This is a genomic window from Veronia nyctiphanis, from assembly GCF_004116385.1.
Classification (GTDB): domain Bacteria; phylum Pseudomonadota; class Gammaproteobacteria; order Enterobacterales; family Vibrionaceae; genus Veronia; species Veronia nyctiphanis.
The window spans coordinates 1-115,343 of the sequence record NZ_PEIB01000004.1; the positions used below are offsets into that span (position 1 = coordinate 1).

The 115,343-nt window shown below is 46.4% G+C and carries 94 protein-coding genes, 1 tRNA gene and 8 pseudogenes (1 of these 103 running past the window's edge); 37 read left to right on the forward strand and 66 right to left on the reverse strand.

Annotated elements, in window-relative coordinates; translation table 11 throughout:
• From CS022_RS04900 to CS022_RS04990, 19 genes are all read right to left on the reverse strand, one after another.
• On the reverse strand, positions 1-3,739 hold a 3,739-nt coding region (locus tag CS022_RS04900; protein ID WP_328590313.1), incomplete at its 3' end, for a VCBS domain-containing protein.
• A 17-nt stretch (positions 3,740-3,756) separates the two neighbouring features.
• Positions 3,757-6,792 (reverse strand): VCBS domain-containing protein, encoded by a 3,036-nt coding sequence (locus CS022_RS04905; RefSeq protein WP_129121358.1) that lies wholly within the window; start codon positions 6,790-6,792, stop codon positions 3,757-3,759.
• A gap of 446 nt (positions 6,793-7,238) precedes the next feature.
• Entirely contained in the window at positions 7,239-9,851 is a 2,613-nt protein-coding gene (locus CS022_RS04910) for an Ig-like domain-containing protein (protein WP_129121359.1), read from the reverse strand.
• Positions 9,852-9,853: 2 nt separating this feature from the next.
• Positions 9,854-11,767: a hypothetical protein gene (locus CS022_RS04915; protein WP_129121360.1), complete on the reverse strand. Its 1,914-nt coding sequence runs from the start codon at positions 11,765-11,767 to the stop codon at positions 9,854-9,856.
• 26 nt (positions 11,768-11,793) lie between these two features.
• On the reverse strand, positions 11,794-14,589 hold the full coding sequence (locus CS022_RS04920) for a VCBS domain-containing protein (protein ID WP_235869280.1): 2,796 nt from the start codon (positions 14,587-14,589) through the stop codon (positions 11,794-11,796).
• Positions 14,514-18,122, reverse strand: coding sequence for a Calx-beta domain-containing protein (locus CS022_RS04925; protein WP_129121362.1), 3,609 nt, complete (start codon positions 18,120-18,122; stop codon positions 14,514-14,516). Before CS022_RS04925 ends, CS022_RS04920 begins: the two co-directional genes overlap by 76 nt.
• Positions 18,119-21,358 (reverse strand): hypothetical protein, encoded by a 3,240-nt coding sequence (locus tag CS022_RS24800; RefSeq protein ID WP_161569564.1) that lies wholly within the window; start codon positions 21,356-21,358, stop codon positions 18,119-18,121. The genes CS022_RS04925 and CS022_RS24800 overlap by 4 nt, the downstream gene beginning before the upstream one ends.
• Positions 21,355-24,156, reverse strand: a complete 2,802-nt coding sequence (locus tag CS022_RS04935; protein ID WP_129121363.1) for a Calx-beta domain-containing protein — start codon at positions 24,154-24,156, stop codon at positions 21,355-21,357. The genes CS022_RS24800 and CS022_RS04935 overlap by 4 nt, the downstream gene beginning before the upstream one ends.
• Positions 24,132-25,925, reverse strand: a complete 1,794-nt coding sequence (locus CS022_RS04940; protein ID WP_129121364.1) for an immunoglobulin-like domain-containing protein — start codon at positions 25,923-25,925, stop codon at positions 24,132-24,134. The genes CS022_RS04935 and CS022_RS04940 overlap by 25 nt, the downstream gene beginning before the upstream one ends.
• 50 nt (positions 25,926-25,975) lie before the next feature.
• Positions 25,976-26,386, reverse strand: a complete 411-nt coding sequence (locus CS022_RS04945) for a hypothetical protein (RefSeq protein ID WP_129121365.1) — start codon at positions 26,384-26,386, stop codon at positions 25,976-25,978.
• Positions 26,387-26,457: 71 nt separating this feature from the next.
• Positions 26,458-27,993, reverse strand: a complete 1,536-nt coding sequence (locus CS022_RS04950; protein WP_129121366.1) for a carbohydrate-binding domain-containing protein — start codon at positions 27,991-27,993, stop codon at positions 26,458-26,460.
• A complete protein-coding gene (locus CS022_RS04955) occupies positions 27,966-31,712 on the reverse strand; it encodes an immunoglobulin-like domain-containing protein (protein WP_328590314.1) in 3,747 nt (1,248 codons plus the stop codon). Before CS022_RS04955 ends, CS022_RS04950 begins: the two co-directional genes overlap by 28 nt.
• The gene (locus CS022_RS04960; RefSeq protein ID WP_328590315.1) at positions 31,595-32,239 is read right to left on the reverse strand and encodes a VCBS domain-containing protein; all 645 of its coding nucleotides are present in this window, start codon (positions 32,237-32,239) and stop codon (positions 31,595-31,597) included. The genes CS022_RS04955 and CS022_RS04960 overlap by 118 nt, the downstream gene beginning before the upstream one ends.
• On the reverse strand, positions 32,200-32,844 hold the full coding sequence (locus tag CS022_RS04965) for a VCBS domain-containing protein (protein ID WP_328590316.1): 645 nt from the start codon (positions 32,842-32,844) through the stop codon (positions 32,200-32,202). The genes CS022_RS04960 and CS022_RS04965 overlap by 40 nt, the downstream gene beginning before the upstream one ends.
• Positions 32,805-34,322 carry a VCBS domain-containing protein gene (locus tag CS022_RS04970; protein WP_129121370.1) on the reverse strand — a complete coding sequence of 506 codons (1,518 nt, stop codon included), beginning with the start codon at positions 34,320-34,322 and terminating at the stop codon, positions 32,805-32,807. Before CS022_RS04970 ends, CS022_RS04965 begins: the two co-directional genes overlap by 40 nt.
• A gap of 47 nt (positions 34,323-34,369) precedes the next feature.
• Complete coding sequence (locus CS022_RS04975; RefSeq protein WP_129121371.1) at positions 34,370-34,549, reverse strand: hypothetical protein; 180 nt, start codon at positions 34,547-34,549, stop codon at positions 34,370-34,372.
• 459 nt (positions 34,550-35,008) lie between these two features.
• Complete coding sequence (locus tag CS022_RS04980) at positions 35,009-37,060, reverse strand: prolyl oligopeptidase family serine peptidase (protein ID WP_129121372.1); 2,052 nt, start codon at positions 37,058-37,060, stop codon at positions 35,009-35,011.
• A 197-nt stretch (positions 37,061-37,257) separates the two neighbouring features.
• Complete coding sequence (locus CS022_RS04985) at positions 37,258-37,701, reverse strand: hypothetical protein (protein ID WP_129121373.1); 444 nt, start codon at positions 37,699-37,701, stop codon at positions 37,258-37,260.
• A gap of 193 nt (positions 37,702-37,894) precedes the next feature.
• The gene (locus CS022_RS04990) at positions 37,895-38,488 is read right to left on the reverse strand and encodes a class I SAM-dependent methyltransferase (protein ID WP_129121374.1); all 594 of its coding nucleotides are present in this window, start codon (positions 38,486-38,488) and stop codon (positions 37,895-37,897) included.
• Positions 38,489-38,963: 475 nt separating this feature from the next.
• Between CS022_RS04990 and CS022_RS04995 the strand changes: the two genes are divergently transcribed.
• Positions 38,964-40,697 (forward strand): DUF1800 domain-containing protein, encoded by a 1,734-nt coding sequence (locus tag CS022_RS04995; RefSeq protein WP_129121375.1) that lies wholly within the window; start codon positions 38,964-38,966, stop codon positions 40,695-40,697.
• The gene (locus CS022_RS05000) at positions 40,694-42,211 is read left to right on the forward strand and encodes a DUF1501 domain-containing protein (RefSeq protein ID WP_129121524.1); all 1,518 of its coding nucleotides are present in this window, start codon (positions 40,694-40,696) and stop codon (positions 42,209-42,211) included. Before CS022_RS04995 ends, CS022_RS05000 begins: the two co-directional genes overlap by 4 nt.
• A gap of 140 nt (positions 42,212-42,351) precedes the next feature.
• Here CS022_RS05000 and CS022_RS05005 read toward each other — a convergent pair whose 3' ends face one another.
• The 7 genes and pseudogenes from CS022_RS05005 to CS022_RS05035 all read right to left on the reverse strand — a co-directional run bounded on the left by CS022_RS05005 (position 42,352) and on the right by CS022_RS05035 (position 49,457).
• Entirely contained in the window at positions 42,352-43,890 is a 1,539-nt protein-coding gene (locus CS022_RS05005) for a chemotaxis protein CheB (RefSeq protein WP_129121376.1), read from the reverse strand.
• A 13-nt stretch (positions 43,891-43,903) separates the two neighbouring features.
• A complete protein-coding gene (locus tag CS022_RS05010; RefSeq protein WP_129121377.1) occupies positions 43,904-44,767 on the reverse strand; it encodes a CheR family methyltransferase in 864 nt (287 codons plus the stop codon).
• A 34-nt stretch (positions 44,768-44,801) separates the two neighbouring features.
• Positions 44,802-44,990, reverse strand: coding sequence for a hypothetical protein (locus CS022_RS05015; RefSeq protein ID WP_129121378.1), 189 nt, complete (start codon positions 44,988-44,990; stop codon positions 44,802-44,804).
• Between the two features lie 17 nt (positions 44,991-45,007).
• A complete protein-coding gene (locus CS022_RS05020) occupies positions 45,008-46,762 on the reverse strand; it encodes a CHASE3 domain-containing protein (protein ID WP_328590317.1) in 1,755 nt (584 codons plus the stop codon).
• Positions 46,654-46,947 (reverse strand): CHASE3 domain-containing protein, encoded by a 294-nt coding sequence (locus tag CS022_RS05025; protein WP_129121380.1) that lies wholly within the window; start codon positions 46,945-46,947, stop codon positions 46,654-46,656. Before CS022_RS05025 ends, CS022_RS05020 begins: the two co-directional genes overlap by 109 nt.
• A gap of 499 nt (positions 46,948-47,446) precedes the next feature.
• A pseudogene (cuyA, locus tag CS022_RS27995) lies at positions 47,447-48,431 on the reverse strand (D-cysteate sulfo-lyase); the annotation flags it as partial.
• Positions 48,432-48,509: 78 nt separating this feature from the next.
• Positions 48,510-49,457 (reverse strand): LysR family transcriptional regulator, encoded by a 948-nt coding sequence (locus tag CS022_RS05035; RefSeq protein WP_129121381.1) that lies wholly within the window; start codon positions 49,455-49,457, stop codon positions 48,510-48,512.
• A gap of 302 nt (positions 49,458-49,759) precedes the next feature.
• Between CS022_RS05035 and CS022_RS25960 the strand changes: the two genes are divergently transcribed.
• The 6 genes from CS022_RS25960 to CS022_RS05060 all read left to right on the forward strand — a co-directional run bounded on the left by CS022_RS25960 (position 49,760) and on the right by CS022_RS05060 (position 54,345).
• Positions 49,760-50,134, forward strand: coding sequence for a hypothetical protein (locus tag CS022_RS25960; RefSeq protein ID WP_235869264.1), 375 nt, complete (start codon positions 49,760-49,762; stop codon positions 50,132-50,134).
• Positions 50,053-50,754 carry a type 2 periplasmic-binding domain-containing protein gene (locus tag CS022_RS05040; RefSeq protein ID WP_235869265.1) on the forward strand — a complete coding sequence of 234 codons (702 nt, stop codon included), beginning with the start codon at positions 50,053-50,055 and terminating at the stop codon, positions 50,752-50,754. Before CS022_RS25960 ends, CS022_RS05040 begins: the two co-directional genes overlap by 82 nt.
• 17 nt (positions 50,755-50,771) lie before the next feature.
• Positions 50,772-51,200: a TRAP transporter small permease gene (locus CS022_RS05045; RefSeq protein WP_235869266.1), complete on the forward strand. Its 429-nt coding sequence runs from the start codon at positions 50,772-50,774 to the stop codon at positions 51,198-51,200.
• Between the two features lie 77 nt (positions 51,201-51,277).
• Positions 51,278-52,579 carry a TRAP transporter large permease gene (locus tag CS022_RS05050; RefSeq protein ID WP_129121382.1) on the forward strand — a complete coding sequence of 434 codons (1,302 nt, stop codon included), beginning with the start codon at positions 51,278-51,280 and terminating at the stop codon, positions 52,577-52,579.
• A 2-nt stretch (positions 52,580-52,581) separates the two neighbouring features.
• A complete protein-coding gene (locus tag CS022_RS05055; protein ID WP_235869267.1) occupies positions 52,582-53,385 on the forward strand; it encodes an alpha/beta fold hydrolase in 804 nt (267 codons plus the stop codon).
• A 228-nt stretch (positions 53,386-53,613) separates the two neighbouring features.
• Positions 53,614-54,345, forward strand: a complete 732-nt coding sequence (locus CS022_RS05060; RefSeq protein ID WP_235869268.1) for a twin-arginine translocation pathway signal protein — start codon at positions 53,614-53,616, stop codon at positions 54,343-54,345.
• Between the two features lie 436 nt (positions 54,346-54,781).
• Here the strand turns inward: CS022_RS05060 and CS022_RS05065 are convergent.
• Positions 54,782-54,872, reverse strand: a tRNA-Ser gene (locus tag CS022_RS05065).
• A 254-nt stretch (positions 54,873-55,126) separates the two neighbouring features.
• Here CS022_RS05065 and CS022_RS05070 point away from each other — a divergent pair.
• From CS022_RS05070 to CS022_RS05095, 6 genes and pseudogenes are all read left to right on the forward strand, one after another.
• A complete protein-coding gene (locus CS022_RS05070) occupies positions 55,127-55,462 on the forward strand; it encodes a hypothetical protein (protein ID WP_129121383.1) in 336 nt (111 codons plus the stop codon).
• A gap of 230 nt (positions 55,463-55,692) precedes the next feature.
• Positions 55,693-55,938, forward strand: coding sequence for a hypothetical protein (locus tag CS022_RS05075; protein WP_129121384.1), 246 nt, complete (start codon positions 55,693-55,695; stop codon positions 55,936-55,938).
• A 104-nt stretch (positions 55,939-56,042) separates the two neighbouring features.
• Entirely contained in the window at positions 56,043-56,588 is a 546-nt protein-coding gene (locus CS022_RS05080) for a GNAT family N-acetyltransferase (RefSeq protein ID WP_129121385.1), read from the forward strand.
• A 366-nt stretch (positions 56,589-56,954) separates the two neighbouring features.
• Complete coding sequence (locus CS022_RS27165) at positions 56,955-57,215, forward strand: DUF4397 domain-containing protein (RefSeq protein WP_161569565.1); 261 nt, start codon at positions 56,955-56,957, stop codon at positions 57,213-57,215.
• Positions 57,212-57,721, forward strand: a pseudogene (locus CS022_RS05090) (DUF4397 domain-containing protein); the annotation flags it as partial. The gene CS022_RS27165 and the pseudogene CS022_RS05090, both read left to right, overlap by 4 nt.
• A 71-nt stretch (positions 57,722-57,792) precedes the next feature.
• Positions 57,793-58,287, forward strand: a pseudogene (locus CS022_RS05095) (DUF4397 domain-containing protein); the annotation flags it as partial.
• A gap of 119 nt (positions 58,288-58,406) precedes the next feature.
• Here the strand turns inward: CS022_RS05095 and CS022_RS05100 are convergent.
• On the reverse strand, positions 58,407-59,174 hold the full coding sequence (locus CS022_RS05100) for a sugar phosphate isomerase/epimerase family protein (protein ID WP_201746210.1): 768 nt from the start codon (positions 59,172-59,174) through the stop codon (positions 58,407-58,409).
• Positions 59,175-59,461: 287 nt separating this feature from the next.
• On the opposite strand from CS022_RS05100, the gene CS022_RS05105 reads away from it, so the two are divergent.
• On the forward strand, positions 59,462-60,364 hold the full coding sequence (locus CS022_RS05105; protein ID WP_129121389.1) for an NAD(P)-dependent oxidoreductase: 903 nt from the start codon (positions 59,462-59,464) through the stop codon (positions 60,362-60,364).
• 514 nt (positions 60,365-60,878) lie between these two features.
• Positions 60,879-62,315, forward strand: a complete 1,437-nt coding sequence (locus CS022_RS05110) for a glyceraldehyde-3-phosphate dehydrogenase (protein WP_129121390.1) — start codon at positions 60,879-60,881, stop codon at positions 62,313-62,315.
• Between the two features lie 152 nt (positions 62,316-62,467).
• On the opposite strand, the gene CS022_RS28000 is transcribed toward CS022_RS05110, so the two are convergent.
• The 4 genes from CS022_RS28000 to CS022_RS05125 all read right to left on the reverse strand — a co-directional run bounded on the left by CS022_RS28000 (position 62,468) and on the right by CS022_RS05125 (position 66,697).
• Positions 62,468-62,689, reverse strand: a complete 222-nt coding sequence (locus CS022_RS28000) for a DUF3192 domain-containing protein (RefSeq protein WP_408057215.1) — start codon at positions 62,687-62,689, stop codon at positions 62,468-62,470.
• Positions 62,690-62,948: 259 nt separating this feature from the next.
• Entirely contained in the window at positions 62,949-63,608 is a 660-nt protein-coding gene (locus tag CS022_RS05120) for a LiaF domain-containing protein (RefSeq protein WP_129121392.1), read from the reverse strand.
• Between the two features lie 375 nt (positions 63,609-63,983).
• Positions 63,984-64,763 carry a (2Fe-2S)-binding protein gene (locus CS022_RS25975; RefSeq protein ID WP_235869284.1) on the reverse strand — a complete coding sequence of 260 codons (780 nt, stop codon included), beginning with the start codon at positions 64,761-64,763 and terminating at the stop codon, positions 63,984-63,986.
• Positions 64,760-66,697, reverse strand: a complete 1,938-nt coding sequence (locus tag CS022_RS05125) for a molybdopterin oxidoreductase family protein (protein ID WP_235869270.1) — start codon at positions 66,695-66,697, stop codon at positions 64,760-64,762. Before CS022_RS05125 ends, CS022_RS25975 begins: the two co-directional genes overlap by 4 nt.
• 405 nt (positions 66,698-67,102) lie before the next feature.
• Here CS022_RS05125 and cobA point away from each other — a divergent pair.
• The 6 genes and pseudogenes from cobA (at position 67,103) to CS022_RS05155 (ending at position 75,097) form a co-directional block, all read left to right on the forward strand.
• A pseudogene (gene cobA, locus CS022_RS05130) lies at positions 67,103-67,971 on the forward strand (uroporphyrinogen-III C-methyltransferase).
• Positions 67,972-67,985: 14 nt separating this feature from the next.
• Positions 67,986-70,528: pseudogene (gene nirB / locus CS022_RS05135) on the forward strand (nitrite reductase large subunit NirB).
• Positions 70,529-70,542: 14 nt separating this feature from the next.
• Positions 70,543-70,875, forward strand: coding sequence for a nitrite reductase small subunit NirD (nirD, locus tag CS022_RS05140; RefSeq protein ID WP_129121393.1), 333 nt, complete (start codon positions 70,543-70,545; stop codon positions 70,873-70,875).
• 123 nt (positions 70,876-70,998) lie between these two features.
• Positions 70,999-72,468 carry a NarK family nitrate/nitrite MFS transporter gene (locus CS022_RS05145; RefSeq protein WP_129121394.1) on the forward strand — a complete coding sequence of 490 codons (1,470 nt, stop codon included), beginning with the start codon at positions 70,999-71,001 and terminating at the stop codon, positions 72,466-72,468.
• Positions 72,468-74,273 (forward strand): bifunctional protein-serine/threonine kinase/phosphatase, encoded by a 1,806-nt coding sequence (locus CS022_RS05150; protein WP_129121395.1) that lies wholly within the window; start codon positions 72,468-72,470, stop codon positions 74,271-74,273. The genes CS022_RS05145 and CS022_RS05150 overlap by 1 nt, the downstream gene beginning before the upstream one ends.
• 179 nt (positions 74,274-74,452) lie before the next feature.
• Positions 74,453-75,097, forward strand: coding sequence for a hypothetical protein (locus CS022_RS05155; protein ID WP_129121396.1), 645 nt, complete (start codon positions 74,453-74,455; stop codon positions 75,095-75,097).
• Positions 75,098-75,208: 111 nt separating this feature from the next.
• Here CS022_RS05155 and CS022_RS05160 read toward each other — a convergent pair whose 3' ends face one another.
• From CS022_RS05160 to CS022_RS05180, 6 genes are all read right to left on the reverse strand, one after another.
• Positions 75,209-75,562, reverse strand: coding sequence for a RidA family protein (locus CS022_RS05160; RefSeq protein WP_129121397.1), 354 nt, complete (start codon positions 75,560-75,562; stop codon positions 75,209-75,211).
• 89 nt (positions 75,563-75,651) lie between these two features.
• Entirely contained in the window at positions 75,652-76,725 is a 1,074-nt protein-coding gene (locus CS022_RS05165; RefSeq protein ID WP_129121398.1) for a type 1 glutamine amidotransferase domain-containing protein, read from the reverse strand.
• A gap of 114 nt (positions 76,726-76,839) precedes the next feature.
• Positions 76,840-77,535, reverse strand: coding sequence for an aspartate/glutamate racemase family protein (locus CS022_RS05170; protein WP_129121399.1), 696 nt, complete (start codon positions 77,533-77,535; stop codon positions 76,840-76,842).
• Positions 77,532-78,041, reverse strand: a complete 510-nt coding sequence (locus CS022_RS05175) for a GNAT family N-acetyltransferase (RefSeq protein ID WP_161569566.1) — start codon at positions 78,039-78,041, stop codon at positions 77,532-77,534. The genes CS022_RS05170 and CS022_RS05175 overlap by 4 nt, the downstream gene beginning before the upstream one ends.
• Positions 78,042-78,286: 245 nt before the next feature.
• Entirely contained in the window at positions 78,287-78,463 is a 177-nt protein-coding gene (locus CS022_RS27630; RefSeq protein WP_328590311.1) for a hypothetical protein, read from the reverse strand.
• On the reverse strand, positions 78,445-79,581 hold the full coding sequence (locus tag CS022_RS05180; RefSeq protein ID WP_328590312.1) for an MATE family efflux transporter: 1,137 nt from the start codon (positions 79,579-79,581) through the stop codon (positions 78,445-78,447). The genes CS022_RS27630 and CS022_RS05180 overlap by 19 nt, the downstream gene beginning before the upstream one ends.
• Between CS022_RS05180 and CS022_RS24705 the strand changes: the two genes are divergently transcribed.
• Positions 79,568-79,762 (forward strand): hypothetical protein, encoded by a 195-nt coding sequence (locus CS022_RS24705; RefSeq protein ID WP_145964504.1) that lies wholly within the window; start codon positions 79,568-79,570, stop codon positions 79,760-79,762. The genes CS022_RS05180 and CS022_RS24705 overlap by 14 nt on opposite strands.
• A 52-nt stretch (positions 79,763-79,814) precedes the next feature.
• Here CS022_RS24705 and CS022_RS05185 read toward each other — a convergent pair whose 3' ends face one another.
• Positions 79,815-80,261, reverse strand: coding sequence for a GNAT family N-acetyltransferase (locus tag CS022_RS05185; RefSeq protein WP_161569567.1), 447 nt, complete (start codon positions 80,259-80,261; stop codon positions 79,815-79,817).
• Positions 80,262-80,370: 109 nt separating this feature from the next.
• Between CS022_RS05185 and CS022_RS05190 the strand changes: the two genes are divergently transcribed.
• Together CS022_RS05190 and CS022_RS05195 are read left to right on the forward strand one after the other, a co-directional pair.
• On the forward strand, positions 80,371-80,688 hold the full coding sequence (locus tag CS022_RS05190) for a cysteine-rich CWC family protein (protein ID WP_129121402.1): 318 nt from the start codon (positions 80,371-80,373) through the stop codon (positions 80,686-80,688).
• 183 nt (positions 80,689-80,871) lie between these two features.
• Complete coding sequence (locus CS022_RS05195) at positions 80,872-82,176, forward strand: glycoside hydrolase family 18 protein (RefSeq protein ID WP_129121403.1); 1,305 nt, start codon at positions 80,872-80,874, stop codon at positions 82,174-82,176.
• Between the two features lie 86 nt (positions 82,177-82,262).
• Here the strand turns inward: CS022_RS05195 and CS022_RS25235 are convergent, their stop codons facing one another.
• Genes CS022_RS25235 through CS022_RS05210 form a run of 6 tightly spaced genes read right to left on the reverse strand, consistent with a single transcriptional unit; the run spans position 82,263 to position 87,219 of the window.
• On the reverse strand, positions 82,263-82,610 hold the full coding sequence (locus CS022_RS25235; RefSeq protein WP_201746211.1) for a hypothetical protein: 348 nt from the start codon (positions 82,608-82,610) through the stop codon (positions 82,263-82,265).
• A gap of 11 nt (positions 82,611-82,621) precedes the next feature.
• The gene (locus tag CS022_RS25240; RefSeq protein WP_201746212.1) at positions 82,622-83,278 is read right to left on the reverse strand and encodes a hypothetical protein; all 657 of its coding nucleotides are present in this window, start codon (positions 83,276-83,278) and stop codon (positions 82,622-82,624) included.
• A complete protein-coding gene (locus CS022_RS25245; RefSeq protein WP_201746226.1) occupies positions 83,275-83,799 on the reverse strand; it encodes a hypothetical protein in 525 nt (174 codons plus the stop codon). Before CS022_RS25245 ends, CS022_RS25240 begins: the two co-directional genes overlap by 4 nt.
• The gene (locus tag CS022_RS25250) at positions 83,796-84,845 is read right to left on the reverse strand and encodes a M14 family zinc carboxypeptidase (RefSeq protein ID WP_201746213.1); all 1,050 of its coding nucleotides are present in this window, start codon (positions 84,843-84,845) and stop codon (positions 83,796-83,798) included. Before CS022_RS25250 ends, CS022_RS25245 begins: the two co-directional genes overlap by 4 nt.
• 48 nt (positions 84,846-84,893) lie before the next feature.
• A complete protein-coding gene (locus tag CS022_RS05205; RefSeq protein ID WP_129121404.1) occupies positions 84,894-86,279 on the reverse strand; it encodes an ATP-grasp domain-containing protein in 1,386 nt (461 codons plus the stop codon).
• A gap of 4 nt (positions 86,280-86,283) precedes the next feature.
• Positions 86,284-87,219, reverse strand: a complete 936-nt coding sequence (locus tag CS022_RS05210) for an ATP-grasp domain-containing protein (RefSeq protein WP_129121405.1) — start codon at positions 87,217-87,219, stop codon at positions 86,284-86,286.
• A 175-nt stretch (positions 87,220-87,394) separates the two neighbouring features.
• Between CS022_RS05210 and CS022_RS05215 the strand changes: the two genes are divergently transcribed.
• On the forward strand, positions 87,395-88,516 hold the full coding sequence (locus CS022_RS05215) for a M20 family metallopeptidase (RefSeq protein WP_129121406.1): 1,122 nt from the start codon (positions 87,395-87,397) through the stop codon (positions 88,514-88,516).
• Between the two features lie 114 nt (positions 88,517-88,630).
• On the opposite strand, the gene CS022_RS05220 is transcribed toward CS022_RS05215, so the two are convergent.
• Complete coding sequence (locus CS022_RS05220) at positions 88,631-89,074, reverse strand: nuclear transport factor 2 family protein (protein WP_161569568.1); 444 nt, start codon at positions 89,072-89,074, stop codon at positions 88,631-88,633.
• A 440-nt stretch (positions 89,075-89,514) separates the two neighbouring features.
• A complete protein-coding gene (locus CS022_RS05225) occupies positions 89,515-90,075 on the reverse strand; it encodes a GNAT family N-acetyltransferase (protein WP_129121408.1) in 561 nt (186 codons plus the stop codon).
• A 498-nt stretch (positions 90,076-90,573) separates the two neighbouring features.
• On the opposite strand from CS022_RS05225, the gene CS022_RS05230 reads away from it, so the two are divergent.
• Positions 90,574-92,724 carry an immune inhibitor A domain-containing protein gene (locus CS022_RS05230; protein WP_129121409.1) on the forward strand — a complete coding sequence of 717 codons (2,151 nt, stop codon included), beginning with the start codon at positions 90,574-90,576 and terminating at the stop codon, positions 92,722-92,724.
• A 60-nt stretch (positions 92,725-92,784) separates the two neighbouring features.
• Here the strand turns inward: CS022_RS05230 and CS022_RS28005 are convergent, their stop codons facing one another.
• Entirely contained in the window at positions 92,785-92,964 is a 180-nt protein-coding gene (locus CS022_RS28005) for a helix-turn-helix domain-containing protein (RefSeq protein WP_408057216.1), read from the reverse strand.
• A complete protein-coding gene (locus CS022_RS05240) occupies positions 92,883-93,449 on the reverse strand; it encodes a Crp/Fnr family transcriptional regulator (RefSeq protein ID WP_129121411.1) in 567 nt (188 codons plus the stop codon). The genes CS022_RS28005 and CS022_RS05240 overlap by 82 nt, the downstream gene beginning before the upstream one ends.
• Before the next feature lie 383 nt (positions 93,450-93,832).
• On the opposite strand from CS022_RS05240, the pseudogene CS022_RS05245 reads away from it, so the two are divergent.
• From CS022_RS05245 to xylA, 5 genes and pseudogenes are all read left to right on the forward strand, one after another.
• Positions 93,833-94,348: pseudogene (locus tag CS022_RS05245) on the forward strand (glycoside hydrolase family 3 protein); the annotation flags it as partial.
• 68 nt (positions 94,349-94,416) lie between these two features.
• Positions 94,417-95,562: a glycoside hydrolase family 3 protein gene (locus CS022_RS05250; RefSeq protein WP_268967865.1), complete on the forward strand. Its 1,146-nt coding sequence runs from the start codon at positions 94,417-94,419 to the stop codon at positions 95,560-95,562.
• A complete protein-coding gene (locus CS022_RS05255) occupies positions 95,514-95,756 on the forward strand; it encodes a fibronectin type III-like domain-contianing protein (protein WP_161569569.1) in 243 nt (80 codons plus the stop codon). Before CS022_RS05250 ends, CS022_RS05255 begins: the two co-directional genes overlap by 49 nt.
• A gap of 18 nt (positions 95,757-95,774) precedes the next feature.
• Positions 95,775-97,261, forward strand: a pseudogene (gene xylB / locus CS022_RS05260) (xylulokinase).
• 37 nt (positions 97,262-97,298) lie between these two features.
• Positions 97,299-98,642 carry a xylose isomerase gene (gene xylA / locus CS022_RS05270; RefSeq protein ID WP_201746214.1) on the forward strand — a complete coding sequence of 448 codons (1,344 nt, stop codon included), beginning with the start codon at positions 97,299-97,301 and terminating at the stop codon, positions 98,640-98,642.
• A 57-nt stretch (positions 98,643-98,699) separates the two neighbouring features.
• Here the strand turns inward: xylA and CS022_RS05275 are convergent, their stop codons facing one another.
• The 15 genes from CS022_RS05275 to CS022_RS05340 form a co-directional block, all read right to left on the reverse strand.
• On the reverse strand, positions 98,700-99,065 hold the full coding sequence (locus CS022_RS05275; RefSeq protein WP_129121417.1) for a VOC family protein: 366 nt from the start codon (positions 99,063-99,065) through the stop codon (positions 98,700-98,702).
• 311 nt (positions 99,066-99,376) lie between these two features.
• Positions 99,377-99,733: a VOC family protein gene (locus CS022_RS05280; protein WP_129121418.1), complete on the reverse strand. Its 357-nt coding sequence runs from the start codon at positions 99,731-99,733 to the stop codon at positions 99,377-99,379.
• A 186-nt stretch (positions 99,734-99,919) separates the two neighbouring features.
• Entirely contained in the window at positions 99,920-100,561 is a 642-nt protein-coding gene (locus CS022_RS05285; RefSeq protein ID WP_161569570.1) for an HD domain-containing protein, read from the reverse strand.
• Between the two features lie 88 nt (positions 100,562-100,649).
• Entirely contained in the window at positions 100,650-101,402 is a 753-nt protein-coding gene (locus tag CS022_RS05290) for a class I SAM-dependent methyltransferase (RefSeq protein ID WP_129121420.1), read from the reverse strand.
• A 150-nt stretch (positions 101,403-101,552) separates the two neighbouring features.
• Positions 101,553-102,179, reverse strand: a complete 627-nt coding sequence (locus CS022_RS05295) for a hypothetical protein (protein ID WP_161569571.1) — start codon at positions 102,177-102,179, stop codon at positions 101,553-101,555.
• Positions 102,140-102,427, reverse strand: coding sequence for a hypothetical protein (locus tag CS022_RS05300; protein ID WP_129121422.1), 288 nt, complete (start codon positions 102,425-102,427; stop codon positions 102,140-102,142). The genes CS022_RS05295 and CS022_RS05300 overlap by 40 nt, the downstream gene beginning before the upstream one ends.
• 70 nt (positions 102,428-102,497) lie before the next feature.
• The gene (locus CS022_RS05305; RefSeq protein ID WP_129121423.1) at positions 102,498-103,232 is read right to left on the reverse strand and encodes a class I SAM-dependent methyltransferase; all 735 of its coding nucleotides are present in this window, start codon (positions 103,230-103,232) and stop codon (positions 102,498-102,500) included.
• Between the two features lie 707 nt (positions 103,233-103,939).
• Positions 103,940-104,629, reverse strand: a complete 690-nt coding sequence (locus CS022_RS05310) for a hypothetical protein (RefSeq protein WP_129121424.1) — start codon at positions 104,627-104,629, stop codon at positions 103,940-103,942.
• Positions 104,630-104,853: 224 nt separating this feature from the next.
• Positions 104,854-105,171 carry a hypothetical protein gene (locus tag CS022_RS05315; RefSeq protein WP_129121425.1) on the reverse strand — a complete coding sequence of 106 codons (318 nt, stop codon included), beginning with the start codon at positions 105,169-105,171 and terminating at the stop codon, positions 104,854-104,856.
• A gap of 194 nt (positions 105,172-105,365) precedes the next feature.
• Positions 105,366-105,992: a signal peptidase I gene (lepB, locus tag CS022_RS05320; RefSeq protein ID WP_129121426.1), complete on the reverse strand. Its 627-nt coding sequence runs from the start codon at positions 105,990-105,992 to the stop codon at positions 105,366-105,368.
• 48 nt (positions 105,993-106,040) lie between these two features.
• Positions 106,041-106,370, reverse strand: a complete 330-nt coding sequence (locus CS022_RS05325) for a DUF6693 family protein (protein WP_129121427.1) — start codon at positions 106,368-106,370, stop codon at positions 106,041-106,043.
• Between the two features lie 252 nt (positions 106,371-106,622).
• Positions 106,623-106,781, reverse strand: coding sequence for a hypothetical protein (locus CS022_RS24805; RefSeq protein WP_161569572.1), 159 nt, complete (start codon positions 106,779-106,781; stop codon positions 106,623-106,625).
• The gene (locus tag CS022_RS05330) at positions 106,778-107,020 is read right to left on the reverse strand and encodes a hypothetical protein (protein WP_129121428.1); all 243 of its coding nucleotides are present in this window, start codon (positions 107,018-107,020) and stop codon (positions 106,778-106,780) included. Before CS022_RS05330 ends, CS022_RS24805 begins: the two co-directional genes overlap by 4 nt.
• Before the next feature lie 281 nt (positions 107,021-107,301).
• Complete coding sequence (locus CS022_RS05335; RefSeq protein ID WP_129121429.1) at positions 107,302-107,718, reverse strand: GNAT family N-acetyltransferase; 417 nt, start codon at positions 107,716-107,718, stop codon at positions 107,302-107,304.
• Between the two features lie 2 nt (positions 107,719-107,720).
• Complete coding sequence (locus CS022_RS05340) at positions 107,721-108,479, reverse strand: CPBP family intramembrane glutamic endopeptidase (RefSeq protein ID WP_201746215.1); 759 nt, start codon at positions 108,477-108,479, stop codon at positions 107,721-107,723.
• Positions 108,480-108,665: 186 nt separating this feature from the next.
• Between CS022_RS05340 and CS022_RS05345 the strand changes: the two genes are divergently transcribed.
• Positions 108,666-109,838, forward strand: a complete 1,173-nt coding sequence (locus tag CS022_RS05345; protein ID WP_129121430.1) for a hypothetical protein — start codon at positions 108,666-108,668, stop codon at positions 109,836-109,838.
• Between the two features lies 1 nt (position 109,839).
• On the opposite strand, the gene CS022_RS05350 is transcribed toward CS022_RS05345, so the two are convergent.
• Positions 109,840-110,385, reverse strand: a complete 546-nt coding sequence (locus CS022_RS05350) for a hypothetical protein (protein ID WP_129121431.1) — start codon at positions 110,383-110,385, stop codon at positions 109,840-109,842.
• 441 nt (positions 110,386-110,826) lie between these two features.
• On the opposite strand from CS022_RS05350, the pseudogene CS022_RS28010 reads away from it, so the two are divergent.
• Together CS022_RS28010 and CS022_RS05360 are read left to right on the forward strand one after the other, a co-directional pair.
• Positions 110,827-112,210, forward strand: a pseudogene (locus tag CS022_RS28010) (coniferyl aldehyde dehydrogenase).
• A gap of 7 nt (positions 112,211-112,217) precedes the next feature.
• Positions 112,218-112,775, forward strand: a complete 558-nt coding sequence (locus CS022_RS05360) for a TetR/AcrR family transcriptional regulator (protein ID WP_201746216.1) — start codon at positions 112,218-112,220, stop codon at positions 112,773-112,775.
• A 170-nt stretch (positions 112,776-112,945) separates the two neighbouring features.
• On the opposite strand, the gene amrS is transcribed toward CS022_RS05360, so the two are convergent.
• Positions 112,946-114,040 (reverse strand): AmmeMemoRadiSam system radical SAM enzyme, encoded by a 1,095-nt coding sequence (gene amrS, locus CS022_RS05365; protein WP_129121432.1) that lies wholly within the window; start codon positions 114,038-114,040, stop codon positions 112,946-112,948.
• A gap of 181 nt (positions 114,041-114,221) precedes the next feature.
• Between amrS and amrB the strand changes: the two genes are divergently transcribed.
• Both amrB and amrA read left to right on the forward strand, forming a co-directional pair.
• Positions 114,222-115,004 carry an AmmeMemoRadiSam system protein B gene (gene amrB, locus CS022_RS05370; protein ID WP_129121433.1) on the forward strand — a complete coding sequence of 261 codons (783 nt, stop codon included), beginning with the start codon at positions 114,222-114,224 and terminating at the stop codon, positions 115,002-115,004.
• On the forward strand, positions 114,976-115,343 hold the 5' portion of the coding sequence (gene amrA, locus CS022_RS05375) for an AmmeMemoRadiSam system protein A (RefSeq protein WP_129121434.1). 223 nt of this gene lie beyond the right edge of the window; only the first 368 of its 591 coding nucleotides appear in the window; it begins with the start codon at positions 114,976-114,978; its stop codon lies beyond the right edge, outside the window. The genes amrB and amrA overlap by 29 nt, the downstream gene beginning before the upstream one ends.

A 115,343-nucleotide genomic window follows, 5' to 3' on the forward strand; every position in this document is an offset into this window, starting at 1 on the left:
CGTTGCCCAGGTTATTGATATCCAACCGCAGGGTGGTGTGGGAGGCCGAGGCATTATTAAGCGCAAGGGTCCAGCTCAGTTCGACATCATCGCCTTCGGTGAAGGATGTCGTTTCTGATGTGAGTGTTTTAACGAACGGAGCTACCTCATTGTCACTGAGGTTGACGGCGTCAGAGGTCACCCAATCATTGTTTGTGCTTTCGATTTTGGCATTGAGAGTCAGGTTTTTATTGCCTTCGAAAAGTGCATCATCTTTTGGCTGAACCAGCACACGTATCTGACCTTGATTCGCGGGCAACGTAATATTTACCAGTCCCGTGGATGTGTCAAAACTCACTGTTTCAATGAAATCACCTGTGCTCACGGAATAGAGCTTCATCACTCCGGTAAAATCATCGGCTAGTTTTGTGGTGTCGTCCGTTTGCCCTAGCTTGATCTGCACCTCGGTGTTTGAGGCACTGCGGTTATTTACCGCCAAGGTCCAGCCCGGCCACTGGCTGTCATCGCTGCCAGCGTTTTCATTCCCGTCCTGAAAACGAGTAATTTGAGAGACTTCTGTTGGTGTACCTTTGACAACGATATCAATAGCTTTTGTTGTTCCATCAGTCGCGGTGAGGGTGAAACTGTCCCTTTCTGTTGCGCCGTGCGCGATGTCTGGGGCACTGTCTTCATCTAATGTGTAGGTCCACTGCCCGTTTGCCAGAGCAAATTCACCATATTTACCCTTCAGTGTGATGTCGTTAAAAGCAGGGGTATCTTTGGTGTCAGGGTCCATGATACTCAGTGTACCGTTGGCCTGAACCGGGGTACTCCATGTATCTGGTTCTGTTACTTCACCATTAAATATTCCACTGACAACGGATGCGTCTTCGCTACCCGTCACTGTCATTACAATTTCATGTACGGATCCGTCAGATGCTGTGAAGGTAAATGTATCGTTGGCTTCTTCTTTTTCATCCAACGGGATAATCTTGTCGGGGAAAACCTCGTAACTCCATGTTCCGTCGCTGTTCATTGTCAGTTTACCGAAACTGCCATCGAGTGTTTGATCGGGCATGGTTGGTTGGGTGTCTGCATCAGGGTCGTACAAGGTTACGGTACCTGAAGCGGACGTTTGGCCCTGAACCAAGGTGGCTTGTGTGTTGCCGCTAATGACAGCATCAGTATCAGAGCCCGTTATATTGATGGTGATGACCTGCACGGTGCCGTCGGTGGCTTGGAGTTCAAGTTCCTCTTTGACTTGCTCTTGGTCTTTGAGTTGTCCGGATTTCTCACGATCGAGGGTGTAGGTCCACTGACCATTAACCAACTCTAACGTACCGTACTGACCCTCTATGGTGTCATCATTAAAGCTTGGAGTGTCATTGCTGTCGTCATCAGTAATACTGATATGGCCAGAGACCGATGCAGGGAGTTCGGTGATATCGCTTTCGGTAACAGCGCCAGAGAAGACGCCAGACACCACAGGGTCATCTTCTGTCCCGGTCACCGTCATAACAATCTCATGTTTCGATCCATCCGAGGCAACAAAGACAAAGGTGTCGGTTTCTTTCTGACCGCCATCAAGCGGGCGTATCTTGTCTGGGAACACCTCATAGGTCCATGTTCCGTCGCTGTTCATCGTCAGTTTACCGAAGGTGCCGTTGACCGTTTCATCCGGCATGGTCGGATTACTGTCCGCATCCGGGTCATACAGTGTCACGGTGCCTTCTGCCGATGTCTGGCCTTCGCCCAGCGTGGATTGGGTATCACCGCTAATAACGGCGGCAGTGTCGGAGCCTTTTATATCAATGGTGATGATTTGCTTGGTGCCATCTGTGGCTTCCAGTTCGATTTCTTCTTTAACCTCTTGGCCGTCTTTGAGTTTTCCGGATTTATCTCGATCAAGAGTGTAAGTCCACTGACCGTTGGCTAAGACCAGCGTCCCGTATTTCCCTTCGACGGTGTTATCTTCAAAGCTCGGCGTGTCGTTAGTATCGACATCAGAGATAGCGATATGGCCGGAGACTGAGGCGGGGATATCTCCGATATCGCTTTCTGTGACCGCGCCTGAGAAGACACCTGTCACGACGGGGTCATCCTCAGTACCTGTAACTGTCATGATAATTTCATGCTGAGAACCGTCAGAGGCAGTAAACACAAAGGTGTCTGTTTCTTCCTGAGCACCATCTAGCGGTAGGATTTTGTCTGGGAACACCTCGTAGGTCCATGTTCCGTTGCTGTTCATCGTCAGTTTACCGAAGGTGCCGTTGACCGTTTCATCGGGCATGGTCGGATTACTGTCCGCATCGGGATCATGGAGTGTCACGATACCCATTGCGGACGTTTGACCCTCACCTAACGTAGACTGTGTATCACCGCTGATCACGGCTTTGGTATTCGAACCTGTAATATCAATGGTGATGATCTGTTTGGTGCCATCAGTGGCTTCCAGCTCAAGTTCCTCTCTAACCGCCTCGCCATCTTTGAGCTTGCCAGATTTGTCCCGATCAAGAGTATAAGTCCACTGACCGTTGACCAAAACCAATGTCCCATATTGACCAACGACGGTGTCATCTTCAAAACTAGGCGTATCGTTGGTATCAACATCAGTGATGACAATATGGCCTGAAACTGAGGCAGCGATATCGTCAATGTCACTTTCGATCAAGGCACCCGAGAAAATCCCTGACACCACGGGCGAATCCTCGGTGCCTGTTACTGTCATGACAATTTCATGCTCTGAGCCGTCGGATGCCGTAAGGGTAAAGGTGTCGGTGCCTGTCTGGCCGCCATCCAGTGGCAGTATCTTGTCTGGGAATACCTCGTAGGTCCAAGACCCATCACTCTTCATGATCAACTTACCGAAGCTACCGTCGAACGTTTGGTCGAACATGGTCGGATTGGTGTTCGCGTCGGGATCGTAAAGGGTAACGTTGCCTTGCGCGGAGGTTTGACCTTCACCAAGGGTTGACTGGGTATCTCCGCTGATTAGGGCTTTGGTGTTTGAACCCGTGATATCAATGGTAATGATTTGTTTGGTACCGTCAGTGGCTTCGAGTGTCAGCGTTTCCTGCACTTCCTCTCCGGCGGTGAGCTTTCCGGATTTAAACCTGTCTAACGTGTACGTCCATTGACCATTAACCAGTTCCAGGAACCCGTAGTTACCCTCAATGGTGACATCTTCAAATACGGGAGTGTCGTTAGCATCGGCGTCAGTAATCTCGATATGACCGGAGACAAAGGAGGGAGCATCATTAATGTCGCTCTCGATCATTTCGCCTGAGAACACGCCAGAGACAACGGGTGCATCTTCGGTACCTGTGACGGTCAGGACAATTTTGTGAACAGAACCATCGGACGCCGTGAAGGCAAACGTATCGGTTTCCTGTTGACCACCATCGAGTGGCAGTATCTTGTCGGGGAATACCTCATATGTCCATGTTCCGTCGCTCTTCATGGTCAATTTGCCGTAAGTGCCGTCGAGAGTCTGACTGGGGATCGTAGGTTGTGTCGTCGCATCGGGGTCATAAAGGGTGACGGTGCCTGTGGCTGACGTCTGTCCCTCGATGAGCGTTGATTGGCTGTTGCCGCCGATAACAGCGGTTGTGTCCGTGCCAGTAATATTGATAGTGATCGCTTGAACGGTGCCATCTGTCGCTTCCAGTTCAAGAACATCCTGCACTTTCTGTCCAGCGGTGAGCTTGCCGGATTTTTCTCGATCGAGTGTGTATGTCCACTGGCCATTGACCAGTTCCAGCGACCCGTATGTCCCCTCTAGGTTTTATCTTCAAAGGCTGGCGTGTCGTTGATGTCAGCATCGGTGATATTGATATGGCCATTAACTGAGGCAGGGGCATCATTAATATCGCTTTCTATGACAGCGGCAGAGAAGACGCCAGACACGACAGGCGCATCTTCTGTGCCCGTCACCGTCATAATAATTTCGTGCTGAGAACCGTCAGAAGCCGTAAATGTAAAGGTATCGGTTTCTTTCTGGCCACCATCCAGTGGAACTATCTTGTCGGGGAAAACCTCGTAGGTCCATGTGCCGTCGCTCTTCATGGTCAATTTACCGAAGCTACCTATGATGGCCTCGTCAGGCATAGTGGGGTCGGTGTCCGCATCGGGATCGTGGAGGGTGACGTTACCTTGTGCGTTCGTTTGTCCCTCTGCGAGGGTAGATTGAGTATCGCCGCTGATAACCGCCTTGGTATTTGAACCTGTAATATCAATCGTGATGACTTGTTTGGTGCCGTCAGTCGCTTCAAGCTCGATGGTTTCCTGCACTTTTTCTTGGTCTTTAAGCTGGTCGGATTTTTCACGATCTAAGGTGTACGTCCATTGACCATCGAGTAATTCGAGGGTGCCGTATTTCCCTTCTATGGTGTCATCTTCAAAAGTAGGGGTGTCGTTGGTGTCAGCATCGGTGATATTGATGTGGCCCGAAACAGAGGCGGGCGCGTCGTTAACATCGCTTTCAATGACGGCGCCTGAGAATACACCTGACACCACGGGATCATCTTCTGTACCCGTGACCGTCATGACAATTTCGTGTACTGAACCGTCCGAGGCCGTAAACGTAAAGGTGTCAGTTTCTTGCTGGCCGCCATAGAGTGGGAGTATTTTGTCAGGAAAGACTTCGTAGACCCAAGTTCCGTCGCTGTTCATGGTCAGCTTACCAAAGCTACCATCAATAACCTGATCGGGCATGGTTGGGGCAGTATCTGCATCGGGGTCATAGAGGGTAATCGTACCCTCGGCAGAGGTTTGTCCATCATTGAGGGTAGATTGGGTATCGCCACTGATCACAGCCCGAGTATTCGAGCCCGTGATATCAATGGTAATGATTTGTTTGGTCCCGTCAGAGGCCACCAGTTCAATCGTTTCCTTTACCTTCTCGCCGTCTTTGAGCTTGCCTGACTTATCGCGATCGAGAGTGTAAGTCCATTGACCATCAACCAGTTCCAGCGAACCGTATTTTCCCTCAATGGTACTGTCTTCAAATGTTGGCGTGTCGTTCGAATCCGCATCGGTAATATTGATGTAGCCAGAGACTGAGGCGGCGGCATCGCCAATATCACTTTCTGCGACTGACCCAGAGAATACGCCAGATACGACGGGCTGATCTTCGGTGCCCGTGACTGTCATGACGATTTTATGTTCTGAGCCATCGGAAGCAGTGAAGACAAAGGTGTCTATTTCCTGCTGACCATCATCGAGTGGCTGTATCTTGTCAGGGAAGACCTCGTAGGTCCATGTCCCGTCACTTTTCATGGTCAGTTTACCGAAGCTACCGTTAACCGTTTCATTGGGCATGGTTGGCTCGGTGTCCGCATCGGGGTCATGCAGGGTTACGGTGCCATTGGCGGATGTTTGTCCCTGCCCCAATGTTGATTGACTGTTACCGCTAATCACGGTGTCGGTATCAGAGCCCGTGATGTTAATAATGATGATTTGAATGGTGCCATCGGTGGCTTTGAGTTCAAGTTCCTCTTTGACCTGCTCCTGATCTTTGAGTTTTCCCGATTTTTCCCTGTCTAATGTGTACGTCCATTGACCGTTGACTAACACCAGTGTTCCGTAATTTCCGTCGACAGTGTCATCGTTGAAAGTGGGGGTGTCAGCCGTATCGGCATCGGTGATATTGATATGGCCGGAGACAAAGGCAGGTGAATCTTTGATATTGCTTTCTGTTACATCACCATCGAAATCTCCGGTGACGATAGCGTCATCGTCAGAGCCTATTACTGTAAGAGTAATGGTGTGTGTGGTGCCGTCAGACGCGGTAAACTCAAACGATTCTTTTACTGCTTCGTTGTCATTCAGCGGACGGATTTTTTCAGGATCGACGATATAGGTCCAATAGCCATTTGTAAGGGTAATGGTGCCGTATTTCCCGTCTTGTTTATCGTCGTTAAGCGTTGGTTGTTGGTCTGCATCGGGGTCGTACAGTGAGACATGTCCATTCTCGGAAAGTACGCCCTGAGCGACAGTCGCTTCAGAGCTTCCTTGAATCGTTGGAAGATCATCCGTACCTGTTATGGTGATCGTAATCGGCTGTTTTGTGCCGTCTGTTGCGGTGAGAATAATGACATCAGTGTCTATTTCATCTTCTTTTAGCGGCGCTGTCTTATCTGGATCAACGGTGTATGTCCATATGCCATTCTCCAGCGTTAGCGTCCCGTATTTACCTTCAATGACGGTATCCAGAAATTGTGGACTGTCACCCCGGTCTGTGTCCGTTATATTGATATTACCGCTGACAGAGAGTAGGCCGCCTTGTGTTTCAGCATGCATGATGCCGGAGACTATTGCCGGGATATCGGCGCGAGCGATTTCATCGTTATCCGAAGATGAAAATGATGAAGGAGACCCGAGCGCTTTTATTTCTTTGAGAAAATCTTGGTACGTTCTAACTTTCCAAGCGCTTTGGTCAGCGTTCAACGTGGCGAGGTTTTTATTACTGTCAACAAGTTCAGTTTCAATATTACTTATTAGGTTCTGAATTTTGTTATCGTTTAACCGAGCGAGCTCAATAAGGAATAAAGCACATTTTACCGTTTCGTTTTCGGTATAAATTTTCTGCCAATTTGACGTGATATCTTTATCGATATTTTCGATAGATGCAGCGAGTTTATTTAACTCTGACCGTTTGTGATTCTTTTCCAGCGGATCTTTTTCGCTTCTTAATTCGTGTTCAAGCTGCTGATATTCAGTTAAAACGTCCAGTCTATTTTGTCTCAGCTGAACAATGAGAGCGAAGAATGACTCGCTGTTTTCACTATCGAAGATATTCTCTTGTAACGCCAAAGACTCGAGTAATTTTGCATTAAGGCCAGTGATATCGAGAATTTCGTAGCTGGAATATCCACGCCATTGTGGTGCAATTGAAGGCTGCCTTTTGCTATCAGTAATAGGCCGTTTTCGATGTTTACCGATTGATTGTTATTATCGATAAATGTCAGATCGAAACCATTCGCTTTGAGAGTGTCTAATGAAGAAATATTCGCTACTGTCATTGTTATACCCGCATTCGGAATAAGTAATCACAAAATCTACTTCTTAACTCTTAATTTTAATTCAAGTGGCTAATTTTAGAGAATTATTACGGGGGTTTAATGCAGAAAATACATTAAAGAGGTTGAGGAGAAGAGGTGGATGATAAAATATAAACGCTGATAGTTATATAAGCAATTAATAGTTAAGAACATTTGAGCGAAAGTGACTATCGCTCAAATGTAATCAGATATTAAGTATTACGAACCGACACTAAAGTCGTCAATTGACGAGTTTCCAGCAATATCCGTAATACAGATCGTAACGTCAGTACCTGACTGATAGTTAGGGTTATCAATTTTCCAGCTACCATCCTCCTGAATTTTTGTTTCGCCAATTTCCATATCGCCTTGCATTATCGTGACCGTCGCGCCTACATCCCACGAGTTATAATCAGAACCGCCTATAAATGTGTCGCCCTCATGGAGGCCATTTTCATTTTCAAGCAATATCTCTGGTGGTGTGGTATCCAGAGTCACAATACCTGCTTTAAATTCAGTGTTATTGTCGGTATCAGTAATTTTTACGGTGAAAGCATTTTCGCCTTTCGTCAGTGTTGAATCCGGTGGCAGAGTAAATTTCCAGTCTCCATGTTCATCAGCGCGGGTCACAAATGTTTCACCGACGATGCTGAACTCTACTTTCGCCCAAGGAGCAGCATCTCCCTCAAAATTAGGGTGCGGATCGTTGGTGGTTGACTGATTCTCCTCAGTGGAGAGGTAGGTGTGTGGGCTGGCTTCTGAAGCGTCATTCACCTCTTCGCCCTGCTCGAACCAAACATCCGCATACTCGTGAACGGTACCATCTGACTTGGTATAGGAGCTCATCAAACCGAGTAAGTTACCGTTATCCATTTCTTCGGAAGCCACAGCGCCGAGGCTGATGCTGGTGATATCCAGCTCTGCAAGGGTTTTGAGTTCACCGGGGTCAGTAATACCGTCCATGTTGCTGTCTACCCAGACGTCCAACTGGTCGAAAATAGCATCATGAAGATCGATAACGCCGTCTTCGTTCAGGTCATGTTGAGCGAGTGCTTCAATACCGTCGTTGGCTTTTGTTCCGTCGGCCAAATCTGTACCTGCACCAAACATCTCGCTGCCGTCGTTGATTAGTCCATCTTGGTTGATATCCCAAACAAGGAAGCCATCGTCACTGTTGGCCCACCCAGTGATGTTTGATGTGCCGTCGGCATCCAAATCGTAACTGATCTTCGAAACGTCGACAGAGATGGTTTCTACACCGTCTCCGTCCAGATCGAGGACCAATGGAGTAATTGCTGATGATTCAGCATAGAGGTCTTCATAGCGATAAGAATCAATTGAATTATCAAAAGAGTCGACAACGTAATCCAATGTCGTGTTTAGCGGTACATCTGGCCCATCAACCTGAATGATTAATTGCCCATCTTCTACACTCGAGCTCTGACCCATATACCCGTCAGAGTTCATATCAACATCGATTACAGCAAATGTGTAAATGTTCCCACTAGCATCCTGAATTTGGATATTAAAATCATACTGAACGGTATACTGGGTGCCATTAATTTCAACCTTTTGGGCGCTCTCGATGACATACTCGTTGCTAGCATTGTCTCCGATTAATGTGTCATTACTGTCGTAGAAAGTCACTTTCGTTGACGCACTACTAAAGTTAAGTTGTGTATTGTCAGCCGGACCGTTCAAGTCCCCTCTTACCACGCTGTAATCTTGACCAAAAATATATGCCGATATTTCTGGTTCATCGTTATCAGTGATGTAACCACTTTGTGTGGTGGTGCCAGAAACGATTCCTGCGTTACTCGAGTGCTCAATCAATTCTAGTGTTACTTCGTTTTCGCCTTTGTAGGTGCTGTCATCCACTGATTTGGAGCGAACATGAAATGATGTCGAGCCAGCAGGAACAATCACATAGCCATCGTAATATCGGGTTGCTCCCCACGTTTCCCCACCATCAAATGAAGCTTCAAAAGCATTCCATGAAGAACCATGAGTGGCATCTCCATGAACATTGATTTTCGTCCAACTGGTACCCGTCGATGGGTTGGCGAGTGTCGCTTCCCAGGTTAACCACTCACCCTCATTGGCATAAGCAGGTTCAGAAATCATCCACGCTGACTTGTCGAGCAGTGCAACAGCATCAGACGTTACCCAGTTACTTGAGCCTTCGGTAACGGCGTCGAACTTGAGTGTTTCATTGCTTTCAACGTTACTGTCATTGACGGGTTCGACAAACAGTCTGACGCCTGATTTTCCTGCGGGTATTGTAATATCGGCGGTATGTGGGGAGCTTCCACTCATAAAATAGTCACCGCCGATACGAGACCAGCCACCCTCTGCATCTTTGGTGTAAACGTGAATTTTGCCTGTGTAATCAGAACCGTATTGGGCCTGATTTAGACTGTCGTCAAACCTGAGAGTGACAGTTGTATCTGTGGTTGAAGTTTTGTTGATATCGAGATTGTAGCCAACCCAGCTTCCGCCTTCTTTGCCTTCTCTTTCCTGAGTGATGGTGGTGATTTCGGGTTTGTCTGGGCTGTCATGAATCGTTGAGTCGTTGGATTTTACCCAGTCCTGTTCCGCACCATGGCCATAGATCACGAAAGATTCGTTTCCCTCATAAACGTTATCATTCAGTACTTCCGCGTTTACATGAAGATCAGTGATACCAGCGGGCACTTTTACTGACGCTTTGTAGCCATTGCTAGCATTAAGGTCATAAGCACCTACCCATGCACCCGCTGATGTATAGACATGGATGGTACCCGAATAGTCCGAGCCGTGGCTGGCCGTGTGTCCCGCATCATTAAATGCCAACTCTACGGTTTGGTCGTCTTCTGATGGGTTACTGAGCTTGACTGACCATTTGTTCCACTGCCACCCTGAGCCTTCAGTAACATTTGCGAGTTGGTAATCGAAGTGACCGTGGCCTGATCTGCGTCATCTACAATGGTGACGGTGCCCGATACCATACCGGTTTGGGCGTGGGTACGTGCACCTATCGTGTAGGTTTCATTTCCCTCAAAGGTATTATCTTGTGTGGTTTGTGAACGAACCTGAAACGTGGTGACATTGGCTGGCACTTCAATGGTGTTGCCCCATGTGAAGTCTCCGGGGGCTTCTTGCCAGCCGTTACCAAAGTTGACCCAAAGGTCGCCTGTATTGAAGTCAGTCAGTTCGTCAGCATCCACAGGAACGGCATCAATAATGACTTGAGTCGGCAGTGAGGAGGTGTTGCTCAGGGTTACCGTCAGGGCGGCTGCCTCACCCTCATTGGCGGAAGCATCAGAGACTCCCGTAACAGTGGGTTTATCTGAGTCATCCGTGATCACAGCATCTTCTGATTCGACCCAATCACTTTGTGTCTCCGTTGCTCTGGCATTGATGGTGAGTGTCTCGTCGCCTTCATAGACCGAATCATCAAGCGGTTCAGCCCAGATTTTTACACCGACGGTATTAGCGGGAATTGTGATGTCTGATTCAAAACCGTTGTTTTCGTCCAGCAGGGCCTCGCCAAGAAAAACATTATCTAGCGTATATATATGCACCCAACCGGAATAGTCCTCAGAGAATGTCGCGTCATGTTGATAGTCATTAAAGCCAAGTCTGACATTGGTCTCAGAGGTTGAAGTGTTTGACAGATTAAGTGTCCAACCCGACCACGTACCGCCTTCGATACCTTCATGAGGTAAGGTCGTCACTGAGGTTACAGTCGGTTTGTCTGCATCATCCGTAATGGTGACAGTTCCAATGACTTGAGATTGCCCCTCGGCATTGGCGCGGATAGTAAAGCTCTCATTGCCTTCATACACACTGTCATCTTTTGTGCCCATACGCACCTGAAATGAGGTGGTGTTAGCAGGCACGTCAATCCAGTTGCCCAAGTAAAAGTTTCCGGGTGCCTGTTCCCAGCCGCTACCATAATTGACCCACAGGTCTGTGCTTTCCCAATCATTGTCTTCATTTGCTGAATCCGGGTAGGCATCAACCCATATCTTGGTCGTGCTTGTCGAACTGTTGCTGAGTGTAATGGTGACATCGGCGTTTTGGCCTTCGTCGATTGTTGTACTAGAAACAGAAGACACGGTGGGTTTATCTGCATCATCTTCGATACTGCCGACGGCGCGTGCCCATGGTGTTCCTGTATTGAGTGAAATAGCGTTGAGTGTGAACGATTCGGTGCCCTCATAGATGTTATCGTCCAGTGGTTTGGCGAAAACACGTAATCCGGTGGTATTGGGTGGAACGGTAACGTCGGAGGTGAAACTTTTCGTTGAACTCAGGTCGTAAATCTGACTGGTCGTTGTACCGTCGGCAAGGTCAAAATACACCTTCAGCTGCGTGCTGTAATCAACGTCGTTAGTCGCTGCTGTTCCACCAGATTCAGGGGTGTCCAGACGGACCAGACGCACTGTCGACGATTCTGGCGATGCGTTGCTGAGGTTAATGTTCCATGCGACCCATTCATTTTCGTTGTCGCCTGCGCTTTCGACCCCATCATGAATCTTGGTGACTGAATCGACGCGTGGAATTTCAATAATATCGGCAGTTTCAGAGACCACCCAGCCTTTATTGTTTTCTGGGGAGTAAGCCTGAATCGTGAGTGTCTCAGTGCCTTCTTTGCTGTGGTCGGCGGTTGTTTCTGCCTCTAATCTGACGCCGGTATGCCCAGCGGGAATGGTGATTGGTTGCTCCCACGGATTCCCACCGCCGATGGTCACGGTAGTCAGCAAGCTGCCGTCTTCGAGCGAGAAAACGTTTACTTTACCTGTGTAGTCTTCGCAAATTTGGCGGTGTGTTCAATGGTGCCATTATTCCCTGTATCACCGTCATAGAAGTTGAGATTAACTATGGTGTCTGTTTTCGATTCTGTGCTGAGGTAAAGTTGCCATGAAGCCCAAAGCTCCGAGCTACCTTCCACAGCATCCTGAAGGTGTGTAATTGACGTAACGTAAGGGGCTTCGTCAGTATCAGTGATGGTTCCCTGACCACTGATTTCTTCACCGTGTTTGATGCCTGCTGACGAACTTAATTCTGTCAGCGTGAGACTCATGGTTTCTGAACCTTCATATATGCCTTCGTCTTTGGCCAACGTCCGAATAAGCACTGACGCTGTCCCTTCAGGTGCTTTGAACCCAATGCCTCCAGCGGGCATGCCATGCTTGGTGACATCCCAACTTTTGCCTCCATCAAAGGAAAACTGCACGTAAGCGGTGTCTTTACCATGCTCAGCGGTATCATTATTCATACCGATTTTGGTCAGTGTTTCGCCTCTGGCAGGGCTATCAAGTGTTGCTTCCCAGACAAGGTACTCGCCTTCAGTGGCTGCTGCTTCACTCAATGACCACTGTGCCATGTCATTGTCTTCAATCACGGTGGTAAAACTGGTGTAGTTTTCATCAATGGGGACCGAGGTTCCCTTGTCAGTCGTTACCCTGTCCAGCGTGACGGTGAACGCTTCCATGTCTTCGATTTTGGCGTCTTCGAGCGTCGCAATATCAAAGAAGTATTTTCCATTGGTGTCCGGATTAATCGTTATTGTTTCTGTTGCTGTGTAGTCGGTGCTGTCAGCGATGTCAGTATTGCTTAGAGATATATTGTCCAGCAAGGCACCATATCCATCAGATTCGCCAAGCGCGGTAAAGGCGACCGAAATATCCTTAACATCTTGTGTGAGGTGCACAGGCATTTTAAAGTGTTCAAACGCCGATTTATCCTGTGAGTTGTCAAAATGTTTGTAGAGTAGGGTGTCACCGTTTTGATCAGTGATACGAACTTCAAATTGGTTGGTGGTTGAGTTGCTGACCCGGCTGGCATAATCAAAAGAGAGATCAAGCACGGCAGGCTCATCAGCGGTTAAATCGGAAACATGAATGGTCTGGATGATGGTATCGTTGCCAGAACCATCAAGTTCGATGACGGTATTGGCAGTATCGGTGCTGGCTGTACCAGAGACACCTTGTTGGTGCTCAATGGTACCGCCATCGGGAGATGACCAGCCTTGCATTTGGTTGCTGGCTACGTGACCAACCTGCCTACCACTGTCGTTCCCCCAAGCTTCGAAGTCACCATTAATAAGTAAATTTTCAGGTGTTTGGCTTGCCGAATAACTGACATTCACCGTTATTTCACCTGTGGGATGGGGGTCATCACTGCCTGCAAATTGGACTTCGTAACGGGCACTTTCGCCTTCCTCAACGTCTGAGTCTCCTTGAAGCTTGGCCCTTGTTGGATCCTCCACCCTCATTCTTTGAATTGGAACGGCTTCGCCGACGCTATTGACCGATATAGCAATAACCTGCTGCGTGCCGTCGGTCGCCGTCAGAGTAATATTGTCAACCTGAGAATCACCATCACTGATTAAGAGTGCTTGTTGCGGATTTACCGTATATGTCCAGTCGCCATTTTCCAGAGTGAGGGTGCCGTAGTCGCCGTCAATTGTTGTGTTGTTGAACGTTGGTGTGTCGTTTTCATCGACATCAGTGATATCAATTGAACCAGTGATTTCGACTGTCGCTGTTCCAATCGCCGGCGTTGTTGCGCCATCGCCAAAGGTAATTGTGGCCGACTCAGACTCATTACCCGCTGAATTGATGGCATGGTAAGAAAAGTCTTTGTCGAGTGTTGCGCTGACGGTATCGATCGCGCCAAGGCTTAAGTTACTGTCGTAGTTAGCTGTCGTAAATATTCTCAGTTCATCGAAGCCAGTATCACTTTGGACGTTGACCGTAGCTGTCCCTGAAGATGTTGCGAGATTAGCGATATCGAGTTCATCGATGATTTGGCCATCTTTCATTACGAGTATGTTCAGTCTCGCATCTGCGGTGTTTGACTTGTAGTTACCGTGTACGCTTTCAAACGTAAGCTGAGCCTGAAGGACGCTGTTTCCATCACCAAATTCAGCGACCAACACTTCCTTAGCACTCGAATTCAGTTCTTTGTCGCCGCCAATACCCAGCCCGGGGTTTGCATCATCTAAGTCCACTTGCAATGTCGTGTTACTGAGCGTCGAACTCGTATCGGGTTTATCTCCTGTAAATATTGCGGCTGTGATAGTAACCCCATTGACGTCGACTGAACTGCCGCCGTCCAAAGACAGGTTACTTGCATTCATATCGAGGGAATGTTCTTCGAATTGGAACTGGGTATCGCTTGGATAGGCTTGTCCTGCGACGACAGGTTGTTTCTGTTGTTGGTCGTCGATGTAGAATAATCCGCCCCCCGTAGGTAAGTTATCAATAATCACTGACGTGGCCTTATCGTCGCTGTTGCTGGCATCATCGATGACATCTCTGGTGTAATCAGAGAGATTGAAACTGGCAGGGGTACCCGCAGACTGGTTGATATTGGCACCGGCAGCATCCGGTGTGAGTTCTGACAGGTCGATAGTGCCTGACGTGTCACTGTCGCTGGTGATCACGGCGGTGTCTTCTTTACCTTCCAGCGTGATTGAAATGGTTTTGGTTCCCTCGGATGTGTTCATATTGAAAACATCACTGTCTTGCTGGCCCTCATCAAGCTTTTGGAGTGAATCGTTATTGGCCGTATAGGCCAGGTATTACCTGTGATTGTAAGCGTCCCGAAATCACCCACATATTGGGTGCCCGAAGCAATGAGCGAACTTCCGTCGTCTGCAGTGTTGTCAAACTGCCCAGTGACTGTCATGGTGCCAGAATCTTCAACAACCGTGCCTGATGTCGTGATATCAGAGGAATCGTCAAGTTTGGCGTGTTGTCCATTCGCCTGAGAGCCGTTCAGGAAGCCAAATGGAAAAATGGTCTCAGTTGGCTCGTAGACAGCATCATCGATAGGCTTGATGTAGACCCGAATACCTGTTTCTCCAGCAGGGAGCGGTACGCTAAAGTTTGCACCTGATGCCCAACTGGATAACGTCCATCCACCATTTGGCCCTTCTCTGTTAGTAGGCGGCTCAATGACATTCCCGTTTAAATCTTCTACATAGATTTCGTTTTCGAACTCCCCGAAGCTGGATGTGTAAAAACTGTCGTTAAATGCAACGATAATTGTGCCGTCTTGATCTGAGGCGTGGGTACTGGTGAACTCCCAGCCCGGACCATCTTTGAATGATTCGGCATCTTCACGTCCGTGCTGAATAAGGGTAGCTGTGGCATTCAGCGTTGGCAGGCCTTCGTTATCTGTGACGATAATATCGTCGGCTGTTTTCCAGATACCAGAATCCTTGACGGCCGCTTTTAGGGTAAAGGTCTCGGTGCCTTCGTAGACGCCATCGTTAGCAAGAGTCGTTTTGACTTGGACACTGGCGTGGCCTGGTGGAATGACAATATCAAGAATGCCATTCACAGCGTCAGCCATATTGACCGTGCCAAGCTCTGTTTGCCCGTCAGCAGACAGCAAAATAAAGGTTCCATTGGTGTCTTCTGCGAAGTCGCCTTGGTTACCGGTGTTATTGATCTCAAGGCGTAATGGAGTGTTTGACGCGGATGCATTATTAAGATTCACAGTCCACGAAAGGTCAACATTGTCACCTTCGGTAACGGCGGTTTGAGCGGGTAATAGGGTCTCAACCACGGGAGCGGATTCATTATCCGTAATAGTAACTGTGCCACTGACCTCTGCCTGACCCTCGACATTAGCTCTGAGGGTGAAGCTTTCGGGGCTCTCATATAAGGCATCATCTATGGTGCCGACTTTTACCTCGAAGCTGGATGTGTTGGCGGGCACGTCAACCCATATACCCAATGCGAAATTACCCAGATCCTGCCAACCATTACCATCATTGAAGTTTACAAACAGGGTTTCATGGTGGTCGGTGGTACCCATTGCAGAATCGTTGTAAGCATCTACCCAGACTTTGGTGATACTGGTCGAGATATTACTCATGGTAACGGTTACGGCGGCCTCTTCACCTTCATTTATCGTGGTACTCGATACAGAGCTTACTGTTGGTTTGTCAGCAGCATCGTCAGTTACAGTGATATCGGCAGCGGTTCTCCAGACGCCAGAGTCTTTGACTGCTGCCTTCAGGGCAAAGGTTTCGGTGCCTTCGTAAACGGTATCGTTGTTGAGGGTGGTTTTAACCTGAACACTGGCATGGCCGGGTGGGATCACCACATTAACAATGCCACCGACGGCGTCGGACATATTGACGGTGGTGAGTTCGTTACCGTCGCTATCCAACAGCACAAAAACTCCGTCGGTGTCTGTGGTGAAGTCACCGTTTTTATTGATGTTGTTGATATCAATACGGAGAGTGGTGTCGGAGGCCGAGGCATTGTTGAGCGAGACAGTCCAACTCAGGTCGACGTCATCACCTTCGGTGACGGCCGTTTCAATTGGAGTGATGCTTTCAATGATCGGTGCCGATTCATCATCAGTCAGGTTGGCTATACCCGCATCGACAAACCCGCCGGGCAGATCATGATAATTGAGACTGTCTACACTGTTATCCCATGAGACAAAGCTGAGCGAGGTCCCTGCTGAAAGTACAGGTCCACTGATTTGGATGATGACCTTACCGTCTTCTTCACCATTGCTCCCTGACGACATGCTGCTGTTTGAATCCATGTCGACATCGATTTCGACAAATGTATACACATTGCCGTCGTCGTCTTGCATGACAAAGGTGAAATCAAGATTGGCCGAATAGGTCTCACCGTTAATCTCGACTCGCTGATTGCTGTCGCTGATACCCTCTTCAGCTGTGTTGTCACCCTTGAGGGTGTTGTCGTCATCGAAGAATTTAACGGTCGTTGCGGCTGCGTTCACATCAAGCTTGTCACCTGCATATGACGCGCCGGAGAGAAAATTATTGCCGGGCAACGAGAACTGGTCGCCAAATATGAACGCATTGTGTACCTCGTACTCAAACGTTTCTTCATCGTCGTTCCAGCTGTTGGCATGGTCGTCCAGTGCCACTCGCATCGAAAGTGTTTCACTGGCCTCATAGACAGCATCATCAACCAAAGGGGCAAAGACCTGAATGCCCTCTAAGCCAGCGGGAACTGTAATGTCTGCGCCGAAGCCAATCCCTGTATCAGTGAGCGCCCAGCCACCATTGGGACCTTCAGCCTCTGTGAGAGGAGCGATGATATTGCCGTCGAGGTCACGGACAATAACTTCTTTAACCATGTCGTCAAAAGATGCGGAGAAATCACTGTCGGAAAAACTTACTCTGAGTGTTGTTGATTCACTGGCGGCGTGGTTGAGAGAGATTTCCCAAGCAGGACCATCGGTGTAATCACCGTTTGCAGTCTCGTTTCCGTGCTGCAATACTTCAGCGCTATCAATAGCAAGGTCAGACTGCCCCTCGCTCACTGCAATATCGTCTGCTGTCAGCCAGACACCGGAGCCTTTCACCGCTGTCCTCAATGCAAAAGTCTCGGTGCCTTCATAAACCGTGTCGTTATTGAGTGTGGTTTTGACCTGCACATCTTTGTGGCCGGGAGGGATGACGATATCGAGAATACCACCATCGGCATCAGCCATATTAACGGTGGCGAGCTGTTGCTGGCCATCGGCGGACATCAACACAAAAGTGCCGTTGGTGTCGTCGACGAAATTACCCTTGTTATCAAGATTATTGATGTCAAGACGCAGCGTGGTCTCGGAGGCAGACGCATTGTTGAGCGAGATGGTCCAGCTTAGGTCAACATTGTTACCCTCGATGACATCGGTCTCGGCTGGCGCTACGCTTTTAACGATTGGCGCGGATTCATTATCAGTCAGTGTAATGGTGCCGCTGATCGCCGTCTGGCCGTCAACATTGGCGCTAAGGGTAAATGTTTCAGTACTTTCATAAAGGCTGTCATCATCCGTTTCCATTCGAACTTGGAACGATGTGGTGCCTGCGGGCACATCAACCCAGTTACCCGAGGAGAAACTTCCACTTGCTTGCTCCCAGCCATCGCCGTAATTGACCCAAAGATCTGTACTGTTCCAGTCTGTGCCTTCAGACGCTGAGTTATTTGGGTGGGCATCGACCCATACTCGCGTGGCGCTGGTTGAGCTGTTGCTCAAAGTGATCGTGATATCTGCGCTTTGACCCTCTTCGACGGTCGTGCTTGAGACGGTGCTCACCATAGGTGTATCCGCCGCATCGTCATTCACCGTGATATCTGCGGCGGTTTTCCATCCACCTGAATCCTTGACTTCTGCCTTGAGGGAGAAGTTCTCGGGGCCTTCGAAGACTGTATCATTGGTAAGTGTTGTTTTAAGCTGAACGCTGGCATGTCCGGGTTCAATGACAACGTCAACGACGCCGTCGACGCGTCGGCCATGTTCACTGTGGTGAGTTCGTTGCCCTCGCGGTCTAACAGCACAAATACTCCGTCGGTATCTGCGGTGAAGTCACCATTATTGCCAACGTTGTTGATATCAAGACGCAGTGTGGTGTCAGTCGAAGAGGCATTATTGAGTGTAACGGTCCAGCTTAAATCAACGTCATCGCCTTCTGTGATTTCTGTGTCATCTGGTGTGATTGTTTGAACAACCGCGGGGCCTTCGTTGTCTTTAATGGCTGCGGCTTCTGAGGCTTTCCACGTGTTATCTTCGCCGCTCATGCTGGAATGAAGCACGATGCTCTCCGTGTTCTCGATCAGCGCATCGTCTTTTAGCTCGGCGAAAGCTTTTATTGTTTCAACATTGGCAGGTAGGTTAATTTTTACGGTTAAATTATCGGATGACACTGACACGGTTTCTTTAATGACCCTACCATTAGACAGCGTGAACTCGAGGTGTATATTACCTGTGTAATCTTCGCCGTACGTCGCGCCATTCTCCCCGTTTGTGGTGTCATCGAATCGCAACCAAAGTGGGATCGCGATGTCTGATTCCCGAACCATGTTAATTTCCCAACCGGGCCAGTCGCTGCTTTCTTCTCCATTTTCTGTACCGTCTTGGATTTTAGTGAGAGAGGTAACAGTGACAGGCAGCGTGAAGGTTTTGATCAGCACGTCTGTCGAACCATTAACGTCATCTCCCCAGGTCACGATCATTTTGCCATCGTCTGAGGCCGAAATATGAGGCCGTGTATTCGCGTTGTAAGAGTCAAGTTCAGTGACAATGATTTCATCGCCAACTTTTTGTGTCTCGGAGGAGAACCGCTGAGCATGGATTCTTGTTTGATCGGAGGCACTGTCGTTGAACTCCCACACCACCGCAAAGCCACCATCGGGTAGGCTGGTAATGTTGGGGTAGTCCAAAGATTGACTATCGTCGGTGTCGCCAGTCACTGCATTTACGGCGAATTGGTCACCCAGCGGCGAGCCGTCTTTGCTGAAACGTTGCCCAGCGATATCTGACGTATCGTTGTAGGGATTTTCATTGACCCAAACGACAACATAGCTGTCATCATCTAACACAGTGATAGAGGCATACTCCTGATCATTGCTTACTGCTGAACTGATAACGGTTTCACCGCCGACTTTGTTGCCTTCGCTGTCAAACCGCTGAGTGGCGATGCCTGAACCAGTCCCGTTAAAGCCTGAGGAATGCCAGCTAACCACATAGCCGCCGTCAGAAAAAGCCTCCGTCTCTGCGTAGCGTGCTCCTTCAGTGGTATTGACGGTTATTTCACTGCCTTCTTTGTTGCCGTCAGCATCGAAGCGCTGAGATTTAACGACAGGCGTGCTCGATTCATAGGAATGCCACGTCATGACATAGCCGCCATCTGACAGTTCGGTGATACTCGATTGATAATTACTGTCTGTTGAAACCTCAAAATCGATTTCTTCAGAGATAGCTTCGCCACTTTTATTGAATTTTTGACCCAAAATTTCATTAGGCGAGCCAGAGCTGTCTGGGTAGTTGCTCCACGAAGCCATAAAGGTATCGTCGTCGAAGACAGTGATGCTCACGCTAAACTGAGATTCCTCTGTTGTGGAATTTAACTGATATTCGCTACCGATCTTGTTGCCCTCGGCGTCAAAGTGCTGAGCAAAAATCCCATAGTCATCACCATCTTGATCGTATGACTGCCATGCCACAACATAGCTGCCATCAGAGAAGTAGGCACTTGTTGGAAACTCTTGGGCGCTTTCCAAGTGTGTATTGACAACGTCTGCCTCGCTGGCTTGCACGTCTGAAGGATCGTTTAGGTCCACTGTGTAATTGTGGGTGTGGTGAACGACCTCCTGACCGTTGTGCCGAATTGACACTGACACGTTGTCGGTCGCGGCAAGATCTGCACCGTCGACGGTGATTGAGAAATGCCCACCTGCGTCGACATCTTCCTGCGTCATGGTGTGAGTGAGCGTCTTTCCATTTACCGATACCTCAATGACATCACCGACACTTGCAATCGAGTACTGGCCAGTGATGTCGACCGTGCCTTCCGACTCTTCGATATCGATAATGTTGTTGTCTGTCAACGGATCCAAAGTAAGGAAGCTGCCACTGTCGACAGAGTAATCAATGGATGTTGAGAGTGCTCCCGTATTGCCAGCAGCATCAGCGACATCAAGTTTCGCTGTCAGAGAGCCGTGACCAATCAATCCGGAGAGAGCGACTGAGGCTGTCACATTGCCTGCTGCGTCGACTTCCCCTGTACCGACTTGTTTATCACCAATCCAGAAAGTCACCGAGCTTGTGGTTGAGAAATCACCGACGACTTTCCCTTCTATGGCGATCTTTCCGTCTGTCAGCTCATTGCTGTCAATACTGAAATCATCGCCAGCGACACTGCTAAACGTCAGCGTTGTTGGTAGTGAGTAGGTTTTGATCAGCACGTCTGTCGAACCGTTAACGTCGTCTCCCCAGGTCACGATCATTTTGCCATCGTCTGAGGCCGAGATATGAGGCCGTGTATTTAGGGTATAAGAGTCAAGTTGGGAGACGATAAGTTCGTCGCCGACTTTTTGTGCCTCTGATGAGAAGCGCTGAGCATGAATTCGCGTTTGGTCTGAGGAACTGTCGTTGAACTCCCACACTACCGCAAAGCCACCATCAGGTAAGCTGGTAATGTCGGGGTACTCCAAATATTGACTATCGTCAGTGTCGCCAGTCACTGCATTAACGGTGAATTGGTCACCCAGAGGCAAGCCGTCTTTGCTGAAACGTTGCCCAGCGATATCTGACGTATCGTTGTAGGGGTTTTCATTGACCCAGACGACAACATAGCTGTCATCATCTAACACAGTGATAGAGGCATAATCTTGATCATTGCTTGCCGCTGAACTGATAACGGTTTCACCGCCGACTTTGTTTCCTTCGCTGTCAAACCGCTGAGTGGCGATGCCTGAGCCTGTCCCGTTTATACCTGAGGAATGCCATGTAACCACGTAGCCGCCATCAGAAAAGGCTTCCGTCTCAGCGTAGCGAGCATCTGCAATGGTATTGACCGTCACCTCACTGCCTTCTTTATTGCCATCGGCATCGAAGTGCTGAGATTTGACGGTCGGAGGCTCGATTCATAGGAATGCCACGTCATGACGTAACCGCCATCTAACAGTTCGGTGATCCTCGGTTGATAATTACTGTCTGTTGAAACCTCAAAATCAATTTCTTCAGAGATAGCTTCGCCACTTTTATTGAATTTTTGACCCAAAATTTCATCAGGCGAGCCAGCGCCCTCTGGGTAGCTGCTCCATGATGCAATAAAGGTATCATCGTCGAAGACAGTGATGCTCACGCCAAACTGAGATTCCTCTGTTGTGGAATTTAACTGATATTCGCTGCCGATCTTGTTGCCCTCGGCGTCAAAGTGCTGGGCAAAAATCCCATAGTCATCACCATCCTGATCGTAAGACTGCCATGCAACGACATAACTGCCATCAGAGAAGTACGCATTCGTTGGTATCCATTGGGCGCTTTCCAAATGGGTGTTGACGACAGTCGCCTCACTTTCTTTTAGGTCTGTTGGGCCGTAAACATCGACGTTGTAACTGTGCGCGTGTGAGAGGACCTCGGTGCCTGCATGTTGAATGGATACAGGTACGGATTTATCCGCATCTGATGCCAAGTCTGCGCCGCTAACACTTATGGTGAAAGCGCCTCCTGCCGCCACGTCATCGCTGGTGATCGTATGACTGTAGGTATTGCCGTTGACCACAACGTTGACTTCATCGCCTTCAACCGCAATCGCATAGTGTCCGGTGATGTCGACGGTATTGCCTGATTCCTCAATATTGATGGTGTTGTCGTCTGTAATGGGATCAACCGTAAGGAAGCTCTCGTGATCGATGGAGTAGGAGGTAGGGGTTGATACCGTATGTTGATCGCCGGCGTCGTTGGTAGCGACCAGTTTGGCGGTCAATGTGGTGCTGTCGAGCATATCAGAGACAGCAACGTTGGTAGTGAAATTACCCTGCGCGTCAACATTGGCTGACCCAACTTGTTCGTTGCCTATCCACAGTGTGACAGTGTCTCCGCTAGAGAAAGCACCGGATGCAACACCGATAACCGGAATATTGCCAGATGTCAGGTCGCCATCACCAATGGTAAAATCGCTACCTGCAAGGCTTGAGACACTGATTCCAACCTCGTTGTCTGCAACCGTGATAGTGCCTTTACCAGCGTCAGTGAATGCGTCTTCTCCCTCAACGCGGGCATTGATGGAAAAGGTTTCTGTGTCTTCAAACGTTAGGTCTTCCGATGTGTTAAAACGCACCTCGAACGCATCGTTACCTGGTGGCACCTCAATGAACACACCGCTGCTTAAATTGCCTGTAAAATCTTTCCACTCTCCGTTTTCAAAGCGCACCGAGTATCCCGTATTGGAATAGTCACCGTCGCTGGCTTTTGCAGAGCCTGACTGGAGGTTGATTTCCACCCGGGTGGTATCGCTTGATGTGCGGCTGAGGTTAATCGTTATCGGTGCCGTATCACCTTCGGTCACCACGACGTCTGAGACGCCGGATACAACAGGGACGTCATCGTCGTCATTGACCGTGATGTCTGCTGCTGTTTTCCAGACTTCAGAGTTTGTCGACGCTGCTTTGACTGCTGCTTTCAGCGCGAATATTTCTGTGCCCTCGTAGAGGGAATCGTCGTTATTCAGGGTAGTTTTGATCTGAACGTCTTTATGCTCACTGGGAATGACGATTTCGACAATACCGTCGACCGCATCTTCCATGTTGACGGTTCCCAGCTCTGTTTGACCGTCGGCAGATAGCAGCGTAAACACACCGTTTGTATCGTCAACAAAATCACCTTTATTGCCGTGATTATTGATATCGAGGCGAAGGGTCGTGTCGGTGGCAGAGGCATTGTTAAGGTTGACGCTCCAGCTGAGATCAACATCATCGCTTTCCGTCACGACAGTGTTCGCCGGGGTAATCGTTTCAACGGCTGGTGTTACTTCATTATCAATCAGGTACACGGTATCCGAGACGACCCAGTCCGCATTGGTGCCCTCGACTTTGGCATTCAGGATAATGCTCTCATTACCCTCATAAAGGCTGTCTTCTTTCGGCTGTGCGTAGACCCGGACACTGCTGATGTCTGCGGGAAGATCCCACGTGATAGGCTGGTTTGGCTCTGTGATAGTGACTGTCTGTGCGTTTTCCGCATCTGTGTAGATGTGTAAGACACCCGTGAAATCCTCTCCAAAAGTGGCTTGCTGCGAAGGGTCAAACTGCAAAGTAATTTCGGTTGGGCTGTCTGACGCGTTATTCACGTTAAGTGTCCAGCCCGGCCAGCCGTTACCATCCTCATTGCCGTCATGGATTTTGGTCAGTGACGTGACTTCAGGCGCGACTTCATCGTCAGTGAGGGTAATATCAGCCGCACTTTTCCAGATGCCGGAGCCTTTGGTGGCGGTCTTGAGGGTGAAGGTTTCGGTGCCCTCATAAACCACATCATTGACGAGGGTGGTTTTCACCACCACGTCTTTGTGTTCCGGAGGGATAACGATATCAACAATGCCGTTAACGGCATCGGCCATGTTGACGGTGCCGAGCGCGGTTTGCCCGTCGGCAGACCACAAGGTGAAGGTACCATTGGTGTCTTCTTGAAAATCACCCTTGTTACCGAGATTATTGATATCAAGGCGCAAGGTGGTGCTGGTGGCTGAGGCATTGTTAAGGCTGACTGACCATGATAAATCAACATTGTCACCCTCGGTGACAGCGGTATCGGCAGGGGTTACTGATACCACCACTGGCGTGGCTTCATTATCAATCAGATACGCCGTTTCTGAGACCACCCAGTCAGGTTGGTGCCATCGACCTTGGCGTTTAAGATAATGCTTTCATTGCCTTCATACAGCGCATCATCTTTTGGCTGTGCATATACTCGGACACTGCTGAGGTTTTCGGGCAGGTCCCATGTCACAGGCTGACTTGGGTCGGTTATCGTGACCATCTGCGGGTCGCCCGCCTGACCCGTATATATATGTAATACACCCGTGAAATCTTCGCCGAAAGTCGCCTGCTGCGAGTCGTCAAACTGCAAGGTTAGGGTGGTGGGACTATCAGCGGCGTTATTGACGTTGAGTGTCCAACCGGGCCAACTATCACCGTTTTCGTTTCCGTCTTGAAGACGGGTCAGGGACGTTACCTGAACACTGCCTTCATTGTCCTCAATGGCGGTGGTTACACTGGCCTTGGCGAGGTTCATGTACTCAAAGACCGCGCTGTCATTGCCATCGACAATACCATCAACCCGCACTGTAAAACTCTCATCCCGGTCAAGGTGCGTATCATTGACGGTGCTGACCGAGAATGTGGCGGTGCTGCCTGAGTTCTGGACTATGGCTTCCGTCTGCGCGGTAATATCACTGCCGCCCGCATCTTTGTAGCTGTATTTCAGCAGTATCTTGGTACCCGCAGGCACAGGGTGGGAGAGGTCAACCGTGTAGTTCGCGGTTTCGCCCTCAATGACGGACGTGTCGCCGCTCAGGGTCACCGTGACGGTATCAGCTGCGTCATTGCCGAGGTCATCGACAATGGTGGTGGCGGTGTTCGCGGCGGTCCAGCCGGTCTGGTCACTGGTGCGCGCCTGCAACGTCAGGGTCTCATTGTTTTCGATATAGGCATCATCAATGGTATCGAGCTCAACCCGGACAGTGTCCTCTCCAGCGGGGAGGATGAACGTCGGCGAATTGGCTGGGACGGTTGCCATCAGTTCGCCGTCCGCATCATACACCTTAAATGATGTGGCGTAGTCAGCGCCCTGTGTCGCCGATTCACCCGTGGCAATATTCAGTGTGATGGTGGTGGGCGTGGTTGAAGGGTTGCTCATCGACAGCGTCCAGCCAGCAGTGCCGCCTTCTGTCACCTGTCCGTCGTTATCGGCGACGAGCGATTCGACTTCCGGCTTGTCACCTTCATCCATGATGGTGGTGGATATCGATGCCGCGCTGCTGATGACTTTCTCGAAAGCGGGTGTAGTGCCATCGGCCTGCACAACACCATTGACAGACACCGTGAAGGCTTGTGCACCTTCGTAGACGTTATCTATGTTAGCGACGACCTTGAAGGTGGCTGTTTTTCCATCGGCGTTGATCACCGCTTCTGCCATTTCGGTGATGTCCGATTTTTCTGCACCACCGCTTGGGTACGAATACGTCAGCAGTACCTTACTGCCCGGAGGGGCCGCCTTATCGAGCGTAATGCTGTAGCTGGCCTCACTGCCTTCATTGACCAGCGCATCCCCGGTCATATTGACGGTCACTGTATCGTCAGCATCCGTGCCCCGATCATCGGTGATGATAGTTTCCTGAGTTGCGTCGTTTAGATTCAGGTGTTCGAACACTGGGTTACCGTCAAGCGTGACCCCATCAACATGTACCTTAAAGCTTTCATTGTTCTCGTACAGTGCATCGTCCACGGTCGCGACGCTGAGTAGCGCGGCTTTACCTGTATTGTCCACTTCCGCGGTAGTCTGCTGCACCACATCTTTTCCTGTGGCGTCGGTCAGGGTGTAGGTGAAGGTGATCAAGCTGCCGGGAGGGGCGGCATGGCTGAGTACCACGTTATAGGTGGCGGTATCACCTTCGGTTAGGCTGTCGGTGCCCGAGAGCGTTATTGTGACCGTATCGGCGTTCTGAGTGCAAGATCATCGTTGATAGTGGTATCAAAGCTGGCGCCATCGAGGTTGGTGTTTTCAAACACTGGACGCTCATCGGCGTTAACGATGTCTGTCACAGAGATGGTAAAAGTCTCATTGTCCTCGATATACGCGTCATCTCGGGTACTGACTGTAAAGGTTGCTTGCTTACCGGACGCGTCAACTTGCGCGCGAAGGTTTTCGGTAATGTCTTCCCCATTGGCCCCGGTATATTCATAGGTTAATATTACAACACTGCCAGCGGGCGCTGCTTTATCCAGATTGACTGTGTAATTTGCTATGTCTCCTTCAGTGACAGACGCATCGCCTGAGAGGGTCACGGTGACAGTGTCTGCCGGATCAGTGCCTACATCGTCGATGATCACCGTTTTCTGCGCAGCGGCAGTTACATCCAGCTCCTCGAAGATCGGGTTTCCGTCGTCGTCGACAATGGTATCTACGGCGACTGAGAAGGCTCCGTCACGAACACTGAGGCACTGCCTTCTTCCACAACAGGAACAAAGCGTATCCAGTCAACCTGAAAGCCGCTGTCCGCAAAGTTGACCCGTAAATCCGGGCTGTCGTCACTGAGCGAAAGCTTGCCGAGATCAATAGTCTGGAACGTGTCTTCCGAATCGGTATCAAAGGTTGCCTGCACCGAGGCATCGCCAAGCGCCAGCTCAATATCCCCGTCCGACTCCCCGCTGACCCTGACCTCAATCCGGTATTCCCCGGTCAGCAACTGGGTATCAAATTGCAGCCACTCGCCATCCTCAATCCAGCTCACGACATGGCCATCATCCGTTTTGGCGACATCCACCCCACTGTAGGGGCCGTCGCGGTAGCTGGAGCCTAAAAAGGCAAAGCCGCTGTCTCGATCATCGGCGTCGTGGTAAGAGGTGTAATCTTCCGCTTCGAACAGCACGATGCTGTCACCGCTTTCACGCAGCGCATCGTCAACGGTGTTGATCGTGAAAGTGGCGGTATAACCATCTTCTCCGACGGTCGCCGTTGCTTGCTCAACGATGTCGTTCTTCTCGGCATCAATATAGGTGTATGACAGCTTCACTGTGCTACCGGGAGGGGCGAACTGATCCAACTGGACGGTGTAGCTGGCAGTCTCACCTTCAGTGACGGTTTCATCGCCGCTTAAGGTCACCTTCACTGTGTCGGCATAGGCGGTACCCGCATCTTCGGCGATGGTGACATCTTTACTTGCGGCCGAGACATCGAGTTTCTCAAAGGTATTTTGGCCGTTGGCATCAACAATATTGACCAGCTCCACGGAGACTGACTTGTCGTTTTGCCACAAGTAATTGTCAGTGGTACTCAGGGAGTAAACCGCCACACTATCGTTGACGCTGACCTCGGTCAGTTCAGAGGTTTCATTGCCGTTGTCGTCGGTGTAGGTGTAACGAATAATCGCCTTACTGCCCTCAGGAGCGGGGCTGCTGAGGTTAAAGGTGTACTCGGTCGCCAGCCCCTCGGTGACGGTGTCGTTACCATCTACTGTGACGGTAACCTCGCTCAGGCCGTCATCGACAATCGTGGTATCGAGCTTGGCACCCGTTAAGCTGATATTTTCGAAGGCGTCCTCTCCTGTCGACGTAAGCACCTCGGTAACCCGGACGGAGAAGTCCTCGCTGGCTTCATTCAATACATCGTCAGTCGTCTGAACGGTAAACGTTGCGGTCTTGCCATCAGGGCCTATTGATGCCTCGCGAATTTCGGTGATGTCCTCACCCTGTGCGTTGGCGTATTCGTATTCAATTTTCACCTTGCTGCCAGCGGGGGCGACATGGCTAAGTTCGACGGTATAGGTGACGGTGCCACCTTCAGTGACAGAGGCGTTATCTTGGGTCAGTGAAACGTCGACGACACTGTTGCCGTCATCAACAATCGTCGTATCGACGGCTGCGCTTGTCAGATCAAGCTTTTCAAAGGCATCCTCACCTGTTGAAGAAATCACCTCCGTGACGGCGACGGAGAACATCTCATTGGCTTCCTTGAGAACATCATCAGTCGTCGCAACGGTGAAATAGGCGGTTTTGCCATCGGTTCAATCGTTGCTTCTTTGATTTCGGTAATGTCTTCACCCTGTGCGTTAGGGTAGGTGTACGCAATCTTCACCTTGCTGTTCGCAGGGGCGTCATGGCTGAGTTTGACTGTGTAGGTGATGGCGTCGCCTTCTGTCACCGAGGTTTTATCTGCTGTCAGGGTGATGTCTACAACGCTCTGACCATCATCAATAATGGTGGTGTCAATCGAGGCGGCGTTGAGATTGACGTTTTCAAAAGCATTTGACCCCGATTGGGAAAGCACGTCGGTAACGTTGACTGAAAACGTCTCATTGGCTTCTTTCAGCACATCATCAGTGGTATTAACAGTGAACGTCGCCGTTTTGCCATCAGGACCTATTTCAGCCTCTTTGACTTCAGTGATGTCTTCACCTTGCGAGTCGGGGTACGTGAAATCAATTTTTATTTTGCTGCCAGCGGGGGCAGCATGACTGAGTTCAACGGTGTAAGTAACAGAGTCGCCCTCAGTCACATCACTCTTATTCGCCGAGAGGGTGACATCGACGATGCTGTCACCCGCATCAACAATGGTGGTATCGACTTTCGCTTTGTTGAGATCAAGGTTCTCAAAGGCCTCAGCACCAGATGGCGATTTCACATCTGTCACCATGACGGAGAAGGTCTCACTGTCTTCGTTGAGGACGTCATTGGTCATGATGACCTCAAATGACGCCGTTTTGCCATCAGGACCAATCTCAGCTTCACGGACTTCGGTGATGTCTTCACCCTCGGCGGTGGTGTACGCGTAATCGATCGTGACTTTGCTGCCCGGAGGGGCCTCGTTATTTAATTCGACGGTATAGGTGACCGTATCGCCCTCGGTGACGTTGGTTTTGTCGGCGGTTAGGACAACTTCAACCACACTGTTGCCATCATCGATAATCGTGGTATCGACCTTGGCCCCGTTTAAATTCACGTTCTCAAATACGTCCAAGCCTGACGAGGAGACAACCTGCGTAACCTCAACGGAAAACGTTTCGTTGCCTTCTTTGAGCACATCATCGGTGGTCGTGACAACAAAAGAGGCAGTCATGCCGTCTTCATTGATGGAGGCTTCTCGGACTTCGGTGATGTCTTCACCTTGTGAATTGGTGTAGGTGTAGTCAATGAGCACCTTGCTGTTGGGCGGCGCTTTGTCACTGAGTTCGACCGTGTAGGTAACATCGTCTCCCTCGGTAACCGCATTCTTATCTTGAGTCAGTGTGACATCCACGATGCTGCTGCCATCATCGACAATAACGGTATCGACTTTTGCTTTGTTGAGATCAAGGTTCTCAAAGGCATCTGTTCCTGATGAGGACAGAACGTCAGTGACAGCTACGGTAAACGTTTCGTTGGCTTCTTTCAGCACATCGTCAGTGGTATTAACAGTGAACGTCGCTGATTTACCATCAGGACCTATTTCAGCTTCTTGAACTTCGGTAATGTCTTCACCTTGCGAGTCGGTATAGGTGAAATCAATTTTCACTTTGCTGCCCGCCGGAGCGGCATGGCTGAGTTTGACGGTATACGTGACGGACTCGCCTTCAGTCACAGCATTTGTGTTAGCGCTTAGCGAGACCTCTACGGTGCTGTTGCCATCATCGACAATCGTGGTGTCGATTTCGGCATGAGTGAGATTCACCTTCTCGAAGGCTTTCCCTCCAGCCGTTGTCAGTACGTCGGTGACTCTGACCGAGAAGTCTTCACTGGCTTCTTTCAATACATCGTCAGTGGTCTGAACGGTAAAGGTCGCGGTCTTGCCATCATCGTCAATTAATGCCTCACGGATTTCAGTGATGTCCTCACCTTTGGCGTTGGGATAAACATACTCTATGGTTACTTTGCTGCCAGCCGGGGCGGCGTGACTGAGCTGGACGGTGTAGGTGACATCTTCACCCTCAGTTACCGATGTTTTGTCTGAAGTCAGGGTGATATCCACGTCGCTGTTGCCATCATCGACAATAACGGTATTAACCTCTGCGCCTTGCAGGTTTAGATTCTCAAAGGCATCTGTTCCAGATGAGGACAAAACGTCGGTGATTTTTACTGTGAATGTCTCGTCGGCTTCTTTGAGTACGTCATCGGTGGTGTCTACGGTAAATGTCGCAGTTTTTCCATCCTCGCCAATCAGCGCTTCGCGGACTTCTGTAATGTCCTCACCCTGTGAGTCGGGATAGGTGAAATCAATTTTCACTTTGCTGCCCGCCGGAGCGGCATGGCTGAGTTTGACGGTATACGTGACGGACTCACCTTCGGTCACTGAGCTTGTGCTGGCAGTCAGCGAGACATCTACGGTGCTACCTCCGTCGTCGACAATCGTGGTGTCGACTTTGGCACTGTTAATATTCACTTTCTCGAAAGCCTCACCTCCTGCCGCTGTCAGGACATCCGTAACTTCCACCGAGAAGGTTTCGTTCGCTTCCTTGAGCACATCGTCTGTGGTTTGCACCGTAAAGGTGGCGGTCTTGCCATCACTGCCGATCAGCGCTTCACGGACCTCGGTAATATCGTCACCTTCGGCGCTGTCATAGGAGTAAGCGATCATGACCTTGCTGCCCGCTGGAGCGGCATGGCTAAGTTTGACGGTATAAGTGATGGTATCGCCTTCGGTTACATTGGGCTTATCTTGGGTGAGGGTGATATCAACGGTATCGCCTGTACCCGATTCGTCTGACAAGGAGACAGCTGCAGAGTCAATCCAATCAGTATTGATATCAGCAATTTTTGCTTTGATGGTCAGCTGTTCGATGCCTTCCTTCAGGACATCGTCTTTTGGCTGCATCAATACCCTGATCTGTCCTTCATAAGCTGGCAGGGTAATGTTTACCAACCCTGAACTGGTGTCGTAGTTGACCGTCTCAAGCAGATCACCTGATTTAGCGGAGTAGAGCTTCATCACTCCGGTAAAATCATCAGCAAGGCTAGCCGTATCAGTGTTCTTTCCAAGACTGAGCTGCACCTCGGTGTCTGAGGCGCTGCGGTTATTCACATCAAGTGTCCAGCCCGGCCACTGCGAGTCGTCATCGCCAGCATTTTCGTTGCCGTCTTGATAATGGGTAATTTGCGTGACTTCGGTCGGCGACCCTTTTACGTCGACCTTGATTTCTCTTTCGGTGCCATCGGTGGCAGTCAGGGTAAAGTTGTCTGTCTCAGTCTCGCCGTGGGCGATGTCGGGTGAAATATTTTTATCGAGGGTATAGGTCCATTGACCATTTACCAGTTCAAACTTGCCATAAGAGCCTTGTAACGTGACATTGTTAAACGCTGGCGTATCGTTGCTGTCAGGGTCCATGATACTGAGTGTTCCGGACGCCTGTATTGGTGTATCCCAATTATCTGGCTCGGTCACTTCCCCTTCGAAAATACCGCTGACGATGGCTGCATCCTCGGTGCCGGTGACCGTCATGGTAATTTCATGTACTGAACCGTCAGAGGCAGTAAAGGTAAAGCTATCATGCGCTTGTTCGCCACCATCGAGAGGCACAATCTTGTTCGGGTCAACCACATATTCCCATGTACCGTCACTGTTCATGGTTAAGGTACCGAAACTGCCTGTCTTGGATTCATCGGGCAGAGTCGGCTGGGTGTCAGCATCGGGATCATGAAGGATGACCTTGCCCGTCGCTGAGGTTTGCCCTTCACCAAGGTTGATTGTTTTTCGCCTGTGATAGTGGCTGTGGTGTTTGAGCCAGTAATATCGATGCTAATTCGTTGAACTGTGCCGTCGGTAGCAATCAGATCAATGTCTTCTGTGACTTCGTCACCGTCTTTAAGTTGTCCGGATAACGAAGGGATAAGTGTGTACGTCCATTGGCCGTTCTCCAGTATCAACTGACCATACTGGCCAGTGACAGTCGTATCCTCAAACACGGGAGTATCAGCCGTGTCGGCATCAGCAATACTGATAGAGCCAGTTGCTGAGGCAGGCACTTCATCGCTGTCACTTTCAGTCAATGTGCCGGAGAAAATACCTGAAACGACAGGGACATCCTCGGTCCCGGTGACGGTCATGACAATCTCATGGACTGAGCCGTCAGAGGCAGTAAAGGTAAAGCTATCATGCGCTTGTTCGCCACCATCAAGAGGCACAATCTTGTTCGGGTCAACCACATATTCCCAGGACCCATCACTGTTCATGGTCAGGGTACCGAAACCGCCCGACTTGGCCTCATCGGGCAGAGTAGGCTGGGTGTCGGCATCGGATCATGAAGAATGACCTTGCCTGTCGCTGACGTTTGTCCCTCGCCGAGGGTTGATTGTTTTTCACCCGTGATGCTGGCTGTGGTGTTCGAGCCAGTAATATCGATGCTAATGGTTTGAACTGTGCCGTCAGAAGCAATCAGATCGATCTCTTCTGTGACTTTTTCACCATCTTTGAGTTGTCCGGATAACGAAGGGATAAGTGTGTATGTCCATTGGCCGTTATCCAGTATTAACTGACCATACTGGCCAGTGATAGTCGTGTCTTCAAACACGGGAGTATCAGCCGTATCGGCATCAGCAATACTGATAGAGCCAGTTGCTGAGGCAGGCACTTCATCGCTGTCACTTTCAGTCAATGTGCCGGAGAAAATACCTGAAACGACAGGGACATCCTCTGTCCCAGTGACGGTCATGACAATCTCATGGACTGAGCCGTCAGAGGCGGTGAAGGTAAAGCTATCATGCGCTTGTTCGCCTCCATCAAGAGGGACAATCTTGTTCGGGTCAACCACATATTCCCAGGACCCATCACTGTTCATGGTCAGGGTACCGAAACCGCCCGACTTGGCCTCATCGGGCAGAGTAGGCTGGGTGTCGGCATCGGATCATGAAGGATGACCTTGCCTGTCGCAGAGGTCTGTCCATCGCCGAGGGTTGATTGTTTTTCACCCGTAATGCTGGCTGTGGTGTTCGAGCCAGTGATATCGATGCTAATAGTTTGAACCGTACCGTCGGTGGCAATCAGATCGATCTCTTCTGTGACTTTTTCACCGTCTTTGAGTTGTCCGGACAGTGCAGGGATCAGCGTGTATGTCCATTGGCCGTTATCCAGTATCAACTGACCATACTGGCCAGTGATAGTCGTGTTCTCAAACACTGGGGTATCAGCGGTATCTGCATCAGAAATACTGATAGATCCGGTTGCTGAAGCCGGTGCCTCATCACTATCGGTTTCAGTGAGCTCTCCGACGAACACACCAGAAACCACAGGTTCGTCTTCGATACCCTCGATCGTTAAAGAGACGGTATGCTCGGTTCCATCACTGGCAGTAAACGTAAAGGTATCTGTGACTTTCTCGTTTGCATCTAGATAAACGATGCTGTGAGGGTTGAGGTCATATTTCCATTTTCCATCCACCAGCGTGATAGTACCGAACTGACTGCTTTGTTTTTCGTCAATGAGGGTAGGCTGGACATCGGCATCTGGATCGTAAAGCGAGACAAAGCCTGATACTTCATTGATGCCGGGCGCAACCGTCGCTTGTGAATTCCCTTGAATTTCAGGCAAATCATCGACACCGGTAATTGAGATGGTAATGATTTGTACTGTGCCGTCTGAAGCGGTCAGCTTGATGTTATCGTTGTCGGCTTCGCCATCCTTGAGTGGCGCTGCTCTGTCTGGATCTATTTCGTAGATCCATTCGCCGGAAATCAGCTGCAAGGTGCCGTATTTGCCCTCTTTAACGCAATCAGGAAAGAAGGGGGCGTCACCTTTATCGCTGTCTGAGATGTTAAGCGAGCCGCCTACTACAGAGCCGTAACCTGTCATTTGGGCTGTCGTGTCACCGCTGACAATAGCAGCAATATCGGCCCGGGCTAACTCACTGTCTCCGGACTGAATGGAAACGTCTGAGGTGCCTAAGCTCATTTCTGCGACGAAATCTTTGAATGATTTGACGCGCCAAACGCTCGGATCATCGTTCTCAGCGCTTCTTAATACTTCGGGATTATATTGTTGAAACTGTAACTGTAACTTCCACGTTTCTAACTGAGTGACTTCGATTTCTTTGGTGAGTTCGATGAGATAAAGCGCCAACGTAGAGTCTGCGTTTTCTACATGCATTTTTTGCCAGATGTCTGATATTTTGCTTTCAATCTGGTTAATCGTGTCACTGATCTTTTCGAGTTCCGCCAGTCGGCCTTGTCTTGCTGCGTCATCAAGATCTTCCAGTCTGAGCTCGTTTTCGACGACTTCAAGTTCTAGAAGTCTCTCAAGCCGCTCTTCTCTCATGGCTGTGATTTGAGCAAGCAGGGACTGGGAATTTGTCTCACCAAGCATTCCACTCTCTAACGCGGCAAATGCAAGTTGTTCGGCAGTAAGACCTGTTACCTCGAGTATTTTGTAGAGAGGGATTTCATCGCCGTTGTGGGATAGCTGATATTCTCTTTTACAATTTCAATGAGTCCGTTGGGGAGCGTTTGTTTCTCCCCCGTTGCGTTCTCGATAATTAATGAGAAGCCGTCTGCTTTAATACTTTCAATTGATTTAATCGAAATGTCTTTCATACCCAATCCCAAATCAAGAACAAATAAGCCAGTGATTCTTCAGTCAGAGATATATTTCAATGCATTAATTCATGTCGACTGAATAGAGAGGGAGGAAATACTCAGATAAAATCAAGGTCCTGAAATACTTATTTATCGGAAAGTATTCTGTAAAAATTTCTTCAGCCTCTCGAAGTGTAATTTTAAGACATAAGCCTCATTTTTGATAATTAGGGCAGTGCTTAATTAACGTGTTTTTAGAAAGGTGAAGTGCGGAGGGTTTATTTTCTGTTGCGGCGACATTCAGTCTTTAATTATTGGGGGGCAGGTTTACAGAATAATATTTTAATAAAAAATATTGATTTATCAATTGCATGAAATGTCGCCAGCCTTCCTTTATTTGTTCTCAGGGAAGCTGGCGAGCATCATTTTAACGTTTCTTTTCGGTATCTTATCCTCTGACTTGATACCGACCTTTAATTACAGGTTTGGCGTCTTACTCATTTGATCGAGGCAGAAAGAGAATACATCTGCTCTACCATCCAGCACTTTATGCGTTGGCATCCCCGCACCATGACCAGCATTGACATCAATACGGATCATCACTGGGTTTTCGCCTGCATGTTTTTCCTGAAGCTCAGCGATGAACTTGTAGGAATGTGCAGGCACAACACGGTCGTCGTGATCTGCTGTTGTTACCAGTGTTGATGGGTAGCAGGTACCCTCTTTGACGTTGTGAACCGGTGAGTAACCCAGCAGATAGTTAAACATTTCCTCACTTTGTGACGAGGTGCCGTAGTCGTATTTCCAGCCCTCACCAGAGGTAAACGTATGGTAACGAAGCATGTCTAAAACACCGACGGCAGGCATCGCAACCCTGAATAATTCAGGACGCTGTGTCATACAGGCACCCACCAACAGTCCGCCATTTGATCCGCCATTAATAGCTAGGGCATTGGACGATGTGTATTTTTCGTCAATTAGGTACTCGGCAGCAGCGATAAAGTCGTCAAAGACGTTCTGTTTATTGAGCTGGGTTCCCGCTACATGCCAGTCTTTGCCATATTCACCGCCACCGCGCAGGTTTGCTACAGCATAGATACCACCCATTTCTACCCATGATGCGGTAAATGGGTTAAATGCAGGCTCGAGGCTGATCTGAAAGCCGCCGTAACCATAAAGAATGGTCGGGTGGGAGCCATCCAGCTCGATCCCTTTTTTGTGGCAAATAGTAAGAGGTACTTTAGTTCCATCTTTTGAGGTATAGAAAATCTGCGTCGATACCAGCTCTTCACTTTTTATCTTGCACTTGCTACGGCGATATAGCGCTGTTTCACCAGTGTCTGGATGCAGGCTGTAAATTTCTGATGGCGTCGTGAAGTTAGTGAACGAGAAATACAGGTCTTTGTTGTCTTCTTTTGTGTCAGACAGAGTTGCACAACCCAGTGCTGGCAGAGTGATATCTCTGAGCCACTTACCTGTGAGGTCGTATTGTTTGATTTGTGTCTGCACATCAACGAGGTAGTTGGCAAAGATATAGCCCGCTGCGAAATTGATGGTGAGCTTGTGTTCTGTTTCTGGAATTAAGTCTTGCCAGTTATCCTGATGAGGTGTTTTCACGTCAACCTTGACCACTTTCGCCATCGGCGCGTTGAGATTGGTGTAGATGACCAACTGACCGTCTTTGTGGGTGATTACGTGGCTTCTCGCACTCTCATCATCAGTAAGCTTAACCAACTCACTGCCTTCTATACCCAGGTCTTTAACATAAAGCATGTTGCATGAAGTAGTATTTGCTCCGCCTACAACAAGGTAGTTGTTATCGGATGTGGTGTAGCCGTGCACATAACGGAATTGTGGGTCTGACTCACGGCCAAATACCAAGATGTCAGTCTCTTGAGCTGTACCCAGTTTATGGAAATACAGCTTATGGTGCTCAGTTCTCGCCGAGAGCTCGCTGCCTTCAGGCTTGTCGTATGTTGAATAATAGAAACCTTCATCGCCCTGCCAACTGATACCTGTGAATTTGGCATCTTGAATCGGTGCTTCTACCTGCTCACCGGTTTCTGCATCAATGACGTGAATGGTTCGCCAGTCACTGCCACCCTCTGATGTTGAATAGGCAACGTATTTGTCAGACTCTGAAAATTCAACTGAATCCAATGAAATAATACCGTCTTCATGCCAAGTATTTGGGTCAAGGAAGACATCGGCAGACTCATAGCTGTCAGTAAACCGATGTAAAACCGCATGATTTTGCAGGCCGTCATTCTTAAAGAAATAGGTATAGCTGCCATGTTTGAAGGGCGCTGATTCTTTCACGTAATCGAATGCTTCAGCCAGTTTGTTTCTTATTGCGTCACGAAACGGAATTTGGTTCAGGTAGCCAAACGTAACTTCGTTTTGGCTGTTCACCCAGTCTGCCGTTTCCTGGCTTAAATCGTCCTCTAACCAGCGATATGGGTCTGCGACAGAGTGAGAAAAGTAAGTGTCTGTGACGTCCTGTTTTTTAGTGTGGGGATAGCGATACATGAAAGGCTCCGTTTCTTTATCAGAGCACCCATCATAATGTATCAGCGGGATAAACCAGATTATCCCGCTCCACATAACAGATAATTTGGGTTCGACTTCAAGAAATAGGAATAATTCTCAACTGCAAAGGCTGCAACAAGCTCAAAATTTCTCTTGAAAGCCAGAGTAACAGAACAAAATATACTCGCGTTCCTAAGTTAAGAGGTGACGCGTCGTTTGCGGCCTCTTTGACACGTCACAATGAGCCCTAAATTAAATGCAAGTAGCCCTAGTATCGGCAGTATGATCGGCGGTTCACCAGATGTTTGTGTAATGACTGTAAACATTACATAGATGGTGGGAATACCCGCGATATTACCTGTGACAGGTATGGCCCAGAATGCCCATGTCTCACCTTTTCGGTAGGCAGAAAAAATGACCCATACCGACAGTACAGTGAGTGCGAGCGCTAAGGCTCCAATCACTCGCATAAATCCCAAAAACATCACTTGCTCAGGTTCGCTAAGCGACTTCCAGTCTGTTGCCAGTGCTTGAGCATGGTAGGGCATGAATTCTGATTTCGTCAGGTATGTCACAGCAAACGCCAATGTCAAAGCCAACGCGAAGAAATAAAGGAACATTGCGAACTTGCTTCTCGCCACTTCATACCTCCTTGTATGAATACCTTTTTGTTGCAAAATGGCATTATCAGATACGGATGAGCAAGACCAATTTTGCGACTTATTGTTCGCAAAAAAGGCTACCAGTTGGGGTAACACTTGGGGTTCTCAATAGTGAGCAAGTTGCACAATAAGAGGAGGTCTCAGACTTGTTGTACAACTTGCAGATTATCGATCATCGTTTGATAGCGAGGAAAGTAAAGACATGCCAGAACTTTTCAGTACCGACAGCTGTTTTACCGTCTTGGTGAACTTCTTTGAACTCGAGTAAATCAAATGCGGAGAGCTTTGCGAGCGCTTGCTGTTTTGAAAACTTACTGATGTGCCTGACATGGGTATTTTGCCAACTGTCATCCCCACCAAGAAGCTGACCAAAAAATACGCCACCTGGCTCGATAGATTGTTCAATGGAAGACCACACACGTTCAAACTGTTTAGGATCACAGAAAAACAGGCTGGATTTAGCGATGAAGAGTCCATTTTTGGGGTACGTAAATGTTTCAAAGCTATCTCGAAATACTTTGACGTTTTTGTTGGCTAGGAATCGCCGTCTGCATAACTCTATCGCTCCATCTTCAGGGTCAAAAGCGTAGACATCGTAGCCGACTTTTGCGAGGAACTCCGCCTCCGTTCCCGCTCCACATCCCGCATCGACTGCAACATTAGAGCCTGATCTGTTTTTAGCAATGGCTATTTCTGTCATCGGGTCATGTGGGCGTCTGGTAACCGCTTTATAGTAATCATCCCATGAGTGTTTGGTTAACGTCATCACTACCTTTATTGCATATAGAAATCACTACTCTGTAAATTATCAGCTCAGCAAAAATGGTAAATCTGATTATTTATCTCCTGCGACACACTGCAAATATCGTACTGGGTTATATTTCAATATCTATATGAAAGCCGTTTTTGAAAAATAATCAGTAAATGTTATTTCCCCATCACTAAATAGAGCGGTTGTTTCAATATCCCCCCCAATTGGTAATGAGAGAAAATTAAGAGAAAATATAATTTAATCCTTTACTTTGTAACTTTATGATAATATTAAATTTTTCCCTCCACCTCATTCCAAGTTATTGAACTGTATGCCTTTGCAACGAAAAACAAACACATCTATGGTCTTAATGAGACCAAGCGACTGTTTTGGCCGCTACGTCTTATAAAACCTAAAGAAAAAAGTATGCAACCACACTTAAATGTCGAGCATGATTGTGCATATGTTGTTATAAAAAAAGGTTATAAAAATGTCGGAATATAAACTTTATGGGCAGGTAGCCCGATATATATTAGAAAACAAAGACAATCATAAAGAAGAATATCGAAACATCATCCGGCGCTTTTTAAACCGGGCGACATTCGGTTATTCGGAAGATACAGTAACACAGGTTGAAGAATCAGATTTTCAAAAATGGCTTGAAGACCAAAAGTACGTGGACAAGACGTTGATATCTGAAAAAGCACATTTGTTCACTGAATTATATTGCCACCACAAAGACTCAAAGATGAAAGAAAAAATCTGTAAAACAGTTGACCAAGCTAGCTTCGATGGATTGTTGTGGCAAGCGGCACTTGAATCTCCGGACCAGTTACGTCAGCGTGTCGCATATGCAATGAGTCAGATTTTTGTGGTCTCTAGGCAGGGAATTAACCGGGGAAGGCCTGTCTTATACCGCTTCCTAGCCGGGTATCATGACATGCTCGTTGAACATTGCTTGGGGTCTTACCGAAACCTTCTATCTCATGTCACTTTGCATCCTTCAATGGGTGAGATGCTTGGTTTGAAGTCGAGTTCGAAAGCAAATTCAAACAAAGGTACGTTTCCTGACGAGAACTATGCCCGTGAGGTGATGCAGCTATTTAGTATCGGGTTGGTGAAGCTAAATATGGACGGAACTGTGGTCACCCAAGAGGGTGTTCCAGAAGAAACTTACAGCCAAAACGATGTGGAGGAAATGGCGCGCGCGCTCACAGGCTGGAGAGGTGCAGCCTACACTGTTAAAAACTGGAATTACAAGCCAATGGGTGGTAAACAAAATCTCCACGATACGGGCAGCAAAACCATTCTTGGAACGGAGATACCAGCGGGTGGAAGCCCCAGAGCGGACCTTGAGGCTGTGTTAGACATTTTGAGTTCTCACCCGAATACCGCCCCATTCATCTCCAAAGCGCTCATAAAGATGCTTGTTCAAAGCAACCCGAGACCGCGTTTCGTTGAAGATATTGCAAATGTTTTTGTCGCCACTGACGGCGATCTGTTTGAAGTTGTCAGCGCCATTTTGCGCCACGACGATGCACTTCTCGATATCGGCCCCCGCTACAGAAAGTTTGGCGAGAATGACAGGTTTGGTAAGGTGAAAGAGCCTTTGATATGTGTAACGAATGCATGTCGAGGTTTAGGGGTGACTTATGCTGCGGAGCAAAAGCGATTCGCAGGTATCAATATGGCAGGAATTGGGCAGTCGTTTTACGGTTCACCGACGGTTTTTAATTTCTTCGAGCCAGACTTTGCGCCAAAAGGTGAAGTCAGTGATAAAAATCTCATCGCGCCAGAGGCTGAGCTGCATGGGGTGGTGAGTATGAAACGTTATGAGAACTTGTGTTGGAAGCTTGTCACCCTTTATGAGAGGAATTTCAGGAAAAATAAATCTCCCGGTTGGGATATTAAGCCATTTGCGAGAAAACTGAAGGCTGATGAGGAGGGAAATTGGCTTGCAGAGCCCCTGCTTGACTTCATCGAGCAACGTTTATTTATGGGGTCAATGAGTTTCTCTCTGAAAAACAGGCTGGCAAGGCATATTAAGACGGCCCACAGTTTGGAAGAAAAAATTGGGAGAAATGTAGTAGTAAAAGAAGTCTTGTATCTGTCGCTTATTTCGCCGGAGTTTCAGACCTTTGAACACGAAATCGTGAATTGGGATTTGTGGAAGAAAGAGTCAAAAGACTTGATTGGGTTGGTCAAAACAGGAGGTGAAGCATGAAAATTTCAAGACGAACATTTATTAAGACATCTTCTGCTGTTGCTGTTGCTTCAGCATTCGCTGGAACTGTCCGAGCTGACCCAACAGTGTCTCCAAGCGGTTACAAAGCGCTGGTTGTTGTTTTTCTTGAAGGTGGTAACGATGCTTTCAATACCGTACTACCAGCACCCGATACTCCTGAATGGGAAAAATATCAAAAAGTGAGAGGAACAGTAGCTCTAGACAGTACAAAAGTGTTTAACAGTTCTTGTAAAGGAATATACCCAATCAGTGACGGTCGTAACCCCAAACTCAATGATCTTTACCTTAATGAAAACCTGTCTGCGCTTAAACCATATTTCGAAGATGGGCATGCCAGCATTATCCTGAATAGTGGGCCACTTGTTGAACCCACAGACCGAGCAAACCTTAAAAGTGCAGAAAAGCCACGCCAACTTCACTCCCATAACTCGCAGCGAAAGTACTGGTACTATGGCATGGATGTGATCAACAAAAATGGCTGGATAGGACGTACTCTCGACAATTTTGACTTGGATGGTAGCAGCACGCGCGCGTTATCTCCGAGTTTTGGCATTCCTACAGTCTCCGCGCTGCGCGGTGAAAGGTATAACCCTATTGCTTACAGAGCCAGTACTAAAAGCAGTAAGGTGGGCGTTCATCAATATCAACTTGAAGGATATGAAGGGGCAGAACGCCTTAGAGCGTCTTACAATGAGCACATCGAAAAAAGAAAAAAGCGTCACAGTAACCTCTACTCACGTACAGTGAGTGAAAGCATGAGAGATAGTGAATTCAACAATGCACGGCTCAAGACCATAACGGGTAACTATGTGAGTATCGACGACTCAGATCACGATGACAGCAGCCTGATCGCCAGTTTCGAGTCTGTACTGGCGTTGATGAAAGCTAACCGTGAAAACACAGAGGGGGATATGGGTTACGAAAGGCAGGTTTTCTTCATTAATATGGGTGGCTTTGACACACACGGAAATATGAATGAGCGCCATCCTGAACTGCTCCAATTACTCTCTGAAGGGCTGAGTTATTTTCTGGGAAATCTAGAGGCTGAAGGCTTGATGAAAAATGTCGTTACAACGACTATGTCTGATTTTGGTAGGCGTTTATCTCCTAACGATAATGGTACAGACCATGGTTGGGGCGGCCATCAGCTGGTCTTTACGCACAAAGATAATTTCGCTTATCCGAATCATGCAGTAGGTGTATGGCCGGATATAGGCAAAAACGGGCGTAATGTGACCAAAACACAACGTGTCATTCCGACAATATGCAGTGATCAAGTGAATGCCACCGTAAGCCGTTGGTTGGGCCTTACTGATAGCGAGCAGTTAAATACTATTTTTCCGACAATTCAGAATTTTACTGATGAGATGATCGAAGGAAGCGAATTAACGTTTGAACCGCTTGTTGTTGCCCGGCCTGAAATAGTGCAAACCATTGACGATACAACAGTGACAGAGCCACATCCCCAGTATTGGGACTTTCTCAAAATTTGATGAATCAAAAACACACAAGCCGCTCCTTTACTTGGGGCGGTTTTTTACAGCTTTTTTTGTTCATCCACTGATGCTATTGAAATCACATCACTGCAATCAGTAAGCGTTACAATATAGTTTTCATTTTCTTTTGAAAGTTGTTAATGAGAACAAGTCTTAGTGAAGATTGAAGCCTTTTTATTCATGATGGCAGCCATATTTTGCAGTGTCACAGCACGACAGACTGCCCCTAATTCCAATGCAGAACGCCCCATACCAAACACCACACTGCTTTGTTCATCTTGAATCAAAGTGAGGGCGCCGTTTTTCTTTAATGCCAACAGTTCTTTCGCACCATCATGACCCATGCCGGACAATAATGCGGCAGTGACAGTGCAATGCTTTATCTTTGCTATTGAGTGAAAAAGGTAGTCGACTGACGGTCTGAATCCCTCTATTTCCGGCTCGTCAGATAGATTAATGACCAGCTTGCCTGAGGGAAGTTCGACGACTTTCATGTGATGGTCACCCGGCGCGATATAGGCGGTTGAGGCGAGGATTTGCATACCATCTGTTGCCTCCAACACATCGATATCACATTTGTCATTGAGACGTTCGACAAGAGATGCTGAATAGTCTGCGGGGATGTGCTGTGCGATACAAATGGGTGGACAGCCGATGGATAGAGAGCTGAGAATCGTTTCGAGTGCTTCAATACCGCCAGTGGAAGACCCAATAACATTAATTGCTTTGATGTCACCCTTGTCCTTGTCGCTGATATTACTGCTCTTACAACAGGCTTCAGGGAGTTGTCGGCAAAGGCTTTCCATATGGATGACGTTTTTAATGCCTAATCGGATATATTTGATGTGCGATGTAAGAACACAGCCCATGAACTGGCGTTTGAGCATGCTTAAATGTTCTCCACGTATCGCGGGACATATCTGTGACACGTTCAGTAGGTTTGTCGATATGTAAGGTTTGTTGGTCAGTTGGCAAAGTGTGGATGATGCATCAGAGAGTAAAATACCCGGAGGGGTCTCTTCTGCTGCTTGCACTGCCTCAGTTATATCAGTGAACACACGTATATGGCGGAGTGTGTTGGTTTCTTTGATGGCAAAAAGTACTGATTGGACGAGTGAGTGATCATGGAAGAGAAGGTCAATAGGTCGATCACTTGGTGACAAACGATTGAGGCTGTTATCGCGCGCATTATCTGAACCAGTGTGAGAATCTGACAGTATTTGGCGGAAATATACTGCCCCAGTGTTGATGTCAAATCTGATTTGCCTGCCACTGTCTCCGCCGAACTCAAAGCGTTTGAGTTGAACGCCATACAACGCAAGTAAGGTTAGTGCTTGGGCGATATTTCGGGCTCCAATCTTCTGTGCATTCATTATTCGACCGCTACCGATTTCACCGCCACCAATTACCCAAGCCAAAAGGTCATCCGGGTCTGAACCTGCCTGCTTGAACTGACCGAGTAACTTCGGTATGGCGGTTGAGCCATAGTCATCGTGCGTTTCGAAGGTTTCGAGCACCGCTGGGGCTATAGGTAGCCGATAATGGCACATACCGCCGAGACACTGGCGCGTATCCCATACACAGACAACGGCACAGACACCTGCAATCGTATTGAGGGTGCTGTCTTGCTGGTGGAATAAGCCCATTTCGCCGGAGCGGATAAAAATCTCTGCCATTTGAGGGTCTGATTTATTGAGGCTTTTGGTAAATGGAGTGCCCAATGGGCGTGAGATCAAGGTCCATATGGAAAAGTGTTTCAGTCAGGCCAATGATCAAAAGTCCTCCGGGTTTCAGGTTTGAGAGAAGACGACTGACGACGCTCTCTGCGGTGGGCTTTGAAAAGTAATAAAGAACATTTCGCAGCAAAATAACATCAAACTTAATGCCAACATCTGTTTTAGGTTGAGTGAGATTGTAGTGTCTGAACTTAATGTTTCTCTTCAGGTTCGATGCAATACTCGCTCTCGAGCTATCGTCGCCTTGCTGATTGAAATACTGCTGATAGTAATGCCTGGGTATTTTGGGGTCGTGCTCGATCTCATACTGCGCAGACTCACACATATTGAGCCTTTCTGTGTCAATGTCGGTGCCCAGTATGCGGTATTGAAAAGCCAAGTGCTGTTTACTGACTTCTTCACAAATCATGGCCAAAGAGTAGGCTTCCTCTCCGCTTGCACAGGCCGCGGACCAAATGAAGATTGGTTCATGCCTGGGGTGTAGAGAGAAATGTTGCTTCAGGTACTCAAAATGATAAATCTCACGGAAAAAATCAGTTTTGTTGGTTGTGATAACGTTGATCAGTGCGGTGTTTTCGCAGCCACTTGAGTCATTGAGCAGATAACGACGATAATCGTAAAAAGTAGGTAAATTTAATGCGCGAAGGCGTTTGTTTAACCTGATTTCCATCATCTGTTGTTTATCTTCCGGTATCGAAATACCGGAGATATCATCAATATACTGGCGAAAGAATATGAAATCGTCATGGTGCAACGTCTGGCTGCCTTCCAATGCCGAACCTGATGCGGGCGAGGGGTTATTTTCAGGGCTCGTCATTGGCTTAGTTATTATCCATCAGCGCTTCCAGAATTTATAACTTGTTCCAGGCATCACGATTGTTACTGTCGGTGTGAGAAGATGGTTTCTCTGTACGAAATGCAACATTGGGTGTTTCTGATTGTTCGGTGTGTTGATGTTCAGGCCTGAAACCCTCTGACGTATTGGCAATGTTAAAATCATGGTCATGCTCGCTATCCGAGCCTTTTAGGAAGTTATTCAAGCTTTTCACCAGCACATTCAGCTCTTCAGCCTGACGAGAGAGCTCATTACTCGATGTTGAGGTTGATCTGCCATCGAGGCGGCATGTTGGGTTGCTTTATTGATGGACTCAACCGCGTTACTTATTTCTTGAATACCTCTGGCTTGTTCATTTGATGCCTCGAAGACTTTGTTGGCTCCTTCAAAAACAGACTTAGACTGGCAGCGAGTCGCCGAGACAATGGAATAACCGCTCTCTACCCGATGCGTATTTTCTTCAGCAATGGTTTTGGCCTCGCCAACACTCTGTTTGACGATTGATGCGATGTCAGAAGCGGCTTCACCACTTCGTTTAGCAAGGTTTCCTACTTCCTGAGCAACAACAGCAAACCCACGCCCATGCTCACCTGCCCGAACTGCTTCTACAGAAGCATTAAACGACAACAGCTTGGTTTGAAACATAATTTCATCAATGATTTCAGTTTTCGCGCCGATTTCGTCAATGATTTTCACAAGCGCACTGATTTTCTCGTTAGACTCGGCAATCTTTTCCATCGCGACGTCTAATTCATCCATTTGCTCGCCCATTTGGCGTGATAGATTTCTTGATTCTTCTGCTGAGTCGACATTGACTTTCAGCATGCCGGATATCTCTTCAGTACTGGCAGATGTCTGCTCAACAGAGCTCGCTTGGCGGTTTGAGATCATTGACAAGTTCTGGCTGACATTATTAATGTTCGACGCCACATTAGAGACCCGATACGCACTGTTACTCATCTTCTGAACAATACTGGTAAATGCTCGGCTTAGCTGGTTAAGCTCAGCGGTGCTGAACTTTCGAAGACCTTTAAAGATATTTTGAAAAGGTGAAGTGATGGAGTTACTCAGGATGATAGCGAGTGGAATGGAGACAGAAACCGCCACTATCATGCCCAACATGACGACAAAATTGACGTTGGCGACGGTTTGCTGAGCTTCCTGCTGTCGCGCTGTCATCAGGGTTTGTTCTCTGTCTATAAATGCATCGATTTGTGAGCGAAACTTGTCGAAGTAAGTTTTACCTCTGGCTTCAGCGACCATATCGCTGACATCATCCATTGTTTTGGAATCACCAATTTCACGCCGGAGCGAAATTTGCGGATTGACCACGGCGAGCTGCCATTCTGATACCAAGGATTCAATTTCGCCAAGTAATGCAACTTGAGATGGGTTGTCAGCAACCTTGAGTTTGAGGTTACTGGTTAGGGTTCTAAAATCGCTTTTTCCCTGCTCATAAGGTTCAAGAAATTCTGCTTTTCCTGCTAAAAGGTAGCCGCGCATGCCTGTTTCCATATTGAGCGTAGAGGCTTCAATTTGTCTTGTAATTTCAATGACCTGATAAGTATGCATGACCAAGTCGAGTGATTCTGTATTGTTACTCGAGGAAGCATTGCTGAATGTTGTTTCACGCTTTTGTAGCAGGTCATTCTCGACAGCAATAAATTTTGTCAACAGGCTGCGTACGCGATCAAAATACTGCTTACCTTTCTTTTCCGATATGACATCTGCCATATCGTTCATCGTTTTTGCATCGCCAATTTCCCTTCGGAGTGCGATAGCTGGGTTGGTACTGTTCGCTAACCAATCTGATATGGTGGTTTCGATGTCGGTCAGCAAAGCAACCTGCGAAGGATTATCACTGACCTTTATTTTGAGTTCACTGACGAGTTTACTGAATTCTTTTTTCCCGGATACGTAGGGTTCGAGAAACGACTCTTTACCCGCCAGTAAATAACCCCGTTTCCCTGTTTCAATATCAACGGCTGCGCCTCTATTTGCCTTGCTGTGTTGATGACCTCATGGGTGTGGTTGACCCACATGTCAGTTTCGTTGAGATTCTTTATTCCATTGAGCGCAATGACACTCAGCATCACAAGAAAAAGGAGTGTTAGACCATTACCCAGAAGTATTTTGGCGCGCAATGACATATTTTTGAACATATATTTTACCTACCCACAGCGTGGCAAAAAGACCTCACAGCTTCTTCAAGCGTGACCTTTATTTCAGTAGTCGTGACTGATTCAAACCTGCCTTCGTAGAGAAATGAATAAGGCTGGGTACAACGGTAAATAGGCAGACACTGACAGAGCGTGAATAATTAAACACTAGGACATGTGTGAGCTATGTCAACTTATGGAAATATATAGAAAATTTATTGAAAAATAAAAGTCATAAAATTTATGGTGTTATTGATTTGTATGGATATTACTTAATCAAATAAATTAATAAGTACGATGTTGTGTAATTAATTACAGTATGAGGTCGCTAATAAATAATCTGGAATAAATTAGACTTTGATATCACTCGGCAGCTAAGGAATATTATTATTTGGCTGATGATTTATTCTCATAGCAAAATGAACAAGCAGCATTGAGCTGCTTGTTCATCAAATAAATCATAAAGAAACGTATCAAACCGAAGGGTAGGAGGATAGATTGAAGCTTCACGGTAGCCAAACAAGGCTTGTGCGCCACCAGTATGGAGAAAAACAATATTTTCTGCGTCTGAGAAATGTCCTTTTCTCACCAGGTCGATGAGCCCGCAGCCCCTTTTCCGGAATAAACAGGATCAAGCAGAATACCTTCAAGCCTTGCAAACATATCGATAGCTTCAATGGTACTCGCCGCGGGTATACCATACCCTTCACCGACGTAATCACTGTTGGCGACCACATCGTCACGCTGAACGGTTCCCTCTAGCCCCATAAACACTGCTGTTTTAGCAGCCAGATTGAAGACGTTTTCCTCTTGTTTTTCTTTGGGGGCACGCACACCAATGCCGAGAACGGGGATCTGACTGTTCGTGGCCCGCAAACCCAAAACCAAACCGGCTTGTGTACCTGCAGAGCCGGTGCCGTGAACGACATGATCGACTTTCAGGCCCATATCATTCACCTGTTGCAGCAGCTCAATGGCACAGTTGACGTAACCTAGCGCGCCGATTTCATTCGAGCCGCCGCCGGGAATAATATATGGTTTTTTACCTTGCTCTTTAAATTTTGTCGCAGACTGCTCCATGGCGGCATTCATATCAGTGTCTGCCGGGTGTTTTTCAAGTGTCGCACCAAACATTTGGTCCAACATCACGTTACCGTTCAGGTGTAGTCGACATCTTTTGAACAGGTCCGATCCTCAAGGAGAATATGGCAGGCCATGCCCATCTGTGCTGCGATAGCGGCAGTTTGTCTGGCATGATTAGATTGTGTTGCGCCTTGAGTGATGATCACATCAGCGTTTTTGTTTTGGGCGTCCGCCATTAAAAATTCAAGTTTACGGGTTTTGTTACCGCCTCCTGCAAGGCCCGTGCAGTCATCGCGTTTGATCCAGATTGTTGGCCCACCCAGCTCTCTCGTCAGGTTTTCGAGTTTCTCCAGAGGGGTAGGAAGATGGGCGAAAAATGCCCGAGGATATCTGGACATATGCATGTTGACGTCTCCTTCATTCGTCTTGAAAAGTGCTTTTGAGTGTATGAAGCCGACGATAAAGAGACCAATGCCGATTAGTCAGGTTTCGGTTACCTTGCTGCATGGCAGCACAATATCGGTCTCTCTGGTTGCGTGCTGAGCCATCTTTTTTGACACCGCAATGATGGATTGAGAAAGTGGATCATCGGTCTCACGATAGTAAATAGTAATTTGGAACGAGATATGCCAGCGTTCGCTGCCTGCCAGATATAGCTCCCCACGTTTAACTTCGTCCTTAATAAATGACATTGGCAGCCATGCGATACCATAGCCTGCCTGTACCATAGACTTAAGCGTGTGAGAGAACGGATTTTCGTATCTACGATCAAGAAAGCATGCGTGTTTCACTAAGAGTTGATCGATAGCCTTGCCGAATAAAGTCTGGTGGGAGTAGCCCACGAGAGGGATAGGGTTATCCGGTTCACCGGGCAATTGATATTGCGGTCCACCTTGACCACATGAAGAGACGGGTACCAGTATTTCGTTGCCAATAACAGTGCTTTGATAGCGTTCTGTATCGATTGAAACTCCTATACCGTCTCGGGTGTAACACATCAGATAATCGACCAGTCCACGGGAGAACAAGTCTATCGAGTCTGCCAATCTGTCCGAGGATAACCTGACATATATCGGGCCGACTTCTTTTTCAATCTCGCGCATCCAGCGCATAAATAGGGTCTGCACGATTGAGTTTTGTGCGGCGACTGAGACCTCATGGCCGTCATAGCTTTTAACGGAGCGCGCCATCTCTCTCGCGGTGTAAAGCTTGTCAAGAATCGCTTCTGCTTCAGTGACAAAGGCCTTTCCTTGGTCTGTCAATTCAAGGTTCTGTGAGTCTCTGTTGACGAGACTGGTGCCGACCCACTGTTCTAATGAACGAATGCGTCGACTGAAAGCGGGTTGTGTGACAAAACGCTCTCTTGCAGCCGCCGTAAAACTGCTAGCGTGCGCCAGACATACGAAGTCTTCCAATAACTTAAAGTCCAAATAACGTCTCCACCCCGTGGCTCTGTTATTCAACCTAGCAAATGCCAGGAGGCTTGGATTGCTTAAGAATAAGAATTTGTTATCACGACTGAAAATAAGTAAGTGTCCGTTTTATTCCACTTATTAAGTTTTGAAATGTGTACTTTTAAATATCTGAAAATAGTTGGTTTATTATGACTGGTTACAAAACGGAATAGCCCCCTTTCAAATCCGCATTAGCAATTATCTGAACTCTGGCCATGCTTATTCGTGCATCAGGAACGTTATCAAGCGTCCATTCATCCTCAACAAGGAGCTGTTGTATGAAACCCTATTTCAAAGTTGGCGCAATGGGTATTGGTGGCATGATCTTGGCTGGGCTTTCAGCACCGTCATTTGCTGCAACCACTATCCGTCTTTCAACCTATGTTAATGAAACTGATATTCGCTATGAAGGCTTTAAGAAATTTGCTGAATTAGCAGCAGCAAAAAGTAATGGCGATTTAAAAGTACAGATATTCCCCTCTTCAACACTGCATGGCTGGAGTGAAGGTGTCGACGCTGTTCAAGGTGGTGTCTCAGACATCAGTTGGATTCCAGCTGACAAACGACTTCCATGTTACCGTGTCACGTCCCTTATCCTGTTCCTATCAATCTGGAAAAGCAGATTGAACTTGATGGTGATTATGCAAAGTTAATCACCAAAGAAGCGGCAAAAGCTGAGCTGGTTCCACTGATAAATTCCAACTATTCCTATGACCAAGAGTGGTGGTTTGAAGACCCTGTCAATGACATTGGCAAACTTGACGGAAAGTTAGTGCGCTCAATCGGGCCGCTGGTCAGCATGATGATTGAATCGTGGGGCGGCAAGCCTGTGTTTGTTGCTCCAAAAGAAGTGTTTCAATCGGCTGAACGAGGTGTGGTTGACGGAATCAATATGGGCGTGGCGACTTACAGTTCATGGAAACTCTGGAACGTGATGCCACATATGGTTAACGCCAACATGTTCTACGGCAACATCATCTACATGATGAACAAGAATAAATTTGATGACCTAAGCGCCGCAAACCAAAAAGCGCTCAAAGAATCCGCTGTCGAAGCAGAAGCATGGTTGAAACCTCGTTATGAAGGATGGGTGGATCAGCGTGTGGGCAATGCCGTGATGTCAGGTGGCGGTTCTGCGGTATCGATGGATGAAGATCGCACGCAAGAATTGGTTGATGATATTGCGAAGAAGTGGACGCCGGAAGTTAATCAGGCTTGCGGTAAGCCGCTTGCCGATAACATTCGTGCTCTCTTTGCGTCACATCAGGACTGAGGTGGGTATCTGAATCAATGAATACTAATTGGTTTCACCGTCTTCATTCATTGTCGCTGGTACTTCTTTACTCAGGTGCTGCCATCGTACTGATCCAGGCAATCTGGATCAGCTACGGCGTGCTGGTGAGATATGTCTTCAATGAGCCAGACGGCACGGTAACTGAAGCGACTGCACTGCTGCTGGTGCCAGTGGCATTCATGGGCTGTTCTTTTGCGCTGCTGAATGATGCTTATCCAAAAGTCACTATTTTCCGTGACAAGCTAACGGGCAAGGCGCAGGTAATCCTCGATCGGTTCAATTTCTTCGTCATGGTGTTGATTGGTGTTTTCTTCACTACAGCGGCGGGTAAAGCAATGGTTAAGTCGTTTTCATCCGGCGCAGCATCAGAAATTTTACTCTGGCCGCGCTTCTGGTTTTGGATTCCCGTGGTGCTTGCTTGGTGAGTTTCACGCTGGCCGCACTTTATCTGATGCTAAAAGGGCATCCTGAAGACAAACAACAATAATAAGGAAGTAATGACATGGAGTGGTACGTTGTTGGGCTAGGTATGCTGGGGTTATTAATGGGGTTTATCCTCATAGGGCTGCCCATACCTTTTGCACTCGCTGCAGCCTCTATCCCATTTTTGTTTGATATTCTCTCTTTGAAATCGACGCTGGTCACCACAGAACTGAAGTTGTGGGGGGTGTGGTTCGATTACATTCTGCTCGCCGTCCCTCTGTTTGTGTTCCTCGGTGAGTTAATTGGGCGCTCAAGCATTGGGCCAAATCTTTACTGGTTTATGCACAGTAAATTGCCCGTCAAAGGTGCGGCTGCATACGGGAGTATTGGTGCCTGTGCCGGGTTTGGTGCGGTCTGTGGCTCGAGCATGGTTGGTGCATTGACGATTGGCGGTGTGGCGCTGCCAGAAATGCTGAAGCTTGGTTATGGAAAGCGCCTGTCGAGCGGTATTTTGGCGGCGGGTGGCACGCTGAGTGTGTTGATCCCACCCAGTTTGATCTTGCTTTTCTACGGCATTGTGACTGACCAGTCGATTGGCGCCTTGTTCATTGCGGGTGTGGTTCCCGGTCTTATTCTGGTGAGCTTGTTTTTCGTCATTATCCTTATCTGGGGCAAAGTGAAAGCGGAAGACATTCCGGGGCATGAAAGTGTAGAACCTATTCCCTGGTTACTGGCGCTTTCGGCGATTTTGCCTGTGACCATCATAGGTCTTCTTATCACCATATCTATTTATGCGGGCATAGCCACACCGACTGAGGCGGCGGGAGTGTCAGCCACCTTGACCTTGCTGCTCGCCTATTGGTTTGGTGGTTTGAGATTACCGGGCTTGATGGCGTCATTACGTTCAACCATGCAGACGATGGGGTATCTTGGTCTGTTGTTGTCATCAGGCGTGTTGTTCGGCTTTGTGATGACGTATCACCAAATACCGCAGCAGTTCACTGAGTTGTTTGTGGAAATGCAGCTGTCTCCCTATGCCGTGTTAGCGATGATTGTCCTGTTCTACATTATTCTCGGTATGTTTCTTGAACCTGTTTCCATGACATTTATCACCTTACCAACACTCTATCCGTTGGTACATGCAGCAGGGTTCGATCTTATTTGGTTTGGCGTTGTCTTTACCATCACCATGGAAATTGCTGTGCTCACCCCTCCGGTTGGGCTGAATCTGTTTGTCATACAAAACCTTGCCAAAGACGAGGTGACGATAGGGGATGTCATTATCGGTTGCTTACCCTTTATCGCGGCGCTATTTACCTTGCTGATCCTATTGATTGGTATTCCCGACACTGCGCTTTGGCTACCCGAATTAATGGAATAAGAATGATGAATTGTTTGCGAGTTGGAGCAGGGCCAACCTTGGTTTTGGTTCATGGTTTCTTGAGTGGCCTGACGTATTGGGACAAACAAGTAGAGTTATTTTCAGCATCGTTTGATGTTGTTGTGTTCGATCTTCCGGGATTTGGCAGTAATGCCGAGCAAACCTGTCCCGATACGATCGAGAATTTTGCCGACTATGTGATTAACAAACTCAGCCGTCTAGGTATCGAAGAATTTCATCTGATCGGACATTCGATGGGCGGGATGATTGCGCAAGAAATCGCGATAAAAATTCCGGATAGGGTTATCGGGTTGGTTCTTTATGCGACTGGGCCGGTAGGCAGTTTACCGGGAAGGTTTGAGCCCATCGAATACAGCATTGAGAGGGTTAAAACTGAGGGTACGCACGAAGTAGCAAGAGACACAGTAAAAACATGGTTTACGGAGGGAGAAGATGACCCGGATTATGCCAGCGGTATCGCCATGGCAGATCAGGTAAAAACAGAAAGTTATATTAATGGATTATTAGCAATGTCACGTTGGCGCGCGCTGGAAAGGCTGGACAAAGTGGAAGCGAAAACTCTGATCATCTGGCCTGACAGTGACCGATCTTACATGTGGGAGCAGATTGAATCGCTCTGGCGTGGGATCAAAGCAACAAATTTGGCCGTTGTTCCACAGGCGGCGCATAACCTACACCTCGAAAAGTCACGGATATTTAATCTTCTTGTTGTCGATTTTTTAAAAAGTGATGAGGTACAACATCGATTGCGGTGTGAAGAGTGTCGTCCGGGAGACCTGGTTTGATGCCTCGCTCGTAGTACTGATGTTTTATTCAGATTTCAAAGAGATGTTGAAGGGGTTAATGCAACCATTTCAGTTCGAGTTGAAAGATGAAGCCCAAGAAAAACACCGCATCATGCGGTGTTTTTTTTATGACCAATTGTCATTAGCTATTTGAACCAGAAAGAGGGCGTTCGGCTCAGACCAACTCACACGTATATTGACATCAAGAAAACCTTACTAAGTTATGCGATGCTGAGTGCAAATCCGCACAATATCCAGCCTTGGAAAGTCGCTTTTCCTGCTGAGAATCAAATCCTTCTGTATGTTGATTCTGAACGACTGCTTCCCCAAACTGACCCAATCCACTGTCAGATTCTTATTGGGCAAGGAACGTTTATTGAAGTCTTGGTGGTTGCGGCAAGCCATTTCGGTATTCGTGTTGATGTGAATTACTTCCCGCAGGGGGAATATGACAACCAGAGCCTGGAAGCTAAACCGGTCGCATCGCTAACGCTAGTGCCTGACGAGACGATCAAAGCCGATCCCCTGTTCCAATATTTGGCTATTCGTCAGTCGACAAAGACGCCATATTCGTCAGAGATTTTATCGACTCAACAGTTAGTTGAGGTGCAAAAGGCCAGTGAGCAAGCCGACTTTTCCATCCAGCTTGTTAATAAACAAGATGACCATGACACCATTGCAAACTTTTTGACGGAGGCGATGGTGGTAGAAGAGCAAAAATCCGCTCGCAGCCTAGAAACTATCGGTATGTTCCGCTTTAATGATCAGGAAATGCGCAAATATCGATATGGCTTTGGTTTTCCCCAGAATGGTGTCACAGGCCCTAAACGTTGGCTGGCTGAGACTCTGCTAGTGAGTCGACAAAAAGCGGAAAATGATTGGCCAAGAAGGGGTGAAAACAACACACAGAGCGGCGGAGAACACTCCTCATTTTGGTTTGTTGATCAGCGATTCGAATAGCCGATTTGATCAAGTGAAGTGCGGTCGCGTTTACCAAAGAATTAATCTGGTTACGGCCTCCATGGGACTCGCTCAGCATCCAATGAGTCAAATTTTGCAAGAGTACTCAGATATGTTGCCATTACAGGCGAAATTTAAGAAACACTATGGAGTGAAATCGAGCCAGACAGTGCAAATATTGTTTCGCTTGGGGGAAACGGATTTGACGCCAGCTTCGCAGAGAAGTAAGTGACATAGTGACGAGTTAAATGACAATTGCTTCTAGAATTATCGTCTCGCACACCAGAGACGATGGAGCAGGGTTATTGAGTCAGGCATAACGTCAAACAGTACTTGCGCTAATATTTTGTCGGCACTCATCCCACTGCATAGTGTAGGAAAAAGCGATAGGTAACAAATAAAAAAAACCGCTGAGTAATCAGCGGCTTTTCAAATGTGGCGGAGAGATAGGGATTTGAACCCTAGATACGCTATTAACGTATGCCGGTTTTCAAGACCGGTGCTTTCAACCACTCAGCCATCTCTCCTGAAGTGGTGCGCATGATAGGGGATGTTTTTACAGTTGTAAATACCCTAAATATCGAGTGCTCGATATATGAGCAATGTTTTTTAACTCGTGATTTCAGCGTTTAGTGACAAGTTTAGAGTGAGTTAATGTTATTTCAGTCACTCACAAACAATTGGTGTGATCATGTATGTATAGTCTGTTGCCCACCCTTTAAATCCACACTGGTTTTTGGTTACCTTTTATATATATTCATTCGAGGAACACAGCATATAGATGGACAGAGATGCCAGACGTTTTTTTCGACTCAATTACCCAGAGTTTTATCGCCCAGAAGTGCTGATCAGCGATAAAGCTTTCCCGGTTCAGCAGATTTCAGAGCAAGGCATTGTTGCTGTTATCCCAAATGTCTCCTTGACTCAGGTTGGTGCGAAGTTTAAAGGTATCATTACCTTTGCTGATGGGGTCTCTTTTGAAATCATCGGACACATTCTTCGTATCGAGGGTGATCGTGTGGTGGGTGAGTTGTTTAAAGGCATTAATTTTAGACGTATGAATGAAGAGCAACGCCAGCTTAAAGTCAGGTTTCCCCGCTACAAGCCGCGTCATTGATACTCAGTAAACTCATTTAAAGTTATCCAGCCAACTCTACAGGCTGACAGTCAATCATGATTTTCTTCTTGCCACCTTTGAACTTTCGCAAACTAATGAATATCTTTAATTAAGAGTCTTTTTCTGCATTGGTGGCAACCGCTTTGGATTTCAATAGGCGAAAGTTCTTCCGGTTAACTTATCCTGAGTCATACCGGCCGAAAGTAAAAATTTATGGTGATATCCATTTTGTGTCTCAAGTGTCTGAGAGAGGCGTTGTATTGCTTATTCCCGATTTACCCCATCGAAAAATCGGCGCGAAATTTGTTGCTCTGATCGAGTTCTCCGATAAAACCACACTTAAAATTGGCGGCAGGATTTTGCGAATTGAGGGAAACAAAGTAATTGGTCAACTCAGTGAGTCGATCGATTTTAAACGCATCAATGAAGAGCAAAGACAACTCAAACTGAAATTTCCCGCTTACAAACCTACCTGAACCTGCTTTTGAAAAGTTGCGAAAAAGCGCATGAAAAATTAACGTTATAGCGAATTCACACGGCGTATCATGGGTACCCATATACATTTTGATGACCTAATAACATGACTTTATCCCTGCCTGAAATTCATTTTCGTCCACTCGATGGTAACGATGCCGACATCTTTTCAGTTTGGCTCTCGGACCCTGAGGTCACCCGTTTCAGTTTATCAAGTTTTCAATTTCCCCAATCCAAAGTAGATATTTCACAATGGCTCAATACGATCAACGGCAGTAAGAGCAATGTGAGCTTTGGTATTACTCTTGGGGAAACGGGTGCACTGATAGGTTACGCAGGTATTGCATCAATCAGTTCGCTCAATCGTTGTGGTGAGTATTTCATCATGATCGGCAGCAAAGAGCATTGGGGCAGGGGGATAGGCTCTCAAGTCACTAAAAAAGTTGTGGAGTACGGCTTTGAAACCTTGGGTTTGCATCGGATTGAACTGACCGCTTTTGCTAATAATCCGGGAGCAATAAAAGCGTACGAAAATGCGGGCTTTCAGCATGAAGGCGTTAAGCGGGAATCAGGGTTCAGGCAGGGAAAATTTTTCGACAAAGTACAGATGGGTATTATTGTTCATGACTGGTTGACGTTGAAAGAGTCATGATCATACATTGATCAGTGAGCGGATTTCGTTGACTTATCGAGGTTGAAAATATCAGTTGAATAATCGTCATTTTCGTCCAAATAGTGTCTAGCCCTTGAGACGATAAATATTTTACTCAAAAAAAATACCCCCTTTTTTAAAGGGGATTTTGCCGTGTGCCTTATGGTATAAACCGTAAAAGCGATCACTTCTCATTTTCTCTCTCAATCTCAATAAATTATCGGAAAAACGCAATCATCTTTTTTTCTCAATAAGTCCTCTCTAATTCGCTGATTTCAGTGAACTATTGAGCATCATCCGCGTGATCCTTCTTTTTTTTTGTTTGCCGTAATGGGCAGAGACTTTCAACAAAAGGAGGAAGGCATCATGAAAAACATCGCAACAGGTTTGATCGCTGGCCTAATGGCGCTGGCAATGGGTTGTAACTCGTCATCCCATCACGAAACTTCACTTCGAGTGATACATGCAAGCCCCGACGCACCTAAAGTTAACGTGAAACTTAACGGAAACGAGAGACTGAAAGGGGTCGATTACGGCATATCGAGTAACTTTCTGACCCTGCCGGAGGGCTCGTACCAATCAATATTGATGCCAATTTGCCCGGTGGCGGAACGTCAACGGTTTTGAACCAAACGTATCAGCTCAACCCAGGCCGCGAATACACGGTCGTCGCAATCGGTGATGTTGATACTGCTGGCAAGACGCTTGAACTTAAAGTGATTGAGAATAGTGACACACACGTTGCACATGGTTACGGTCGTGTGCAAGTATTTCATGGTGCACCAGATGCTCCACAAGTTGATATTTATGTGACAGCGCCAAATACCGATGTGAATGGGGTATCGCCCAACTTAACACTTAATTACACAGAAAACAGCGGCCAGATTGACCTCCCGCAGGGTGATTACCGTATCCGGGTAACGGGTGCAGGTAGCAAGGCGGTACTCTTCGATACCGGTTCAGTTCCGTTGGCGTCTGGCGACGATTGGCTGTTAACGGCGATTGAAAACGTCTATCCGGGCTCCGCAGCACCCATTGCGTTACAGCTTTCTACGGGGAAATCCTCGTCTATCGTACTCGACAAAGACACTAAGAGCAGCGTGAGGGCAGTACACGCTATTTCTACCGCACCAGCTGTCGATATTTTGCAGCTAGTACAGAACTCTTCGGAGACCTTACCTTTAATAACGAAACGGCCTTTGCAAATGTTGATACGGGTAATGCCCAACTTGATGTCACAGCGGCCAATCAAACAAACACATTGTTCGGCGGCAATTTCGCATTCGAAAAAGCCAAAGGTTACTATGTTGTTGCAATGGGTTTGTTAGCGGGTACGGGTAACACAGCGCCGTCGCTTGTGAATGTGTTGGAAGACAGAAGAAAAGTGGCTACCGCAGCGAAACTGACAGTTATTCATGCATCAGCAACAACAGGCAAAGTGGATGTTTATCTCACACCGACAGATGATATCTCTTCTGCAACACCTGCATTAGCGGGCGTTGATTTCAAGCAGTTTGCCACTGGTGTTGAGGTTGCAGAGGGCACATATTCGGTGACTGTAACACCTGAGGGGAATAAAGCCGTAGAGGCCATTAAAGTTTCTAACCTGCAGATTGACAAAGGAAAACTTTATGGCATTGTCGCGCTGGATGGAAACGGTGGGATAGGTAACCTGCAGGTTAACACCCTAGATTTCTAATTAAGTAAACTGCATCGACCCGGCAAATGCCGGGTTTTTCTATACGTTTGAGTATCGTTCTTGAAGTAGGTTTTTCATGAAGAGATTAACGTCCCACAAATTAGTGATTGGCGAATTGCTCAGGGGAAGTGTTGGCATGTAGCTTCTGGACCAAACTCAGGTGAGATGTAGAATTCATTTTTTCCATCGTTTTTGTTGCGTTCGACAATGGCATCCCACCATGCAAGGTGTGCGTCGAGAGCTGACTTATTATGCGGACAGCGGGGATCGTTAACTTGTGGGCCTTGAGGATGACCGACTCGTGCGTGAATGTAGTCACTGTGCTGAATAGCTCTATTTACTCCATCAAGCTGATTGTGCAAAAGTGATTCGTGAACACAACACCAATGAGAAAAATCGGCATTCAGCCGAATCTCGGGAACGGCGTCTAGTAAAGCCAATGTTGAGGCAATTGAAAAACTGAAACGGCCACGATGAACTTCATGAACTACATTTAGACCGATTGATGTTGCGTAGGCGTCAACTTCACGGATGATGTGAGCATTATCTTCTACTGAGAAGTAGTCCTTTCCTGTCTGTGAATTAACGAACACAGCCCCCAGTTCTTTGTTGTTGTCGAGTTGCTGTTTTGATAGCGAAATATGATCGCTGACAGAAGCACCATCACGAAAAAGGTCAGAGTGCTGGTGGCCGATAAAGTCTAAGTCATATCCTTCGAGCAAACATTTCATTTGATGCTTGTCGTTTTCTCCAAAAGGAGCGGGACCTTCCACACCGTGAAATCCCGCTTCTTTGATCTTCTTCAGATTTGCCTGAAGAGAGTGTTCGGCCATTCCCCACATGCCGCGTACGAACTTTATCCGCATCTTAGAAATTTCTCCGTGCATTATTTTCGCCACCTTATTCTCTGTATTTTGGCAGCTTTCTCTCTTCAGCACTCGAGACGTGCTTGAGTCGGAAAAAACATCAGTACAAAACATAGCGCTTTTGTGCTGGGAAGAAAGTACGAAAAAGGACAATTCTGTTCATGGGAGTGCCGCAGAGCAGTGAGTCCTATTCATCGCTACTTTTCACAGATTGCAGTGAATAGACAACGGCCGATTTTTCAGCTGCCTATAATGATGCAGCAGAAGCAACGAACTTTTGTTTTGCATCAGATATAGGGGGAAGAGGTATGGCACAAGGAAAGACACTGGGTTTTATTGGACTGGGGTTAATGGGTAACCCAATGACAGCGCGGTTACTAAAAGCGGGTTTTAGCGTCAATGTGTGGGTGAGAGACTCCAAAAAGGCCAAAACTGCGACAGAAGCAGGCGCGAAGCTATGTGTAACCATAGATGAGCTTGTACAGCATTCGGACATTTTGATGTTGTGCGTGTCTGACACTGCAGCCGTTGAATCCGTGATTGAAGGACCTCAAGGCGTACTGGAGGCAATCAAGAATAATGATAAAGCCTCACTGTCTCTGATTATTGATTTCTCCAGTATATCGCCACAAGCGACAACCAGACTGGCTCGATCGACAGGTGACTGTGGTGTCAAATGGATAGATAGCCCAGTCTCTGGCGGTGTGGCAGGGGCGGAAAGTGGCTCTCTTGCTGTAATGTGTGGCGGCGATAAGTCTGAGATTGAGTCCTTGTCGCCGATTTATGCGGTGCTTGCTAAAAACGTGACCCATGTTGGCGATGTGGGGAGTGGCCAAGTAACAAAAATTGCGAACCAAATGCTAGTAAGTTGCAATGTAATGGTCATGGCTGAAGTATTTGCGTTAGCTGAAAAAGCCGGTGTCGATGCGACCCAGATACCTTTAGCACTAAAAGGTGGGTTTGCTGATTCCTTACCACTGCAGCTCACCGGTCCTCGCATGGCGGAACAAGACTTCGAAGAGGTTAAGTGGCATGTGAAAACATTACTCAAAGATTTAGACATGGCCAATGATCTTGCATTCAGGGAGGGTTCGTCGGTTCCAATGACAGGGCTGGCTGCCGAGTTAATGCGCCTGCATGCGAATAAAGGTTACCTTGACGCTGACCCCAGTACGTTAGTTCTGCAATATGCTACTTCGCTTGATAAGTGACGTTAAGTGTTTATTTTTGTGTGACACACGAATGTGAATGTCTTGAGTTGCAGACTAAATCGTCAAAATTAAGACATAAAAATGTGCTGTTGATCGGGTAGTTGCTATTCAATATTGCGACCAGTCTGCCGGATATCTGGATTTTTCAAAGGTTTGGATTATTGAACTGCTTGACGGGTGTTTTTATAGGTGAAATATCTTTTTTTATTCACCTTTTCCTCTTCTATATTCGGCTTACATTAGGTTCTATTCATTATCATCGCAAAATAAGTTTGCATAAGTAGTGCTTTTTTTTGACTTTCATTGTCTAATTTTTAGATATAAATCACTAAACAACGATCACTTTTGACCAGCGCGATGAGGGTTTATTTTTCCTAGCAGAAAAAGAACTCGGACCTTACAATCCGCACTCAATAAAGACATATCGATTGATACTTTTTTCCTTCTTTCTGTATTTTCATGATGACATGGCAGAAAGTAAGGCTTTTATTGAATATTTAAAGGGTGGCAAGGAATGAGTCCTGAGAATTATCAGCACGAATGGCAAAAGAAGCAAACGATTGCGGAGTCAGCTTCTCCGCTTATTGGCCAGATTTATCGTCAGAAAGGTGTAGAAGTTGTTTTATTTGGCAAAACGCTCGTTAACGCCGCGACAATTGATATTCTGAAGGTTCACAGAATCGCACGCCGTTACACAGGCGAAGAACTCTCTCCTGAAAAAACACTGCCGCTCATCCAAAGCTTGTTAGCGCTTCCGCTGTCACCATGCCGTGTAGATGTGGGCCAGCTTGCTCATCAATACTGGCAGCAACACACTGACACGGACGGTGTGGTCGATTTTCTACAAACTGCCTTAGCCGACGCTATCAAAAGTGAAGACGAAGTGAAGCCTCGTGACGTTGTCTTGTATGGCTTTGGTCGCATTGGTCGCTTGTTGACGCGTTTGCTGATTGAGAAAAGCGGCCCGGGATACCCACTTAAGCTTCGCGCAATTGTTGTTCGTGGTGGTAGAGATGGAGACTTAGAGAAACGTGCTAGTCTACTCCGCCGCGATTCTGTGCATGGACAGTTTAACGGTAGCATCGAAATCGACACTGAGCGCAAAGCGCTGATTGCTAACGGTAACTACATTCAACTGATTTATGCAAACAGCCCGAAAGAAGTTGACTACACAGACTACGGTATTCAAGACGCATTGATCGTTGATAACACTGGTGTTTGGCGCGATACCGAAGGCTTGGGTCAGCACCTTGATTGCCCGGGTGCAGGAAAAGTGCTGCTAACAGCACCGGGTAAAGGTGATATCAAGAACATCGTGTTTGGTGTTAATGAAAGCATGATTGGCGCAGATGACCGCATTATCTCTGCGGCAAGCTGTACGACTAACGCCATCACACCTGTGCTTAAGGCGCTTAACGACAAATATGGTGTTGAGTCTGGTCACATCGAGACTGTTCACTCATACACCAATGACCAAAACCTGATTGATAACTTCCACAAAGGCGACCGCCGTGGACGAAGTGCCGCAATGAACATGGTACTGACATCAACGGGTGCAGCGAGTGCGGTAGCAAAAGCACTGCCTGAGCTTGCAGGTAAATTGACGGGTAATGCGATTCGCGTTCCTACGCCTAACGTTTCAATGGCGGTGGCTAATCTGAACCTTGGGACGGGAACAGACAAAGACAGCCTCAACAATTATCTGCGTGAAATGGCACTGAATTCAGAGCTGGCCGCGCAAATCGACTTTACTGAATCAACGGAAGTGGTGTCATCTGACATCGTTGGTTCACGCTATCCGGGTGTGGTTGATGCGCAGTCAACCATCGCACAGGACAACCGCTGTGTATTGTACATCTGGTATGACAACGAATTTGGCTATTCATGCCAAGTGGTCCACTGTATGGAACAAATGATGGGTGTTCGTTATCCGACACTCCCAGGTGCATAAAAGGTTGCTCCACAACTTTTAAATACCTGTCAGTAACGACATTGGCTCTCCCGCCAACTGAGGGTCAAAAGCCTTATAATAATAATGAGTGGACAGATAATTGCCCGGCATTTGCCGGGCTTTTTTTTGATCGTATCTTTCTCAGTGATTGGTTACGACTGTTTGTGTTCTGTTACCTGACTGAGTATTTCATCGCCCCAGCCCAGTAACTTTTCGTCCGCAAAGATGACGGGTGTGCATTCATCTTTAGTATCGTGTCCGTCACCTTTAACGTAATGAGTACGATAAAAAAGGACTTTGTAACTTTTATTATCTTGCTGAATGCCTCCGAGAATGACGCGTCTCCCAGTTTCTTCTTCACATCTGAATACGATGAACCGACGTTTAAATCAGCGATTTTATTCCGCATTCTTTGCCATTGTGCTTCATGACTTGATGAACTTGACCATCCCGGACCGTGCTCATCATTGCCAAGGCTGACGACACAGCCTTGTAAGGTGAGAGAAAGCAGGCCAACTGTGAGTACATGTTTTAGTTTGATAGACATTATCTTTCCTTGATTGGTGCTGACGTTATTTGTACGTCTTAGATGAAAACTTCACTTTTATGTCGTTAGGCGTTAACGACAACGTTCTAGTTTTTTGATGAGAACAGGCCAGTATTCTTCAGTTCTTGTGCGAATTTGATGAATGCGTCTTTTTTAGGCTTTTTGACTTTTACTTCTAGGCCACCCATTCCGACAAAGCCGTCTATGGTAATTGTTGGCGCATGTTTATCGACCGTCGAGGCGACCTTGTTTTCGACGCCACCCATGATGCAGAGTGTGCGTGTAATAACATTTACACTGGTAGGCACTTTTAACTCGACACCACCCATCAAGCAAAATACAGAGATCTTGACATCTTTGTGTTTGAATATCGCATCGGTAAAGTCGAGTTCAGCACCACCCATTATGGTGGCGACGTTAATTTTTTTAGGAACAATCCACGAACCAGAGCGCTCATTACCCCCCATGATGGCCAGAATAGTTTCGTCTTGGCTTTCTTCCTGATCAGCCGTGTATTGCGTACCAAACCTGTAAGACTTGGATTGAACGAAGTCGTTGTCGACTTCCATATTGAGGTCGGCGACTTGATCAATGATTTCTTCGTGGGTTTTTGCTTCCATTACGATGTCGAGGCGACGCTCGAAAGCTGCATTTGAAATAACACCATGACTGTAGTTGTAAATCAGTTTATCTACGGTTTCTTCTCTTACTTTTTCTATCGGTCTGTCATCCAACTTGACGGTCATTGTCATCTCCTTTCTTCGAAATTTATTCTTTTCTGTGCTCAGCCTTGTTTGAAATTACTACATGATTTCAGAGCTGAAGCCTAGTTTGTCTTGATGGCTATACAGCAAGTGCCGTGCCACTTTTTTTGGAGTGCCGAAACCGCATGATATGGCTATTACACTGAATATACTAATAAAGTAGCAGGTATTATTTACTAATATATGGTGAATAATACTATCGATGAGAGATGGTTATAGAGAAAATGAAAGGGCTTTTGAACGATAATGTCTACATCACAGAATTAGAGGAAATGTTTAACTGGCTAAAGCTGAATCTACATCGACTCGAGAGAGAACAGGCGGTAAGAAACAAGAGAACACCGCCTGTTGAGTTATTTAACCGATTCCAACCTCTTTAATGGGTATCTGATTATTTATCCGGTGCTCCGCCAAGATTTCTTCAAGCTCAGACATACAGCTGCCGCACCCTGTTCCCGCCGACGTGCAGGATGACAACGAGCGGACATTGGTGTGTGAGTCTTTATCGATGGCGTTGAGAATGGCGGAGCGACTGATTTGTTTACAGGCGCAAATAATATCGGATCGGTTGGGACCTGCTTCTCCACGAATGAAACGATGTGCATCAAGGTGGTCAGAGTGGAGTCCAATTAACTCATCTTGCCAACTGCCTAATGAGGTAAGCTTGTCTTCGCAAATTTCAAAGGTGCTGTTACAGACACCAGATTCAAAATTAATCTGTCGAAGCAAAGAGCTTGTCGAGAAGGTCATAGGTTGTTCAGTCTTCAGTAACGCTTTGCATAGCGCTGAGCATAAATCGGGCTGACGATGCCGAGAACTGATGTTGTAAAGATATCCATGTTCCAGCTTCTTTTTACTCCAATACACGATTTCTGCCATATTCAAACGTTCTGTTTGAATTGGCTCTGCGGTGACAACCACTGCCTCGGTTTTGACATCAATCGACATTGCACGAACAGGCGTGATTTTAAACTCCGGTTGTCCGGAGAAGGGATCACAAGCAGCATTGATGATCGAACATACGGTCGCGGAAGACGAGGTGCTCTTACTCCAATGGATCGGGGCGAAGATTTCGCCTTCATTTTGTGTTGCAGAGACTTTTGCTCTGAATATGCCGCTCCCTGTCAGGCTTTTCACCGAGACCAATGCGCTTTCTCTGATCCCATAGACAGCCGCATCATTGGGTGAATATACAATGTAGGTTCATCGATGTGACTTGCCAGCGTGCTCGATAAACCCGTTCGCGTCATGGTGTGCCACTGGTCGCGAAGACGGCCAGTATTTAAAACCAGCGGGAATAAATCAGATATCTGATTGGCAGGCAACGAGTAAGCGGTTGGAATGAAACGTGCGCGACCGTCAGGTGTGGGGAACCTGTTATCACTGAAAAGGCGCGTTGAGATGACCTTTTCTGTATTTTGATCGGAATGAGAGTCCAATAGTGGCCATTGAACAGGCGGCAGCTGGTCATACTCCAACTGACTAAGCTGCGACAACCCTTGGAGGTTAAGCTCTCTGTAGTGATGTTGTCTGTCGTTATTTAAGGTGGTCAGTTGAGCATGTTCAGCAAATATCTCAGCTTCATTTCGATAATTGAAGGAGTCACCAAACCCCATCTTTTTTGCTACTTCACAGATGATCCACCAGTCGGGTTTTGCTGCGCCGGGCGAGGGCAGGAGTTTACGCTGACGGGATATTCGTCGTTCGGAGTTAGTGACAGTGCCTGATTTCTCGCTCCAACCTTGTGCGGGAAGTCTAATATGAGCGTGTCTCAGTGTGTCATTATCGTCCACGCAGTCTGACACAATGACACATGGGCAGTGGGCAAGTGCCCGGTTAACTTTGTCACTGTCAGGAAGACTGACCGCAGGATTAGTCGCCATTATCCAAACGGCTTTTATGTCACCTTTTTGAATGGCATCAAACATATCGATGGCTTTTAACCCCGGTGACTTGCTCAATCTCTCTGTCTGCCAAAAATCACTTAGCAAGACGTAGTGTTCTTGATTACCAAAATCCAGGTGTGCAGCCAACATATTTGCCAGCCCGCCTACTTCTCTTCCTCCCATCGCGTTGGGCTGTCCGGTAACAGAAAAAGGCGTCGAGCCCGGCTGACCAATTCTTCCCGTTGCAAGGTGACAGTTAATAATGCTGTTAACTTTGTCAGTACCGGAGGTGGATTGATTCACACCCTGTGAGTAAACAGTGACACTGCGTTCTGTCTCGGTGAACCATTGATAGAAAGTTCTGATGTCTTTTTCATCAAGCCCTGTGTATGTGTGTACGTGTTTAATACTCGAAAATGGCTTGGCAGCCTCACGAGCGAGCTCAATATCTTTAGTGTGATGAGCAATGAAATCGCGATTTTCAGATTGGCTATCAAAAATATGGCTGAGCAGACCATTAAACAACGCAATGTCACTGCCAGGAATCAGCGGTAAGTGAAGATCTGCTATTTCACAGGTGGCTGTTTGTCTTGGGTCAATCACAACAACTTTGGTGCCACGTTCAAGTTTGGCAGCTTTGAGACGTTGATAAAGAACAGGGTGACACCATGCGAGGTTTGAACCAGTCAGCACCACAAGATCGGCAAGTTCAAGATCGTCATAACAACCTGACACGCAATCTTCACCAAATGCACGTTTGTGACCCGCAACAGAAGAGGACATACATAGGCGAGAGTTGGTATCGATGTTTGCGGTACCAATGAAACCTTTGGCAAGTTTGTTGATAGCGTAATAGTCTTCCGTCAGTAATTGCCCTGATACATAAAAAGCCACGGCATCTGGCCCATGCTCACTGATCACTGCCTGCAATTCAGACGCTGTCTTTGATAACGCGTCTTCCCAACTTACTGTTGTTCCATCAATAGAGGGCGTCAGCATACGGTCTTCATGTGATAGGGTTTCACCGAGAGTGAGGCCCTTGGAGCAAAGCTTTCCAAAATTTGCAGGGTGTGACTCGTCGCCGCGCACGGCCAGACTTCCATCCGGGTTCACACTTGCTTCGATACCGCATCCCACGCCACAGTATGCACAGGTAGATTTCACCCAACTTTTCTTATCCATCATTATTCGCAGCTCCATCTCTGTGAGGACGTAAATTTTCTATTGAAGATGAAATAGCAATAAGTGCGCCAGTAACAAAGAAGCTCGAAATAAGAGAGGAGAATTAGAAATTCATCATTATTTTCAATAACTAATTATATTTTTGGTGAACGTTAATACTCAGGCTTTCGCTTGCTTTCGAAAAGAAATATATGGAGTTTGATTAATATGGTGCACTTTTTTTGAAAAGTGCACGAATTAAGTGCTTTTCAGTGGGAAATCAACAGCTGGCGGGTCGACGCAAGCGGAGAAAAAACAGGTGCCCCATGCGTAACCGTTTGATTTACTTGATTACTCTAAAATAACTATACCAGTTGGCATTCTCTTTGCTCAGTTGTGAAAAAAGATAACAACAAAAGGAAGCAAGGGATGCCTGACTCTCGACGGAATTTACGTCGGTTTGACCCGTCTTCATCGACGCTTGTTGAACTGAAGGAAAAGCAAAATCGCCGCTGCCGGAAAGGTAATGTGACGCTGGTGGGTGCCGGACCCGGTGACCCAGATTTACTGACTATTAAGCTCTGAGAGCCATAGAGTCGTCTGATGTGGTGGTCTATGACCGCTTAGTGAGCGATGAAATTCTCGCCCTCGTCCCTCCCTCTTGCCGTCAAGTCTACGTGGGCAAAGCAAAAGGCATGCACAGCATGTCGCAGTCAGATATTAACGACACCCTTCTGGAATTTGCTAACGCGGGCAAAAACGTCTGTCGCCTTAAAGGCGGAGACGCGTTTATTTTCGGTCGTGGGGGTGAGGAAATGTTGCACCTCCGTGAGCATGGCATAGAGGTATCCCTGATTCCGGGTATCACTGCTGCGTCAGGGTGTACGGGTTACGCGGGTATTCCATTAACACATCGTGGCTTATCCCAAGGGTGCACCTTTGTGACTGCTCATGCTGAGAAAACACTGTCAATCGATTGGCAAGCCCTGGCAAGCCTTAACCACACTTTGGTGTTCTATATGGGGCTCAGCAAACTGGGTTCCATCTCCCAGCGACTTATCAACGAGGGGTTGAATGTGAATACCCCGGTCGCAGTGATCGAGAAAGGTTGTACGGCTAATCAACGTACTTTCACTGGCACACTTCACTCTATTGAAGACCTCATCTCACAACATACCGTTTCTTCTCCCTCTTTGATCGTTGTGGGTGATGTGGTTGATCTCGCTGACCAGTTGTCATGGTTTACGTCTGAGCATGTACTGCCGAATAAGCAAAAGACCAGCCAGAAACTGGCATGAACAAGGAATGAATGATGAACAAGAAACGCATTGTAGTTGTCGGGAATGGCATGGTAGGTCACAGATTCATCGAAGAAATGATCGCCAAAGAAGGTGTTTTTAACTGCGAGTTAATTACGTTTGCTGAGGAAGATCGACTGGCGTATGACCGTGTCCAGCTGAGTGGCTTTTTCAGTGGGAAAACAGCTGACGATTTATCCTTGACTGACGAAGCGCACTACGAAAAATCAGGTGTCTCGTTCTATTTGAATCAGCAAGTTACTGAGATAGACCGCGCCAACAAATCGATCACGACGGACAAAGGCGAGACCCTCAGTTATGACAAATTGATCCTCGCTACAGGCTCATATCCTTTTGTTCCACCTATTCCGGGTCATGAACAATCACACTGTCATGTATACCGTACGATCGCAGACCTCGAAGCCATATCTGCTTCCGGAGAACAGAGCAAAGTCGGTGTTGTTATCGGCGGTGGGCTATTAGGGCTTGAAGCAGCCAATGCGCTGCAGAACATGGGGCTGAAAACCCATGTTGTTGAATTCGCGCCGCGCTTGATGGCCGTTCAGCTTGATGAAGGTGGCGGTGAACTGCTTCGTCATAAAATCGAGGATCTTGGTGTCGAAGTACATACTAGCAAAGCGACAGAATGCATTACTGATGGTGATAGCTGTCGTTACAAACTGGCTTTTGCCGATGGTACAGAGTTAGAAACTGACATGGTGGTGTTCTCGGCGGGTATCCGTCCGCAGGACGCACTGGCACGTCAATGTGGCCTTGATATTGGTGAACGTGGTGGCATCGTCATCAATGACAGCTGCCAGACCAGCGACCCAGATATTCTCGCGATTGGTGAATGTGCGCTTTGGGATAACCGAATCTTTGGCTTAGTGGCTCCCGGTTATCAGATGGCGCGTGTTGCAGCATCTGTTATCACGGGCGAAGAGGCGGCATTTACGGGCGCAGACATGAGTACCAAACTCAAACTATTAGGCGTCGATGTAGCAGTATTGGTGATGCTCATGGCGCAACACCGGGTGCGCAAACTTATACTTTGTCCGACGGTTTGAAGGGTGTTTACAAGCGCATTGTTGTCTCGGAAAAAGGCGATAAATTACTCGGTGCCGTTTTGGTCGGCGACGTTGATTCATATCCAGACTTGTTGCAGACAATGCTCAACAGCATGCCATTACCTGAGCAGCCATCCGTTCTGCTTTTACCTGATGTGTCAGAAAGCGGTGGTACAGGTGCGTCAATGGACGCATTACCAGATACCGCTCAGATTTGTTCATGTTACGACGTGTCAAAAGGACAGATTAAAGAAGCTGTCGCGGCTGGTTGCAGTGACATGGGTGCATTGAAAGCTGAAACCAAGGCGTGCACTGGCTGCGGTGGTTGTGCGGCATTGACGAAGCAAGTCATGGACGCAGAACTGGCTGCGATGGGCCATGAAGTCAACAATCACATCTGTGAGCATTTTGCATACAGCAGACAAGAGCTGGCAGACATTGTTCGTGCGACTCGGGTTAAGACGTTTGCTGAACTGCTCGAAAGCCACGGATCTGGCTTGGGCTGTGATGTGTGTAAGCCCACAGTAGGCTCGATACTCGCCTCATTCTGGAACGATTACATTCTTGAGTCTGAGCATATTGGGCTGCAGGACACCAACGACATTTATCTCGGCAACATGCAAAAAGACGGAACTTACTCAGTCGTACCCCGTATTGCAGGTGGCGAAATCACCCCAGATAAACTGATTGTGTTGGGGCAGGTCGCCAAAGACTTCAATCTCTACACCAAAATCACTGGTGGTCAGCGGGTCGACTTATTCGGCGCGCAACTTCATGAGCTCCCTAAGATTTGGCGGATATTGGTTGATGCGGGCTTTGAGACGGGTCACGCTTACGGTAAATCGGTGCGTACCGTCAAATCCTGTGTCGGCTCCACCTGGTGTCGTTATGGCGTTGATGACAGTGTTGGCTTCGCCATCGATGTAGAGAATCGCTATAAAGGCCTCCGTTCTCCTCACAAACTCAAATTCGCTGTGTCAGGGTGTACCCGTGAGTGTGCGGAAGCGCAGTCAAAAGATATCGGTATTATTGCGACTGAAAACGGCTGGAACCTCTATGTTTGCGGAAACGGCGGTATGCGCCCACGTCACGCAGACCTGTTCGCCTCTGACCTCGATAAAGAAACTCTCATCCGCTACATCGACAGAGTACTGATGTTTTATATCCGTACCGCTGACAGATTGCAGCGCACCTCGGTATGGCTTGAAAACATGGAGGGCGGTCTGGATTACCTTCGTGAGGTCATCATTGAGGACAAGTTGGGTATCGCCGATGAGCTTGAAAAAGAAATGGCGGCGACATTGGGACGTTACCAGTGTGAATGGAAAACCACGCTGGAATCGCCAGAAAAGCTGGCCCGTTTCCAACACTTCGTCAACAGCAAACAACCTGACTCAAGCCTCGCTTACAAGGTGGAGAGAGGTCAGCGAATTCCTGCTCCACCCGTTGCGACAGAGAAAGATATCCCCGTCGTGAATGTCAGTGCTTAAAAGAGGAAATGATCATGAATAATTGGCAAACCATTTGCGAGCACGAGGCATTAATTGCAGATACTGGTGTTTGTGCGCTGGTCGGTGACGAACAAGTGGCCATATTTCTATCGAGCCATGATAACGGCCTTTATGCGGTCAGTAATTACGACCCGATAGGCAATGCAAATGTTCTTTCACGTGGGATCATTGGATCTGTCGAAGACAGGCTGGTGGTTGCCTCCCCCCTCTATAAACAACACTTTTGCCTTAAATCCGGTGAGTGTCTTGAGCAGGATGACGTGAAACTCAGCACATTTGATGTGCGTGTTGAAAGTGGTCAGGTTCAGGTAAAACTGAGCGCCTGAAACCGTTTAACGCCTAAAGGCGCTGTAATTTAGACAGCGCCTTAGCCCAACGATTTTGATTGATTACCGATGAAGTCCGCTTCATCGGGAAAGGATTCTTTTGTCTTTTTAAAGGAGAACAATATGTCGACGAGTGCGGGACTAAATATATTTTCGTTTAAAGGAAAAATGAAAATACTCCATCTAAGTTGGATGGCTTTTTTTGTCACTTTCGTTGTTTGGTTTAACTTTGCCCCCTTATTGCAGGCGGTAAAAACAACGCTTGGATTAACCACAGAACAAATTAAAACCCTGCTTATCCTCAACGTAGCGCTTACCATTCCTGCTCGCGTTTTGATTGGTATGTTGACCGATAAATATGGCCCACGTTTAATTTATTCCCTTCTACTGGCCATTTGTTCAATTCCCTGTTTTGTGTTTGCTTTTTCTGATTCCTTTCTTCAAGCGGCGATAGCACGATTTGCCTTGGGCTTTATTGGTGCCGGTTTTGTTATCGGTATTCGCCTTGTCTCTGAATGGTTCCCACATAATGAGTTAGGTACCGCAGAAGGTATCTATGGCGGCTGGGGTAACTTTGGTTCAGCGGCGGCTGCCTTCACGTTGCCAACTATTGCTGTGATGTTTGGCGGCGATGATGGCTGGCGTTATGCGATGGCGATAACGGGGGCAATGAGCCTGATTTTCTCAGTCATCTTTTATTCCAACGTTAGTGATACCCCGAAAGGCGCGACTTATTTCAAACCGAAAAACGGTGGCGCGATGGAAGTGACATCGACCGGAGACTTCTTCCTGCTGCTTATCATGAAAGTACCTATGTACGCAGCACTTGCATTATTAAGCTGGAAGTTATCACCCGAAGGTATCGGCATGATAAGTACTCATGTTGCTGGCCTAATTTACGCCGGTCTCGCTGCCTTTTATCTGTTTGACGCCTCTCAGGTCTGGAAAGTGAATAAACACATATTCTCTGAACCAGTGCCTGAAATTCACCGTTATAACTTCAAACAAGTGGCGGTGCTGAACGTCCTTTACTTTGCAACATTTGGCTCTGAGCTGGCTGTTGTATCAATGCTGCCTCTGTTTTTCTCAGAAACCTTCGAACTGACGCCAGTCGTTGCGGGTATGGTTGCGTCGGCTTATGCTTTCATGAATCTAATGTCACGTCCGGGTGGTGGATGGTTGTCCGATAAATTTGGTCGCAAACCTACGCTGTTAATTCTCACCGCAGGTCTGGCTGTTGGCTACTTCGTCATGGGTAACGTTGATAGCAGTTGGCCTGTTTGGCTTGCCGTCGTTGCTGCAATGGGGTGCTCTTTCTTCGTTCAGTCAGGTGAGGGTGCAGTATTCGCTGCTGTTCCGCTCATCAAGCGCCGTATGACAGGTCAAATCGCCGGTATGACAGGGGCTTACGGTAACGTTGGTGCAGTGTGCTACCTGACGGTGCTGTCCCTTGTTGATTACAGCACATTCTTCATGATTATTGCAGCGACGGCTGTCCTTGGCTTTGTCACCCTGTTCTTTATGGAAGAACCGAGTGGGAAGATTGCTGAAGTGAATGATGATGGCAGTGTGACACTGATTGATGTGGCTTAATGATTGAAGGTGTAATGGAAAAAAGCGTGATTCAATCAACGGAAAGACAACGCGAAGCCGAATTGGCTTCGCGCTTGTTAACTGTCAGTTTTGGTGGTTGCTCGGATACAGGGCATCGCGATGAAAATCAGGATGCCTTCGCTGCAACGCTGCCTGCCAATCTTACTGAGCGCCAACACAAAGGTATGGTGGCCTGTATCGCTGATGGCGTAAGTTGCAGCGATAACAGCCAACTTGCCAGCCAAACCAGCGTGACCCATTTTATCGAGGATTACCTATCAACGGCCAAGACGTTACCAGTAAAAGAGACTGCTGGTTCGGTGCTCAATAAGTTAAACCAATGGTTGTTCCATCACGCGCAACAAAGCACGCTAAAACATAATGCAATGGTGACATCATTTTCGTCACTGGTGATTAAATCAAATACCGCTCACCTCTTTCATTGTGGTGATTGCCGGGTCTATTTATTGAGAGGTGGAGAACTTCGTCGCCTGACGCGTGACCATCGTTGCTACACCCACAATGAGAAACACTACCTGACACGTGGCTTGGGTATGGATAGCCATCTTGAAGTTGATTACCAAGCTCACGATGTGAAAGCAGGGGATTTATTGCTGTTAACGACAGACGGCGTGCATGAAGCACTGACAACGGATCAGATGACATCACAGCTATCGGGCCTATACGCAAATGCAAATGATACAGGCGAAAACCCGACGTTAGAGCACGCCGCCAAACAGTTGGTAAAAGCGGCAAGACAAAATGGCTCGACAGACAATGGCACCTGTTTACTGGTCAGTGTAAACAACTTGCCACTTGCCATGTTTGACGAGATTGCGGCTGATAAGCGAACCCGACGTATTCCTCCAGTGCTTGAAGCAGGCCAGAAAATTGATGGTTATACGATAAAACGTATTATCTATTCAGGTAGCCGAAGCCACCTCTATCTTGCAAAGAATACACAAGATGGCCGTGACTACGTGCTGAAAATGCCATCTGATAACTTTGCTGATGACTTTGATTACTTACAGGGGTTTATTCGAGAGGGTTGGATAGGGCAACAAGTCAGTCACCCGAGCATTTTAAAAGTCTATTCTCAGCCGTCATCGACGCCGTTTCTCTACCATGTTTGTGAGTGGGTCGAAGGGGTGTCGCTAAGGCAATGGATTGATGATAATCCCCGAGCTGATATAGCGACTGTAAGAGTGATTGCTGCTGAGATGGTAGTCGCGATAAGAGCACTACAACGTGCCGGTATTTATCATCGCGATATCAAACCTGACAACATTATGATCCGGCCTGATAAAACGCTGACGCTAATTGATTTTGGCAGTGCATATGTTTCCGGTTATCAGGAATTGAATAACGGCGCGGACAGTTCTGATCCTGTCGGCGATTTAAATTATCTCGCGCCTGAGTGCTTAACAGAACCCAAGCCAGGCATTAAATCCGAAATGTTCTCGCTCGGCGTGACCTTGTATGAAGTGTTGACAGGTGAACTCCCTTACAAGCGAGTCACCTCCCAACGTTTAGGAAGAACTGTAAACAGCATGGAATATATTCCCGCTAAATCCCGTCGTAATGACGTACCCAGTTGGTTTAATGCGGCGTTGAAAAAAGCCTGTCACCCAGATGAGCAAAATCGCTTTCAGGCGCTATCAGAATTTATAGCTGCCTTACAGAAACCCGAGCACATCGAAGCTGGAACTGAGAAAGCGCCTTTGCTGGAACGCAACCCAGTTTTGTTTTGGCAGGGTATCAGCGGATTGCTCTTGATACTGCTTCTGACGCAGTGGTTTTTCTGACTTCTCAATAAATATATAACCACGACAACTCAATTACTTACATATTTTTCATAAAAACTAAAAATAAAAAACATTGATTTTTAAAAATGACAACAATACACTGCGCACCCTAAATGAACGATGTTTTATTTTTCGTATTTTAAATGTGATCAGGTAATAACCTGAATGAAGAGAACGTTATGAATAAAGTCCGAGTTTTATTTCTGCTGGCTGTCGCAGCCATTTTCACTGGCTGTACGTCGATCCCGAATGCGCCTATCAGCACCGAAAAAGCCACGTACAGCACCAGCGAAAAGAGTATTGTGTTCGGCAAACTGACTGTAAAGAATGAAAACGCGACATCATTTCAGCCAGAAGTTTGGAACTTGAAGGGAAGCTCGAACGGAGAGCAATTTACCTATTCTGTTCGAAATAACCTGATTGCAGATCATGGTGAAGAAGGCCGTGAGTATTTCTTCAGCTTTGAAGCGCCTGGAGGTCAAGCGCAACTTGAAGAACTGACGCTTCATGCAGGTATGTCATTGCTGATTTCTGCGAATGGTGCGCTGGCGCTTCAGAAAACGATTGATGTAGAGAAAAATAAAGTTATCTATATCGGTGATATTACAGCGACAATTGTTGAGAAGAAAGACAACGAAAAATCAGTAGGTCCTGCTATTCCATTGATTGACCAACGCGTTGCTGGATTCTCAAACGGCACCTTTGTGGTGGACGTTAAAGACAACTTCGATCAGGATGTGGCGCTGCTGAAAAAGACCTACCCAGCAATGGAAAATCTGACATTTACCAAGTCTGTCATGAGCAAGCCTGCTGTTTACCGATAAGCAAGAGATTTAAATTCAAAAAGGCACTGCCCATACTGATATAAGTAAGGTCAGTGCCTTGTTCATATTTGTTAGCCAGAACGCGATATCTTCCGATAGTAAGCGGCTGAGTTACCCCTTCACTGCCGCAATCACAGACACCTCAACCAAGAGTTCAGGGCGAGCCATCGCTGCTTCGACACAGGCGCGTGCTGGAGCATGACCTTCAGGTACCCATGCATCCCATACTTCGTTCATGTCTTTAAAATCTTTCATGTCTTTGATGTAAACAGTTGCGCTCAGCATGTGTTCACGATCAGAGCCCGCTTCTACAAGCAGTGCATCTACTTTGTCCAGCATGGTCTGGGTTTGTTCTTTGATGCCTTTTGTAGCATCTGCACACACCTGGCCGCACAGGTAGACCGTGTTGTTGTGAACCACAATACGGCTCATTCTTTGTTTGGTATGTTTGCGCTCGATGGTCATGACTCTTCTCTTTTACGTCGTTGTTTTCGTTGCCACAAGTGTACAGACTCCCAATAAAAATGCAGTCTGTACGGCTAAAAACGTCGAGTTTAGTTGAGATTTTTTAACTGTTGGACCAACGCTAACCTGCCGACACCGTCGATAACATCGAGTTGCCAGAAGTCCAATGCTGCATACAAAAGAATAGTGTTTTGCTCATAAGGCAGCTCTTGCTGTTGCAATGACTTGGCAAAACGCAGCGCTTGCTCAGATCCGTTTTGATGATAAGTGCTTAATATGGCCAACGTATTTTCTTCGGCCGTTACCGTGCGTTGCTTAGGTGTATAACCTAGTTGCTCTATGGTCGCTTCGGCCATTGTCCACACTGACCATGGGTTTTGTCCTGTGATGACATTACCGTCTACTTCAACGTTATTCAGATACATTGCACCTGCGCTGAATTTAGCGCCCTTTTCGACAAGCGAGGTTTGAAGTAACTGACCGAAAACCTCTTTGGCATCAGGTATCAATAACAGTTCTTCTTGATTGGTAAATGCAGTAATGCGTTTGTTTGCAATGATGTGTTCACCCTGTTCGTTTTTTGCGCCCAGTAGTGCGGCAGGCCCATGACAAACAGCAACTATTGTTTTGTTACTGTTATAAAAGTGCTCAACCAGTTCGGTAATTTCAGGGTTACCGATGAAGTCGAACATGGTGCCTTTCCCACCGACAAAATACACAGCCTGGTAGTCGTGTGGATTGATATCGCTGAGTTTTATCGTGTCTTCCAGCTTTTTCGTCGCCACTTCATCGTTTAAAAACGCATAATCGTACTGATTCATGTCATCGCCATCTTTCACTTGTGGAGGCAAGCCACCTTGTGGACTGGCGATATCGACACTAAAGCCGTTAGCTTCAAAGACATAATAAGCGCGAGATAGTTCTGTAAGCTCATAGCCGACACGTTTGCCAGTATCACCTAACTCGCTGTGACTGGTGACAACCGCCAAAATCTTTCCGCGATGCTCGGGAATGTTCTCTGTCAGGTAGGGTAAATCGCTTTTTTGTGTATTGGTGAAATCGTGCTTGTAAGCGTCTCTGTCGACAAGGGAATAGACCCAGAAGCCTGACGCAACAACCAATCCAGTGATGATCAGTAAACCGAGAAATATCTTCTTAACCATAATATTCGCTCCTTAATGAGATTGAGAACGAGCTTATGGTGGGCGTTGTGAAATGAGTGTGAAAAACGCTCTTTTTCTTTCAGATAAATACCGTCTGCTTACAGGTGAGTTTCGCTAGTCATCTAACGCCAGAGATACCGCCTCTTCTGCATGAATAGCGGTGGTGTCGAACAATGGCACTTCTGTGTCGTTGCCAGAAATGAGAAGTCCAATTTCAGTGCAGCCAAGAATCACAGCTTGTGCGCCTTGTACTGCTAACTTATCAATAACCCTGAGATAAGCTTGCTTTGATTCTTCGCGGATCTCACCAAGGCAAAGTTGGTTGTAGATAACGTCATGCACCATCGCTCTATCCGCTTCATCAGGCACAATGACATCAATGCCAAAATTTGATTGGAGTCTTCCTTTGTAAAAGTCTTTCTCCATGGTAAACCCAGTCGCTAACAGACCCACTTTGGTTATCTCGTTGGCCTGTAACTTAGCGGCAATTGTGTCGGCAATGTGTATAACAGGTATGGAGACGGCATCTTGTACTTGCTCGAAGACAAGGTGCATGGTGTTGGTACAGATGAGAATAAGGTCAGCACCGCCGCGTTCTAGGTTGGCCGCTGTATCTGCCAAGATATTTCCAGCAGCCTGCCAATCTCCTCTGCGTTGCAGCGCTTCAATTTCAGCAAAGTTGACACTGTAGAGCAGGCATTGTGCGGAGTTAAATCCGCCTTTGCGCGCTTTTACTTCTTCGTTGAGGGTTTTGTAGTAAAGCGCTGTTGATTCCCAGCTCATCCCGCCAATCATGCCAATGGTCTTCATCTGTTTTGAATCCTTTTTTGGTATCTAATCGCTGTTGCCTTGATGCGTTCAAGGTAACTTTCGCTGCCATCGGGCTCAAACCCAGCATGAAGATAGAACTGGTGCGCGCCATCATTGCCTTTCAGTGCCCATAAGGTTACTGCGCTAAAATCTTCACCCTTTAGCGCATTTTCGACCGCGTTAATAAGCAAAGATCCTACGCCTTTTCGGTAGTGTTCCGGGTGTATGTATATGGATGTCAACTCAGCCGTCGTATTGCTATTCGAATCCGCATCGCGTGTTGCGGAGTAATGGGCAAAACCTATTGCCTGGTTGTCTTCAACAGCAATGAATACAGAGTCTGACTCACCAAGTATTTGTTGCCAAGGAGCGATTCTCGATGTCGCCGTAAAGTTATCTAGAAAGTTATCACAAACCAGCCCGCGGTATGTGGCATACCAAGAACTTGTCTGAATGATTGCAATGTCATGAGCATCTGCCTGACTGGCTTTTCTTATAGAGATCAAACTCATTCCTTTGGTGGTTTACGTTATGTTTATCCAACGTATTTCGTTACTCGGTTACGGTAAAGGCAAGATACTAATAGCGAGTGAAAATGCGAGTTACTACGAGGTTTTTAAACCCATTTGACTAGGTACAGTTGTCCTTCTGAGTAAGACAGTTCTCAGAAGGACAAGTGTTCGCATCCGTTAGGCGGGGGAGGCGAGCGGCGCGGCTGATTGGCGCTTGAGTTGCCAGAACATCCACACAGTTAGCGCCGATGCGGTGCAAGAGAGCGAGACCCAAACGCTGTAGTGCCAAAGAGCACGCTAAACGCGAACAACACTAAAGCGATGACGACAAGTTTTCCACCTGTCAGCCAGTTAGCGATCTTGGCTTGGTTGACTGACTGAAAATAGACGGCACCGACTAACAGTAGACCTTCCATTGGCAAGCCCCAGAATAAAGTCGCATTCCCTCCACCGCAGTAGCTTCGAGTGCAGGGTTCTCGCTGGAAAATGCCGCAACAAGAATATCTGGCCAGATGTAGACGAACAGCAGTCCGAATGCTGCGATAACCATGGTCGATGCAAAGGCAATGTCCCTGCTGGCTTTGACGCGATCAAGACGATTGGCACCGTAGTTGAAGCTGGTGATAGGCTGCATGCCCAGTGCGATCCCCTCAAATATTAGGTAGAAGAATGCTTCGATATAGCTGACGATCGCATAGGCGGCGACGTGGACCGTGCTGTTCAAAGACAGAAATGCCATGTTGTGAAACGTGAGGACCACAGACAGATACAGATACATCAAAAAGCCCGGCGTTCCGATTTGGAAAACATCTCTGATGATTGATGCTGACGGCATCATGCTGGCGAGGGTAATTCTCAGCCGCGTGCGGTCGCGGAAAAAATGCTGGAGGCAGAGAAATGCGGTGACGGCTTGCGAGAGCATGGTCGCTATTGCTGCGCCGGTTAACTCCCAGGGAATAACTACAATCAATAGCCAGTCGAGCACGATGTTCAGCAAGCCACCGAGGATCATAATGCCAGTGACCAATTTTGGCTGTTCATCATTTCTGAGCAATGTCGAAAATGCCATGGTCAGAATCGCAAATCCACCTAAGGCGAAATACCAGCGCAGGTAGGTACTGGCCATGGAAAGAATCGGCTCTTTTGCTCCCAACCAATGCAGAATGTCGTCGGCGAAGATAAGACCTAACGCAGACGTGAGTAATGTCATCAGTAGGCAAAGTGAAAATGCATTCCCGACAATTTTTTGAGCGTTTTCAGCATTCTTTTGGCCGAGGTTAATGGAAACCAGTGACGACGCCCCCATGCCCACCAAGTTGCCTAGTGCATAGAGCACCGAGCCAATAGGATAGGCGATCATGATGGCGGCGAGACCGTCTTCACCAATAAACTGACCAATGAAAATACCATCAACGGCGACATAGATGCCCGTGACCAACATGGCGGCAATGGTTGGCAGTGAATAACGCAGAAACAGTTTGAAAACGGATTCGTCAACGAGTTGTTGATTGTTAGAGAGTGTGGCTGAGGTCATAAATCCTAATCCAACAAAGCGGATACATCAGGCGGTAGCCATTTCTTTTTCTGCAACTCAATTAAGAATGATTGGTAATGTTTTCTTCGAAGAAGATTTCTTTGAGATTAGCAGTAAATTGCAGCCATTTTGCGAGCAGAATGGGACTAAAGCAACAATAAAAAATGTGTTGGATGATTAATGATTGTTTACGGCTTTTAGGTCAAATAGCCCAGTGGTCTAGCGCCACTGATTTAGAGCGATTTTATAAAATTCACCGAACGTTCTACTTCATCAAAGCCGAGCTTTTTGTGAAGCGTGATAGAGGCTTCATTACTCAGTTCTGTATCACTGGCCATGTGCGAAAATCCACGCTCCTTCGCCCACGCTTCAGCACTTTTGATAAGTGCTGAGCCATAGCCCTGACCACGTTTAGAGTCAGAAACATACCACCCCTCGATATAGGGAACGTATTTGTTGGGTGCCCCCTCTGCGTGGCTACGCACATTAATTTCGATGAAACCTACCAGACTATCCTCACTATCCCTAACACCAAACGCTGTGACAATGTCATGACTATCCCCGCAGAGATACTCTTCAATATCTTGCTCATGTGGACCTTTTGACGTTGGCCAGAGGCGATTCCGCAATTCAGCCCACTCTTGTTTGTCATCGATCATCATTGGACAGACACGCATCATTAACGTCCTCATGGCTATCACAGGGTTACCAGCGTGATAGTGTCGTTTGCTGTATCAAAAGGGTAAATTTTGCTACCCTGCGCCTCGAACTAAAACAAAGGGTAATATAATGAAATCGCCGTGTATTGGTGCGTGTAAAAATCAGGGCGGTATCTGCAAGGGTTGTCACCGAACCATGGATGAAATCGTGAAATGGGTCCAGATAGGTGAAGAAGAGCGTGAGGCTATCATGGACAAGTTGTTGGGAAGAATGTCTACCCACGCCTGTCCAGAGTGTAATGAGCCGATGCAGTGTGATATCAGTGCGGGTGAGTCTTCATGCTGGTGTTTTTCTCTGCCAACCCGCGATGTCTCTGATTCTGCAGATAGCTCAGTTTGCCTGTGCCGCAAGTGTTTATCTAAAAAAGCACTTTCCGTAAGTTACTGAGTTTGCAATCAATCTGGTCATGAATCTTTGAAAGTTCCAGACATATTTTTTGTATAGCCTCGCAAAGCCCCTCGCTCGAGAGAATTAATCTCACAAAAACAGTTTGTTGGCATCCCTTTCTTGGTGGTGCCGTTTTAAAACTATCCAGTCTTTTCAATTTATTAACAAGAAAGGGGTTTTCCCATGAAAAAACTGGCATTGAGCGCGGCACTGAGCCTTTGTATGGCCGGAAGTGTTGCTGCAGAGCCTGTTGTTGGTGGCTATTTTGCAGACTGGCAGTATAACAACGAGCAAAACCCATACACAGTGAAGGACATTCCTGCCGACAAGCTAACCCATGTTATTTATGCATTTTTGAGTATGTGTGGCCCGCATACTGGCGCGTCTGACGCGGTTCAAAGTCAGGTTTCTGCTGCTTGTGAAGGTAAGCCGCCATTCAGTGCTATTGTGGTTGATCAGCAGGCCGCGCTGAAGCACGACTTTGGCGATGTGTCTGTTGATGTGCCATATAAAGGCCATTTTGCGCAGCTTGCAGAGCTGAAAAAACAGCATCCTAACCTGACAATCCTGCCTTCTTTTGGTGGCTGGACCATGTCTGAGCCTTTCCACGCGATGGTGAAAGACGATGCACATATTAAGCAGTTCGCGAAAAGTGCTGTGGCACTGATTGCTGAATATGACTTCTTTGGCGGTATCGACCTTGACTGGGAATACCCAGGCGGTGGCGGTCTGACAACCTCACCATGGAACCCAGATACCAAGCTGACCGACGAGCAGAAAGAGTTAGAGAAGCAGGCTTTCACAACGCTGGTGACTGAAATCCGCAAAGAGCTTGATGCGCTGCAACTTAAAACCCGCAAAGTTTATGAGCTGTCCACGGCTGTTGGTGTAGGCCCGAAAGCGGCACAAATTGACTGGGCATCGGCTGCTCCGAAACTGACTAACATGTTTGCGATGACTTATGACTTCCTTGGCGGTTGGGGTACGCAAACAGGTCACCTGACTAACCTGCACGCGACCGAGAGAAGCTGGTGGGGCATGGGCGCTGATGTATTCGTCAATCAAATGATTGAGCTCGGTATTCCAAAAGAGAAGCTTGTTCTGGGCGCGGCGTATTACGGTCGTGGCTGGGAAGGCAGCCAGTTCGCTGGTGGCCTGCCAACGTCTGATCTGTCATCAGAAAAGGGCGCAAGCTTTGGTACAGGTGAGGCGGGTTATTTCATGTACTGGGATTTGAAAAAGAACTATACCGCTGAGCAGGGCTACAAGTATGGTTACGATGAAGAATCACAGGCTCCTTACCTTTGGAACCCTGAGAAGAAAGTCTTCATATCTTATGAAGATGAGCGTTCAGTGAAAGCCAAAGCATTGTGGGCGAAGCAGAAAGGTCTTGCAGGTGTGTTCACGTGGGAGCTGTCAGGCGACCCTGAAGACGAACTGACCGCTGCAATGAGTGAAGTCATGAACAGCAAGGTAGCAAAAAAATAATTTCGATTTAACGTGAATAAAGCCGCCTCTATCCGTTTGCATTTTTCATCTGGAAAGACTCAAACTGGTCAGGCGGCTTTTTTTATTTACTCCCTGCCCGGATACTTAATCGTCTCGGGGTCGGAGTAGTTCGGTACCGCATCATAGCTGAATACCGCATAGTATTTTTCTATCTCTGGATTGCCAAAATTGTCGTAGGTGTATTCGTCTTTACCGCCGTAAAGTTTTACGCCGTCATACGGTGATCTCGGTGGATGGAATCGATTCCGCACGACGAAACAACCGACGAAGTCTTCATCGTCAGGGTTATCCCAATTTAGCTTCACCATATTGTTTTCAACCGAGTAACTCAGGTTTTTAGGCTTACTGACTGGATGTGTGCGTCGATTGACATAGTTAACGACTAACTCGGTACTTTGACTCTTTCCATCCACGATCCACTCAACTAAACCGTTATGTACTTTAGATTCCACAGTGGCGCGGATGACAAAATAGAAAGGCGAATTTTGGCGGTGAAGCGGCCTAATTCATTGAGACTGTAACTGTCGAAAAGGAAGTAGTGTGTATTACTCTCTCGCAGCTGAGCATTACTCACTTCGTAGCCAATGTATTCGATTTTACTGCGTTGTTTAACGCTCGAATAATCGAGGTCTTGAAGCTCCACGAGTTCAATGGTGAACCTGACATCTTTACCCTGTGGTAGCGCGTTTTTATTGACCAGCTTTAAATGTGCCTGTGTGAATACCGTTTTGTCGGCATCAGGCAGATCTTGTAATGGAAACACCATTTGGCCATAAACCACATTGCCTTGTTGATCGAAGCCAGATGACAAATGTTCAGCAATCACCTCGTTTTCACAGATTGTGTTTACGGACGAGGGCTTTAGGCTCAGCGTATCTTCAGGTAACTGATAAATCAGTTCAAGATGCGGCCGATAATGCAGCCCGCTGCCGAATGGCCCGTAGCCAATATCAAACTGCATCACTTGCGAGTTATTACCGAGAGGGAGCTGTTGTGGCCCCTGAATTCTTAAGATCACCTTGCCGGTTTCAATCAGGTTTTCGACAATACTCCGTTCCACACCATTAAAATCCCACTTCATCCAAATCCCTTGTGTGACACGATCTGAGGCAATAGTGACGCCAAGCGTATGAAGGCCGGTGCCTTGTGAAGAGAGTGAAAGTCCGTTAAATCGACGTTTGCCTGCGGGTCTAGGATACTCACAGACCATTCGCCGAAATTTTCAATCTTGGCATTCACGCGGTTCATTGGATAGAGCGAGAAACCTGCTTTCGACACTGAAGAGTGAATAGGAATATTGCTGATATCAAACTCAATGATGCCCAGACTGATACCGCGCTTTTGGTCGACACCGACAAACATCGAATTGAACCCGAGATGGTCTTTGTTCTTTGTTCCCGTCTTCTCTGCGACATAACCCACGCCATCTTTCGGGGGGAACAAGGTTAACGCACATTCATGGCTGGCTAGCTTCGTTTTTAGCCGTAGTTCGGGGCTGAACGGTGATTTTATGCGGTTAACCTTATCGACGGCCCGAATGTTGTAAAAATATTGGTGCCCGCTCTTCAACTGGGTATCAGTGAAGCTCACTGACTTGGTCATGGCGACAATGTTATCGTCGCTGCAACGGCTCTTGTTCGACTGACTTCGATAGATTTCAAAATACACATCATCTTGCTGCGCATAATCCCATTCCAATGTGACGTGATTTTCTGCCACTTCCTGAATCGTGAAATTGTCCACCCGTTCGGGTGCAGAAGGTGAGTAGTTGATGCTTCGCCCAAGGCATACATCAATGCAGGGATATTCTCATTGATGCTTTCCGTCATGTTTTTCATGTAGTCAGGGATATTTCGGGTACCGACTTCAACGACGGTCGCGATAATACCCCGGCGATAATAGTATTCCCGGCCGCTTCCCTGAATCAAGTTAGCGGGCGGCTTGCCCCGATGGATACCGTATTGCCTGCCTGTTACCTTGCCAATTTCATGATTCATGTTGGCGCAGAGTACATTGAGGTCAGAGCCTTCAATCTCGACCTCATGATTGAATTTGTGCGCCGGAAAGAACACGTTTCCCTGGCTGTGGTAGTCGAGCACGATGCGAATATTCTGATGTTCTTCGACAAAGTCCTTGATTGCGCAGGTCTCGGGTTCCGAAAATGCATGAGGGCCGCCGTATGTATTTGATGCTGTATTTTGGTTATGCATAAAACGAGCGTCAAAATTGCGGTTCAGGTCGACGCCATAGGTACCATCACCGTTGTTACGTCGGTTTTTTCGCCAGAAAGAAAAATGGTTGCGCGAGAACTCAAAGCCATCGGGGTTGAGGCAGGGCACCATGTACATGGTATTGCGGCTGAGTGCGCTGAGAAGTTTGGGATTGAAGCGATAGTTGTCGACAACGTATTGAATAAACTTGATGGCCAGTTCATTACCTATCCATTCTCTTGCGTGAATGGAGCCCGTGTACAAGAGTGCGGGTTTTTCGTCGGCGTAGGTAACGTCGTTTGAGATGGTCATGAGCATGATGGGGCGGCCTTCCCAGGTGTCACCGATACTCTGCAAACGAAAAAGATGCGGGTGATCCCGCATCGTTTTTTTCAGGAACTCAATCGTTTCCTGATATGAAGCATATTGAATTTTCATTGGATCCCTCTGTCCCTGTGGTACTCAGGACAGAGAGAACCACATGAATCAATGCTGTAAATATTGCTCCTGCCAGTGCTCCTTCAGCAGGTTGAGCTTTTTGGCCTTTAGATTTTTTATTATGCACAGGCGCTCGGGATCGGCATTGATGGCTTCAACAAAACCTTCGGCACCAAAATGGTCAAGAATGTCATCAACCATTTTTCCGCCTATCCCTTTAATATTATTGAGGAAGGATCGTAATTCTTCCTCGTTGAATTTGGCTGCTTCGTAAGAACCGAGATCTGGATCTTGTTGCTCATCAGCACCCGGAATAGGTGTTAAAACAGCAGCATCTGCTGCCTTAGTGGCGAGTTTGAAGTTATCTTGTCTGTTCCACACTTCACTCGGCCATTCCTCGCCAAATCTAAATTCTGTATCAAGGATAGGGAAACCATTTTCATCTATTCGACTGAAGCGCTCGTTACTGTCCTGAGAGGGCATAGCGCGGCGACCGAAAGTAATATGACGCATCTTCCTCAACAGCCCTGAGTCAATTTTGCCAAGCTCTTCCCAGTTGTAGAGAGGAATGTTGGGTTTGCGGAAACGGCCGTCAGAGAGCAACCACATCAGGTATTGGCCAATCCAGTCGCGAATATACGGGAATGCTGCAAACGCGGTCGCGCACTCCAGAATGCGAAGTTTACCGTCTTTGCCCAGTGCAATATCACAGGCCCAGTATTCTGCATTTGCCGCGCGAGAGGCTCGCTTCGCCAAATCGAGAACACCTTTAGGTACTGCCTGATAATCCATACTTCCGCCTTGGCTGGTATTGGTCAGCCACTCGCCCTCAGGAGGACGTCGCCAGAATGCACAGACAGGTTTATGGCCGATCAACATGACGCGGATATCTGCCTCCATCGGGACAAAATCCTGCACATAGACGGGGTAGTATTTCTTTTCCCAAAGCAGTGTTTTTGCCTCACGGTAGTTATTTACTTTATGGACGAAGTAACCGCCGTAGTTTGAAGGGCCATAAGAACGTTTAATTATTTTCGGGTACACCGCATTAACAAGAAATTGGTCAGCCTGATCAGGGATATAAAATATCTCTGTCTTTGGTGTTGGCAGTGAATATTTATTACAGAAGTGTGTAACATTTTCTTTTGATTTATTTGAGAACTGGCTATCGAGAGACGGTAAAAATCGTACATTAGGCAGCTCTCTCGAAATGTCACGAAATGTCTCATAAGCTGTTGCGGGTATATTCCCGATTAAGACATCAATTTTCTTTCTTTTCACTTCATTTATGAAACGTTGCTTGTCATTACCCCAGCGGTAAGTGACATGCTCAATTTTATCTGGCCAGTTTTTAAAGTTAGATTTATCAAAAAATCGCAGCACGTAGTCGAGATAGAGTAATCCGATTTTAGGCAGTGGTTTCGGGCTTTTCATTTGTCTATGCAACCTTGAATGAATGTGTTGAAGTCTTTTTCAATGCTGTGCGCTCAAGTAAATTAACCAGTGCATCAATTTTTCGTTGATTAAAGTTGATGCCTAGGTGTTCCTGCTCAGGAGTAGCAAATGCAGGAATAGTGTTAACTTCAAGTACCACATATTCCCCTTTGTCTCTGTCATAGATAATGTCAACACCAGAGATTTCCAGCCCAAGTACATTCGTTGCTTTGATGGCAAGATCAACGACTTCCTGATCCGGTTCTCTGACGAAAACAGAACCGCCGCTGGTGACATTGGTTTTCCAATCATTTTTTGGCGCTTTTCTGCCGTAGCAGCCAACAAACTGACCATCAACAATGTCGACGCGGTAATCGGTATTGTCATAGTTGATAAAGCGTTCAAGGTAGAAGTAGCGCAGGTCAGTACGGGCAATGAAAGGCAGCAACATGTCCAATGCTCTTTCACCCTCAATTTTTGTAATGCCCACACCACCCCAACCGTCAGTTGGCTTATAAACGAGCTTCCCACCCCAATCACGAATGGCTTGCTTCAACCCTTCTGAGTCGTTTTTATGGCAAAGGCGATAGTCAGGCGTGCTAATTCCGTGAGTATTTAGCAAGTGCGCAGTTTGGAATTTATCTTCAGCGATGGAAAAGGCGTCGAAATTATTGATGGTAGGAATGGCACGACTGAGTGTCTGGTAAAGATAGAGCTGAAATTGACTCTGCTGACTTGCGTTATAACTGACGAAGGCGTCGAGCTCTTCCATGATGATGTCTTTGCAAATGATTTTTCCGTCTCTTGCAATTGCATCGCGAAGGTTTAAACCTGTGTGGCAGTCTATCTCTCTTTCTTTGAGGTTTTGGACGATTTTTCTTTCAATCTCTCTTCCACCTCCGTTTTCATACATCCATAACCCGACGGTTGCTAAAGACATTATTTTCTCCTGGCAGATATTTGAGCAAGCAAATGAATTGAAAATATTCTACAAGTTTGTCTGTGACAGTTTTTTTAAGAAATGTGTTTTCGTCACCATGTAAAGAAACATTCATTTTTAAATGAAATCCTCTATGACATACTTTTTGCAACTCTCTCATAAACAAGAGAAATTTATGTCTTTGTTTGATTATGAATGTGATTTTGATGAGCTTGAAGAGTTTATTCGCTGCAATTCTTACAGTAAGAATAAAGAAGGTGTTGACCGTCACGGCGAACAAATGATTGAGCGTATGGTTAATTTAAATTATTGCGTCGAGCGCTTCAGTCGTGAAAAAATCGGTGATCACCTGTTATTCACCTCACGGAAACGTCCTGGTACGAAAGTGCTACTCTTAGGACATCTCGATACTGTGTTTCCACCAGGTACATTTACAGAATTTTCCCAAAATGATGAATGGGTTTATGGCCCTGGTGTTTGTGACATGAAGGGTGGCAATTTCGTTGCTCTCAACGTGATAAGAAAGCTAGACAAAGAATTTGCTGCGGGCGTTCATAATGTTGATTTTTTGCTTGTCAGCGACGAAGAAACGGGCAGCGATGACAGCCGTGAACTGACCGCAAGGCTAGCCAAACAATATGACTACTGCTTGGTGTTTGAAGCTGCGGGTACTGATCACGAAGTGGTGATAGGTCGAAAAGGCATCGCGACCTATGAAATCAGCATTACAGGCAAAGGCGCACATGCCGGTAATCACTATGTCGATGGTGTCGATGCTAACCTTGCTTTGGCGCAGTTGTTGATAAAGCTGAAGGCTTTAACGCGTATCGACAAGGGAACAACCGTAAACCCTGGCAAAATAAAAGGTGGGATCGGAGCCAATACAATTTCTCCCTCGGCGCAGATGACTGTCGAAGCCAGATTCACCAATCAGGAAGAAAAAATCAGAGTTATGTCTTCCATTACCAGCCTCTGTAGTTTGTTGGAAAAAAGCGGTCTTGGTGTGTCTGTTTCAGGCGGGTTGCAACGTGATGTGATGGAGACATGTGAACGCCAACAAGCGTTGATTTCGTCGTTGAATGAGATTCTTCCCGAGCCAATTAAGACTGAACAACGGGGTGGCGTGAGTGATGCCAATGTCGTTGCGGGTGCAGGTACAGTAACACTTGATGGCTGGGGCCCATATGGCGACGGTGACCATACAATACATGAGAGGGCGAGTAAGCAAAGCTTTCATAGAAGAATAGACGAGGTTACACGAGTGGTACGTTTTCTTATTGCAGATGCTTTTGATTAACGACAAAGCCAATCTTTAGGCAGCAAAATCAATAGCGGGAATACAACAAGCCGTCTCGGCAGGTTAGATAACTAAACCAATAGAGACGGCTATTTTTGTGTTTGCGGTTTAGCCTTACATGGGTGCTGCAGCGGGAGTCGCGGATACTTCAGCCCAGAAATTGTCGATTTCAGACTGATTGTCAGACTCTGACCATGCTTCAACAATAATACCGTTTTCCACTTTGAATGTGTCCATCCCCGTGCGGGTCAGTGACAGCCCTTTGGCTTCTGCTGTCAACGTCACCTTTGCTCTGACGAGGTCGTTTTCCGCAGTCACTGGCCCTTCAACAGTAATTTCCAGATTGTCCTGTGTCATGGCAATCATGCCAGCGACCATCATGCCGACCTCAATCAATCCTCTGTGGCTGCCTGAAAAACGGTTTTTGCCCGGCTGGTGCCAGACGAGTTCAGGTGAAGCAATTTCAGTGATAGCGAATATGTCACGCTTTTCAAGCAAGTCAAAAAACGTCTGGACCAATTTTATATTGTTTTCCTGCGTGGTAGTTGCATTGCTCATTGACGTCTCCTTGTTAAATAAGTGAGAAACTAACCGACACCTGTTTAATTGTTTTTGGTGGTAACCTTCATCTTGTAAAGTCATGTTGACGGTAGAATTTCTTCTGCTGATAAATCACTTTCTGCACAGCTAACGTTGATGTGTAACTTCGCACACAGGGAGGGCTACTTTATGTCTCATTTATGAAACTGTTGGTATTAAGAGTGTCGAAGTGGCGTGAAGAGTCGTGAACAAAGAAGGAGGTTGATGATTAGCGGCTTAACAACAAGGTACTGTTAGATATAAAGAAACCTATCCCATTGGCTGTAATTTACTTTAGCATTCACTGTTTTTTAATCACCATAGTGGTGACAGAGAAACGACGAGAGCGATCAGTAGATTGAGTGAGGTCGTAAGAAATCTGACTGTAACCTTCGTCACTTCATGAAGACATAACACCGTCAGGCGTTGTCGTTAATCAAGGCTGTCAGCACATGATCTTCCCATTTTCCTGCAATCTTTAAGTAATCCCGTGCGTAGCCTTCATGTTCAAAATTCAGTTTGGTCAGAACGCGTTCGCTAGCGATATTCGCTGGCATGTAATTAGCCATAATTCGATGAAGCCCTTCCTCCTCAAACATGTGGGCGATCACTGCGGTTAGCATTTCGGTCATCAAGCCTTTTTGCTGGTGGTTATCATCAATGGCATAACCGAGAAAACAGGCATTGAAAACACCACGGATAACACCTGTGAAGTTCACCACACCCACTATTTTAGTGTGATCATGATTGAGTGCTACGAATTTAAAATTTGTGCCTTCCCTGTATTCATTCAGTGCCGACTCCAGCTCGTTTCTCCAGTAGTTCTCGGTGTAATAATCTGCGTCACAAAGAGGCGACCATGGTGCGAGGTGCGCTTTGTTCTCTGCATAAAACGCACACATCAAGTTGGCGTCAGATGCTGGAAGGATTTCTATGCGCGTTCTTTTGGTAACAATGCAAGGTAAAGGTTTTGAAAGCATCGTAGCGACCTAAATGAAGTTTTCGAAGGGCGGATGATGTTACTTTTATCGATGATGTAAGACTATATAATTTGTATAAAACGTGATGTTAATTCGAGCTGTATAGCGTTTCCAGTGTTACTCCATTACCAATGACGCTGGCTACTTTTGATTGATTCTTTTAGTAGTTTTTTGTTTACGTCAGGCATGATGCTAAGTACTCGGATAATTAATATTGAGCAGAACTGGCATACAAATAAGATAGCAATAATGAAAACTTCTCAGCGTTATAATAACCCTGATTATTTGTCTACCTGTCTGATCCTACAGTTATAAACCTATATAGAAATATTTATTGAAAATAACTCAAAAGATATATCAACGTAGCTTTGAGTAAAATTTGCGTGATATATCCAAAATTAAACTTTTTCGTATATAAAAAAAAGTATAGTTCATTTAATACTTTAATCCGACATATTAAGTATCATCAAATCCCAAGAAAGATAGGAATAATAATTAATGAAAAATAAATTTAGGCTGAGTAGCTTAGTCATTGTTCTAATGATATCGCAGGGAGCCATTGCGCATGAGTTTCCAACTGAGATTAATGGGGTATTCGAAAATAAATTAGAAATTATAAATCAGATGTCTAAACTTGACGGTAACTATTCTAGAAATATTTCGAATAAAAAAGGTATTTCAGCTGTTCAAGAACGTGAATGGTCAGGAGCCATAACTAGCGTCCCTGTAGCAACGGTCTTAATGGAGTTTCCAGACGCCCTTCACAATACTATAAAGCCTGATAAAGATGGTCACTACTATGAAGATTATTCACAAGAACATTTCAATAAACTCGTTTATTCGGAAAATGGACTTGTTGGACCAAGAAATAAGAGGTTGATGAGTGCCCGTCAGTACTTAAGAGATCAAAGTGGCAACTCTTTTGATATTTATGGGGAATCTTTTGGTTGGTATCTGTCAAAGGAAAGCTATAAATTCTATGGTGGTGGCGATGAGAAAAATGATATTAGAGATATAAACCCTAGACAACTAGTTCGTGAAGCAGTCGCTAATTTACTTGCAGATCCAAATTTTAAACTAGAAGACTATGATTCAGACCAAGATGGATACATAGACCATCTCAGCATAATCCATTCCACTCTTGGTGGTGAAGCGTTTTATGATCGTTATTCAGACTTCATATGGTCTCACCGCGGAGAGTTCAGTGAAGTTGTGACTAATGAGATTACAGGAAAAAGCGCAGGTATTAAAAGTTACGTTATCCAGCCGATTGATGCAGCGGCAGGAGTGCTGGCACATGAGTTTGGCCATGACCTAGGTTTACCTGACGAATATGACCACGAGTATTCTGAGGATCACATATCTAACCCCGGCTCTACGGTCGGCAGGTGGTCTATGATGGCTTCTGGGAGTCACACTGGTGTGATTAGCGGAACTGAACCTGTTGGCTACAGTCCATTTGCTAAACTCTTTCTCCAAAATAAATATGGCGGTAATTGGGTACAGTCGACTGAAATCGACTCATCGTCTCTGGATTCAAACGGTGTCACTGTAAAACTTCATCAAGCATCTAGTAAAGGTCAGTATAATGACCTTGTAAAAGTTAATTTACCATCTCAGACCGCACAGCTATTTACTCCATTAAATGAGCAGTCAATTAAGATTAATACTGATGGTATTATTTATTATGCGCATGAGATTGACTTTACAGAATTTAGTAACCCACGTATATCACTCGATATAAATATGACAGATAAAACCACTCCGGGTTGGGGGTTTGTACTGTGGGCGTATAATACAGTTACTGGTAATATGATTCAGGTTTCTCCCGAAAAAAATAAAAAAATCCGTGTGGATAATAAAAAGATTATAGGTGTTGAGTCTGGTTGGCAAAGAGCTGAATATGATCTTTCTATTTTAAAAAATGAGGAATCAGTAATACTATTCTTTAACAATTTTGCTATTAGTTACCCTAGAGACTTCGTTGCAATTGACAATATTGAATTTGTAGATGAGGGTAAGGTAATTACTCGTCTTGATTCAAATTCAGATGATCTGGTCGTGCTTAGAAACGTTGAAAAGTCAAATGGCTCAATCTCATATTCACCGTATTATTTGCTTGAATGGCGTCAGCATACTGGTGTTGATAAAGCTCTTGCTAATGCAAGCTATGAAGAGGGGATGTTAGTTTGGTATGTTGACCCGTCTTACATGCATGAATCTTTGAATCATGACAATCGGTCAGGAGCTCATCCGGGTGAAGGATGGTTGAAGGTTATTGATTCTGACCGTAATCCGATGATTGTTACTGCATCGAAGTACGATAACAATGGACGTTGGTTGGAGGACTCTTACAATGTACCACTTTCAAGCCTTTATCAAGTCAAGGATGCTCCATTTAATTCAGTTACTCAATTAGGTAGTAGGTATGAAGAGGTAGTGAATCATGAGGATGGAACTTATACTGTTAAAAGAGCCAATGATTACTTCGTAAACGGCAACCCTCGATTTGTTGATTGGGACGATTACAGTAATCATATAAGACCAGCTACTGGCTCCAATATTCCCGCTATAGGATTAGTTTTTGAGGTGATAAATCAAACTAAAGATAAATCAGTAGCTGAGGTGAACTTATCTAAATTGTGGTAGATGGAATTCCCTTAACCCCTTTTAATATCGAAAGGGGTTAATTAAAAAGGGAAACAAACCTCACAGCATATCATTACCAAAACTCTCTAATTCACCGATTTGCCGGATGGTCACCTCACGATATTTTACGCTGAGCCATTCGGTCTCTTCCCACTGCTTCAAAAGTCGGTTAATTCTTTGCCTTGGCTTACCCACCATTGCTGCGAGTGTTTCTTGTGAAAGGGCAAGGTCAATACAAATACCGTTTGGTGTGTCTTTTCCGAAGCGATTTGCCAGATAAACCAATGCGAGAGCGAGCGCTTATCAACATCCATCACTAAAGAAAAACGCATGAGAAATTGTAGCTCTTTGGCATAGTACCTGACGAAGTAGAGCAGTGCTGAGGTGTCTTTGCCAAAGATTTCTATGAACTGCTCTTTGCGAATTGCTAGAACTTCACTTTCTTGTAATGCGACGGCTTGGCTGATTCTTGGGCCCTCGTTAAACGCTTCCAGCTCACCAATAAATGTGTTTGCTGCGGCGATTCCAATAATGAACGATTTCCCTTCTTCATCATGAAACGTAAAACTGACTGCTCCACTGACAACATAAAAGACATGTTCCGCTTTCTGCCTCTCTCGAAACAGTACATCACCCTCAGATATCGTGCGCTTTTTACTATGGTGAAGAAATGCCTCTTTGCTCTCGACGGAAGCATATTTAAAGAAGTCGCTTTGCTCGATCATTTCGCTTGGTAGTCTCCGAAGTATTTAATGCAATGAGTCGCCTATGATTGTCCGATTGGTGACAGAAGCTTGTATTAACTTTTTCTAACTTACTAGTTCCACATTAGCACAAACGGAAAGTTGATAACGTCTTGCACCCGAAACGTGCATATGAATCAGCTATGACTAAATTAGACAGGGATCTTTGTGTGAAGACGATGAGTGTAGAAAATAAGCTAGCTCCAAGTCCCCTTAAGCGAGACACAAGTCACGCGGGTAAAGTCGCCAAATACAAGACAGATGTTGAGTCGCATGTTGAGAAGCTTCTACGAAGAATGACATTGCGAGAGAAACTTCACCAAATGAGTGGTGATTTATTCACGGTGACATCATTCCTTCCAGACATGGTTATCCATTACAACAGTTTTCCTATCCCATCGGGTAACAACCCTGAGCTTGATATTCCTCCTATTCTGTTTGTCGATGGACCGAGAGGCGTCGCCTGCGGTCAGTCAACCTGTTATCCGGTTTCGATGGCGAGAGGAGCGAGCTGGGATACCGATCTAGAGGAACGAATTGGCGACGCGATCGGCGTTGAAATGCGCAGTCAGGGGGGTAACTATGCTGGCTCAGTGTGCATCAATTTGCTTCGTCACCCGGCATGGGGGCGTGCTCAGGAAACCTATGGTGAAGATACGCACCACCTTGGTGAATTTGGCGCGGCTCTGGTTCGGGGAATACAGCGTCACGGTATGGCATGTGTAAAGCATTTTGCAGTTAACAGCATCGAAAATGCACGTTTCAAGGTTGATGTCAGTGTTGATGAGAGGACATTACGAGAAGTTTACCTGCCTCATTTTAAGCGTTGTATCGATGAAGGTGCTGCATCTGTAATGAGTGCCTATAACAAATTGAATGGCGAGTTCTGTAGCAGAATGCTTATCTGCTCCGCGACATTCTCAAGAATGAATGGAAGTTTGATGGCTTCGTGCTGTCAGATTTTCTTTTCGCCGTGCGAAGCGCGACCAAAGCCATCAAGGGTGGGCTGGATGTTGAGATGCCCTACAGCTGGCATTACAGCTTCTTTTTGTGGCTTGCGCTCAAAACGGGTCGCGCATCTGAGCAAGATGTGAATGAGGCCGTTCGTCGGATCCTGCGTAAGAAGTTTCAATTCAAAGATGTGGGTGAAGCGCTGCGGTATGGTGAGGATGCTATTGGCTGTGAAGCGCATAAAAATCTGGCAAAAGAGGCGGCCGATAAGTCTATTGTTCTGCTGAAAAATGACGATGCCAAAGATAGAAAACCCCTTCTTCCGCTCGACAAAAACCAACAACAAAAAGTCGCCATCATTGGTTTTCTTGCGTGTGAAGAAAATACTGGTGATCACGGCAGTTCCGCGGTTTACCCGAAAAATGTCGTTACCACATTGGATGGCATGCGGCAGCACTGTGATGGCAGCAATGTTCAAATTGTATTTGATGACGGTAAGTCAATCAGCGATGCAACACGAATCGCCAGCGAAGCAGATGTTGTTATCGTGTGTGCAGGTTTCACCCACAAAGAGGAGGGTGAGTACATTATTTTGAGTGGCGGTGACAGAGACAATCTCGGACTTAAAGCTCACGATGAACAGCTTATTAACTCTGTATCCAACGTAAACCAAAACACTGCTGTGGTTATGTTTGGCGGCAGTGCCATTGTTACCGAAAACTGGCGACATAAAGTACCTGCCATTGTGATGGCGTGGTATGCCGGAGAGCAAGGTGGTCATGCGATTGCTGATATTCTGTTTGGTGAAGTAAACCCGTCAGGCAAGCTGCCATGCTCATTTCCACGTTGTACGGACGATCTGCCGTATTTCAGCAAAAATACCCGTTTCATTCGCTATGAGTATCTGCACGGGTACCGGCACCTTGAACACCATCACTATGATCCCGCATATGCCATGGGATTCGGGTTGAGTTACACGTCTTACCAATACAGTAACCTTTGTCTATCGAGCTCGACCCTGAAACCGGATGAAGCGGTGACTGTCTCTGTGGATATTGAAAACACAGGCAGATGGACGGGGACGAGATCGTACAAATGTACGTCAGCTACCCACAAACCGTGTTTCGTGCACCGAAAGATTTGAAAGGGTTCCGCCGGGTATCAATTAAAGCCGGAGAGAAAGTGACGGTTTCACTCATATTGAACGCAACCGATCTGCGATATTACGACGATAAAGCCAAGCAATGGGCCGATGAAGCAGGGGAGTATCAGATTCATGTTGGTGCGTCTTCGCGAACTGATGATCTTCTTATTCACCCTTTGACTGTTCAGTCATAACGGCAACGTGGAGTGACGATGGAAACAGTGTTAGGCGTCGATTTGGGCACGCAAAGCCTCAAAGTTGTCGTGTATGACTTCAAGGCGAAAAAGGTTATTGACTCTGCAGATGCTGCGTTATCGATAGAACAGGACGAAAGTGGTAAGAGTGAACAGCACGCAAGCTGGTGGATTGATGCGCTTAAATCTGCAATGGCTGAAATCAGTACTGAGGTAAAGGAATCTGTCCGCGCAATCGGAGTGTCTGGTCAGCAGCATGGTTTTGTGCCACTTGATGACAACGACGAGGTCATTTTTAACGTCAAGCTTTGGAATGACACCACAACGGTAAGCCAATGCGAACATATCACCGACGCTTATGGCGGCGAACAGGCGTTACTTGAGACCGTCGGTAACACTATTCTACCGGGATACACCATACCCAAAGTGTTGTGGCTCAAAGACAACCATCCCGACATTTATTTAAAGCTTGCCACCATTCTCCTCCCGCATGACTTCGTCAACTTTTACCTGACTGGTGAGAAGGTGATGGAATTTGGTGATGCCTCAGGTACAGGGGTGTTGAATATCAAAACTCGTCGCTGGGATGAAGGTCTGCTGAATGTCGTTGACCCGGAGAAAGACCTGCTTTCATGCTTGCCGGACCTTGTTGAAGCTAACCAGCCAATCGGTCTGTTGAAAGACGATATTGCTGCTGAATTGGGGCTGCGAGCGGGCATCGCTGTGTCGAGTGGGGGCGGGGATAATATGATGGCCGCCATTGGGACAGGCAATGTGCGCAACGGAGTTGCTACCGTCAGCCTTGGTACATCCTCAACGCTGTTCGCGTTCAGCGATTGTCCGATTGTTGACTGTCAAGGGGGTGAAGTCGCGGCATTCTGCTCATCAACAAATGGGTGGTTACCTTTAGTTTGCTCCCTGAACTGTTCTAACGCCAAAGATGTCATCGAACAGCTTCTTGGCGGGGAACGCGACTATGTCCAGTTTGAACGAGATATAGCCAGTGTTTTACCCGGTAGTGGAGGTGTGCTGACGTTGCCGTTCTACAACGGTGAACGCAGCCCTTATCTGCCAGCAGCGAGAGGTTCGATTCTGGGGCTGACACCGCACAATACGAATCGAGCAAATCTTGTCCGCTCTGCAATCGAAGGGGCAACCTACACCCTGAAGATGGGCTTTGAGCGACTTTTAGAGCTGGGAATGTCGATTGATGAAATTCGGCTGACGGGCGGGGGCAGCAAAAGTGCCACTTGGTACAAATGGTTGCCGACATCTTGAATAGACCCGTGACTTTGCTTGACAGCCACAATGGTGCGGCTTTCGGTGCAGCATTGCAGGCACTTTGGATGCTGGATGGGAAGCAGTCTATCTCTCATTTGTGCGCCGAACATGTTGAGGAAAAGCTGACAACCGTCATCGAGCCAAACCAAGAAAATCAACAGCGATACCACAGAGAATATTTACGTTTTTCACGCGCTGTAGAGCTCGTTAGGAATTTCTACTAAGACACCAATTACAAAACATATAAAGGACCGAAGAATAATGGTTGATGTATTTCAAGGAACGCGTGCCTATTTTCCGGAAGTAAAATCGAAAATACCGTTTGAGGGCATTGAGTCGGACTCTCCGTTGGCTTTTAAGTTCTACGACGAAAATAAAGTGATTGCGGGCAAAACGATGAAAGAGCACTTACGCTACTCCGTATGCTATTGGCATACGTTCTGTGGTGCTGGTGCGGATCCGTTTGGTCCGGGCACTCGCCAATATCCATGGGATGACAGCGCTGATCCCATGGTAGCAGCAGAGCATCGAATGGATGCAGCATTTGAGTTTTTTACTAAACTCGGCGTTCCGTATTACTGTTTTCATGACCGTGATTTAGCGCCAGAGGGCAAATCACCGGTTGATTCAGAAAATCGCCTCATGTCACTTGTTGCTCGTGCTAAAGAGCGTCAAAAGGAAACGGGCGTAAAACTGCTTTGGGGAACGGCTAACCTTTTCTCTCATCCTCGTTACATGAACGGCGCGTCAACTAACCCTGACTTTAATGTAGTTGCCCATGCGGCATCTCAAGTTAAATCAGCACTGGATGCGACCATAGAGCTGGGCGGAGAAAACTATGTATTTTGGGGTGGGAGAGAGGGCTACGCTTCATTACTCAATACTCGCACAGATATTGAACTGGATAACATGGCAAAGTTTCTGGCAGCTGCGAGAGATTATGGCCGGGCCAATGGTTTCAAGGGTACATTCCTCATTGAACCGAAACCCATGGAGCCGATGAAGCATCAGTATGATTTTGATGCACAAACGGTGACTGGGTTCTTACGTCACCATGGTCTTGATAAAGACTTTAAACTGAATATCGAAGCCAACCACGCGACATTGGCGAGCCATACGTTTGCCCATGAACTGCAAATGAGTGCCGATGCAGGTCTGCTGGGCAGTATTGATGCCAACAGGGGTAACCCGCAAAATGGCTGGGATACAGACCAATTCCCGACAGATATCTATGACACCACCAAAGCTATGATGGTTGTGCTCGGTGCAGGTGGTTTTAAAACTGGTGGCTTAAACTTCGATGCCAAACTTCGCCGTGAATCGACAGATCTCGAAGATATGTTCATCGCACATATTGGTGGGATGGACGCGTTCGCCAGAGGCTTGGAAGTGGCTGACTATATCTTGAACAACACTGATTACTCTGCGAGAAAAGCCGAAAGGTACAGCACCTTCATGACTGAAGCTGGCCAAGCATTTCGAGACGGTAATATGGGACTCGAATTACTTTTTGAACATGCAGAAGGCCATGGCCCTGTTGCGACAACATCGGGTAAACAAGAACTGCTGGAAAACCTGATCAACCAAGCCCTGATCAAGGCCTAATAGCTCGAATTAAGCCGCGGTAATGTTTATATGCTATACCGCGGCCGCAAGTCTTGATTAGACGGCGTTAGGTGTTGGTGATTGATTCAGGCCGATTGCGTTTCCAAATGGATCAATCAGCATTGCAACGTCTGCGCCTAAGTCTGTTTTTCCGGGGCCTCGATAAAGTGTTGCTCCCATAGACGTTAGCGTTGAAATAGCGGACGTTATGTCGTCTATTTCCCAATAAGTGACAGAACCATCTCTCCCGGGATTATTCTTTTCATCGACCGGATGAAAGCCAAATATCATCTCAGCACCACGAACAAACGCATAATCTGGGTTCTCGTATTCCACTTCTGAACCTAGCAGTTCAGCGTACCATTTCGCAGCTTTGTGGATGTCGTCAGCGAAGAACATCGTTGATTCGATTTTTTTAAACATCTTAAAACCCTCTAAAAATGACGTTGAGAAAAGATCCAACGTTGTCGTGAAGAAAATGAGCAACTTACCCAACAAATTTGGGCCGAAGATATTACCAAGTCGCCTTGATAAATAACTGAGTATTTTTGCGGCGCATCTCGAAGAACAGAAATACCAACCTGTTGCGTAGATGAGCGCATAAGGAGGAAGTACTTTGAGAGTCTATTAGGTGTGTTCAGCGAGAAAATGGAGATGCTTTCTCGCTGCAAAACAAAGCTTTGATTGTAGCTATTACGATGAGGAGGTAATGAGTTACTAAACTTAGATTGTTATTAATCAGCCAAACAAATCTTGTTGTTATCTAAATCTCTGACATAGGCAGAGAAACGCGGACCACGTCTATTGGGTTCTCCCTCACTGACTCCGCCTAACTCAATGGCCTTTTCATATAGCTTTATTACTTCCTCTTCAGAGCCAACACTAAAGCCAACCATAGTACCATTTCCGTTTGTTGCGGATTCTCCATCGAATGGAATGGCAACCGAGAACGCGAAATCCTCGCCCAGCCAATAAGTCATTCTTTCTGACGGCGCGACTTTTTCGAGTGCCGCCCCTTCAAAAAGGGAATCGTAAAAATTAACAGCAGCTTTCATATCGTTGGTCCCGACAACAAAATAATTCATCTTCATCAAAGTACTCTCTTGGAAGTAAAAAGATGAATATAACGTTGCCTCCTGACACAATCTGTCAGCAGTCGGAGTAGTTACTCTTAAGTGTTGTCAGAAAACACATTTTTGCATCTGAACGAAAGAGCAGGGATTATTCAGCCTAGGAGCCATATTGGGAGCAAAAAGCCAGTATAAGGATTAGTAAGTTCAAATTTCAGCGATGTGCTCTATCATTACTCCACTGAATAACCGACTCAGATTGAGCTCAGGCATTATTCGGTTGCTTGTAGTCCACCCTTTTTTCACCGCATCGTCTAGCTCGCGCATCATCCATTGATAAATGTTTGGCGCAACCGTATCTATGAATCGGTTGTGCTCTCTCACCATAGGCGCAGTGATCCCTTGCTCTTGCCAAGTACGCCCTTCATTTGCCAAATTGAGTAGAAACGGCAGTAGCTTATCGAGCAGTTTGACCCAATGACTTTCAAGTGAAACCTGTGATTCATACTCAACCCATAGGGCTAAAATATCGCTGCCAAAAGCTGGGTATCTTTTGGCTAAAGAGTTAAGATATGCCTCTTCTTTTTCGGCTTGGTTTGTGCGATCAGCTGCGTAGGCGGAAACATCGCCTGCTCCAATTTCACAGATATCATGCGCCAACGCTAGCTTGATGGCATGATCGATATTTAACTCTTTGGGCAAATGAGGTTTAAGCGACATTAGCGCTAACGCAAGATGCCAACTGTGTTCCGCAGAGTTTTCGTTTCTTGAACCATCGGAGATATATGACTTTCGGTAAACACTTTTTAAGCCATCAATTTCGATTAACAAAGATTGTAAGTCTTTCATTAATTTCCTTTTTCGGGTTTCCATCTGGGGTGATTTATTTCAAAAACTTGAATCAAAGAGAATCTCGCACAATAAGAAGAGCTCGGGGTTACTCTATTCGTGACTTTTCTGCGATGAAGACAAACTCTTTACCCGGCCTGTCAGGGGCTTGAAGTATGTCGATAATGTTAAAGCCTGACTCTAACAGGGTGCTTTCAATGTCTTCTTTATCTCGAAATATGATAGTTGAGTCTGATACGTGAATGCTATCGTCACTTCTAAAGTGATAAAACCATCTAAAAGAGACAAACGGTAATGACACGTCGGTTAACTCAACCCACTTTTCGACAATGCCCACTCCGGGTATATGTTGCTGAGAATAGCTGTCTTCCTTATTCCAAGCTTCCCACGCTCGAGATTGCGGCCTCCGTGTTTCGAAAACCAACCTGCCACCAGGGTTAAGCACATCATGAATATCCCGTAATGTAGAAAGCCAGGCATCATTTGTTAAGAAAACCTGAGCGACATTTCCTGTCATCAATGCTAAATCGACAGAGAGCGTTTTCGTATTTGAGGTATCACCATGTATCCAAGTCACATAGCGTGAGAGGGGCTTTTTCTTGGCGACATTTAATGACGCAAGTGCTGGGTCGACCCCATATAAATTGAGCTTTTTATCCTTGGCGAGTTTGCATAGCAATGAGCCTGTTCCACAACCGATATCAAGAATAGATTTAGCATCGAAAGCCTTTGATAAATAAATGTAGGGATCAAGATCATCTCGGCTTCCATCAACAAAGTCATAAAGCTCTGCCAGCCTTTGTTGAGAAAACTCGTTATCAGTTTTAATGTTATCCAACATTACGCAACTATCCTCATACTCATTCGTTGATAAAGCCAGATTACCTGACTCTTTTGATTAGTTTCTCGACTAACAACACGTGGGATTTTGAGTCGAACGATTAATGGAGTTAATTTCCATTCATTAACACAGGGAATAAAGTGACAGGCTTTACTTCTGTTGCAATATATTCCATCTATCCGGTGCCTTCTCGACCAGTAGCTTCCTTTTGAACTGCGCGAAGCGATCTGTTGAATCAAACTCGCCGATGAGCTTCCCACCTAAAGCCTTACACTCGGTAAGCTGCAACCGTAAAACGTGTTTCCACACTTGAGTGAGTAACTCAGCGCTGACTAAATTCTCATTGTGCCAGCCCCAACTTAACCAAAATTCACCATCGATCAGTGAACTGTCTGATGTAAGGAGGATCTCATCATTATAAAATGCAACCCATGAAATTGATTTTTCCTCACTGGATTTATCAGTGCATGACCATGCATCTTGTTCCCTTTCTATCGGCGGAGACCAGAAATGCGTTTTTATGTACCCGTCTATTCGAAATTGTCTTACCTTTGCCTGTTCACGGCTATTCAAATTATTTTGTGTGACTATTCGTACGTTCGGTGGCAACGGGGAGTGGATTAACTTGGATAAGCTACCTTCGATACATATTTCCGGGCAGTCGCAAACCACAACTAAGTCAAAGCGATGGCTACCTAAAAACTCCTTAAATGTTGGAGAGATAAAATCATCATGTCCTATTTGAAAAGGAACAGAATCTCTATTTTCTTCCTGCAAGCCATCATAGAGGAGTGAATATATGCTATATTTTCCAAGTGAGTCGCAAAAGAAATAATGTCAAATTTAGGGTGTAATGAATTTTTTGCTGCGGTTGCTACAGCTAAAATAGAATCATCATCTTTGATAAATACTGTTCTTCCTCTACTTTTTTCAGTATCTAACAGCAAGATTTTCTCAAGGTTATATTTTTCAAAATATCGCTCTAATTGGATCTTATGGTCATCTGAGTACTTAACAATTTCCATGGTTCTAATCTATATTTTTCCAATTCATTAGCGACAGGGAGTTTTGCTTCTATTTATACTTTCTGTGCAATTAAAGTAAACTCACCAGGACTGTCTCTTCTCCAGTTTTTGGAAGCTCTCGCAGTTCGGTAATATGCATTCTATTTTGTCCGACGGCTGTCACTATCTCGCCTAGCTGATAAAACCTGAGCGAACATTTAGGAAAGTCTTTTTGTTCCATTTCATCAAACTGGTTCTCATAAGCGACAGGGTAGGCCCTCACTTCGTCATCAAAATAATTCCCTCCAGTACCCGTTGAAGTGGACGCAATTTTTCGAAACGGATGAAAATCATTGAGTATTAACGTACCGCCAGTGCGCAAATAGCGAGAGACTTTCTTGAAGAACACATCAAGGTCACTGAAATAGTGCAATATTCCACCTTCGCAAAAGACGATGTCATAGTATTCATCGAGGTTGTCGTTTTGGTATTCAATGAAATCAGCAATTTCGTAGCAGAGTTCAACATTTGCATGATGAGCTAGCTCAAGGGCGTATTGTTTATTTTCTTCAGAGATATCAATGATCGTCACTTCTGCCCCGAGCAAACATAATGGAACAGCCTTCCGTCCGTTTGAGCCAAGAGCATTAAGAATGCGTTTGTCTTTGACGTCTTTAAAATAATCGACATATCGTGAGTTGATTAAGTTAGGTCTATTTTCCAAAAGGCGGGCAGCGTACTCTTGAGGCTTGCCGTGTTTCTTACACCAAAATTCATATGCTCGGTAATTCCACGCTTCTTTATTACGTTGACTTTGTTCGCTCATCTCAGTGAATTCCTTTTGGTATAGGCTCGGTGTATATAAATTTATCGCTGACTCGGAGTTAAATTCGGGCTTCCCTTGCGGGTTTTAGGAAGGAGATGGATCATATCAAACGACTTAAAACCAAGGCGGGCTTTTGTTGCGGCGTATCTCGAAAAATAGAAGTATCAGCCTCTCTGCTAGTTGCTAAACGTTAAGAGGACACGGGTGAGAGCTGGGTGTAATGTATTGAACAGCGAGAGTTAGCTGAAACAAAGTCATCTCACCCTGCTATTCAGCGTGATGATTAACCGTAAACGTATTTTAGTATTTTTAGTGCTCTGATTATTAACATTTCAACTGACTTACGGTTAAAGAATACCACCATCACATTATGCGATTCACATCGATTTTTTACTTTCGCATTCACAAAACTATCACATAAAAAATGAATGATGAGTCTCGAAGTGCGACGCATTTCAATAGACCTTACTTTTTGTTTAGATTTGGTTTTTCCATTCGTTGATTTGCCCGGTGGCCGATGAGGAACCAACTGTTGCCAGTGATGTGGGGGAGCAAAGTTCCTAACGGAGCTCCGTTTTAACACCGGGCGATTTTTTTCATTGCAGAATCAAGTTACCTTTTCGTTGTAATAAAGATAGGATGGTGCTATTTGGAATGAAAGGTAAAATCAAACTACTGTTTGATTTTATACCTCCCTGTTAAATTTTTCATATCTCTGAAAGTAATTCAATGAGACCACGTTTCTTTAAATCAATTTTAAGCCTGTTAAAAAAATCTTCGTATATATCAGTATTATCTTTAAGTGATAATATTGAAAATAGAGATACAATGTCTTTCTTTAGTGATTCTATTCTATATTTTTTTAGATGTTTAATCGTCTCTTTATCGAATTCATCTTCTTCATTAACAATATCATAGCAATGAAAGATAAGGTCATATTTTTCTGATGAATTATCCATATATTCAGCACAGATTGACCACTCTTTATTATCCACTAAGAATTTATATGCATATTTAAAGAGCTTTTTAGCTAACTCTTTATCCTTTGAGTGAAAGGAAAAGAATATTTCAAGTACTTCGTCTCCGGTTTGTAAATATTCAGAAATATATGAATAATCTCTAAATGATTCGATAGACTTGGTTTCGTTGAATTTATTAAGTGCTTCTTTCCGTATATCAATGATGCAGGTCATCGCTGGTCTATATTGCTTTGCAACATCAACCCAGTCAGCTAAAGCAAATGAAACTCTCACCCCTCTATGATGGGGGTTAAACTTTTCGGCATTTTCGAAATACCACTCGTACTTTTTATGTGCAGAAGCGAAATCTTCCATATGGTAGTCCTCAAGGGCTTCATCTAAAAGCTGCTCCAAATTCTTACTCATATTTTCCATCATCTCTGAATGCCACCCATCGGTTACTTTTCTGATTACATTTTTCCCACTTCAAAACGCTTGGTGGAGAGGCATTGGGTGTGGGTAAGTTTGCACCTGAAACTTGGCATAAACAGTTAACCTGAGGCAGAAATAATTCTGGCGGTTTGCGAACATCGAGATTAAAAGTTACTACCAGCAGGGGAGCTAATTAAGGCCGGATTAGCCCAGCCTAATCTCACTAACAATTAACTCACTTCGATAATTTTTGATTTACTTTGGTCTTTTATCAACTTAAACGACAAAACGCCAATCGAACCAATAGTAACTAGCACAAACAAAAGTATTGGTTCAAATGACACGCCGAGAAGTGGTAATAGCAAAACGTATATAGCGCCAAGTAAAGACAGGCTCAGTGTAGAGCTTGTGAAGTAGCCTATATATCTCGTTATTTTCCCACCTTTATTGTTGAGTGAAAATGCGGTTGCTAAGTAAGCAGGAAGTACGATTAATCCAACAAAGCTTATGTTTCCCATTATAAGTTGTGCAATAGCCAGTGCAGACAATATCGAAAAAATACCTGCTAATAAAATTCGTAAAAGTCTCATTTAGTCAATAAACACTGTTTCTTTAATTATCTATAACCTTATCAAACGTTGCCCCAAGAAGGTGGGATATTCTTGAGGAACGGATCTAAAAATGGTTACGACATAGTGCTGGTGAAAGCTTAGGTGAGGAGAGAAACTAAATCACAAATCTTTCAGGAAACGTTGCTACGCGGGATGTAGTAGTTATCATAATTAAAGGACATTACCACTGTTTTTGAGCGTCCACGAATTTCGCCTCTCGGAATAAATCCAATAAAGCGGGAGTCGGCGCTGTTGTCGCGGTTATCTCCTAGTACTAGAAAGTGGCCGGAAGGCACTTCTACCGCTTGGAAACTTGAAGTTGACGTAGGGTAGGGGTTTACTTTCACGGTGTGAGTTTCGTTATTCAATGCTTCATTAAATAACAAAGATTCACCGTCGGTTGATTGTTGGCTGTAGTTGAGCTTCTGGCCGTTAATGAAAAGCACGTTACCTTTCATTTCTACTGTATCGCCGGGTGTGCCGATGACACGCTTGACCATGTTGTTTCCTGTGGCTTCAGAATCGAAAACCACAATATCTCCGCGCTCTGGATCACCAAATGTCATCAGCTTAATACCAGTCAGGGGGATACGAAGATCGTAAGCCATCTTGTTAACCAGAATGCGGTCACCAATTTGAATGGTTGGCTCCATTGAGCTGGTTGGAACATGGTTCCAATCGGCAAAGCTTGAACGAAAGATAATCATTAGTACGATAAACACCATTAATGATCGATATTCTGCGTAGAGCTTTTTCATCTTCACTTCCTTGTAGAGATATTTTCTCTTTGGAGTGATTTACGGTCACTAAGTTCCTGATGAAGGGAGAATTTTTGTATTGTTCAGCGAGTAATTCCAGACACGGTAGAAATAAAAGAAATACCCCAACCCGAGTGTAATAATGGTGATAACCAGCCAGACAACTGCGTGTCCTATGTTGCTGAAAATATCAACATCGCAATACAGCGGCTTTTCACTGCCATCGGGTTGTACGATAGATGAACGGTCAATAATAAACTTGGCAAACGCGTAGGGATAAACGAAGAAGGCAAGACCCAGCGTAAGAATTGTCAGCATCAACCAAATGACTAAATGCAGAGTAATATCCCTTACTCTGATTTCTGCATTAATAAACATAACTTTCCCATCATCTCCAAATCCCTGTGGCTCAGCATGTTATTGGCTTCGAGGATAAGAAAGAACAATCACTCAGAGGGTTTTCGATAAGTTATCTTGATTGAGACAGGTGAACAGGGCTTTGCAGAAATATCAGGAGGGTATATTGGATGGCTAAGAGGGAAAGAATGATTCAACACCGAGTACCGTTTTCTTAGTTCATGGCGCTCGGTGTTGGAAGCTGTATCCGCAGCAAAAAGGGTTAGCGACTCGTTAGCCGTCCCACGATTTGTTATTACGTTTTTTGACCGAAATCTTTGTGTTGATATCAAGCACAATTCTTTGTGCGCATGATACGGCATCCTGCTTCATCACAGAATTTTCAAGGTGCCCCGGTAACTTTAAAGTAGCAACACCTTTTTCAATGTTCATGCAATGCCACCGTAGTAAAAATCACCACGCTCAAAGCTTTCATAGAGCTTGTCACATTGTTTAGGCCAATCCATTGCCTCTGTGCCTACACCTTCAACGTTGGCTTTGTAACCGAAGCTTTTGAATGTGACATCGGCCTCGTCAAATGCCAGATTTTTGGCGTCTATGGTTACTTCGAGAGGTTTGGTACAACCGACCAAAGCCATCACTACAGCGACCGAAAGTATGCGCTTTTTCATGTTATCAATAACCTCTGGATACAGGAAACTTCAGCATACACTCATCCGTGATATGCACTTTCGTTTTTTTACCATGTATTCACTCAGCACTGCACGCTGAGTCACCAGATGTATCGACTCGGTCAGGAGATTATTTACATATTTTTGTAAATAATCGGGGTGGATCTAAAAATCGTAGGAATAAATCACTTTTGGCCATCCCAATATTAAAGGAAAGATGGTCAATAAAAGATTTATTGGTACACGCAGATTGTTTTAGTTTCGGCTTGTCTGCCCTTTATTTACACCAGTGATTTGGTGAGAAAGTGGAGTTGCATGTCGTCAACCGGGTAGTCTTCAAGTGACATTTGTTTGACGTATCCTTGCTTTTGATAGAAAGGTAGCGCTTGAAAACTGAGCGTATCAACCAAGGCGCGTTTGCAGCCTTTTTGCCGACCGACATTTTCTAACTCTTCCAACAGTTTTCCACCTATGCCTTTACCGCGCGAGGCGTCATCAACCCAGACATACTCTATTTTTATCCATTGTCCAAACAGTCTAGCGACGCACCCCGCGAGAACAATGTTTTGTTCTTTAAGGAGGCAGACAAACGTTTCACTTGGTATGTGCTCAAGAAAAGGGAGGTTGTAACTGCGTAAGCCTGTGGTGACCTTTGCAATGTCATCTTCTGTAGGATCGTAAATAACGTCGAGTTTCATTTTTAACCAGTATTGAGTGAGACGAAATAGAAATACGTGTTGATGACGTATACATCAATGATATTGCCTGAATATCTGGATGAAGGTCTAAGAAGGTACAGGTGTGTGGTTGAAAAACACGCTATAGCGTCTGCGAAATATCGAGGTATTGGCCAAAGCGATAGAAAACAACCAGATACCCCAAACACTGTGTTCGATAACACAGGCAAGGTTGAGCGGGTGACGGAATAGGTGTAAGCAAACATCAGGCCGCCAATGAATGAAAGCAATATTGCGACCCAGTTGGCGTAGACAATATGGGCCAGCGCGAACACGAAAGCACTGACGAAGATACGTGTCGTTTTGTTCGGCATTTGGTGTTTGAAGCGATGGAAAAGATAGGTGCGAAAAATCAGCTCTTGCGGGATCACAGAAAATAGCGGGTAGAGGACAATCAACAGTCCCCAAGTATAAATATCATCGAGCAACATGGCGAAAAGTGGTTTGTCGAGAATAAAGCCTACAACGACTGCAGTAACAATCCCTCCCAACACAAACAACAGTGCCGAGCGCCAAAGGAGAGAGCCTAGATTCTCATAGTTGGTAAGCCTGAACCGTTTAAACCTTGAATCAGTCACCATGAGATATAAACAAACGCATGCTACCAGACACAGGGCTGGCAGCAATAGAAAGTTTAGGTACTCTCGGTAATGAAAGGCGGTAACAGGTAAAAGAAAAAAAACAGTAAAAAACTCTGCCCACCTGAAGTTTTCTTGCGTCATGTTCTTGTTTTTCTCTCACAGGTCGTATCAGATTAGCACAAAAATTCATACTGACGTTTATCATTGTTTGTGTCATTAGTAAGTGAATGAATGGCAATAGATTTGTTGATATCGACAGTGCAGAAACGTTATCAGCTGATAGGCTAAATATTGAGATATACGGAAAATTAACAAGTGTGGGTGTGAATGATAGAGCAAGACAAATGGCTAGCGGCCTCAAAGGCGGGTGACTGGAATCGGGTTTGTGAGGTGATAGCTTCTGACGTTAAGGACAAGCCTGTTAAAGAAAGAGCATCCACATTTTTGAAAGCTGCTCAATACGCTCGCGAACACAAGGCTTGGCATGCTGCAATTCATTGTTATCGACTATTGGCTGATATAGAAACTGACGACGAAAAAATAGCCTTGGTTTACAGCTGGATGAGCAGTTGTTTTGGTGAAAGTCGCGAGTTTAAAGAGGCTGAAAGCTATGGTCGGCAGTCATTGGCACTTCGCGATAGAGAGAGGGTTTCTCGCCGCAAAAACACCCGTCGTGTTGTCTCGTTTTCCTTGTATGGACAGAGTCCCAAATACTGTGAAACGGCCATTATCAATGCTGACGTGATGCCAGACATATACCCAGGCTGGGAAATGTGGGTATATCATGATGATTCTGTGCCTGACCATGTCTTAGAGCGCCTAAAACAGCGAGGCGTCGTCCTGATAAGTGCTTCAGTAGTGGAGGCTTCCCATATGCCGGGGACATTCTGGCGGTTTCTGGCTCTTGAATCTTTGGATGTCGACATGGTGATTTGCCGCGATGCTGACTCGATTGTTTGTGCGCGGGAGAAGTGTCTTGTCGATTCATGGTTGAAAAGCGATAAATCCTTTCACGTTATCCGTGATTGGTTTGGTCACACCGACTTGATATTGGCCGGTCTGTGGGGAGCGAGGCACGGTCTGCTGACCGGTGTTCGTGCCATGATCGACCGTTATTTGGTTGAAGTAGGTGACAAGTTACATTCCACACATGCTGATCAGTTCTTCCTTGCCGAGTATGTGTGGCCGAGAATTAAACACTCCTGCATGCATCATTCCAGCGTGATCACTGAGGTGCTGAACGCTAAATGGCCGGATAATGAACCTCGTATGCTGGGCGACTTAGATGGTAATGATCAGCTTGGTTCATGGAAGACTAGCTCTTTAGCGATACCGGATATTGGTGATGCGATGATTGAGATCATCTTCGATAACAAAGTGCTATGCCGTTATCGTCTCGATAGGGGTGCCGAATTGGTTCTACCCCGGCTCTACCGTGAGCGGCTACAAGAAGGGGTTTACTCTTTGAATATCGCGCCTGTCAGCCAAAAAGAGGTTTGAGTCAGAAAGCGAACAGCAGATTAACGCCGGTGACGTGCATGTCTTGGTCGCCAACATAATAGCGGAAAAAGGGAGAGAGTCTTACGCCGCTGACATGCAGCCTCAAACCTACCTCAGGATAGAATTCAGTATCCCAGTCTTCAGCGTCACAGTAATCGATGGTTGCGGTATCCGGTTTGTGATATTCGCCATCGTTCTCTATGCAAGTAATTGATTCTCCAAAATACATAGCAGCACCAGCATAGCCAGAAATACCAAATTGCCCCGCAGCGTGGTAAAGCGGATCCCAAAAGAAGCCTATCGCCATGCCTGATGTGAACTCATCGTTGTTATGCGAGGCATTGAGGACTTTACTCAAACGGTAAGAGAATGCGCTTGATGGGTCATTGTACGAGATGTTGGCCTCAAGCCCGCCGCGCAACTCGCTATCATCATCAGAGGCACCACCAAATGCGCTTATGCCAACTTCAAGACCCGATGCTTGGGTATAGGCAAAGCAGGGGAATGCCAAGAAAGTGGCAAGGCATAGAGTAAGGCGGGCAGACATATCTTCGAATCCAACATCATAAAAAGAGCAGGTTGACACTTTTCTTTCATGGTTTCGCTGTTTGTGTTCAAACTCGGGAAGGAGTGCGCACTTTTCTCCCAACATTATAGGGAGATCACTTCGAGCCTTTCGCGGTGCGATACACCAGAAAAACCGTATGTTCGACTAAAAAACGTTACGAAATATTTCGTTTTAAATTGGTTTTATAAACAATCAATTAAATTAGTGTCACCTTATTAAAATTACCGCACAGGCCGTATTTGTCTCACTAACGACACGATCACTTATTGCAGTACTCTAACTCCTTGGCTAAGCTTGTGACCGACTAATCAGTCGGTTTTCGTTTCGGATAGGGAGAGAAAAGAGATGAGTGTTCAAGCGCAGGAAGAATTTGGTTCTGTTGATGCAGCAAATACAGTGAAAGATCCAAAAACTGAATTAATGGAATTTCTGACAGCCCAAAAAGAGAGCTTTTCGAATAATCCGTATCCTGAAGCTGACGAAAGGATTAGATCTCTCAAAGCGCTTAAAGCGGCTATCTTGAAGCATGAAGATGCGTTTACTGCTGCAGTGAGTGACGACTTTGGCTACCGAAGTGCAGATGACACGCGCCGTGCGGAGATATTGACAACCATACACAGCATCAACTTCTGTATCAGCAATTTGAAGAAGTGGATGAAGCCAAGCAGACGATTCTCAGGCCTATTGTTTTTGCCAGCGACAACTAAAGTTCAATATCAGCCACTGGGTGTTGTTGGAATTATTGTGCCGTGGAACTTCCCTATGTCCCTGTCACTGGCTCCTTTAGCTTATGCATTGGCCGCAGGCAACCGCGCAATGATCAAAATGTCTGAATTCACACCGAAAACGAATGAAGTCACTCGTCAGATTTGTGCTGAAGTCTTCAGTGAGAATGAGGTGGCTATTTTGGAAGGTGAAGCGGATGTCGCTGCCGCATTTTCGTCTCTACCGTTTGATCACTTGCTGTTTACAGGTTCGACGGTGGTAGGTAAGCATGTTATGCGTGCCGCTGCCGAAAACCTCACTCCGGTCACACTGGAACTGGGCGGAAAATCACCTGCGATCATCGCACCAGATATGGATATTGATACTGCTGTAAATCGTCTTATCTACGGTAAATGTATGAATGCAGGGCAAATTTGTATCGCTCCCGACTATGTGCTTTGCCCGGAAGATAAAATCGATACCTTTGTTGAAGCCTACAAAAAACGCTTCAAAAAAAATGTATAAGAACCAAAGTAGCAAGGACTACACCAGTGTCATTTCTGACAGACATTTCGACCGCCTGAAAAGTATGTTGAAAGAAGCAGAGGCCGCAGGTGCCAAAATTCACAGCGCATCTGATGAGCCAGTACCAACCACAGGCCGTAAAATGGCGACGCAGTTGGTAACAGATGTGACGGATGATATGGAAGTGATGAAGTCAGAAATTTTCGGACCGATTCTACCAATTGTTGGATATAAAGATATTAGCGATGCGGTTCATTATGTAAAATCGCACGACAGACCTTTGTCACTCTATCTGATGAGCTTTGACGATAAAACTCAGGATAGTGTGCTCAAACAGACACACTCTGGTGGTGCGAGCATCAACGAGACGATATTCCAGTTTGCTATCGACTCTGCGCCATTCGGTGGTATTGGTCCTTCTGGGATGGGTAACTATCATGGCAAGGAAGGTTTCATCACTTTCAGCCATGCTAAAACCATACTGAAACGCGGCCGTATCAACACTACACCGTTGTTGAGCCCACCTTATGGTAACTGGTTACAAAACCTTGTTCTGAAAATATTTATTCGCTAGTAGGCATATGGCAAAAGATAAAAAACAAGCCATTTTAGATTCAGCCCTGACCTTGTTTGTGACACAGGGCTATCATGCAACGTCCACAGCAACGCTGGCCAAAACGGCTGGTGTTGCGACGGGGACACTCTTTCACCACTTCCCCAATAAAGAAGCCGTATTACAGGCGCTTTACCTGCAAGTTAAATCAGAATTCGCTGACTTAATGAAAACAGCGCTTTTAGGTAAAGACCTAAGGCACACGTTTTCTGACCTTTGGTGTTTGGGCATCAACTGGGCACTTAAAAACTCGGAAAAGGCGCAGTTTTTTCAGCAATATTGCATGTCTCCAGACCTTGATGCCACAGAGCGTGAAAAGGTGTTGCTTGAGGTATTCGGTTTTCTGGCCGAGATGGTGATCAAAGGGCAAGCTGTGGGTCTGTTCCACAATTACCCGCTAATACTGATGATGGAAACCTGCTACGGACAGTTCCTCGCATCAACCGTTATTTTATGGACCATCCAGAACGTTGGCAGGAACAGGAATATCGAGACAGTAGTTTTGCAATGGCGTGGGGGGCAATGAGCAAAGAGCCCGTTCATGTTTCTTCGACTACTGCCGTGAACTGACAGTAATCGATGTGAGAAACAGCCGGGGTTATCTCCGGCTTTTTTCATTTTTTGGCACCTTCTTTGAGCGATCATGAAAAGGACGTTGCGCTTGTGGGGTGACCTGGAATTAAATGGATTTAGCCACTAGTGCTTCAGTCTTACAGGAATACGGCGTGGCCCAAACGCGCCGTTCATTTTCTGAAAACGTCCTGCTATTTCTGAGTGGCAATGGTTACAGTGACCAGTGTCATCAATCTCATACTGGCCAATTTTGTACCAATCTCTTTCTATTAGTCGCTCACCACATGAGGGGCAATATGTGCTGCTAGCCGCGGTATGGTGAACGTTTCCGACATAGACAAAGTTGAGGCCGTTTCTCAGTGCAATGTCTCTGGCTCTCAGTAGTGTTGACGCTGGTGTTCTGGTTTTATCCAGCATTTTGAAGTCAGGGTGGAAGGCGCTGAAGTGCAGCGGTACATCTGTCCCTAAATTATCGGCGATCCAGCCAGTCATCTCATCCAGTTCTTGGTCGCTGTCGTTTTCATCTGGAATCAACAAGGTCGTGATTTCAAACCACACATCGGTTTCGTGCTTTAGGTACTTCAATGTCTCCAGTACAGGTGCAAGTTCACCCATGCAGACTTTCTTGTAAAACCATTCAGAGAATGCTTTTAGGTCGATGTTTGCAGCATCCATGACCGAATAGAACTTCTCTCTCGGGGCGTCGCAGATATAACCGGCGCTGACCGCCACCGAGTTCAACCCTGCTTCTTTGCAAGCTATCGCCGTATCCACCGCGTACTCCAAAAAAATCACCGGGTCGTTATACGTGAAAGCAATGCTTTGGCAGCCATGTGTGCTGGCGGCAGAGGCAATTCTCTCTGGTGACGCTTGGTCGGCCAGTGTGTCCATCTGGCGTGATTTACTGATTGACCAGTTTTGGCAAAATTTACAACCAAGGTTACAGCCAGCGGTGCCGAAAGAGAGCACTGACGAGCCAGGGTAAAAGTGATTCAGGGGTTTCTTTTCAATTGGGTCAATGCAGAAGCCGCTGGAACGGCCATAGGTGGTTAAAACAATTTCCCCATCTTGCGCCTGACGGACGAAACAGGCACCACGCTTACCATCGCGAAGCGCGCATTGACGAGGGCAGACATCGCAAACGACCCGACCGTCATCCAATTGATGCCAGTATTGCGTCGGATACGCGTTGTGGTCGGCGTGATTATTCTCTTTCATTGGAGGCCTCAGCTTCTCCATTCAGCCCGACTGTTATCTATACTTTCATTGTCAGCCTGTATCAAGCCAGCCAGTCGGCGGGCCAGCACTTAGCTTACCCTTAGAGTGTAGTCAGCGAGGTGAGCTGTACAGTTTAAACAGGCAGGAAAACGACAATGAGTATTGAAGGAGTATTGTCGTCATGAACATACGAGCCCCGGCGGTTGCTGGTCGATTTTACGATAACTCGCCCGAACGACTCGAAAGCCAGTTATCTGACTGGCTGTCATCACCGCAAGATCCTATGCCAGTCAAAGCCCTCATTGTTCCGCATGCGGGCTATGTCTACTCAGGCAAAGTTGCTGCTGACGCCTATCAATACCTCAGGCCAATATCGGATAAATTCAAAAAAGTGATATTAGTTGGCCCCAGTCATCGATACGGTTTTGATGGAGTGGCAATACCGGCAGCAGACTTCTTTGCGACCCCGCTGGGTAATATTGAAATTGACAGAGAACTTTCATACGCACTGAGTCAAAACGCGCTGGTGGCGGTGACTGATCAAGTGCATGCGCCGGAACACTCCCTGGAAGTGCAATTACCGTTTCTTCAAGCGTCGCTCGATTCCTTCACGCTATTGCCAATTGTGTATTCGAAAGTGACGTCTCAGGTATTGGCTGAATTGATTGAGACTGTGTGGCGAGATGATGAAACGCTGTTGGTGATCAGTTCCGATCTTAGTCATTACCATACCTATGATGAGGCCTGTGAAATTGACAAAGATACCTGTCAGCGCATTGCAAACTTCGACATGACGCTTGAGCCTCATCAGGCATGCGGTGCGACAGGCATTAACGCAGTGTTGAATCTTGCCAGAGCGCGAGGTTATTCATTGACTGAAATCGACTATAGAAACTCCGGTGACACCGGCGGTAATAAAGAAAGGGTGGTGGGCTATGTCAGTTACCTTATCTCCGCAGTATGAAGAGCATGAACTTGGCGAGCTATTGGGTATTGTCCGGACTGTGCTAACTCGCCACTTCAACAATGATCCCTTAGCGTTGCCTGAGCCTGAAGCTTACAGTGAAAAACTTCATAAGCCTGCAGGCTGTTTTGTTACGCTCGAAGTTAATCATCAATTACAGGGCTGTATTGGTGCGATTAGCAGCCCAATGCCATTGATTCATGAGGTACACAACAAGACATTGGCGGCCGCGTTTCAGGACCGACGTTTTACGCCATTGACGGCCCAGCAGCTGGATGATTTATCGATTGAAGTGTCGGTACTTTCCGAACCTCAGTTATTAGAGGTTGAGAGCGAACA

Excerpts from the sequence above, each read along its gene's own strand:
- CS022_RS04950 (WP_129121366.1), bottom strand. The coding sequence starts at position 27,993 with ATGTTCTCCGTCGCCGTCACGGAGGTGATTTCTTCAACAGGTGAGGAT.
- CS022_RS04970 (WP_129121370.1), bottom strand. The coding sequence starts at position 34,322 with ATGCTTGGTGAGACAAATTCCCAGTCCCTGCTTGCTCAAATCACAGCC.
- CS022_RS04975 (WP_129121371.1), bottom strand. The coding sequence starts at position 34,549 with ATGAAAGACATTTCGATTAAATCAATTGAAAGTATTAAAGCAGACGGC.
- CS022_RS04980 (WP_129121372.1), bottom strand. The coding sequence starts at position 37,060 with ATGTATCGCTATCCCCACACTAAAAAACAGGACGTCACAGACACTTAC.
- CS022_RS04990 (WP_129121374.1), bottom strand. The coding sequence starts at position 38,488 with ATGACGTTAACCAAACACTCATGGGATGATTACTATAAAGCGGTTACC.
- CS022_RS04995 (WP_129121375.1), top strand. The coding sequence starts at position 38,964 with ATGTCGGAATATAAACTTTATGGGCAGGTAGCCCGATATATATTAGAA.
- CS022_RS05000 (WP_129121524.1), top strand. The coding sequence starts at position 40,694 with ATGAAAATTTCAAGACGAACATTTATTAAGACATCTTCTGCTGTTGCT.
- CS022_RS05005 (WP_129121376.1), bottom strand. The coding sequence starts at position 43,890 with ATGGCAGAGATTTTTATCCGCTCCGGCGAAATGGGCTTATTCCACCAG.
- CS022_RS05010 (WP_129121377.1), bottom strand. The coding sequence starts at position 44,767 with ATGACGAGCCCTGAAAATAACCCCTCGCCCGCATCAGGTTCGGCATTG.
- CS022_RS05025 (WP_129121380.1), bottom strand. The coding sequence starts at position 46,947 with ATGTTCAAAAATATGTCATTGCGCGCCAAAATACTTCTGGGTAATGGT.
- CS022_RS25960 (WP_235869264.1), top strand. The coding sequence starts at position 49,760 with ATGAAACCCTATTTCAAAGTTGGCGCAATGGGTATTGGTGGCATGATC.
- CS022_RS05040 (WP_235869265.1), top strand. The coding sequence starts at position 50,053 with ATGTTACCGTGTCACGTCCCTTATCCTGTTCCTATCAATCTGGAAAAG.
- CS022_RS05045 (WP_235869266.1), top strand. The coding sequence starts at position 50,772 with ATGAATACTAATTGGTTTCACCGTCTTCATTCATTGTCGCTGGTACTT.
- CS022_RS05050 (WP_129121382.1), top strand. The coding sequence starts at position 51,278 with ATGGAGTGGTACGTTGTTGGGCTAGGTATGCTGGGGTTATTAATGGGG.
- CS022_RS05055 (WP_235869267.1), top strand. The coding sequence starts at position 52,582 with ATGATGAATTGTTTGCGAGTTGGAGCAGGGCCAACCTTGGTTTTGGTT.
- CS022_RS05060 (WP_235869268.1), top strand. The coding sequence starts at position 53,614 with ATGCTGAGTGCAAATCCGCACAATATCCAGCCTTGGAAAGTCGCTTTT.
- CS022_RS05070 (WP_129121383.1), top strand. The coding sequence starts at position 55,127 with ATGGACAGAGATGCCAGACGTTTTTTTCGACTCAATTACCCAGAGTTT.
- CS022_RS05080 (WP_129121385.1), top strand. The coding sequence starts at position 56,043 with ATGACTTTATCCCTGCCTGAAATTCATTTTCGTCCACTCGATGGTAAC.
- CS022_RS27165 (WP_161569565.1), top strand. The coding sequence starts at position 56,955 with ATGAAAAACATCGCAACAGGTTTGATCGCTGGCCTAATGGCGCTGGCA.
- CS022_RS05100 (WP_201746210.1), bottom strand. The coding sequence starts at position 59,174 with ATGCACGGAGAAATTTCTAAGATGCGGATAAAGTTCGTACGCGGCATG.
- CS022_RS05105 (WP_129121389.1), top strand. The coding sequence starts at position 59,462 with ATGGCACAAGGAAAGACACTGGGTTTTATTGGACTGGGGTTAATGGGT.
- CS022_RS05110 (WP_129121390.1), top strand. The coding sequence starts at position 60,879 with ATGAGTCCTGAGAATTATCAGCACGAATGGCAAAAGAAGCAAACGATT.
- CS022_RS05120 (WP_129121392.1), bottom strand. The coding sequence starts at position 63,608 with ATGACCGTCAAGTTGGATGACAGACCGATAGAAAAAGTAAGAGAAGAA.
- CS022_RS05125 (WP_235869270.1), bottom strand. The coding sequence starts at position 66,697 with ATGATGGATAAGAAAAGTTGGGTGAAATCTACCTGTGCATACTGTGGC.
- nirD (WP_129121393.1), top strand. The coding sequence starts at position 70,543 with ATGAATAATTGGCAAACCATTTGCGAGCACGAGGCATTAATTGCAGAT.
- CS022_RS05145 (WP_129121394.1), top strand. The coding sequence starts at position 70,999 with ATGTCGACGAGTGCGGGACTAAATATATTTTCGTTTAAAGGAAAAATG.
- CS022_RS05150 (WP_129121395.1), top strand. The coding sequence starts at position 72,468 with ATGATTGAAGGTGTAATGGAAAAAAGCGTGATTCAATCAACGGAAAGA.
- CS022_RS05155 (WP_129121396.1), top strand. The coding sequence starts at position 74,453 with ATGAATAAAGTCCGAGTTTTATTTCTGCTGGCTGTCGCAGCCATTTTC.
- CS022_RS05160 (WP_129121397.1), bottom strand. The coding sequence starts at position 75,562 with ATGACCATCGAGCGCAAACATACCAAACAAAGAATGAGCCGTATTGTG.
- CS022_RS05165 (WP_129121398.1), bottom strand. The coding sequence starts at position 76,725 with ATGGTTAAGAAGATATTTCTCGGTTTACTGATCATCACTGGATTGGTT.
- CS022_RS05170 (WP_129121399.1), bottom strand. The coding sequence starts at position 77,535 with ATGAAGACCATTGGCATGATTGGCGGGATGAGCTGGGAATCAACAGCG.
- CS022_RS27630 (WP_328590311.1), bottom strand. The coding sequence starts at position 78,463 with ATGGAAGGTCTACTGTTAGTCGGTGCCGTCTATTTTCAGTCAGTCAAC.
- CS022_RS05180 (WP_328590312.1), bottom strand. The coding sequence starts at position 79,581 with ATGACCTCAGCCACACTCTCTAACAATCAACAACTCGTTGACGAATCC.
- CS022_RS05185 (WP_161569567.1), bottom strand. The coding sequence starts at position 80,261 with ATGATGCGTGTCTGTCCAATGATGATCGATGACAAACAAGAGTGGGCT.
- CS022_RS05190 (WP_129121402.1), top strand. The coding sequence starts at position 80,371 with ATGAAATCGCCGTGTATTGGTGCGTGTAAAAATCAGGGCGGTATCTGC.
- CS022_RS05195 (WP_129121403.1), top strand. The coding sequence starts at position 80,872 with ATGAAAAAACTGGCATTGAGCGCGGCACTGAGCCTTTGTATGGCCGGA.
- CS022_RS25240 (WP_201746212.1), bottom strand. The coding sequence starts at position 83,278 with ATGAAGTGGGATTTTAATGGTGTGGAACGGAGTATTGTCGAAAACCTG.
- CS022_RS25245 (WP_201746226.1), bottom strand. The coding sequence starts at position 83,799 with ATGACCAAGTCAGTGAGCTTCACTGATACCCAGTTGAAGAGCGGGCAC.
- CS022_RS25250 (WP_201746213.1), bottom strand. The coding sequence starts at position 84,845 with ATGAAAATTCAATATGCTTCATATCAGGAAACGATTGAGTTCCTGAAA.
- CS022_RS05205 (WP_129121404.1), bottom strand. The coding sequence starts at position 86,279 with ATGAAAAGCCCGAAACCACTGCCTAAAATCGGATTACTCTATCTCGAC.
- CS022_RS05210 (WP_129121405.1), bottom strand. The coding sequence starts at position 87,219 with ATGTCTTTAGCAACCGTCGGGTTATGGATGTATGAAAACGGAGGTGGA.
- CS022_RS05215 (WP_129121406.1), top strand. The coding sequence starts at position 87,395 with ATGTCTTTGTTTGATTATGAATGTGATTTTGATGAGCTTGAAGAGTTT.
- CS022_RS05220 (WP_161569568.1), bottom strand. The coding sequence starts at position 89,074 with ATGAGCAATGCAACTACCACGCAGGAAAACAATATAAAATTGGTCCAG.
- CS022_RS05225 (WP_129121408.1), bottom strand. The coding sequence starts at position 90,075 with ATGCTTTCAAAACCTTTACCTTGCATTGTTACCAAAAGAACGCGCATA.
- CS022_RS05230 (WP_129121409.1), top strand. The coding sequence starts at position 90,574 with ATGAAAAATAAATTTAGGCTGAGTAGCTTAGTCATTGTTCTAATGATA.
- CS022_RS05240 (WP_129121411.1), bottom strand. The coding sequence starts at position 93,449 with ATGATCGAGCAAAGCGACTTCTTTAAATATGCTTCCGTCGAGAGCAAA.
- CS022_RS05255 (WP_161569569.1), top strand. The coding sequence starts at position 95,514 with ATGTACGTCAGCTACCCACAAACCGTGTTTCGTGCACCGAAAGATTTG.
- xylA (WP_201746214.1), top strand. The coding sequence starts at position 97,299 with ATGGTTGATGTATTTCAAGGAACGCGTGCCTATTTTCCGGAAGTAAAA.
- CS022_RS05275 (WP_129121417.1), bottom strand. The coding sequence starts at position 99,065 with ATGTTTAAAAAAATCGAATCAACGATGTTCTTCGCTGACGACATCCAC.
- CS022_RS05280 (WP_129121418.1), bottom strand. The coding sequence starts at position 99,733 with ATGAAGATGAATTATTTTGTTGTCGGGACCAACGATATGAAAGCTGCT.
- CS022_RS05285 (WP_161569570.1), bottom strand. The coding sequence starts at position 100,561 with ATGAAAGACTTACAATCTTTGTTAATCGAAATTGATGGCTTAAAAAGT.
- CS022_RS05290 (WP_129121420.1), bottom strand. The coding sequence starts at position 101,402 with ATGTTGGATAACATTAAAACTGATAACGAGTTTTCTCAACAAAGGCTG.
- CS022_RS05300 (WP_129121422.1), bottom strand. The coding sequence starts at position 102,427 with ATGGAAATTGTTAAGTACTCAGATGACCATAAGATCCAATTAGAGCGA.
- CS022_RS05305 (WP_129121423.1), bottom strand. The coding sequence starts at position 103,232 with ATGAGCGAACAAAGTCAACGTAATAAAGAAGCGTGGAATTACCGAGCA.
- CS022_RS05310 (WP_129121424.1), bottom strand. The coding sequence starts at position 104,629 with ATGATGGAAAATATGAGTAAGAATTTGGAGCAGCTTTTAGATGAAGCC.
- lepB (WP_129121426.1), bottom strand. The coding sequence starts at position 105,992 with ATGAAAAAGCTCTACGCAGAATATCGATCATTAATGGTGTTTATCGTA.
- CS022_RS05325 (WP_129121427.1), bottom strand. The coding sequence starts at position 106,370 with ATGTTTATTAATGCAGAAATCAGAGTAAGGGATATTACTCTGCATTTA.
- CS022_RS24805 (WP_161569572.1), bottom strand. The coding sequence starts at position 106,781 with ATGAACATTGAAAAAGGTGTTGCTACTTTAAAGTTACCGGGGCACCTT.
- CS022_RS05330 (WP_129121428.1), bottom strand. The coding sequence starts at position 107,020 with ATGAAAAAGCGCATACTTTCGGTCGCTGTAGTGATGGCTTTGGTCGGT.
- CS022_RS05335 (WP_129121429.1), bottom strand. The coding sequence starts at position 107,718 with ATGAAACTCGACGTTATTTACGATCCTACAGAAGATGACATTGCAAAG.
- CS022_RS05340 (WP_201746215.1), bottom strand. The coding sequence starts at position 108,479 with ATGACGCAAGAAAACTTCAGGTGGGCAGAGTTTTTTACTGTTTTTTTT.
- CS022_RS05345 (WP_129121430.1), top strand. The coding sequence starts at position 108,666 with ATGATAGAGCAAGACAAATGGCTAGCGGCCTCAAAGGCGGGTGACTGG.
- CS022_RS05350 (WP_129121431.1), bottom strand. The coding sequence starts at position 110,385 with ATGTCTGCCCGCCTTACTCTATGCCTTGCCACTTTCTTGGCATTCCCC.
- CS022_RS05360 (WP_201746216.1), top strand. The coding sequence starts at position 112,218 with ATGGCAAAAGATAAAAAACAAGCCATTTTAGATTCAGCCCTGACCTTG.
- amrS (WP_129121432.1), bottom strand. The coding sequence starts at position 114,040 with ATGAAAGAGAATAATCACGCCGACCACAACGCGTATCCGACGCAATAC.
- amrB (WP_129121433.1), top strand. The coding sequence starts at position 114,222 with ATGAACATACGAGCCCCGGCGGTTGCTGGTCGATTTTACGATAACTCG.